Source organism: Pseudonocardia nantongensis (assembly GCF_046546495.1).
In the GTDB taxonomy this organism is placed as follows: Bacteria; Actinomycetota; Actinomycetes; order Mycobacteriales; family Pseudonocardiaceae; genus Pseudonocardia; species Pseudonocardia nantongensis.
Map to the genome: position 1 here is coordinate 1 of NZ_JBKGXT010000018.1, position 113622 is coordinate 113622.

Below are 113622 nucleotides of genomic sequence, written 5' to 3' on the forward strand. Positions count from 1 at the left end.
CGCCGTCTGGTGAGTGCACGAGCCCCGCAGCGGACCGGCCGACAGATCCCCTTGAAGACCCGGAGTCAGTCAGTCGGTGGGTCAGACCGACCGCTGCGGGGCTCACCTACATCCTCACTGTCAGTCGTCGATCCCGGCCAGGCCGGGTGGCGGCTCCCGACAGGGGTCCTGCGCGGCCGGGAGGTCGGTGGCGCTGCCGGTGATCCCGAGCCCCTCGGTCGCGGCGTACCCGCCCATCTGGTCGAACCAGTGCTCGGCGTTCCCGCGGGCGTGCCAGTAGCCCTTCGCGCTGATGAACCCGCTCTCGCCGCGGTCGGCCGCCCCGTTGCCGTTGGTGTCGCCGAGGAAGCGCATCCCGCCGCCGTCGGCCGCGACGACGTGCACCGGTGAGGGCAGCAGCCCGACGAGCTGCGCGGACTCGTCGACGGTCAGCAGCCGGCTGGACTTGCCGAAGTAGTACCAGGACGCCGCGCACACCCCGTACACCTTCGGCGCGAACTGGGCGACGTTGACGTAGATCTCCAGGATCCGCCGCTTCGGCATCACCAGTTCCATCGTCTCGGCCGGCGGGATCTCCAGCGCCTTGCGCACCGGTTCCAGCGGCGGGTACCGACCGGCCCAGAGGAACAGGTTCTTCGACGTCTGCTGGGTGATCGTCGAACCGGCGGGGTCGTCGGTCCCGTCCAGGTACGCCTGCACACGGGCCCACTGCTCGTCGTAGTCGACGGCCAGGACCCGGTCCGGGAACTGCTGGTCCTCCTGCCCCATCACGACGACCAGGAAGTTGCGCGAGATGTGGTCGGCGTCGGTCCAGCGCGCCACCGTCGGCCCGAAGTTCCACAGCCGGAACATCGTGTAGGGCGGGTTGACCAGCGTGAACAGCAGCACCAGCACCAGCGGCACCGTTTGGGCGATCAGCGCCCAGCGCACGATCCGCCGCAGTCCCACGGGCCGGCCGGCGCCGCGCCGGAACCGCGGCGGGCCGGAGGGTCGCGGGATCCGGGGCCGCGGGAGCGAGGGGATCCGGGGCCGGCGCCCCGGGAGGGCCGGGCGGCTCGCCGGATGGTCGGGACGCTCCCGCTCGCCGGGCGGGAGCGGTGCCGGCGGGTCGGCACGACCGCCGTAGCGGGGCGGCGGCGGACCGTCCCGGCGAGCTCCGCCACGCCGGGGCGCGGCCGGGGCGTCGGGCCGCGGGGCCGGGGCCGGGGCCGGGGCCGACGGGTACGGCAGGTCCGGAACCGGACCGGGCCTGCCCTGCGGGGGGCGCCCGGACGGGGGCCGCGGCGGGGTCGGGGGCGGCGCCCACCGGGGCGCCGCGGGCGGGGAGGACCGCGGCGGGACGGCGGGCGGCGGGAACCGCGGCGGCGGCCGGCGACCGGGAGGTGGCGAGGCGCGGCCGGGCGACGGGCCGGGCCGCGCGGGCGGCGGGCTCCGTCGCGGGTCGCGGGGGCCGTCCTGATTCAGCGGGTGCTCCTCGGGGTGGGCCACCGTCCGGACGGATGGCGCGCGCCCGACCTTACCGACATACCGGGACACCCGGAGCCGGTCGCGGAGCGTCAGCGCGGTGGCCCACCGGCGGGATCCACCGCCTCGACGACCTCGACGTCGTCGCCGACGCGCAGCTCGGCACCGGGGTCGTCCGGGATCAGGTTCACCCCGAACCAGACGCCCTGGTCGAACCGCCGGTGCCGGGCCAGCGTGACCATCGGCTCGCGGCCCTTCGCCGCCGTGCGCGGGTGCACGGTGGTCAGCACGCATCGCGCGCAGCCGCGGGCGACCCGGAACCCGGCGTCGCCGATCCGGATCCGCCGCCAGCCGTCCTCGGCCCACGGCGCGGCCCCGGACACCACGACGTTCGGCCGGAACCGGGTCATCGGCAGCGGCCCCTCCGCGGAGTGCGAGCCGGTTGCGATCAGCTCGTTCAGCGCGTCCAGCGAATCCTGCGCGGTGAGCAGCAGCGGGAACCCGTCGGCGAACGAGACCCGGTCGCGGGACTGCGAGAACTCCGGGTTCGGACGCCGCCGGTCCGGGTCGTCGAGGTGCAGCAGCCGGACCGGCTCGTCCAGCAGTGTGGAGAACCAGCGGTCGGCCTCCGGCCCGGCCGGCACCCCGGCGCTGTCCCAGCGGTGCACCCGCACCGGCACCGGTCCGGTCGCCGGATCGGGCACCGGCACCCGCAGTGCAGGCAGGCCCGGGCCGGTGACCAGCAGACCGTCGCCGTCCGGGACCGGTTCGGCGAGCACCAGCCGCGGATGGGTGCGGGCGGTGACCATGTCGCCGTCGGGGGTGGTGGTGAGCATCCAGCGCCGGTCCCCGGCGAGCCCGGCCCGCTCGACGACCACCCGGTCCAGGTCGGTGCCCCGGCAGGACTTCACCGGGTACCGGCGCAGGCCGGTGAGCCTCACCATCCGGAGAAGAACTCCCCGGACTGGCGCAGGGCCCGGGTGGTCGTGCCGACGATCAGCTCGGCCGGCAGCGTGACGTGCTCGGGGACGTGCCGGTCGCCGCGCTCCAGCAGCAGGCGCCCGGCCTCCCGGCCCTTCTCCCGGAACGGCTGGCGGACCGTCGTCAGCCCGGACCGCTCGGCCTCCGGGACGCCGTCGAAGCCGGCCACGGACAGGTCGTCGGGGACCCGCAGCCCGCGCGAGCGGGCCTCGCGCATCGCGCCCAGCGCCAGGATGTCCGAGGTGCAGACCAGCGCGGTGATTCCCGGGTGCGCGGACAGCAGCGCGGCGGCGCCGTCCGCGCCGGCCTCCGCGGAGTGCTCGAACCGCTCGATCACGGGCACGCCCGCCCAGTCGACGCCGGCCTCGGTGAACGCCGCGCGCAGTCCGGCGAGGCGCTCGCGCTGCACGCTGTAGGAGCTGCCCTCCTGCCGCGCGACGTCGGCCGGGCCGTCGTGCCGGCGCGAGCTCAGCCGCATGCACAGCACCCCGATCCGCCGGTGCCCCAGCTCCACCAGGTGCCGGCCCAGCGCGAGCGTCCCGGCCCGGTCGTCGACGCCGACCCGGTCGACGCCCCCGACGCCGGACGGCTGGTCGCACACCACGGTCGGCACCGGCCGCGCCAGCACGGCCCGGAAGTGCGGGTCGTCCTCGCTCACCGAGTAGACGACGAAGCCGTCCACCCCGGCCCGGTGGACGGCGTCGACGTCGGAGTGCTCCGGGCTGACCGGCACCAGCAGCAGGCCGGTCCCGGCCTTCTCGCAGGCCAGCGCCAGTCCCTCCAGAAAGCCGGTGGCGCCCGGGTCGCGGAACGCGTAGCTCAGTTCCTCGGTCAGCAGCAGCCCGACCGCCCCGGCCCGGCGGGTGCGCAGCGAGCGGGCCACCGGGTCCGGGCCCGGGTAACCGAGCCGTCGGGCCGCCTCCAGGACCCGCTCGCGCAACGGCGCGGACAGCTGGTCGGGGCGGTTGTAGGCATTCGACACGGTCGTCCGCGAGACACCGAGTTCGGCGGCCAGCGACGCCAGGGTCGCCGGCCGCCGCGCGTGCGGAGGCCCGGTCATTCCACGAACGGTAGTGCCGTGGTCACCGGCGTGAAAGTCCGCCCCGGTGCGGGACACGGCATCGTACTTGTCACATCTTCCCGGACGGGCGATCGGCGTAGAGTGAATTGAGAATGGTTTCCAATAAAGACATGCCGATACGTTGATAGGAGAACGGTTCGTGTCCCGAACCCCGTTCCGTCCCGCCGGGCTCGTGGCCGGACTCGCCGCACTCGCCCTGGGGCTCTCGGCCTGCGGCGGGTCCGCCGACCAGGGCGCGCCCGCCCAGGACCAGCAGGACCCGGAGCAGCAACAGCTCCCGGTCGTCGCCTCCACCGACGCCTGGGGCTCGGTGGCGCGGGCGATCGGCGGGAACTTCGTCCGGGTCGAGCCGATCATCGACTCCCCCGGCCAGGACCCGCACGGCTACGAGGCCACCCCGCGGGACGCCACCACGATCGGCGATGGGCGGCTGATCCTGCGCAACGGCGGCGGCTACGACGACTTCATGACCGGCCTGATCGACGCCTCCGGGAACGCCGCTCCGGTGATCGACGCCGTGCAGGTGTCCGGCCTCGGGGACGCCGAGGACGCCGAGGGTGCCGCCGCGGGGCACGAGCACGGGCACGACGAGGCCGGGCACGCGCACGGCGGGTCCAACGAGCACGTCTGGTACAGCCCGGCGACCGTGGAGAAGGTCGGGCAGGCCCTGGCCCGGGAGCTCGGCACGCTCGACCCGGCGAACGCGCAGTACTACTCGACCAACGCCCAGGCGCTCAGCGGCGGCATCGCCCAGCTGACCTCGAAGGCGACCGACATCGGCCGGCAGCACCCGGGGGCCCGGGTCGTCGTCACCGAGCCGGTCCCGGAGTACCTGCTCGACGCGGCCGGGGTGCAGAACGTGACTCCGCAGGAGTTCTCCTCGGCCGTCGAGGAGGGTACCGACCCGCCGGCCGCGGTCGTCGCGCAGACCCTGGGCCTGTTCGGCGCCCAGCCACCGGTGGACGCCCTGGTCCTGAACGGCCAGACCCAGTCGGCCGCCACCGACCAGGTCCGGGACGCCGCCGAGCAGGCCGGGGTCCCGGTCGTCGAGATGTCCGAGACGCTGCCCGACGGCGTCACCGACTACATGCAGTGGATGAACACCAACCTGGACGCCCTGGACGGGGCGCTCACACGGTGATCACCTTCCGGGAGGAGGCTGCTCGATCATGAGCACCCCCGACAGCAGCCCCGTGCTGTCCCTGCGCGGGGCGGGTCTGCGGTTCGGCGAGCGGACCCTGTGGTCCGGGCTGGACCTCGACGTCGCCCCCGGCGAGTTCGTGGCCGTGCTCGGCCCGAACGGGTCCGGCAAGACCACCCTGATGCGGGTGCTGCTGGGCCTGCTGCCGCTGTCCGAGGGCGAGGTCGCGGTCTCCGGCCACCCGCCCCGCCGCGGCAGCCCGGAGATCGGCTACGTGCCCCAGCAGCAGCCGCTGGACGCCGACCTGCCGCTGCGCGGGCGGGACCTGGTCGGGCTCGGCCTCGACGGACACCGGTTCGGTCCCGGCCTGCGCGGGCGCCGGCAACGTCGCGAACGGGTGGACCGGGCGCTGGCCGAGGTCGGCGGCACCGGGTACGCGGACGCCCCGGTCGGCCGGCTCTCCGGCGGCGAGCAGCAGCGGCTGCGGGTCGCGCAGGCACTCGTCGGCGATCCGGCGGTGCTGCTGTGCGACGAGCCGCTGCTGTCGCTGGACCTGTCCCACCAGCGCAGCGTGACCCGGCTGATCGACGAGCGCCGGCACACCGACGGCACGGCCGTGCTGTTCGTGACCCACGAGATCAACCCGGTGCTGCCGCTGGTGGACCGGGTGCTCTACCTGGTCGACGGCCGGTTCTCGATCGGCCCGACCTCGGAGGTGATGACCTCGCAGGTGCTCTCCGAGCTGTACCGCACCGAGGTGGACGTGCTGCAGGTGCGGGACCGGCTGGTCGTGGTCGGCGCCGACGACGCGGCGGGAAGCACCGCCGTGCACCCCGCGCACGGCGCGGTCGGGGTCGGGGGCGGTGCCTGATGGACGAGCTGTTCACCCTGGACGGCACCGTCGAGCTGCTCGGCGAAGGGTTCGTGCAGAACGCGCTGCTCGCCTGTGCGGTGCTCGGCCTGGTCGCCGGGCTGCTCACCCCGCTGGTGGTCAGCCGCGGCATGGCCTTCGCCGTGCACGGCACCTCCGAGCTCGCCTTCACCGGCGGCGCGGCCGCGCTGCTGATCGGCGTCGAGGTCGGGATCGGGTCGGTGGTCGGCGCCGTCGTGGCCGCGATGATCTTCGGGGTGCTCGGGCTCCGGCAGCGCGAGCGGGACTCGGTGATCGGCGTCGTGATGGCGTTCGGGCTGGGCCTGGGCGTGCTGTTCCTGTCGCTCTACGAGGGCCGCTCGGCCAACCGCTTCGGCCTGCTCACCGGCTCCATCGTCTCGGTGGACGGCACCAACCTCTGGGTGCTCACCGTGGTGGCGCTCGTCGTGCTGGTGACGCTGGCCGTGATCTACCGGCCGCTGCTGTTCGCCAGCACCGACCCGGACGTCGCGCTGGCACGCGGGGTCCCGGTGCGCGCGCTGTCACTGGTGTTCGCCGTGCTGATCGGCCTGGTCAGCGCGCTCGCGGTGCCGATCGTCGGGGCGATCCTGGTGCTCGCGGTGATGATCGTGCCGGGCGCGGCGGCGAACCGGGTCACCGCGAACCCGGTGCTCGCCACCGTGCTGGCGATCGTCATCGCCGAGCTGGCCCTGGTCGGCGGGACGATCCTGTCGCTGGCGCCGGGGCTGCCCGTGTCGGCCTACGTGGCGACGATCGGGTTCGTCGCCTACCTGATCTGCCGGCTGGTCGCCGGGCTGCGCGGCCGCTCCCCTGTCCGGGCCTGAACGCCGGTCGCCGCGCTTCGCTCAGCCCACCCGGCGGCGCCGGGCCACCTCGGCCAGCACCACGCCGGTCGCGACGGACGCGTTCAGCGACTCGACCTCCCCGGCCAGCGGGATCGACACGGTCACGTCGCAGGTCTCCCGGACCAGCCGGGACATGCCCTTGCCCTCGGAGCCGGTGACCAGCACCAGCGGGCCGGTTGCCAGGTCGAACTCGTCCAGCGAGACGTCCCCGTCGGCGGCCAACCCGGCCACCATGAGCCCGGCGGAGGCGTACTCGCGCAGCGTGCGGGTCAGGTTCGTCGCCCGGGCCACCGGCAGCCGGGCCGCGGTACCGGCCGAGGTCCGCCAGGCCACGGCGGTCATCCCGGCCGCGCGCCGCTGCGGCACGACGACGCCGTGCCCGCCGAACGCGCTCACCGACCGGACGACCGCACCCAGGTTCCGCGGGTCGGTCACGCCGTCCAGCGCGACGGCCAGCGCGGGGCGGCCGGAACCGGTCGCGGCCTCGAGCAGGTCGTCCGGGTGCGCGTAGTCGTAGGGCGGCACCTGCAGGGCCACGCCCTGGTGCAGGGCCCCGCCGGTGATCTTGTCCAGGTCGTTGCGCGGCACCTCGAGGATCGAGATGCCGGCCTCGGCGGCCAGCGCGACCGCCTCGGCGACCCGCTCGTCGGCCGACATCCCGGTCGCGACGTGCAGCGCGGTGGCCGGCACCCCGGCCCGCAGGCACTCGACGACCGGGTTGCGGCCGAGCACCGTCTCCGGCCCCTCGTTCTCGCCCCTGCGTCCGGCGACCGGCCGCCGCCGGTTCTGCTGCTCTGCGGCGGCGTTCCGCCGCGAGGCCGCCTTCTGCTTGGGGTGCCCGGGACGCATCTCCCCGGGCGGGGTCGGGCCCTTACCGCGCAGTGCGCGCCGGGGCTGGCCGCCGGAACCGACGACCATCCCCTTCTTGGTGCCGTCCTTGCGGACCGCACCACGGCGCTTGGAATTTCCGGCCATGCTCTCGTCTCCTGCGAAGCGGACGCCGCTCAGGCGTCCTTGAGGGTCCAGGTGGAACCGTCGGCGGCGTCCTCGACGGCGATCCCGGCGGTCAGCAGCTCGTCGCGCAGCCGATCGGCGGTGGCGAAGTCCCGCTCGCCCCGGGCGGCCCGGCGGCGCTCCAGCAACGACTCGACCAGCGTCCCGAGGGCCTGCCGCGCGGCGTCGGCGGCCCCGGTGTCGGCGTCGCCGGCGGCCAGCGGGTCCAGGCCGAGGACTCCGGTGGTCGCGCGCACGCAGGACGCCGCCCGCGACGCGCCCGCCGCGTCCGCGGCGTCCAGGGCGGTGTTGCCCTCCCGGATCAGCTTGTGGATCACCGACAGCCCGCCGGGCGTGCCCAGGTCGTCGTCGAGGGCGGTGGCGAACTCGGCCGGGACCTGCGCGGACACCTCCGGCAGGCCGTGCCGCTCGCGCACCCGGTGCACGAACGACTCGATCCGCCGGTACGCGGCGACCGCCTCGTCCAGCGCGGCGTCCGAGTACTCGATCGACGACCGGTAGTGCGGGCCGACCAGGTAGTAGCGCAGCTCCGCGGGACGGACCCGGCCGAGCAGCGCCTCGATCTGCAGCGTGTTGCCCAGCGACTTGGACATCTTCTCGCCACCCATGGTCACCCAGGCGTTGTGCAGCCAGAACCGCGCGAACGGGTCACCGGCCGCATGCGACTGCGCGCGCTCGTTCTCGTGGTGCGGGAACACCAGGTCGAGTCCGCCGCCGTGGATGTCGAACTCGGGTCCCAGGTACGCGGTGGCCATCGCCGAGCACTCCAGGTGCCAGCCCGGCCGGCCCCGGCCCCACGGTGTCGGCCAGCTCGGCTCGCCCGGCTTGGCCGCCTTCCAGAGCGTGAAGTCCAGCGGGTCACGCTTGCCGCCGGTGTTCTCGCCCTCGCCCTGGTGGACGTCGTCGACCTTCTGACCGGACAGCGTCCCGTACTCGGGCAGCGTGCGGACGGCGAAGTAGACGTCACCGCCCGCCGGGTAGGCGTGCCCGCGCTCGATCAGCCGCTCGATCAGCTCGGCCATCTGCGTGATGTGCCCGGTGGCCCGCGGTTCGAGTGACGGCGGCAGGCAGCCCAGCGCCTCGTAGGCGGCGCCGAAGGCCCGCTCGTAGGTGGCGGCCCACTCCCACCAGGGACGCCCGGCGGCCGCCGCCTTCTGCAGGATCTTGTCGTCGATGTCGGTGACGTTGCGGATCAGCGTGACGTCGTAGCCGGAGTGCGCGAGCCAGCGGCGCAGCACGTCGTAGTTCAGCCCGGAACGGACGTGCCCGATGTGCGGCGGGCCCTGCACCGTGGCCCCACAGACGTACATCGACACGGCTCCGGCCCGCAGCGGCGTGAAGGCACGCTGCTCCCTGGTCGCTGAGTCGAGAAGTCTGAGGCTCACATCACCAGGGTACGGACCTCCGATTCGTCCACTACGCAGGCCCGGGCCCCGCGGCACGCTGTACGACATGACGGTCCAGCAGCTCTACCCACGCCTGGTGGTGTCCGACGCCGACGCCGCCGTCTCCTTCTACATCGCCGCGTTCGGCGCCGAGCTCGTCGAGCGCTACACCGACGGTTCCGGCACCGTGGTGCACGCGCTGCTCCGCGCGGGCCCCGAGGTCTGGGCGGTGAAGGACGCCGACGGGATCGACCCGGCCCCGACCGGCCACGGCCCGGTGATCATGGCCCTCTACGTCGACGACCCGGACGCCGTCGCCGCCGCGATGGTCGACCACGGCGGCCGGGTGATCTTCGAGGTGGACGACCACCCGTACGGCGAGCGCGGCGGCCGGTTGGCCGACCCGTTCGGCCACATCTGGATGATCGCCGCCCGCACCGAGGCCCTCAACCCCGACGAGATCCAGTCCCGCACCACCGCTGCATACCCCGGCGGGTGACCGCGGGTCTCGTGGAGCCATCCCTCTACAGAGCCCTCACCGGCACAACGCGGGCCGGGGGGTGGGGGTGGGTCAGCCCGGCAGGAGGAGGGCCGTCGCCATGGCGGCGCGGCCCTCGCCGCGGCCGGTGAGGCCCAGGCCGTCGGTCGTCGTCCCGGAGACCGAGACCGGGCCGCCGAGGATCCCGGTGAGCACCGTCTCCGCCTCGTCCCGGCGCTTGCCGATCTTCGGGTCGTCCCCGATCACCTGGACGGCCGCGTTCCCGACCCGCCAGCCGTCCCGTTCCAGCAGCCGGCGCACCTCGGTCAGCAGGGTGGCACCGCTCGCGCCGGACCACTCCGGCCGGCCGGTGCCGAACACCGCGCCGAGGTCGCCGAGACCGGCCGCCGACAGCAGCGCGTCGCAGAGCGCGTGCGCCGCGACGTCGCCGTCGGAGTGCCCGGCGCAGCCGTGGGACCCGGACCAGAGCAGGCAGGCGACCCAGCAGTCCCGACCGGCCTCGACCGGGTGCACGTCGGTCCCGATCCCGACCCTCATCGACGTCCCTCCGCCGGTTCCACGGCCGCCCCCGTCAGCAGCAGCTCGGCGATCCGCAGATCCCACGCGGTCGTCACCTTGAACGCCAGCGGATCGCCCTCGACGGTCGCCACCGGGTCACCGAGGGCCTCCACCAGGCCGGCGTCGTCGGTGCGCGGGTCGGGCGTACCCGCGTGAGCGCGGCGCAGATCGTCGGCCCGGAAGCCCTGCGGGGTCTGCACCGCACGCAGCGCGGAACGGTCGACAGTGGACATCACCACACCGTCGGCGTCGACCTGCTTGATCGTGTCGATCACCGGGAGCACCGGGATCACCGCGGGGGCACCGGCCCGCACCGCGTCCACCACCCGACGGATCACACCGGCGGGGGTGAGCGGGCGGGCGGCGTCGTGCACCAGCACGACCTCGGCACCCGACCCGATCGCCGCCAGCCCGGCGGCCACCGACGACGTCCGGTCGGCGCCACCCGGCACGACGGAGACCGGACGCCCGGCCAGCAGCCCGGCGGCGTCCGGTACCTGGTCCACCGGCACGACGACCACCACGTGGCCCACGACGCCCGACGCCAGCACCCCGTCGACCGCACGCGCCAGCATCGACACTCCGGCGAGCTCGACGAACGCCTTGGGCGCACCGGCACCCAGGCGGACGCCGGACCCGGCGGCCGGCAGTACGGCGACCACCGGAGCGCGGTCGTTCACAGCGGGCTGCTCAGGCCGTCGCGGTGGCGAGCACCTCGTCGAGCAGGGTCTCGGCCCGCTCCTCGTCGGTGCCCTCGGCCAGCGCCAGCTCGCTGACCAGGATCTGCCGCGCCTTGGCGAGCATGCGCTTCTCGCCTGCGGACAGTCCGCGATCCTTCTCCCGACGCCACAGGTCGCGTACGACCTCGGCGACCTTGTTCACGTCACCGGAGGTCAACTTCTCCCAGTTGGCCTTGTACCGGCGGGACCAGTTGGTGGGCTCCTCGGTGTGCGGCGCACGCAGCACCTCGAAGACCCGATCCAGGCCCTCCTGACCCACGACGTCCCGGACGCCGACGACCTCGACGTTGTCAGCGGGAATGCGGACCGTCAGATCTCCCTGTTGGACTTTCAGGACGAGGTACTGAACTTCCTCGCCCTTGATCGTCCGAGTCTCGATCGCCTCGATGAGAGCGGCACCGTGGTGCGGGTAGACGACGGTCTCTCCGACCTTGAAAACCATGTGTCCTCTGGCCCCTTTCGCTGCTCCCAGGTTAACACGCCGCCCGGCCGGACCGCCGCAGGGCTTTCGCTGTCGTCGCAGGTCAGGGGGTTGACAACGCCGACGAAACGTGTCTACCGCGGGTGCGACGGCGGCGCGTCGCGTGCGCGCCGGTCGAACCGCCGCGCTCCGGCCCGGATCGGGCGGGCCGGGTTGTCCGGGTCGTCGCGTCGGACACATCACGCGAGGGGCCGGTCCCGGTCGCACGCCGGTGGACGGCACGCGACTAGGCTCTCCGGCGGACCGCGCGGTGCCCCGCGCCCCACCGCCGTCACGACGAGCCGGGAGCCGTTCCCGGCCGGCAGGAAGGACACGCCGACCGTGAGCCGCAACCGCCGCCGTCCCGCCCGGGCCCTGGCCGGGGTCGCCGGAGCCGTCGCCCTGACCGGACTGCTGGTCTCCGGCTGCGGCGCCGGTCAGCTCGCCCAGACCGCCGGGCAGGTCTCCGCCACCAACGGCCTCAACACCTCCGTCGGCCAGGTCGACCTGCGCGACGTCCAGGTCAGCTACCCGCAGAAACCGGCAGGCGAGGCCGCGCTCTACGCCCGCGGCAGCAACGCGCCGCTGCGCGCCACTCTGATCAACAACGGCGCGGTGGCCGACCGGCTCGTGGGAGTGAGCAGCCCGGCCGCCACCTCGGTCGCGGTCGGTGGCGATCCGGTCCTCCCGCAGGGCGTCGCGCTGGTCTCGACCGGCGGCACCCAGCTCACGCCGACCTCCAGCCGGCCGCTGCAGCTGCAGCTCGACGGGCTGACCCAGCCGATCGCCGCGGGCACGACGATCCCGGTCACGTTCGCCTTCGAGCGGGCCGGATCGGTCACCGTCGACGTCCCGACGGCGGTCCCGGCCGAGGGCGTGCCCGGCAGCGAGCCGGAGCGCGTCGAGGCCGGATCCGACGACCCGAACCGCCCCGAGACCGGCTTCGGCGGCGAGGGCGGCGGCGAGGATCGGCCGCCCTCGACCCGGCAGCCGTCGCAGCCGGTACCCGGCGATGAAAGCGGTCCCGAGCCGCTGCCGTCCGGGGGCGGCAACTGACCACCCGCGCCCGGGCCGCCCGTTCGGGCGGCTACCGCTGCACCGAGTGCGACCACCGCTCGGCCCAGTGGGTCGGGCGCTGCCCCGGCTGCCAGGCCTGGGGCTCGCTCGAGCAGATCGAGGCACCGCGCGCGGCCGCGGGCCGCACCGTCGTCGCCGGCGCGCCGAGCACCCCGGCCCGCCGGATCGCCGACGTCGAGCTGGACGCCGCGCGGGCCCGCCCGACCGGCGTCGACGAGCTGGACCGGGTGCTCGGCGGCGGGCTCGTCCCGGGCGCGGTCGTGCTGCTGGCGGGCGAGCCGGGCGTCGGCAAGTCCACCCTGCTGCTGGAGGTCGCCGCGCGCGCCGCGGCCCGGACCCGGGTGCTCTACGTGTCCGGTGAGGAGTCGGCCGGCCAGGTCCGGCTGCGCGCGGAGCGGACCGGCGGGGTGCACGACGAGCTGTACCTGGCCGCGGAGTCCGACCTGGAGTCGGTGCTCGGCCACATCGAGGACCTCCGGCCGTCCCTGCTGGTCGTCGACTCGATCCAGACCATGTCGACGTCGTCGGTCGACGGGACGCCGGGCGGGGTCACCCAGACCCGGGCGGTGACCGTCGGGCTGACCGCGCTGGCCAAGGAGCGCGGGCTGGCCGTGCTGCTGGTCGGCCACGTGACCAAGGACGGTGGCATCGCGGGGCCCCGGGTGCTCGAGCACGTCGTCGACGTGGTGCTGCACTTCGAGGGCGACAAGCACTCCGCCCTGCGTATGGTGCGCGGGGTGAAGAACCGGTTCGGCCCGGCCGACGAGGTCGGCTGCTTCGAGCTGCGCGACGAGGGCATCGTCGGCCTGCCGGACCCGTCCGGGCTGTTCCTGGGCCGCTTCGGCTCGAACGGCGACAACGTGGTCCCCGGTACCGCGGTGACCGTCGTGATGGACGGGCGGCGGCCGCTGCTGCCCGAGGTGCAGGCGCTGGTCGCGGGGGCGAACATCCCGAGCCCGCGGCGCGCGGTGACCGGCCTGGACGCCTCCCGGGTGCCGATGCTGCTGGCCGTGCTGGAACGCCGTGGCGGGCTCAAGCTGCACGACTCCGAGGTCTACACCGCGACCGTCGGGGGGATGCGGGTCACCGAGCCGGCCGCCGACCTCGCGATCGCGCTGGCCGTCGTGTCGGCCAAGCGGGACGTCGCGCTCCCCGCGGACACGGTGGTGCTCGGCGAGCTCGGGCTGGCCGGCGAGCTGCGCCGGGTGCACGGGGTCGGCAGGCGACTCGCGGAGGCGGCCCGGCTGGGCTTCACCCGGGCCATCGTCCCGCAGGACGCCGAGGTCGGCACGACCGGCATGAAGATCATCCGGGCGGCCTCGCTCGGCCAGGTCATGTCGAACCTGCGCTGAGGCGGACGGCCGGAGCGGCGCGGCCGACCCGGCTCAGCTGAGCAGCAGCGGCGCCGGGTCGCTGACGACGTCGCCGAGCCGGGCCAGGACCCGGTAGCCGCCGGCGGGCACCCGGTCCCGCTCCGCCCGGCACCCGGGCTCCGAGCCCAGCCCGCTCCAGGTGACGGCGAACGCCACCGGCTGGCCGGGGACCAGGGTCCGCAGATCCTCGGAGGCCGGGTTGACGCAGTCGTTCGACGACCAGAGCCGGTCGGCACCGTCCCCGCTCCAGACGGCGATCTCCTGCTCGGCGCCGTCCAGATCGCGCACGCAGGGCTGGCCGGAGACGTTCGTGACGACCAGCCGCAGCTCGGGCCGGGCTCCGGCGGGGTAGGCCGGCTGCCCGGTCTCGGCCCGCAGCTCGATCATGTCGTCGGCGCACGGGACCGGGCCGGTCGGCGGGGATGGCGCCGCGGGCGGCACCTCCACCGACGGCCGGGGGGTGTCGTCGGGCCGGACGGTCTCGTCCACCGGGCCCGCGTTCGGGGCCGCGGGCCCGGTGGACGCTCCCACCGCCGGTCCGGGGGGAGCACCGGACGGGGCGGGGGCGGGGAGCGGCGTCGGGGGAACGCCTGGCGTCGGGGACACCGGGGCCGCCGCTCGGGGGGTCGGGTCGGGCTCGACGTTCGCGGTGGGATCGGTGGGGGCGTCCGAGCCGCTGGGGAGCAGCAGCCACGTCGTCAGCCACAGCAGCACGAACAGCGCCAGCAGCGCGGCGCCCACCGCCGCCGCACGCCGACGCCAGTACACCGACGCCGGCAGGGGTCCCACCGGGTCCATCACGTCACTGACGGTAGATCGACGACTACTCGATGTCGTCGCCGACGCACCGCGGTACCGAAGGTCGGCGCAGGTCCACCCGCCCGAGGGAGCACTCGACCCCGGCCGGGTGAGCAGCCTCCGCGCCCGGGACGCGCCGGACACGTCCGGCCGCCACGGCCGACGGGTCGACGCCTGGTCGGGAACCACGGCCGGGCACCGCGCGGACCGACGGTGATCGCCGGCACCGCGGATCCTGGGCCCGGACGCCGATCCCACCCGGACGCGACCGGGTCGTGGTGAGCGGGCCGGACGCGGGCGCGGTAACGACGGTGATCACGGTTCGGGAACCGATCCGGCCACCGGCGGCCGGATCGTTGCCGGATCGGTGATCACGCCCCGGGGGCCGCCCGAGCGGAGGCCGCACGGGACACTGCGGTGGTGCTGGCCGAGCTGATCTCCCCGTGGTTCCGGGCGCAGGCCCGGGACCTGCCATGGCGCCGCCCGGAGACCACGCCGTGGGGCGTCCTGGTCAGCGAGTTCATGCTCCAGCAGACCCCGGTCGCCCGGGTCGAGCCGGTCTGGCTCGACTGGATGGCGCGCTGGCCGGCGCCCTCCGCGCTCGCCGCGGCACCGCGGGCGGACGTGCTGCGGGCCTGGGGCAAGCTGGGCTACCCGCGCCGCGCGGTCCGGCTGCACGACGCGGCGGCCGCGATCGCCGAGCAGCACGCGGACACCGTCCCGTCCGACGTGGACGCCCTCGAGGCGCTGCCCGGGGTCGGCTCCTACACCGCCCGGGCGGTGGCCGCCTTCGGCTACGCCCGGCGCACCCCGGTCGTCGACACCAACGTCCGGCGGGTGGTGGCCCGCGCCGTACACGGGCAGGGCGACGCCGGGCCGGCCCGGGTCAAGGCCGATCTCGCCGACGTCGACGCGCTGCTCCCGGTCGGCGACGCCGAGGCCGCCGTCGTCTCGGCCGGGCTGATGGAGCTGGGCGCGGTCGTCTGCACCGCGCGCTCGCCACGCTGCCCGCTCTGCCCGGTCGAGCACGCCTGTGCCTGGGTGACCGCCGGGCGACCGGCCTACGACGGGCCCCGCAGGCCGGTGCAGGGCTTCGCCGGTACCGACCGGCAGGTGCGCGGCAAGCTGATGGACGTGCTGCGCACCGCACTCGGCCCGGTCGAGCGGGCCGCGCTGGACGCGGTCTGGTCCGACGCCGGGCAGCGCGACCGCTGCCTGGACTCGCTGCTGGTCGACGGCCTGGCCGAGCAGACCGACGACGGCCGCTTCGCGCTGCCCGCCTGAGCGCCCGTGCCCACCACCGTCCGCCTCCGGCTCGACGACCCAGGGGTGCACGCCGTGGCGGAGCTGCGCTCCCGGGTCGCCGCTGCCGGGCTGCCGGCCGCGGCCGGGGTCCCGCACGTCACCGTCGCGGCGGCGGGAACAGTGCCGGCGACCGCGGTCCGGGAACTGACCGCCGAGCTGCGGCTGGTCGCGCTGCCCGCGCTCTGGCTCGCCACCCTCGGCTCGGTCACCGGCGACGACGACCGGCTGGTGCTCGCCGCCGTCACCGACCCGGAGGTGCTCGCGGTGCACACCGCGGTGCACGACGCGCTGGCCGGCCGGGTCCGCGGGGTGCACGCGGCACACCTGCCCGGGTCCTGGCTGCCACACGTGGTGCTGGCGACCGGACGGCCCGCCGAGGCGTTCGCGCTGCTGCACCCGGTCGCCCCGGTGCGGGCCCGGATCGTCGCGGTGGAGCTGCACGACTCCCGCACCGGCGAGGTCACGACCCTCGCCGGCTGACGCCGCGGGCGCCCGTCAGGCGGTCTGCCGCAGCAGGTCGGTGACCTCGGCCGCCCAGGCGGCCGGGGCCGCGTCGTGGACGAGGTGACCGGTGCCGGGCAGCCGGACGTGCCGGGTCCCGGGGACCCGCGCGGCGAGCAGCTCCAGCTGGCCCGGCGGCACGACCGACTCCCCGGCCTCGATCATCAGGGTCGGCGCCCGTACGGCGCAGGCCTCGTCGAGCAGGGACCGGCGGGTCCAGTGCGCGGCGATGGCGCAGGCGTCGTCGACGTCGGCGGCGAGCCACCACCCGTCGTCGCGCCGGACGGTGCAGTGGGCCATGTGCTCACCGACCTCCGGGCGCGGGCCGGCCAGCGCGGCGGCCACGGCGCTCCGGGACGGGTGCGGGCCGGCCAGCGCGGCAAACCAGGTCCGCATGTCGTCGAGCAGGCCCGGTGGCGTCCCGGTCAGGTCCAGCGGCGAGTCCTCGACGACGACGGCCGTCACCAGGTCCGGCCGTCGGGCCGCGGCCAGCAGCGCGGAGATCCCGCCCATCGAGTGCCCGACGAGCGCGGCCGGCCCGGTCCCGGCGAGCAGCTCCAGGACGTCGTCGGCGAGGCGTTGCGGGGACAGGTCGGCCCCGCGCGCGGACCGGCCGTGCCCGCGGGCGTCCGGGGCCAGCACCCGGCCGTACGGCTGCAGCGCACCGGCCCGCGGGCGCCAGCTCTCCGCACAGCTCATCAGGCCGTGCAGCAGCACCACCGGGCGCCCGCTCCCGCCGAACTCGACGACGGCCAGGTCCACTCCGTCGGACGTCCGCACGGCGTCAGGGTAGGGCTCTACGCTTCCGCCGTGGCCGACAGCGACGACGTGCGGCGGCTGGCGCTGGCGCTGGCCGGTGCCGAGGAGAACCCCAGCGACGGGTTCGACTTCCGCGTGCACGGCAAGGGCTTCGTGTGGTCCTACCCGGAACGGCCCCCCGGTGGGCGGCGCACGATCCGGACCGACGTCGCCGTGCTGTACGTCGGCGACGACGCGGAGAAGCAGGCGCTGCTGCTCGGCGAGCCCACGCTGTTCTTCACCGCCCCCGGCTACGACGGCCTGCCGCTGGTCATGCTGCGGCTGGAGCAGGTCGGCACCGACCGGCTGGCCGAGCTGATCGGCGATGCCTGGCGCATGCGCGTCGAGCAGGCCGGGGCGGGCTAACGTGAGGGCATGGCCGTTGTGAAGATCAATGCGATCGAGGTTCCCGAGGACCAGGGGCCCGAGCTGGAGCGGCGTTTCGCGCACCGGCTCGGCGCCGTCGACGGGTCCCCCGGATTCCTCGGGTTCGAGCTGCTGCGCCCGGTGTCCGGAGACACCCGCTACTTCGTGCTCACCCGCTGGGAGACCGACGAGGACTTCCGGAACTGGATGGCCGGCGACGGCGTCGCCGCGCACGCCGGCGAGCGGGCGCGCCCGGTCGGGACCGGGTCGTCCGTGCTGGAGTTCGAGGTCGTCGACCTCGACAGGATCGCCGCGGAGTCCTGACCGGAGTGCCCGACGAGGTCGCGGCCGCCGCGGACATGATCGGCGGGGCGCAGGCCCTGCTGGTCACCGCGGGGGCCGGGATGGGTGTGGACTCCGGGCTGCCGGACTTCCGCGGCTCCGAGGGGTTCTGGCGGGCCTACCCGCCCTACGCCCGGCTGGGTCTGCGGTTCGAGGAACTGGCCGATCCGGAGCACTTCGCCGACGACCCGGAGCTGGCATGGGGCTTCTACGGCCACCGCCTCGAGCTCTACCGCCAGACCGTCCCGCACACCGGGTTCGACATCCTGCGGCGCTGGGCCCGGACCCGACCGACGACCGTGTTCACCTCCAACGTGGACGGACACTTCCAGCGCGCCGGGTTCCCGGCCGACGACGTCGCCGAGGTGCACGGTTCCATCCACCACCTGCAGTGCCTGCGGCTGTGCGGGTACGGGGTGTGGCCTGCCGACGGCCCCGACGGATCGATCGACGTGCCGGTCGACGAGGACACGATGCGCGCGACCGGACCGCTGCCGCGGTGCCCGGGCTGCGGCGCCCTCGCCCGGCCGGCGATCCTGATGTTCGGCGACACCGGCTGGGACGAGTCGCACGCGGCCCCGGCCCTGGCGCGGCACGCGGACTGGCTGCGCGAGCGGCGCGGGACCGGGCTCGCGGTCGTCGAGCTGGGTGCGGGCACGGCGGTGCCGACCGTCCGCCGGCGCTCGGAGCTGGCGTCGGCGGCGTCCGGGGCGCTGGTGCGGATCAACGTCCGGGAACCGGAGATCCGGCACGACCGCGGGGTCGGGATCGCGGGCCCCGCGGCCGCCACCCTGACCGCGATCGACGACGCCCTCGGCCGTCCCGGCACCGGCTGAACCCGGTCCAGGTCAGCCCCGCACGGGTCAGTCCGGCACGGCCGTGTGGTCCCGGACGACGAGGCCGGGCAGGTCCGAGAGCCCGGCCAGCGCGGCCGCGTGCACCTGTGCGGCGGGGACGGCACCGTCGACACCCGGCAGGTCGCGGGTCGCGGTGGCCGCGGCGACCACGGTCGGCGCGTAACCCAGGCTGAACGCGTTGCGCGCGGTGGAGTTTGTTCTGCAGATCGATCATGAGCAGGGTGGAGCGGGACAGCGGGGCCGGCTCGGCCGCCAGTCCCATCAGGCCGCGCAGGGTGTGTGGCTCGGACATCGGTGTCCTCCTCGGGTGCGGGCACACCGCGGGCCCGGGACGTGCCCGGGCCCGCGGTCGGTCAGTTGTCGTGCTGCTCCAGCGCCCGCCACTCGTCGTCGGTGAAGAGCCGGGAGCGGATCAGGAACCGGACACCCTCCGGCGCCTCGACCGAGAACCCGCTGCCCCGTCCCTGCACCACGTCGACGGTCAGGTGGGCGCGAGGGCGTCCGCGACGTGCTGCGCCGGGCCGAGCGGGTGGAGCTCGTCGAGGGCACCCGGTGGAGCGAGGAGGCCGGTTCAGTGCGGATCGGTGCGGTCGGGGATGCCGTCGTCGTCGGAGTCGAGCAGGCGTGGATCGTCCTCCCCCGCCCGGACGGCCTCCAGCTGGGCCGCCAGCGCGATCCCGGCGAGCAACGCGATCCCGGTGACGTTCGCCCAGATCAGCAGCGCCATCACGGCCGTGAGCGGGCCGTAGGTCTCGCCGAAGGTGTCCGCGACGACGATGTAGAGGCGAGCAGCCCGGACCCGCCCAGCCACGCCAGCACCGTCACCGTGGCTCCGGCGGCGAGCCAGGACGGCCCCGGCTGGTTGCGGCGGGGCGCGAACCGCAGCAGCGCCGTGACGGCGACGACGAGCAACACCAGCCCGACCGGCCAGCGGAGGACGTCCCACACCGTCTCGGCGCCCGGGCCCCAGCGGTAGACGTCGCGCACCGCGTCCCCGAACGGTTCCCCCGCGACGATCAGCAGCAGGCCGCTCGCCATCGCCACCCCGGCGGTCGCGGTGAGCAGCGCCGCGCGGGCGTACTTGGCGAGGGCGGGGCGGTCCCGCTCGGTGCCGTAGATCCGGTTCGCCCCCCGCTCCAGCTGGGCGAACGCCGACGTCGCGGCCGCGAACGCGGTCAGGAGGCCGAGCCCGAGCACCAGCTCACCGCGCTCCCCGGCGGGGGTGTCGTCGCGCTCCGGGTCCTCCCCGGGCTCCGCCGGGCCCGGGTCGCTACCGGTCACCGCCTGCTGGACGAGCTCGTCGCTGGTGCCCGGGGACAGCGCCAGCACCGTGCGGGCCACCACCTCGGACGCCCCCACGGCACCGGCCGCGGCGGACAGCCCGATCCCGGCGATGATCAGCGGCACCGCCGCCAGGGCGAGCTGCATCCCGAACGCTCGCGCGTGCGAGAAGCCGTCGCCGTAGCGGAAGCGCAGGAACCCGCTGCTCAGCAGGTGGCGCAGGCCGTAGCGGCGCAGGGTGTGCGCGGCGTCGTCGGCGGACAGCCGGTCGCCGGACATCAGCCGCGTCTCCGGCACCGGACGCACCGAGCTCATGGGGGCGAACCTAGTGCCCCTGCGACGATGGCGGCGTGACGGCGGGCCCGGAGCGGATCGAGCGGTTCGACGAGCTGGTGCGACGCGCGCGGACGCTCGCCGGCGGGCGCCGTCGCGGGCTGCTCGGCGTCGCGGGCGCGCCGGGGGCCGGCAAGACGACGCTGGCGCACGCCCTGGTCCGGGCACTGGCCGCCGCGCCCCCGGACGGCCTGGACGCGGGCTGGGTCGCGCACATCCCGATGGACGGCTTCCACCTGGCCGACGTCGAGCTGGAACGGCTCGGCCGCCGGGACCGCAAGGGTGCCCCGGACACGTTCGACGCGTCCGGGTACGCAGAGCTGCTGCACCGGCTGCGCCGCACGCCGGACGACGGGGACCCACCGGTGTACGCCCCGGCCTTCGACCGGGAGATCGAACAGCCGGTCGCCGGGTCGGTCCCGGTGCACCCGGCGTGCCGGCTGGTGGTCAGCGAGGGCAACTACCTGCTCGTCGACGACCCGGCGTGGCGGCCGGTCCGGGCCGCGTTCGACGAGGTGTGGTTCCACGAGACCGACGAGGCGTTGCGGCTCGAACGGCTCGTGGCCCGGCACGTCCGGTTCGGCAAGACCCCGGAGCGGGCGCGGGCCTGGGTCGCGGCCACCGACGAGCCGAACGCCCGGCTGGTCGCGACCGGGCGCGACCGGGCCGACCTCGTCGTCACCTGCGCGGAGTTCCCGGCCTGACCCGCGAGAAGGGGCCCGCCCCGGACGGATCCGGGACGGGCCCCTCGCGAGCCTGCGGCTACCTCACTCCTCGCCGCTCGCCATCGCGGTCGGCGGGGTGTCCGGCACCGGCTCCGACGGCTTGGCCTCACCACGGAAGGTGAAGTGCGCCTTGTCGTCGTAGGCCTTGGAACCCTCGTCGGCCTCGGTGTCGAGACCCTCGACGTCCACCAGCACGATCTGGCCGGCCTCCAGCTCGCCGAAGAGGATCTTCTCGGAGAGCTGGTCCTCGACCTCGCGCTGGATGGTGCGGCGCAGCGGCCGGGCACCGAGGACCGGGTCGAACCCGCGACGTGCCAGGAGCCTCTTGGCGCTGTCGGTGAGCTCGATGGCCATGTCCCTGTTGGCCAGCTGGGACTCCACCCGCCCGATCATCAGGTCGACCATCTCGACGATCTGCTCCTGGGTGAGCTGGTGGAAGACGACGATGTCGTCGATGCGGTTCAGGAACTCCGGGCGGAAGTGCTTCTTCAGCTCGTCGTTGACCTTGGTCTTCATCCGCTCGTAGTTCGACGCCTCGTCGTTGCTCGCGGAGAAGCCCAGCCCGACCGCCTTCGAGATGTCCTGGGTGCCCAGGTTCGAGGTGAAGATCAGCACGGTGTTCTTGAAGTCCACCACGCGACCCTGGCCGTCGGTGAGGCGGCCGTCTTCGAGCACCTGCAGGAGGGTGTTGTAGATCTCCTGGTGCGCCTTCTCGATCTCGTCGAACAGCACGACCGAGAACGGCTTGCGCCGCACCTTCTCGGTCAGCTGGCCGCCCTCCTCGTAGCCGACGTAGCCGGGAGGGGCACCGAACAGCCGGGACGCGGTGTAGCGGTCGTGGAACTCGCCCATGTCGATCTGGATGAGCGCGTCGTCCTCGCCGAACAGGAAGTTCGCCAGCGCCTTGGACAGCTCGGTCTTACCGACACCGGACGGTCCGGCGAAGATGAACGAGCCGGACGGGCGCTTCGGGTCCTTCAGGCCGGCCCGGGTACGGCGGATGGCCTGCGAGACGGACTTGACCGCGTCCTCCTGGCCGATGATGCGCTTGTGGACCTCGTCCTCCATGCGCAGCAGCCGAGTGGTCTCCTCCTCGGTCAGCTTGAACACCGGGATGCCGGTCCAGTTGCCCAGCACCTCGGCGATCTGCTCGGCGTCGACCTCGGCGACGACGTCCAGGTCGCCGGACTTCCACTGCTTCTCCCGCTCGGCCTTCTCGCCGAGCAGGGTCTTCTCCTGGTCGCGCAGGTGCGCGGCCCGCTCGAAGTCCTGCGCGTCGATCGCCGACTCCTTGTCCCGGCGAACGTTCGCGATCTTCTCGTCGAACTCCCGCAGGTCCGGCGGCGCGGTCATCCGGCGGATCCGCATCCGGGCGCCGGCCTCGTCGATCAGGTCGATCGCCTTGTCCGGCAGGTAGCGGTCGTTGATGTAGCGGTCGGCCAGGGTCGCGGCCGAGGACAGCGCCTCGTCGGTGATCGTGACGCGGTGGTGCGCCTCGTACCGGTCGCGCAGCCCCTTGAGGATCTCGATGGTGTGCGTGACCGACGGCTCGGGCACCTGGATCGGCTGGAAACGGCGCTCCAGGGCCGCGTCCTTCTCGACGTACTTGCGGTACTCGTCGAGCGTGGTGGCGCCGATGGTCTGCAGCTCGCCGCGAGCCAGCATCGGCTTCAGGATCGACGCCGCGTCGATCGCGCCCTCGGCGGCACCCGCACCGACCAGGGTGTGGATCTCGTCGATGAACAGGATGATGTCGCCGCGGGTGCGGATCTCCTTGAGCACCTTCTTGAGACGCTCCTCGAAGTCACCGCGGTAGCGGGAACCGGCGACCAACGAGCCCAGGTCGAGGGTGTAGAGCTGCTTGTCCTTCAGCGTCTCCGGGACCTCGCCCTTGACGATGGCCTGACCCAGGCCCTCCACGGCGGCGGTCTTGCCGACGCCGGCCTCACCGATCAGGACCGGGTTGTTCTTGGTCCTCCGGGAGAGGACCTGCATGATCCGCTCGATCTCCTTCTCCCGGCCGACGACCGGGTCCAGCTTGCCCTCGCGGGCCTGCTGGGTGAGGTTGCGACCGAACTGGTCAAGCACCAGCGACGACGACGGGGTGCCCTCACCCCGGCCTGCGGTGCCGCTCTCGGCGGGCTCCTTGCCCTGGTAGCCGGACAGCAGCTGGAGCACCTGCTGACGCACGCGGTTGAGGTCGGCGCCCAGCTTGACCAGCACCTGGGCCGCGACACCCTCACCCTCGCGGATCAGCCCGAGCAGGATGTGCTCGGTGCCGATGTAGTTGTGACCGAGCTGCAGCGCCTCGCGCAGCGACAACTCCAGCACCTTCTTGGCCCGCGGCGTGAAGGGGATGTGCCCCGACGGTGCCTGCTGGCCCTGGCCGATGATCTCCTCGACCTGCTGCCGGACGCCCTCCAGAGCGATCCCGAGCGACTCGAGCGCCTTCGCGGCGACCCCTTCGCCCTCGTGGATCAGGCCAAGGAGGATGTGCTCGGTCCCGATGTAGTTGTGGTTGAGCATCCGGGCCTCTTCTTGGGCCAGGACGACAACACGTCGTGCTCGGTCGGTGAACCTCTCGAACAATTCGCACTCCTTGCCTGCTGCGCCTCACGTACGCGTACGGCGCGACCAGCATCTGTAGTCCGGTCCCGGCTCGCCGGCACCAGCACTGCGCCCTCGCGTGACACCGCGCCGGTGAGCCCCTCGCGGGGCGCACCTCATACCACTGTATCGGTCGCAGGGGGTCGTGCGCCTCCACCTGACGTGCACCGGACGGCACACGGGCGGCAACACCGGCTCGGTCCGCCGTGTTCCCCGGCGGTCTCGGTGCCGATGCCCGCCCCGGCTCAACCGGCCTGGACCGCGGCCTCCTCGCGCTCGCGCTCGGCCGCCTTGAACTCGCGGAAGCCCTCCTCGTCCCGGCCCCGGCGCCAGTAGCCGGAGACCGACAGGTCGTCGCGGGTGACCCCGCGCTCGCGGGTGAGGTGCCGGCGCAGCTCGCGGACGGCGATCGCCTCGCCGTGCACGAAGGCGTGCACCCGCCCTGGCGGGAAGGTGAGGTCCCGGACGGCGTCCAGGAGCTGGGTGCCGTCCGGGTCGTCGGCACCGTCGGAGCGGTAGAGCCAGCGCACGTGGAGATCGGCGGCGCCGGGCAGCGGCAGCTCCTCGCCCGGGGCATCGACCTGCAGGATCGCGACCGCCGGGCGACCGGACGGGATCCGCTCCAGGGCGGCCGCGACCGCGGGCAGCGCGGCCTCGTCGCCGACCAGCAGGTGCCAGTCCGCGTCCGGGTCCGGGGTGTAGGCCCCGCCGGGCCCCACCAGCCGGATCCGGTCACCGGGCCGGGCGGCGGCCGCCCACGGTCCGGCCAGGCCGGCGTCGCCGTGGTGCACGAAGTCGATGACGAGCTCGCCGGCGTCGTGGTCGAGCGAGCGGACGGTGTAGGTGCGCTGCGCCGGCCACTGGTCCCGGGGGTACTCGGCGTGCACCCGGTCCATGTCCAGCGGTTCCGGGTACGTCACACCAGGGAGCGGAAAGAGGATCTTGACATAGCGGTCCGAGTGCGGGGTCTGCGGGAACTCGGACAGGCCGTCGCCACCGGCGACGACACGCACCATGTGCGCGCTCAGGCGTTCGGTCCGCAGGACCTCGAGTTCGGTGACGCGACGGGCCATCGGGCGGCCTCCCGGCGGTGGGGGAAAGGGCCCCGATCACGGTACCCCTCCCGCACCCGCACACCTGAGGCAAGCCTCGCCTGACCGAACTCAGTTCTCCTGGTGGTACGCCTCGAGCACCTCGGCCGGGATGCGGCCGCGGTCGGAGACCTTCATCCCGCGCTTGCGCGCCCACTCCCGGATGGCCTGGTTCTGCTCACGGTCCACCGAGGGGCGGCGGGCCGCAGCGTTCGAGGCCGTTCCTCGCCGGCGGCCGGCCGGGCTCGCCGCGCGGCGGGCCGCGGCGACGTAGTCGGCGAGCGCCTCGCGCATCTTCTTCGCGTTGCCGGTCGTCAGATCGATCTCGTAGCTCTTGCCGTCGAGACCGAACTCGATCGTCTCGTCGGCCTCGTCGCCGCTCAGATCGTCGACGAGCCGGACCTCCTTGATCTGCGCCATCTCCGCAGCCTCCCTGAATGACCGTGCACGTGTGGGGCGAACCGGACCGGCGCGTTACCGGCTTGCCAATCAGCAATACCCGGACGCAATGCTCGACATGCGCCGCACGGGAACCGATCCGATTCGAGCCTAACCGAGAATTGCACGACCCGTCGAGTCCGGGGCTCCTGGATTGCGGATCGCGATCGAATACCACACGTTCGGGCGGCGATACGGGAGGCGGCCACGGTGCGGTGGTCACCTCCGAATGCGAATCAGGATTCCCCGCGCACCAGCGGGAAGAGGATCGTCTCCCGGATCCCGAGGCCGGTCAGCGTCATCAACAACCGGTCGACGCCCATGCCCATCCCGCCGGTGGGCGGCATGCCGTACTCCATGGCGCGCAGGAAGTCCTCGTCGAGCTGCATCGCCTCGGGGTCGCCGGCCGCGGCCTTTCGCGACTGCGCCTGCAGCCGTTCCCGCTGCTCCACCGGATCGACCAGCTCGGAGTACGCGGTGGCCAGCTCGACCCCGAACACGATGAGATCCCAGGATTCCGACAGCCGCGGGTCGTCCCGGTGCGCCCGGGTCAGCGGCCGCACCTCGACCGGGAAGTCCCGCACGAAGGTCGGCTCGACGAGCGTGTGTTCGACGAGCTTCTCGAAGAGCTCCAGAACGATCTGCGCGGGCGTCGGGTAATCGGTGATGTCGACGTCGTGCGCCTTCGCGATCTCCTGCAGCACGGACAGTTCTGTGTCCGGCGTCACAGTCCGCCCGACGGCGTCCGAGACCGATCCGTAGAGCGTCACCGAACGCCACTCGCCGCCGAGATCGTGTTCCGTTCCGTCCTGGTGTCGCACGACCGTGGATCCGAACAGGGAACGCGCCGACGACTGGATCAGCTCCCGGGTCAGGACCGCCATGTCGTCGTAGGTGGCATAGGCCTGGTAGGCCTCCAGCATCGCGAACTCCGGGGAATGGGTCGAGTCGATGCCTTCGTTCCGGAAGACCCGGTTCAACTCGAAGACCCGCTCGATACCGCCCACCACGCAACGCTTCAGGTACAACTCCGGCGCGATCCGCAGGTAGAGGTCCGCGTCGAGGGCGTTCGCGTGCGTGACGAACGGGCGCGCGGTCGCGCCGCCGTGCAGCAACTGCAGCATCGGGGTCTCGACCTCGATGAAGTCGCGCTCGGTGAGCGTCTCCCGCACGGTCCGCAGCACCGCGGAGCGGGCCCGCACCGTCTCCCGCGCCTGCGGGCGGACGATCAGGTCGACGTAGCGCTGCCGGACCCGGTTCTCCTCGGACAGCTCGTTGTGCGCGGTCGGCAACGGACGCACCGACTTCGACGCCATCGACCACCCGTCGGCCTGCACGGAGAGCTCACCGCGCCGCGAGGTGATGACCTCGCCCCGGACCACGACGTGGTCCCCGAGGTCGACCATCGCCTTCCACCGGGCCAGCTCGTCCGCCCCGACCCGGTCCAGCGAGAGCATGGCCTGCAGCTCGGTGCCGTCGCCCTCGCGCAACGTCGCGAAGCACAGCTTGCCGGTGTTGCGCAGGAAGATCACCCGTCCGACGACCGTGGCCCGTTCACCGGTCGCGGTGTCCGCCGGCAGGTCCGGGTGGGCGTCGCGGACCTGGCGCAGCGTGTGCGTGCGGGGCACCTCGACGGGGTAGGCCTCGGCGCCGGCGGCGAGCAGCTCCGCCCGCTTGGCCCGGCGCACCCGCATCTGCTCGGGCAGGTCTGCCTCGGATCCGGGGTCGGTGGGGGTGCCGGGAGTGTTCACGGCAGGTCAGGCTATCCGGCACGCCGGCACGGCCCGGTGCCCGCCCCGGACGAGGCCGCGCGGGCCTCGGCGGCCGGCTCAGGCTGCGCGGGGGCGGTGGTGCCGCAGGTGGGTCAGGCGCAGGCCGTGCAGGGTCAGGTCCGGGACGTGGTGGGTGACCGTGTCGGCCCGGCCGTGGACGAGCTCGGCGAGGCCGCCGGTGACCGGCACGGTGACCGGCAGCGCGTCCGGGCCGAGCTCGGCGATGATCCGCCGGACCAGGCCGTCCACCTGACCGGCGGCGCCGAACAGCACCCCGGCCTGTAACGACTCCACAGTCGTCCGACCGATCACCGACCGGGGCGGGACCAGGTCCACCGGGCGCAGCGCCGAGGCCTGTTCGGCCAGCGCCTGCATCGCGATCTCGATCCCGGGCGCGAGCGCGCCACCCAGGAACTCACCGCGGGCCGAGACGACGTCGATGTTCGTGCAGGTGCCCAGATCGACGCTGATGCAGGTGGTGCCGAACAGGTGGTGCGCGGCGAGGCTGTTGACGACGCGGTCGGCGCCGACCTCACGGGGCTGGTCGACCAGCAGCGGGACGCCGGTCCGCACGCCGGGCCCGACGACGAGCGTCCGCATCCGGCCCGACCAGCGGCTCAGCAGCCCGCGCAGCTCCCGGGACGGTCCGGGCACCGTGGACAGCGCGGCTACCGCCGTCACCTCGTCGAAGTGCTTGCCGAGCAGTCCGGCGACGGCGAGCTCCAGCTCGTCGGTGGTCGCCCGGGTGTCGGTGCGCATCCGCCAGCGCTGCTCGGGCTCCGGCGCCAGCGACGACGGGTCGGCCGCGGGATCGCTCTCGGGGTAGAGCCCGAGCGAGACGTGGGTGTTCCCGACGTCGATGCAGAGCAGCACCGCTACCGGGCCGCGCCGGACAGCAGGCCGGATCCGGCCGGGGCGTGGCCGGGATCGGCGCCGAGGTCGGCGACCCGGTTGTCGGCGTCGACGAACACCACGCGCGGGGTGTAGTCGCGGAGCTCGGCCTCGTCGTAGGAACCGTAGGAGATCAGGATGACCAGGTCGCCGGGGTGCACCAGGTGCGCGGCCGCGCCGTTGATCCCGATGACGCCCGAGCCCGGCTCCCCGGTGATCGCGTAGGTCTCCAGCCGGGCGCCGTTGGTGATGTCGACGATCGTGACCTGCTCGCCCTCGAGCAGGTCCGCCGCGGCCATCAGGTCGGCGTCGATCGTGACCGAGCCGACGTAGTGCAGGTCGGCCTGCGTCACGGTCGCGCGGTGGATCTTGGATTTCATCATCGTGCGGTACACGGGGCCTCCTCTTGGCTACAGCGCGACGGGCACGTTGTCGATCAGGCGGGTGCTGCCGGCCCGGGCGGCGACCAGCAGCCGCGCCTCGCCGGACGCCGGGGCCGGGCCGAGGTCGGCGTCGCGCAGCTCCAGGTAGTCCAGCTCGATGTCCGGCTCGGCGGCGAGCTCGGCGCGGGCCGCCGCCAGCACGGCGTCCGGCCCACGGGCGGACACCGAGGCACCGGCGACGAGCGCCCGGGCCAGGACCGCGGCCCGCCCGCGCTGCTCGGGGTCGAGGTAGGCGTTGCGCGAGGACAGCGCCATGCCGTCGTCCTCCCGGACCGTCGGGACGCCGACGACCGACAGCGGGAAGTCCAGGTCACGCACCATCCGACGGACCAGCGTGAGCTGCTGGTAGTCCTTCTCCCCGAACAGTGCGACGTCCGGGCCGACGATGTGGAACAGCTTCGAGACCACCGTCAGGACACCGTCGAAATGGCCCTTCCGGACGGCGCCCTCCAGCTCGTCACCGAGCGCGCCGGCGGCGATGCGGGTCTCCGAGCCCGGCGGGTACATGTGCTCCACCTGCGGGGTGAGGACCAGCTCGACGCCCTCCTCCCGGCACGCCTCGAGGTCGGCCTCCAGCGGGCGCGGGTAGCGCTCCAGGTCCTCGCCCGCCCCGAACTGCAGCGGGTTCACGAAGATCGACACGACCGGGACGACCGTGCCCGGGAGCCGGCGGGCGTGCCGGATCAGCTCGCGGTGGCCCTCGTGCAGCGCCCCCATCGTCGGGATCAGCGCGATCTTCCGGCCGGCGCCGCGCAGGGCGCGGGTGACCGGGGTGAGCTTCGCCGGATCGGAGTGCACGGTCAGCCGGCCGGGCGCGTAGCCGTTCCGGGTGGAGCCGGCAGGGGCGGCGGAGCCGGGGGGGATCGTGCTGCGGCTCACTGTTCCTCCAGGGTCTTCTCGACGTCGTGCAGGGCGGACTCGTCCAGCAACCCGGCCGCCGCGGCGCGCCGTGCGGTCCGCCCGGCCAGTGCGCGGTAGGACGCGGCCAGGTCCGGGTCCGCGGTGGAGATCCGGTCCAGGTGGGTGCGCACGGTCCCGGAGTCGCCGCGGGCGACCGGCCCGGTCAGTGCGCGGTCGCCGTGCCGCAGGGCGTTGTCCAGGGCGGCGGACAGCAGCGGGGCGATCAGCCGTCCGGCCGGGGTGATCCCGGCCGACTCGAGCAGCTGGACGCAGTCGCCGACCAGGGTCATCAGGTGGTTGGCACCGTGCGCGAGCGCTGCGTGGTAGAGCGGCCGGACGGCCTCCGGGATCCGGACCGGCTCGGCGCCCATCTCGAGCACCAGGGCCTCGGCGACGCTCCAGCCGACGGCGTCGCGGGGGTCGGCGCCCGGGCCGTCCTCCTCCGCCTCGCCGGGGGCGGTGACGCCGACGCAGCAGGACGCGAGCCGCTCGACGTCCTCTGGGCGGCCGGTGAAGGTCATCGCCGGGTGCAGGGCCAGCGGCAGCACGCCCTGCTCGGTGGCCGGGGCGAGAACCGCCGCGCCCTGCGAGCCTGCGGTGTGCACGACGATCTGGCCGGGACGGAAGCAGCCCGCGGCGGCGAGCCCGCGGACCAGACCGGGCAGCACGTCGTCGGGGACGGCGAGCAGCAGCAGGTCGGCCCGGGAGGCGACCTCGTCGGGCGGGAGCAGGGGAACGTCGGGGAGCAGGTCCGCGGCCCGTTTCCGGGAGGCGCGCGAGACGGCGGAGGCGGCGACGACGTGGTGGCCCGCACGGCCGAGCGCGGCTCCGAGTACCGAACCGACACGTCCGGCGGAGACCACGCCGACGGCGAGCCGCGCAGGGCGGCCGGCATCGATCACAGTCAGGTCCGTTTCCTCCCGCTCCGGTCCAGCAGGGGTACCGGTCGGGCAATCCGCGGTGCGCGCGACCTCGGTGGCCGCGTGCCGGACGCGAGGATAGGCCGCGTCCCGCCCTGCCGGGCCCGCCGGTGACCGTCCTCACCCGGGTGGTCGGTGCCGCTCGTCGCATCCCGCGGATTCGCACCGGGATCCGACTCGGCAGCCCCTCCGAGGACGGCGTCGGCCCGGACCCGGTGCAAGGACCCCGGTCGCGGCCCCGTGCCTTCGCCGGGTCGGCGCATCCACACGGGTTCGCTGCGTTCGCACGGGATCGGACCTCGTGTGAACGCGACGAACCCGTGCGGATCCGGGTCGGGTCACGGAGCCACCGGGCCGCGGGTCAACCGGGTGCCGGGGCCGGGCCGGGCCGGGCCGGGCCGGGCCGGGCCGGGACTCAGCGTCGGTCAGGCGGGCGGTGCCGGCCGGGCGGGTCGGAAGGGCGGCGGACCGGGGCGGTGGGGCCGCTCCCGGGGGGCGGGGAGCCGGGGCCGGCCCCGTGCCCACCACGTCCACCAGCCGGAGCAGCCGGGGCGCCGCCAGACGGAGCGGCGGGAGCGGGAGGAGCCGCGGGAGGCGGAGTCCCGGGAGCGGGAGGTGGAGCGGCGGGAGGCGGTCCGGGGCGGCCGGTACGCGGCGGGACGGCGCCGGGCGCCGGCGCGGCACCGGCCGGAGGGCGACCGGAGCCGTCCCGCGGCACGCCGCCGGGGCCGGCGGGCCGACCGGGCTGGCGGGCGGCGAGCAGGTCGGTGGGGATCTTGTGGACGCCGGAGAAGCTGCCGTCCGCAGCCGGCGGCGGCGGGGGGCGCCAGTCCGGCGGCGGTGGCATCCGCCATGCCGCGGTGAGCGACACCGCGGAGTCCGGCCGTCCGATCGCGCGGGCCCGCGCTGCGAGGAGGACGGCGAGCTTCCCGTCGTGCGCGGCGGCCGCGCTCTCCCGGACCACACCGCGGGAGATCCGGTCCCGCATGAACGCCAGCTCGGTGACGGCGGCCTGGTATTCGGCGACGGCCTTCGCCGCGGCCCGCCCGGACTTGCGCCGCACCAGGGCCCGCCACCCCTTGCGCCGGGACAGCCGGGCGAGCAGCGGCACCTCGCTGGGCGCGATCCAGCCCGCCGAGGCGAAGCCGGGCAGCTGCGCGGCGACGATCCGCGCCTCGCGCCGCCGAGCGAACACCACCATGAAGATCAGTCCGGCGAACAGCGGCACCATCACGAACAGGTAGACCTGGAAGAACGCACCCGGCGAGGCCGCCAGCACCGACGCACCGTTCCACAACGCGTGCAGCAGTACCGCGGCGATGTATCCGGCGAGCAGGGCCAGCACCCGCACGACGACGCGGCGATGGAAGGCCGCGATCCCGGCCGCGATGCCGATCATGCAGGTGAACAGCGGGTGCGCGAACGGCGAGGCGACCCCGCGCACGAACAGCGTCGCCAGCACCCCGGCCGTCTGCGGGTCGGAGACCGCCCGGCCCAGGTAGAGGATGTTCTCGCTGAACGCGAAGCCGGCGGCCGTGATCCCGGCGTAGACGACGCCGTCGACGAGGCCGTCGAACTCCCGTCGCCGGAACACCAGCAGCCCGACCAGGAAGAGTCCCTTCGCCAACTCCTCGACGAGCGGGGCGACGACGACCGGCCCGAACAGGTCGCCCGCGCCGAGACCGGCGGCCACGTCGAGCACGGCGGACGCGCTGGTGTTGATCAGTAGCGAGACCAGCGCGGCGAACCCGGCGCCCCACAGGAACGCGCCCATCAGCATCCGCGGTGGTTCGGGCTCCCACCGGTCCACCCACAGGAACCCGGCCACGACGGGGACCACCGGCAGTAGCGCCGCCAGCGTGCCGATCACCACGCCGGCGGTCCCGATGGCCCGCTGCAGCACCCCGATCGTGATCACCGCCAGCAGCGCGAGCAGCACCAGCCCGACGACCGGGAGCAGCACGCCGCGCCGCTTCGCCGACGGGGCCGGAACCGCCGTCGGGATGTACGGCCGGCCGAGGGTGGGCATGGACATGACCCGCGAGCGTAGAGGGCGACCGGCCCGCGCACCGCCCCCGATGTCCGGCGAGGTGCGCTCAGGCGGTGGGGCGCGGGTCCCCGCCGCCGGGGTCGTCGTCCCGGTCGTCCGGGGCCCGGCAGCAGTGCTCCAGCCACAACGCACCGCCGACCAGCAGCAGCGCGCAGACCAGGCCGATGCCGGCCGAGACGCTGTCCGCCGCCGCGGCCACCACCACGGACGCCCGCGGCAACGTGTGCAACAACACACCGGCCCACAGTCCGGTGAGCACCGCCCCGCCGACCGACGACGCCTTGGCCAGCAGCACCGCCCGTGCGGCGACCAGCGCGGGCACCGGTGGCGCGCCGTGCCGGTGTTCGATCCGCCTGCGCAACAGCACCCCACCGACGATCTCGGCCACACCCAGCAGGCCGACCGTGACCCCGGCGGCCACCGGCAGCCCCGGCAGGTACGAGTACGTCAGTTGGACCAGAATGTTGCCCAGCAGCGTCGCGACCACCGCGATCCCGCCCAGGTCCCGGTACCGGGTCGGGGTGACCGTGGGCCGCGGGTCCTCCGGGCCCCCCGGCGACCGATCGGCCGGGCCGTCCGGACCGGACGCGGTCACGGCCGCCCCCCGGTCAGCAGGGGCAGGTCGTCGCGCCGGTGCATGCCAGCGCGGCCGGCCGGTCCGAGCCGTTCCAGCAGGTCGCCGACCGGGCCGTGTCCGTGCAGCAGCGCGTCCGGGTCGGCGACCAGCCAGGGCAGCAGCACCGTGCCGCGCTCCGGGGTGCCCGGGTGCGGCAGCAGCAGCTCGGGGTCCTCCGAGAGCACCGGACCATCCGGCCCGTCGACCTGCACGACGTCGACGTCGAGGCTGCGCGGCCCCCAGTGCTGCTCGCGGACCCGGCCCGACGCGTCCTCCAGCCGCTGCCCGCGGCGCAGCCAGTCCCACGCGCCCAGGCCCGGGTCGTCGGCGATCACCACGGCGTTCAGGAAGTCCGGCTGGTCGGTGACGCCCCAGGGCACCGTCTCGAACACCGGCGACGCGACGACGAGCGTGCCGACGAGATCGTCGACGACCGCCCGCAGGTGCCCGATCCGGTCCCCCAGGTTCGAGCCCAGGGACAGCACCGCGCGGGTCACGTCCGGGACCGCCGGAGCACGACGGCGACGTCGTCGAAGGTCAGCGGGATCGGTGCGGACGGCTTGTGCAGGGTCACCTCGACCTCCCGGATGCGCTCGTCGGCAGCCAGCACCGACTCCGTCACGGCCCCGGCGACCGACTCGATGAGGTCCCGCGACGGCCCACCGACGACGTCGGCGGCCCGCTGCGCGAGCGCGCCGTAGTCCAGGGTGTCGGCGAGGTCGTCGGAGGCGGCCGCGGCGGCCAGGTCGACGCGCACCACCAGATCGACGACGAACTCCTGGCCGTCGGCCTTCTCCTGGTCGAACACCCCGTGGTGGCCGTGCACGCGCAGCCCGCGCAGCTCGATCCGGTCGGGAGCGGCGGACGCGGAACGAGCCTCGGAGCCGCTCATCACTCGTCCTCCGGACGGTACGTGCCGGTCCGCGCCCGGGAGGCGCCGAGCCGGCACGCGGCGCTGACCGCGACGGCGTCCATCGTCGCGCCGACGTCGTGCACCCGGACCCCCCAGGCACCCGCGGCCGCCGAGAGCGCGCTGATCGCCGCGGTCGCACCGTCCCGGCCTGCGGGCGGGCGGAGCTCACCGCCGGCCGCGGCCAGCAGGTCGCCGAGGAACCGCTTGCGGGACGCCCCGACCAGCACCGGGAACCCGAGCGCCACCAGCACGTCCAGCCGGCGCAGCAGCGCCCAGTTGTGCGCGGCGGTCTTCGCGAAGCCCAGGCCCGGATCCAGCACGATCCGGTCCGGGTCCACCCCGGCCAGCACCGCGGCGTCGACCCGGGCCACCAGCTCCTGGCGGACCTCCCCGATCACGTCCTCGTAGCCGGCCAGCTGCTGCATGCCCGCGCTGTGTCCCCGCCAGTGCATGAGCACCCACGGCACCCGGGTCTCGGCGACGACCGCGGCCATCCGCGGGTCGGCCAGGCCGCCGGAGACGTCGTTGATCATCACCGCACCGGCGTCGACGCAGGCGGCGGCGACCTCGGAGCGGGTGGTGTCCACGCTGACCCGCACGCCCGCGTCGGTCAGCTCGCGGACGACCGGGACCACGCGCTCCTGCTCGGTGGGCGCGTCCACCCGTTGCGCGCCGGGCCGGGTCGACTCGCCGCCGACGTCGATGAGGTCGGCGCCGGCGTCGCGCATCGCGACACCGTGCGAGATCGCGTCGGCGCGGTCGAGGTAGCGGCCGCCGTCGGAGAAGGAGTCGGGGGTGACGTTGAGGATCCCCATCACCGCGCAACGGCCCAGGTCCGGCAACGCACCGTCCGGGGCGACCACTCAGGACCCCCTGATCAGCGAGAGCGCCTCCGCACGCGAGGATGCGGAGCTCTTGAACAGGCCGCGGACCGCCGAGGTGGTGGTGCGCGAGCCCGGCTTGCGGATGCCGCGCATGGACATGCAGAGGTGCTCGGCCTCCAGCACGACGATCACCGCCCGCGGGTCCAGCTTGCGCACCAGCGCGTCGGCCACCTGGGCGGTGAGCCGCTCCTGCACCTGCGGGCGCTTGGCGTACAGGTCGACCACCCGGGCGATCTTCGACAGCCCGGTGACCTGGCCGTCCACCGCCGGGATGTAGCCGACGTGCGCGACCCCGTGGAACGGGACCAGGTGGTGCTCGCAGGTCGAGAACAGCGGGATGTCCTTGATCAGGACGAGCTCACCGTGGCCCTCGTCGAAGGTCTTCTCCAGCACCGTGTCGGGATCCACGAAGAGCCCGGCGAAGATCTCGCCGTAGGCCCGGGCCACCCGGGCCGGGGTCTCCCGCAGGCCCTCGCGCTCCGGGTCCTCGCCGACCGCGACCAGCAGCTCGCGCACCGCGCGCTCGGCCCGGTCCAGGTCCACTCCCTCGGGTACGGCCTGGGTCACCCCGGCCGCGACCGCCGCGGACCGCACCGGCGAGGGGAGTCCGTCCGTCGTCGACGTGCTCAGTGTCCTGCCTCCGGGTTCGTGCCCCGCTGCTCGTCCTCGGTACCGGCCGAGCCGTCATCCGCGGGGGTTCCGCCGGGGCCGGGGCCGACGTCCGAGCCGGTCCACGGGCCGTTCTGGGCCGGTCCGTGCTGTCCCTGCCCCTGCTGCGGAGCCTGCCCCTGCTGCGGAGCCTGCTCCTGCTGCGGAGCCTGCCCCTGCTGCGGGCCCTGCCCCTGCTGCGGACCCGGCTGCCGGTCGCCCCAGTTGGCCGGGGGCCAGGTCTGGCCGTGCGGCGTGGTCGCCGGCCGCCAGTCCGGCGGCGCGCCGTAGTTGGGCGCGACGGCGGGCGGGGGCGCCGGGTAGCCGCCCGGCCGGTCCCCGGGGGATCCGGGCCGGCCGTTGCCGGCCTGGGCGCCGTTCCCGCCGTACGGGCCGCCGTTGCCCGGTGCGCCGGGGCCCTGGGCGGGCCGCTCACCGGAGCCGGACGGGGCGGGACCGCCGGTCGTGCCGTTGCCGCTGTAGCCGCCCTCGTTCGGGGCGTCCGGGCGGGCCTGGGTGGACCCGCCGGCCGGGAACGGGGACGCGCCGGGCAGCCCGGCCGCGGCGTCGTGGCCGTTCTCGCCGTTCGCGGAGACCCCGGACCCGACCGGGGCCGGGGTGCGCTCCTCCGCCGGCGTCGGCCAGGACTCGCCGCGCTCGAGGGCCACCTCGCCCCGGGTCTTGATCGGCGGCTTGTCCGACGGAGTGCGCTCGCCGAAGTCGTTGAACGCGGTGATCCGCGGCCGCTTCTCGACCGGCCCGAAGATCCGCTCCAGGTCCTTGCGGTTCAGCGTCTCCTTGTCCAGGAGCTCCAGGACCAGGTTGTCCAGCACGTCGCGATAGGTGTTGAGGATCTCCCACGCCTCGGTGTGCGCGGCCTCGATGAGCTTGCGCACCTCCTCGTCGATCTCGTGGGCGACCTCCAGCGAGTAGTCCGCCTGGTTGCCCATCGAGCGCCCGAGGAACGGGTCGCCCTGCTCGCGGCCGTACTTCACCGCACCCAGCTTCGCGCTCATGCCGTACTCGGTGACCATCGCCCGAGCGATCTTGGTCGCCTGGTCGATGTCCGACGAGGCGCCGGTGGTCGGCTCGTGGAACACCAGCTCCTCGGCCGAGCGCCCGCCCATCGCGAAGACCAGCCGGGCGATCATCTCGGCGCGGGTCATCAAGCCCTTGTCGTCCTCCGGGACGACGAGTGCGTGGCCCCCGGTGCGCCCGCGCGGCAGGATCGTGAGCTTGTAGACGGGCTCGAGGTCCGGCATCGCCCAGGCGGCCAGCGCGTGCCCGCCCTCGTGGTAGGCGGTGATCTTCTTCTCGCGCTCAGAGACGACCTTGGACTTTCGCCTCGGCCCGCCGACGACGCGGTCGACCGACTCCTCCAGCGCCGCCCCGTTGATCAGGTTGCTCTGCTCACGGGCGGTCAGCAGGGCCGCTTCGTTGACCACGTTCGCCAGGTCCGCACCGGACATCCCCACGGTGCGCTTGGCCAGCGACTCGAAATCGACGTCGTCGGCGAAGGGCTTGCCCTGGGCGTGCACCTGCAGGATCGCCTTGCGGCCGGCCAGGTCCGGCGCGGCGACCGGGATCTGCCGGTCGAACCGGCCCGGACGCAGCAGCGCCGGGTCCAGGATGTCCGGTCGGTTCGTGGCGGCGATCAGGATGATCCCGCCCCGGGCGTCGAAGCCGTCCATCTCGACCAGCAGCTGGTTCAGCGTCTGCTCACGCTCGTCGTGCCCGCCGCCCAGTCCGGCGCCGCGCTGGCGGCCGACGGCGTCGATCTCGTCCACGAAGATGATGCACGGCGCGTTCTGCTTGGCCTGCTCGAACAGGTCCCGGACCCGGGAGGCACCGACACCGACGAACATCTCGACGAAGTCGGAGCCGGAGATCGTGTAGAAGGGCACCGAGGCCTCGCCGGCCACCGCCCGCGCCAGCAGCGTCTTACCGGTACCGGGCGGGCCGTAGAGCAGCACGCCCTTCGGGATCTTGGCGCCGAGCGCCTGGTAGCGGCTGGGGCTCTGCAGGAAGTCCTTGATCTCGTAGAGCTCTTCGACCGCCTCGTCGGCCCCCGCCACGTCGGAGAAGGTGTTCTTCGGCATGTCCTTGTTCAGCTGCTTGGCCTTGGACTTGCCGAAGCTCATCACCCGGTTGCCGCCGCCCTGGGAGTTGTTCAGGAACCAGAACAGCAGGATCAGCACCAGGGCCAGCGGGATCATCGTGATCAGCAGCGTGGACAGGAACGAGTCCTGCCGGACGACGGTGTCGTACTCGCCGATGCCCTGGACCTGCCGCAGCGAGTCGAAGACCTGGCCGGAGTTCTGCGCCGGGTACTGGGAGATGATCTCCGTCACGCTGCCGCTGCCCGGGACGTCGATCGGGCGGTCCAGGGTCAGCCGGAGCTGCTGCTCACGGTCCTCGACCAGGGCGCCCGCGACGTTGCCCTGGTCGATCTGGGTCAGCGCGACCGACGTCGGAACCTCGGTGTAACCGCGGGTGTCGTCGAACAGCGAGCTGAACCCGAGATAGATCAGGAGCGCGACGAGGATCCAGATCAGCGGGTTGCGGAGCAGTCGCTTGCGGTCCATGCAACGTCGGCCTGGAGCGGCCTTCACCTTCCCGAGAGTGGTTCGCGGCGGCGGCGAGGTGTGGTGCACCGCCCCCGCCGGTCGGCCCTGACCCGCCAGGATAGCCCCACGTCCGGGCATCCGTGCCGGGCGGACCCGGGTCCCGGATCCCCGTCCGGAGCACCCTCGCGTTCAACGTCCGGTGGCTGCCGGAGGTTCCAGCACGGTTGCGTCACGGATGGTGTCCCGCCGCACACCCCGGGACGGCGGTGTGGGACAACTGACGGGCACGGCCGGTGCGCCGCCGCGGTCCGCGGCGTCCCGCGCACGTTCCGCCCGGCGGAGCAGGTGTCGACACGGCCGGGCGAGGTCCGAGGGCGGAGAGGTGCGGATGGTGCTGCGCGTGGCGGACGGCCCCCGGCGCACGGTGGCGGTGCTGACGGCCGGCCTGGCCGCGTCGGCGGCGCTCGCGCTGGTCACGGCACCGTCCGAGCCGCACGGAGCCGACGCCCCGACGAGCGCCCCGGAGGCCACCGCGGTCGGCGCCGCCACCAGCGCACGGGCCCTGCCGGCCGGACCGGTCACCGCGGTCTCCCCCGGCCCGGACGCGATCGGGCCGGGCACGGTCACCGAGACCGCCGGTGCCGGACTCTGCACCGCGGGCTTCGTGTTCACCAGCGGCGAACGGACGTTCCTCGCCCAGGCCGCGCACTGCGCCGGCACCGGCGACGAGGCCGAGACCGACGGCTGCACCTCGGCGACCGTCCCGCTCCGCACGCCGGTCCGGGTGCACGGCCGGGAGGGCACGGTGACCGGCTCGCTGGCGTGGAGCTCCTGGACGACCATGCAGACCCGCGGCGAGACCGATCCGGACACCTGCGCCTACAACGACCTCGCGCTGGTCGAGCTGCCCGCGGCCACGACGACCGGGGCGGCGGTGCCGTTCTTCGGCGGCCCGACCGGGATCGCCGACACCCCGCCCGCGGCCGGAGCGCCGGTGTACGGCCTGTCCAACGCGCCCGGTCCGGACGGCGCCCGGACCACGGCGGCGCGGGCCGGGACCGCGGCGGGCGAGGTCGGTGGCGGCTGGGGGCACGCGGTCTACACGATGAGCCCGGGCGTGGCCGGGGAGTCCGGCAGCCCGCTGCTCGACGACGACGGCGCGGCCGTCGGCGTGCTGTCCAGCCTCACCACGACCGGCGACCGGGCCAGCATCGAGTACACCGACCTGGGCCGCGCCCTGGACTACGCCCGGCGCACCGACGGCCCGACCGGCCTGACGCTGGCCGGCGGGGCCGGGTTCACCAGCACCCCGCCCGGGGTGGACCCGCGGGCACTGGCCACACCGGCGGGTCCGGCGCTCGGGCGCTGAGCCCGCTCAGGCGTAGACGGCCGGGTTCAGCGTGCCGATGTAGGGCAGGTCGCGGTAGCGCTCGGCGTAGTCCAGCCCGTACCCGACGACGAACTCGTTCGGGATGTCGAAGCCGACGTAGGGGAGCGGGACGTCGACCGTGACCGCGTCCGGCTTGCGCAGCAGCGCCACCACCTCCAGCGAGGCGGGAGAGCGGGTCTGCAGGTTGCCGCGCAGCCAGTTCAGGGTCAGGCCGGAGTCGATGATGTCCTCCACGATCAGCACGTGCCGGCCCGCGATGTCCCGGTCGAGGTCCTTGAGGATCCGCACCACGCCGGACGACGAGGTCGACGACCCGTACGAGCTGACCGCCATGAACTCCAGCTGGGTCGGGACCGGCAGCGCGCGGGCGAAGTCGGTCATGAACATGACCGCGCCCTTGAGCACCCCGATCAGCAGCAGGTCGCTCTCGCCGCCACCGGTGGTGACGTCGGCGTAGTCCTCGGCGACCCGACGGGCCAGTTCGGCGGTCTTCTCCCGCACCTGCTCCTCGGTCACCAGCACCGAGGAGATGTCCCCGTCGTACACGCGTTCCCGACCCCCTTGTTCGCCCTGTCGGCCCTGTTCGCCTTGTTCGCCGCTGTATCGATGCGCGGCTCACACGTTCGCCGAGCGGTCACTCCCGGTCACGCCCCCAGACGCGGTGGCGCAGCACGAGCCTGCCACGGGTCCGGATCAGCTCCAACCCGCCGCCCAGGGTGGGGCCACCCCGCCGGGAGTGCCGGGCGAGCAGCCCGTCGGCGGCCCGCAGCTGCTCGTCGGTGAGCGCCCGCACGCCGTGCCCGATCAGCCATTTCCGCAGGACCCGGCGTCGCACGGCGGCCGGGGCGGTGATCAGCGCGGCCGTGAGCGGCAGCACCGCGACGGGGTCGCCGGGGGTGGTGATCGGGTCCGGCGGGAGGCCCGCGGGTGCCGTCCCCGGTACCGGGCTGTCACCGGAATCACCCGCGCCGTCCGCCTGCGCGTGGCCCGGCCGGTCACAGTCGGTGGTCGGGTGGGTACCGGTTCCGGCTGTACCGGTCCGATCCGTGACGGTCCCCGGCTCCGGGGCCGGTTCGTCGTCGGGGCCGAGGCCGGCCGCCCAGCCGGACAGGGCGTCGTCGTCGTCGCGGAGCTGGCCGGCGGTGCGGGCCAGCGCGGCGGGCACACCGCCGCCGAGGACGTCGTCGAGCAGTGGGAGCACCTCGCGCCGGATCCGGACCCGGGTGAACCGCGGATCGGCGTTGTGCGGGTCGTCCCAGACGGTGACACCGGCCTCGGCGCAGGCCGCGACGGTGTCCGCCCGGCGCACGCCCAGCAGCGGACGCAGCCAGGGTGCGGCCCACGGCCGCATCCCGGCCATGGAGCGCGCGCCGGAGCCGCGGGCGAGGCCGAGCAGCACGGTCTCCGCCTGGTCGTCGAGGGTGTGGCCGAGCAGTACCGGCGAGTCCGGGTGCGGCCGGGCGGCGGCCAGCGCGGCGTAGCGGGCCCGGCGGGCGGCCGCCTCGGTGCCACCCGGCCCGGTGACCGTCACCGGGTGCACGTCCGCGTCCACCCCCGACGCGCGCAGCCGCCCGGCCAGCTCCGCCGAGCGCGCCGCCGACCCGTCCTGCAGCCCGTGGTCGACGACGGCGGCGAGCACCGGCCCGGACACGATCGCGCGGACGGCGAGCAGCAGAGCCGTCGAGTCGGCGCCCCCCGAGCAGCCGACGACCGGCGGTGCCGACCGCGCCACCTCCGGCAGCGCGGTGAGGGCGCCCCGCACCGCCCGCTCGACCCGGCGCGTAGCGACTCCCGACCCTCGTGTCATCGGCACCGCCGCGATCCCCGCCGCACCACCGACGCCGTCGCCTGCGAGCCCCGGCACTCGGCCCCGAGGGGCACCCTCGGGGCCCCCGCAGAGGCGAGGACGCCCCTCGGGACACGAGAGGCGCCGTCCCGGGCCGGCGCGCCCCAGCTGCCGGGAGTGCACGCGTTCCCGGGGGCACCCTCGAGGCTGCCGGGGCTGCACACGCTCCCAGGGGCACCCTCGGGGCCCCGGCAGGGACGAGGCCGCCCCTCGGGACACCCTGGCGGGGCCGGGAGCGATAACACGGTGCTCGACACGCGGGACGGCCGGTGGCGGTGGTCCGGGAGCCCGGTCAGCCGACGCGCCGCAGCCAGTCCGCGGGCGTCGCGAGCTCGGCGCGGGTCGGCAGCGTCTCCGGGGACTCCCAGACCCGGTTCAGCCCGGCCATCCCGACGGCGTCGGTGACCTCCCGGCAGAACGCGGCGCCGACGGCGTACTGGCGCATCTTGGCCTCGACGCCGAGCAGGCTGCGCAGCAGCCGGTCGACGAGCCCGCCGCCGCGGCGGCGCTCGGTGAACCGGGCCCGGATGGTGGCGACATCGGGAACCACCTCGGGGCCGACGGCGTCCATCACGTGGTCGGCGTGCCCCTCCAGCAGCGTGGACAGCGCGAGCAGCCGGTCCAGCACCGCGCGCTGCTCGGGCCCCTGCAGCAGCTCGACCAGGGCCAGCACGTCGGCCGGCTCGCCCTTCTCGCTGCGCAGCGAACGGATCGCGTCGGGTAGCCGGGCGAGCTTGGCGGTGTCCGGCTCCTGCAGCGACAGCAACCCGCCGACGAGGTCGGCGAAGTGGTCACGCAGCCACGGCACCGCGGTGAACTGCAGCCGGTGGGTGGCCTCGTGCAGGCACACCCACAGCCCGAACTGGGCGCCGTCGACGTCGAGGGACTGGGTGGCGGCGTGCACGTTCGGCGCGACGACCATCAGCCGGCCGGTCCCGTCCGGGCCGCCGAACGGGTCGTACTGCCCGAGCACCCGGGCGCCCAGGTAGGCCAGCAGCGCGCCGAGCTGCACCCCGGCACCGGCCGAGGTGACCGCCCGCAGCGGCCTCGGCGAAGCCGGCAGCTCGGCCCCGGAGGTGAGCGCGTCCATCCCGGCGACGGCGGCCCGCGCCCACGCGGCCCGGTCCAGCACGTCGGCGGGCAGCAGCGGCAGCCCGGCGCCCAGACCGGTGACCTCGCGGACGTGCCCCTCGGCCCGGGCCGAGTCCGCGCGCAGGCGCTCGACCAGCGCGGACGCGGCGGCCGGGGTGGTGCGCGGGCCGGGCTGCATCAGCCGGGTGGCGGTCGTCGAGGCCAGGGTCCAGTTCACCGGGAGCCCGTGGTCCACCGCCCCGGACGCCGGCGGGACGGCATCGGGCGCGGTCGATCCGGCCGGGCCGGGCGTCTCGGGCTGCATGCCGGTCACGCTACCCGCGGGGTCGGCCCGCAGTGCTTCCGCTGCGACCGTCGACCGCCGGGCCTCAGTGCTTCCGCTGCGGCCCTCGACCGCCGGGCCTCAGTGCTTCCGCTGCGGCCGTCGACCGCCGGGCCTCAGCCCCGACAACCGCAGCGGCTCAGCGACGCGGCGATCTCGTCCAGCGCGGGGCGGGCGTCGGCGGGCGAGGTCCCGTTGGACAGCAGGGCGAACACCAGCAGCCGGCCGTCGACGTCGGTGACGACCCCGGCCAGGCTGGACGCGCCGCTCAGGGTCCCGGTCTTCGCCCGCACCGCGCCGCGCCCGGCGACCGACGGGCCGCCGGTGAACCGGTCGGCCAGCGTCCCGCCGCCTCCGGCGACCGGCAGGCCGGTCAGGATCGGGCGCAGGTACTGCACGTCGGTCGGGCTGTCCGACTGGGCGGCGGCCGACGCGAGCACGGAGCCGAGCAGCCGGGCGGTGACCCGGTTGTCCCGGGACAGTCCGGAGCCGTCGTGCAGGGACACGCCGGTGACGTCGTAGCCGGCCTGCACCAGTGCCTCGGTGACCGAGCGCGACGCGCCCTCGAACGAGGCCTCGCCGTCCCGGGAGACCGCGACCTGACGGGCCAGCGCCTCGGCCGTCACGTTGTCCGAGGCGGTGAGCATGTACTCGACCAGGCTGGCCAGCGGCGGGGAGAACACCGAGCCCAGCGTCGGCGCATCGGGGGCGGCCCGCCCGGAGCGCACGTCGGACGCGCCGAGCTCGTCGGCCAGCGCCTGACCGGCCGCCTGCGCGGGGTCGCTCGAGCGGGGTCCGTCCTGCTCCTGCGGGGCGGTGCGGCCGCCGTCGAGCATCAGCGGGGACATCGGGGCGATGTAGCCGTCGGCGATGTCGCTCGCGCCCCAGCCCGGCGAGGTCTCCGGGCCCGTCCACAGGCTGGTGTCGGTGTAGACGGTGCTGATCGGGCGTCCCACGGCCTGCTTGACCTTCTCGGCCAGCTCGTCGATCCGGGCCGGTTCCGGGTAGAGGCCCTGTTGCCCCGCGGGCAGCGCGGTCAGCGACGGGTCGCCGCCGCCGACCAGCACCACCGAGTCCGGGGTCGGGCCGGGCACGACCTTGGTGACGATCCGCTGGCTCGGATCCTCGCTGAGCAGCACCGCGGCGGCGGTCAGCAGCTTGGTGGTCGAGCCGGGGACCATCGCCTGGGCGCCGTCGCGTTCCCAGAGCGGGGCGACGCCGCGCGGTGCGGACGAGTCCATGACGACGCCGGTGACGTCACCCAGCGCCGGCGAGCCGAGTTGCTCCTCCAGCGCCTGGGTGATGCCGGCGGTGGTGGGCACCGGCGCGGTCGGGGTGAGCGGGCGCAGCTGCGGCATCGGCACCGGCGGGAGGCTCGCCGCGGCGGGGCCGAGGCCGAGCTGGTCCCGGGTGTCCGGACCGGCCAGCGCGACCGCCCCGAACAGCGAGGCGAGCGCCATGACGGCGACGGCGATCACCGCCGTCCGCCGGGTGCCGCGGTCCGACCGGCGATGCCTGCGTCCCACTCCCACCTCCTGATCCTCACCGCCGACGTCCGGACGCATCCGGGGTCGACCTGTCCGGTCGGGGGTGCGACGCGGCACACACTCGGTCCGGCAGAGGTCACCGGCCTGCACCCCGGCGCCTCCGGTCCCTCACACTAGGGGGCAGTACCGACGCCGCCGGACCGGGCGGGCCACCGGGCCCGGCCGGACCGGCGCACCGTGACCCTCCTGAAGGAGCAACGAACCGTGGACTTCGACGTCACCATCGAGATTCCCAAGGGCGGCCGGAACAAGTACGAGGTCGATCACGAGTCCGGCCGGATCCGGCTGGACCGGACCCTGTTCACGGCCACCCAGTACCCCGCCGACTACGGGTTCGTCGACGACACCCTCGGCGAGGACGGGGACCCGCTGGACGCGCTGGTCCTGGTGCAGGAGCCGACCTTCCCGGGCTGCGTCATCCGCTCGCGGGCGATCGGGATGTTCCGGATGAAGGACGAGAAGGGCGGCGACGACAAGGTCCTCTGCGTCCCGAGTGACGACCCGCGCCAGGAGCACCTGCGCGACATCCACCACCTCGCCGAGTTCGACCGGGCCGAGATCCAGCACTTCTTCGAGATCTACAAGACCCTCGAGCCGGGCAAGAGCGTCGAGGGCGCCACCTGGGTCGGCCGCGCCGACGCCGAGCGGGAGATCAAGGCCTCCTACCAGCGGGCCAAGACCGAGGCCCACTGAGCCACCCCGCCCCCCGGGCCCCACCCCCTCCCAGCGTTGTGGAGCCGTGACGTGCCGTAGAGGCACCTCGGACGACGTCAAGGCTCCACAACGCGAGGTGGGGCGTAGGAAGCAGGGAGTGGGTCAGGCCTTCTCGAAGATCGCGGCCAGGCCCTGGCCGCCGCCGATGCACATCGTCTCCAGCCCGTAACGGGCGTCCCGACGCTCCATCTCCCGCGCCAACGTCGCCAGGATCCGCCCACCGGTCGCCCCCACCGGATGCCCCAGCGAGATCCCCGACCCGTTCACGTTCATCCGCTCGAAATCCGGCTCGGCGAACTTCCACTCCCGGGTACAGGCCAACACCTGCGCCGCGAACGCCTCGTTCAACTCGATCAGATCGATCTCGGCCAGCGACAACCCCGCCGCACCGAGAGCCCTCGCCGTCGCCGGCACCGGCCCGATCCCCATCGTCGCCGGCGGCACCCCGCCCAGGCCCCACGACACCAGCCGCACCAACGGCCGCAACCCCAGCTCCGCAGCCCTCTCCGGACTGGTCACCACACACACCGACGCACCGTCGTTCTGCCCCGACGCGTTCCCCGCCGTCACCGTGGCCTGATCATCATCGCGACCCAGGATCGGACGCAGCGTCGACAGCTTGTCCACACTCGAATCCGGCCGGATGTGCTCATCGGCCTCGACCACCGTGTCGGCCTTCCGACCCCGCACCGTCACCGGCACGATCTCCTCGGCGAACCGACCCCCCGCCTGCGCCGCCGCCGCCCGCTGATGCGACCGCACCGCGAACTCGTCCTGCTCCCCGCGCGGGATCCCATACTCGCGGCGCAGGTTCTCCGCCGTCTCCAACATCCCCCCGGGCACCGGATGATGCTCACCGCCCGCGGTCACCCGCCCCCGCGCCAGCGAGTCGTGCAACATCACCCCCGCGCCGCCCTTCACACCCCAGCGCATCGAGGTCGAGTAGAACGACGCCGACGACATCGACTCCGCACCACCGGCCAGCACCACCTCCGACGCCCCGGTCTGCACCTGCATCGCCGCATACAGCACCGCCTGCAACCCCGACCCGCACCGACGGTCGATCTGGATCCCCGACGCCGTCACCGGCAACCCCGCATCCAACGCCGCCACCCGCCCGATCGCCGGCGCGTCCATCGTCGGATAGCAGTTCCCCAGCAACACGTCGTCCACCGCAGACGGATCGAGCCCGGTCCGCTCCATCAAGGCCGCGATCACAGTCGACGCCAGGGTGTGCGCCGGGACGTCGCGCAGCCCACCCCCGAACCCGCCGACCGGCGTCCGCAACGGCTCACAGATCACCGCATCACGCATGTGCTTCTCCTCCTCGGTGTTGTCGGTCGCGGGGTCGGTTCGCGCGACTCAGACGTGCTGGCGGGTGAGCCACTCGGCGACCAGCGCGGGCTTGTCCGTGCCCTCGATCTCGACCGTCACCTGGGTGGTGATCTGGACGCCACCGCTCACGTCGGTCACGTCGAGGAGCTCGACCCGGCCCCGGACCCGGCTGCCGACCGGGAGGGGGCTCAGGAACCGGACCTTGTTCAGGCCGTAGTTGATCCCCATCCGCACGCCCTCGACCTTGTATACCCCCTGCACCAGCACCGGCAGCAGGGACAGCGTGAGGAAGCCGTGCGCGATGGGCGTACCGAACGGCCCGGTCCTCGCCCGCTCCCGGTCCACGTGGATCCACTGGTGGTCCCCGGTCGCGTCGGCGAACCCGTCGATCTGCTCCTGCTCCACGGTGACCCAGTCCGAGGTGCCGACCTCGGTCCCCTTCGCCGCTCGCAGCTCGTCGACTCCGTTGAAGACGCGCATCCGGTCCACTCCCGTTCACATCGTTGGTCGCTTCGTCGCCCCGGGCGACCGCTCGTCGCGCAGACCGCGCGACCGGTTCACCCGCGGCCCCTTCCTTACCGCACCTGCGGCACCTGTCGGCGGTCGAGTCGGTAAACCCACACGCCTCGTGCCGCGGATCATGCCCGTCCCGGCTATCGTCGGTCGGCGAGGAGCCGCCTGAGGACGGACGGCCGGCAGCCTCGACGGGAAGGCCCACACCGATGACACCGACCCTGCCAGTGAGACCGACACCGCCAGTGAGACCGACACCGCCACTGCGACCGACACCGCCACTGCGAGCCCGCACCGACTGGCGCCCGGACGATCGGGCCCGATGAGCGCCCCCGCCACCGCGCCCGGACTGGTTCACCGGGCCGTGCCCTACCGGGACCCGGAGCATCACGCTGCGGTGCTCGCGCGCCCGATCAGCGACGCCCTGGAGCACGACCGGCGCGCCCTGGTCGTCGTCGACCCGCGGTGCCGGTCGGAGCTGGAGCGCACGCTCGGGCCGGACGCCGGCGTCGAGTTCCGCGCGCCGGAGCAGGTGCACACGGCGCCGCCCTTCACCGTCGCCGGCCGCTGGGGCCGCGCGGTCCGCAACGCCCTCACCGACGGCGCCGACGGGGTGTGCACGGTCGGTCAGCCGGTCGAGCTACCCGGTACCGACCAGGCCTACTGGACCCGGCTCGACCTCGCGCTGACGCACGCGCTGCACGGCCTGCCGGTGACCCTGCTCTGCAGCTTCGCCGACGTCGACGGTGCGCGCGAGCGGGCCGGGCAGCTGCACGACGAGCTGCTGGTCGACGGCGCCCCGGTGCCGGGCGTGGGACGGCGGGCCGAGCACGAGCTGCTGGCCGAGAACCCGCAGCCGCCGCCGGAGGACCTCGGCGAACCGCTGCTGTCCGTGCCGGTCGAGCTGGGCGGGCTCGGGGCGATGCGCCGCCGGTTCGAGGAGACGGCCCGGCTGAGCGGGTTCGGCCCGCGCCGCGTCGAGGACCTGGTCCTGGCGGTGAACGAGCTGGTCAGCAACGGCATCGAGCACGGCTCAGGGAACCCGCTGCTGCGGGCCTGGCGCACCCCGGCCGGCCTGGTCGCGGAGATGACCGACGCGGACGCCTGCCGGCTCACGTTCCCCGGGCTGGCCGCGCCGCCGGCGGCCGGGGCGCGCGGGCGCGGCCTGTGGCTGGTCTCCGAGCTGGCCGACGTGCTGCAGGTCTGGACCGCCGAGGACGACCCGGACACGGTGCAGGGCACCGTCGTCCGGGTCACCATGACCCCGCCCTGAGCCGTGTCCGACCGTGCCGCCGACCCGGTCACCCGCTTCCTGCGCATGGTGACCGGCCCCGAACCCCAGCTCGACGAGGGCGCTCTGGCGATCGCCGCCGGCGCCGCCGCCGACCCGGGTACCGCCGCCGCGGAAGCGGAAGGGGCGCGCGCCGCCCTGGACGAGCTGGCCGCCGGCGTCACCGACCTGGACTCGCTGACCGCCCGGCTGTTCGGTGAGGCCGGGTTCGTCGGCAACAGCGCCGACTACGGCGACCCGCGCAACTCGCTGCTGCCCGACGTGCTGGAGCGCCGCACCGGCATCCCGATCACGCTGTCCGTGCTGGCGATCGAGGTCGGGCGCCGGGCCCGGGTGCCGCTGGAAGGCGTCGGGATGCCCGGCCACTTCCTCGTGCGGGAACCGGGCAGCGACCGCTACCTCGATGCGTTCGACGGCGGCCGGCGGCTGGACCGGCGCGGTTGCGAGGCGTTGTTCCGGGCGGTCACGGGCTCGGACACGCCCTTCGGCCCGGAGCAGCTGCCCCGGGTCTCGACCCGGCAGATCCTGGCCCGCATGCTGGAGAACCTGCGCGCGAGCTACCGGCGAGGCAAGGACCACGTGAACCTGGAGTGGGTGCTGCGGATGCGGCTCGGGCTGCGGCACAACGGGCCGGAGCTGGTCCGCGAGCTCGGCGAGGTGCTCGCCGCGCAGGCCCGCTGGGACGAGGCCGCCCGCCTGATGGAGTCCTGGGTGGACGGTCCGGGCCGCGGGTCGCGCTCCGGCACCGAGGTGCTCGACCAGGTACGGCTCGAGGCCCGCAAGCACCGCGCCAAGCTGAACTGAACCGGGGCCCGGGCGGGATCAGGTGTGCGGCGCGCGGGTGGGGGCGCCGGAGTCCTCGCCGAACCGCCACGGCTGCCCGGTGGACTCCAGCACCGCCATCCACAGGTCGCCGTGCGGGTCGACCTGGTTGCGCCGGCTGACCGCGAGCGACATCGGGATGTGCACGAACCGGCGGCGGACCCGGCCGACCACCATCGCCGTCCGGCCGGACATCGCCGCGTGCACCGCCGCCTGGGACAGCCGCACGGTGTAGACGCTGTCGTAGGGGTTCGCGGGAACGCTGCGGATGAGGTAGCTCGGGTCGACGTAGCGGACGGTGGTCTCCATCCCGGCTCCGGCGAACGAGTCGGCGATCCGCTCCCGCAGCCACGGCCCGACGTCGGCGAGCTTGGCGTTGCCGGAGGCGTCGGTGCGCCCGACCGGCGGCAGCAGCTCCTGCCCGGCTCCCTCCGCGACCACGACGACGGCGTGCCCCCGCTGCTCGACCCGGCGACGCAGGTGGTGCAGCAGGCCGGTCTCGCCGTCCAGCTCGAACGGCACCTCCGGGATCAGCACGGCGTCGGCGTCCGAGCGGACGAGCGAGGCGTAGCAGGCGATGAAGCCGGAGTGCCGGCCCATCAGCTTCACCAGGCCGACGCCGCCGGGGGTGGACTTGGCCTCCACCGTCACCGACCGGATGGCCTCGCTGGCCTGCGAGAACGCCGTCTGGAAACCGAAGCTCTGGTCGATGAACGGGATGTCGTTGTCGATCGTCTTCGGGATCCCGACGACGGCGATCCGCAGCCCCCGCTCGGCCACCACCCGCGCGATCTCCATCGCGCCCCGCATGGTGCCGTCGCCGCCGATCACGAACAGCACGTTGAGGTGCATCTGCTCCAGGCAGTCGACGATCTCCTCGGGGTCCTGCGGGCCGCGCGAGGTGCCGAGGGAGGTGCCGCCGTCCACGGCGGTGTCCCGGACCGACTCCGGGGTGAGCTCGACCACGTCGTGCCCGTAGGCGGAGACGAAGCCGCGGTAGCCGTTGCGGAACCCGACCACCCGGCGGACGCCGTAGTGGTAGGTCAGCGTGCGGACCAGCCCGGCGATGACGTCGTTCAGCCCGGGGCACAGCCCGCCGCAGGTCACGATGCCCGCACGGGTCTTCGACGGGTCGAAGTAGATCTCCCGGCGCGGGCCGCACGGCTCCAGGCCGGGCAGGTCCGCCAGCTCGACGCCGCGCGCGGTGATCCCGGCCGCGGTGTCGTCGAGCAGCACCCGGTCGTCGGTGTCGACGTAGTGCTCGGTGGTGCGGCGGGCGTCCAGCAGCGGGGCCAGCGGGGAGGTGATCCGGGCCGGGCCGAGGGTGTCGATCGCCAGGTCGTCCGGCTTGATGCCGCCGTGCTCCCAGGCCATCACGGGATCCCCTCCTCCTGCTCGTCCTGTCACCTCGTGCTGTCCCCGAGCGGAACCGGATCGATCCAGCCCTGGGCGTCGGGCCCGATCATCGTGCACCACCGGTGCCGGTGTCAGGTCGGGCCACACCTAGTGTGACGGGCGTGCCCCTCGCTCTGGTGACCAACGACGACGGCATCCACGCTCCCGGCCTGCACGCCCTGGCCCGCGGCGCCGCGGACGCCGGGTACGACGTGATCGTCGCGGCACCCGCGGGCGACGCCAGCGGCGCAGGCGGATCGGTGCGCGGCGTGGTCACCGACGGCCACGTCACCGTCACCGAGCAGGAGATCCCGGGCGGGTTCCCGGCGTTCGGGCTGGACGCCGATCCCGCGTTCATCGTGCGCGCGGCCGGGCAGGGCTGGTTGTCCCGCGAGCCGGACCTGGTGCTGGCCGGGATCAACCCGGGCGCGAACACCGGCAGTCAGGTGCTGCACTCCGGCACCATCGGCGCGGTGCTGGCCGGGGCGCTGAACGGCTGGTCCGGGATCGCGTTCTCGCTGCACTGCGGGCTGCGGCTGCCCGAGCACCCGCACTGGCCGGCGGTGACCGGGCTGCTCCCGGGGCTGCTGGAGCGCCTCGCCGGGCGTCCGGCCGGGACCCCGTGGTCGGTGAACGTGCCGGACGTGCCGGCTGCGGACCTGCCGCCGCTGCGCGAGGCCCGGCTGTGTGCCTCCGGCGCCGTCCGGGTCCGGATGGTGCACCGGGAGCCCGACGGCATGCGCCCCGGCGGCCTGCAGGCACTGGTCTCCGAGGACTACGGCGAGGCGGAGCCGGGCACCGACGTCGCGCTGCTCGACGCGGGCCACCCCACCGTCACCGAGCTCACCCCGATCGGGACCCGGGACGGCGTCACCGGCTACCCGGCCTGATCGACCGGTGACGCTGCCCGCCGGGCGTCGGCACTAGTGCTCGTCGGCGCCGGTCAGCGCGTGCTCCAGCTCGTCGGCCAGGTGCACGACCTGCCGGAACGGGAACTCGAAGCCGTCCAGGGCGGCCGGGCGCAGCGGGATGGAGTGCCGGTAGACGACCACACCCTCCTCGGCGGCGAGCCCGCCGAGGACCGACGGTCCGGCCAGCTCCAGCAGTCGCGCCAGGTCGACGTCGGCGATCCGGGCGACCGGGGAGATGATCTGCACCCACTCCTGCCCCGGGTCCGCGACGGCCGCCGCGGCCTCGGTCACCTCGACGCCGGGCCGGGCGGCGTCCTCGGTCACCCGGCGCACGACCACGAGCTGGGTCCGGTCACCGGTCGTCGGGAGCCGGAACCGCAGCTCGTGCGCGGTCTGCCGGACGATCTCGTACCGGACCACCACGTAGGAATGCAGATCGTCCCAGGTCGCCACCGTGTCTCCCCCTCGTTCGGCCGCGGCGTGTAGGGCCCCGGTCTCCGGCGCGACCCTAGCGCGGCCGCGGCAGGCCCGGTCCGGCCCGGCGATCACGCCCCGCCGGGGCGGGCGCCGGCCCGGTGCCCACCGGTCCGGGCACACCGGTCAGCCCTCCAGGCGGGTGGTGATGAGCTGGTCGACCGGGGCCCGGTCGTCGGTCAGGACCGGGGCGTCCCGGGCGAACGCCGCCGTGCGCGCCGGGTCGAGCACCGCGCCGGGCTCACCGGAGCGGGCCACCGCTGCCGCGAGCGCGGCCGGGTCGAGCGGCCGGTCCGAGCCGACCACGACCAGGTTGCCGCCACCGCCCGACGTGAACTCGTCCGGGCGGGCCGCCAGCATCGTCTGCCCGAACCGGGCGTCCACCGTGGCCGTCATCGCCCGTGCCAGGTCCAGCGGGTCGCGGTCGATCACGTTGAGCACGTAGAGCCCGTCCGGGCGCAGGACCCGCCGCACCTCGTCGAGGAACTCGCGCGTCGACAGGTGCCAGGGCCCCGACCGGGCCCCGAACGCGTCCCCGACGACCAGGTCCGCGGAGTCGTCGGGCAGCGCGGCCAGCCCGACCCGGGCGTCGCCGGTGCGCACGGTGACGCCCGGTACCGCACCGGCGCCGAGCTCCCGGACGCCGAGCTCGATCACGCCGCGGTCGAGCTCCAGCACGGTCGAGCTGCTGCCCGGGCGGGTCGCGGCCAGCCACCGCGGCATGGTGAGCGCGCCACCACCGACGTGCACCGCGTCCAGCGGATCCCGGGGAGCGAACGCGGTGTCGATCGCGGCCGCGAACCGCCGGGTGTAGGCGAACTCCAGGTGTGCCGGATCGCCGAGCCGGACGTAGGAGTGCCGCAGGTCGTCGAGCACCAGGTAGCGCCCGGCCGGGTCGGCGGGATCGGGCTGGACCGACGCGCAGTAGTAGGTGGTGTCGGCGTCGCACCGGCCCGGGACGGCGACCAGCGCGACGCCCAGCAGCAGCGCCGCCCCGCCGCCGCCGAGCAGGTGCCGCCACGGCCGGACCGGCGCGACGACCACCCCGAGGATCAGGCAGGCGACCGCGGTGACGATCAGGATCGCGCTCACCGGCAGCAGCGCGACCAGGATGAACCCGGTGGCGAAGGTCCCGGCCAGCGAGCCGAGCGTCCCGGCCGCGGACAGCCCGCCGACGACCTCCCCGGAGTGCTCCAACCCGGTCAGCCGGGCCCGGGTGACGGCCGGGCCCACCGCGGCCAGCGCCGTCACCGAGACCAGTGTGGACGCCGCGACCAGCAGGACCGCCGCGGTCGGCCCGGCGCCGAACACCGGGCCGAGCACCCGCACGATCGGGCGCACCGCCAGCGTCCCGAGCCCGCCGACGACCAGGGCGAGCGACGCCACCCACAGCGGGTCGTGCCGGTCGGCCCACCGGCCGCCGAGCGCGGAACCGAGGGCGATGCCGGCCAGCGCCACCCCGATCACCGCGGTCGTCGACTCCAGGGTCAGCCCGACGTAGGGGGCGACCAGGCGGGTCGCGAGGGTCTCGACGACCAGGATCGCCGCCCCGGAGACGACGACGGCGGTCCGGGCGAGAGCGAGGCGCACCCCGCCATCGTGCCGGGCGCGATCAGCCCTGGCGCAGGCGGAGCACCAGCTTGCCGGTGTTCTCCCCGCGGAACAGCTTCAGCAGCACCTCGGGGAAGTCGTCCACCGTGCCGTCGACGACGTCCTCCCGGCTGTGGATCCGGCCCTCGGCCAGCCAGCCGGCGAGCTCGCGAGCGGCCTCGCCCCAGCGCTCGGCGAAGTCGCTGACGATGAAGCCCTCCATCCGGGCCCGGTTGACCAGCAGGGACAGGTAGTTCCGCGGGCCGGGCACCGGCTCGCTGGCGTTGTAGGTGCTGATCGCGCCGCAGATCGCGACCCGGGCGCCGTAGCGCAGCCGGGTCAGGACCGCGTCCAGGATCTCGCCGCCGACGTTGTCGAAATAGACGTCCACCCCGTCCGGAGCCAGCGTGCGCAGTTCCTTCGCGACGTCCTGGGCGCGGTAGTCGATCGCGGCGTCGAACCCGAGCTCGTCGGTGATCCAGGAGCACTTCTCCGGACCACCGGCGATGCCGACCACCCGAGCGCCCTTGATCTTCGCCAGCTGCCCGACGACGCTGCCGACCGCGCCCGCGGCCCCGGACACGACGACCGTCTCGCCCTCGCGCAGGCCACCGACGTCGAACAGCCCGAAGTACGCCGTCATCCCGGTCATACCGAGCAGGGCCAGGTAGCGCTCCGGGGGGACCGTGGCCGTCGGGGTGACCTTCTGCAGACCCTGCCCGTCGGTGTCGAGGTACTCCTGGACGCCGAGCACGCCGGTCACCGTGTCGCCGACGGCGAACTCCGGATGGTTCGACGCGACGACCTCACCGAGCCCGAGCGCCCGCATCACGGCGCCGACCTCCACCGGTGGGACGTAGGACTTCCCCTCGTTCATCCAGCCGCGCATCGCCGGGTCCAGCGAGACATGGCTGACCTTGACGACGAACCGGCCCGCGGCCGGGTCGCCGACCGGCTCGGTGGTGTGCTCCCAGACCTCCGGCCCGGGCGTCCCGGTGGGACGCGCGGCGAGCCGGACCTGATGGTTGATCGAATCGCTCATGCCCCCGGTGTACCCCTCCACCACGCGCCACACCCGGGCGCCCACCCCACCCGGCCACGTCCGTGTTGTGGAGCCGGCCACACCGACCCCGGGCCGCCCTCGAAGCAGCGTTGGTGGGCGTGGGCGTGGGCTACAGGCCCAGGTGGCGGGCGATCAGCATCCGCTGGACCTCGGAGGTGCCCTCTCCGACCTCGAGGATCTTCGCGTCCCGGTAGAAGCGCCCGACCGGGTACTCGTTCATGAAGCCGTACCCGCCGAAGATCTGGGTGGCGTCGCGGGCGTTGTCCATGGCGGCGTTCGACGCGACCAGCTTCGCGATCGCGGCCTCGTGCTTGAACGGCCTGCCCTCGACCAGCAGCCGGGCGGCGTGCTGCCAGGCCAGCCGGGCGGTGTGCGCCCGCACCTCCATGTCGGCGATCTTGAACTGGATCGCCTGGTAGGAGCCGATCGTGTTGCCGAACGCCTCGCGCTCGTGCGCGTAGCGCAGCGACTCGTCGACGCAGCCCTGGGCCAGCCCGACCGACAGCGCGGCGATCGCGACCCGGCCCTCGTCCAGGATGGACAGGAACTGGGCGTAGCCGCGGCCGCGCTCGCCGAGCAGGTTCGCCTCGGGGACGCGGACGTCGTCGAAGAACAGCTCGCGGGTGTCCGAGCAGTTCCAGCCGACCTTGGAGTACTTCTGCGACACGGTGAACCCGGGGGTGCCGGCCGGGACGAGGATCGCCGAGATCTCCTTGCGCCCGTCCGGCTTCTCCCCGGTCACGGCGGTCACGGTGACGACCGAGGTGATGTCGGTACCCGAGTTGGTGATGAAGCACTTCGACCCGTTGATCACCCACTCGCCGTTCTCCAGGCGTGCGGTGGTGCGGGTGGCACCCGCGTCCGAGCCGCCGCCGGGCTCGGTGAGGCCGAAGGCGCCGAGGGCGCGGCCCGCCGCCAGGTCGGGCAGCCAGCGCGCCTTCTGCTCCTCGGTGCCGAACCGGTGGATCGGCATCGCGCCGAGCCCGACCCCGGCCTCGACGGTGATCGCGACCGACGAGTCGACCCGGGCCAGCTCCTCCAGGGCCAGGCAGAGCGCGTAGAAATCGCCACCCATCCCGCCGTGGTCCTCGGAGACGGGCAGGCCGAACAGGCCCATCTGCCCCATCTTGGCCACGATGTCGTAGGGGAACTCCTCGCGGATGTAGAGCTCCCCGATGACCGGGGCGACCTCCTTGCGCGCGAACTCCTCGACCGAGGCGCGCAGCGCTTCGTACTCCTCGGCGGACGTCGTCTCGGTGGTGGTCATGCCGGGTCCTCCTGGTGGGTCGGGGCCTCGGTGCCGATGCTCGTTCCGCTGTCGCTGCTCTCGACCACGAGCAGCACCGCGTCCTTCGCGACGGTGCCGCCGGACCGGGCTCTCAGCTCGCGCACCGTCCCGTCGACGGGGGCGGTGAGCACGTGTTCCATCTTCATGGCCTCGACGACCACCAGCTTCTGGCCGGCGGTCACGGTGTCGCCCTCGGCGACCTCGACGACGGTCACCGTGCCCGGCATCGGCGAGGTGACCGGGCCGCCGCCGTCGGCGGCCGCGGTGCGGGCGGCTTCGAGGGGCTCCTGCTCCCGGACGCCCCAGGTGTGGCCGTCCCGGGATAGCCACAGCACGCCGTCGGGGCCCTGGGCGGCGGCGTACCGGCGGGTGCGGCCGTCCTGGGTGTGCTCCAGCGCGGTGCCCCCTGCGGCCACGGCGCCGCCGACCGCCACGGTGCGGCACCGGACGACCGTCCCGGCCGCGGTCACCGACGCCGGTTCCGAGCCGGCCGTCCCGCCGTCGGAGCCGGGCTCGGGGTCGGGGCCGGCACCGGCGTCGGAGCCGGCACCGGCGTCGCCGGGCACGGCCAGGTCGAAGCCGGACGCCCGGCCGCGCACCCGCACCTCGACGGTGTCGGCGCCCCCGCCCACCAGCCGGCGTGCGGTCCAGGCCGGCTCACCGACCCGCCAGCCGCCGGGCACGTCGAACGGGTCCACCACGGGCCCGGCCGGTTCCAGCCGCAGCAGGGCGTGACCGGCCGCGGCACCGAAGACGTCCGCCGGGACGTCGCCGGTCACCAGCGCCGCGCCGCGGCGCGCGATCAGGCCGGTGTCCAGGTTGCCGGCGCGGACGTCGTCGTCGGCGAGCAGCGACCGCAGGAACCCGATGTTCGAGTCCAGCCCGAGCAGCACGGTGCCGGCGAGCGCGGCGTCCAGGCGGCGGAGCGCCTCGTCCCGGGTCGCGCCGTGCGCGATCACCTTGGCCAGCATCGGGTCGTAGTCCGAGCCGACGACGCTGCCGGTCTCGATCCCGGCGTCCACCCGCACCCCGGCCGGGGCCGCCCACGCGAGCACGGGACCGCCGGAGGGCAGGAAGGTCAGCGCGTCCCCGGCCTCGATGCCCGCGCCGCCTGCGCTGCGCGGGGTGACGGCAGCCGCCTCGGCGTACACCCGAGCCTCGACCGCGTGCCCGGTCAGCACGACGTCGTCCTGACCGATCGGGAGCGGCTCGCCGGCCGCCACGCGGAGCTGCAGCTCGACCAGGTCCAGCCCGGTGACCTCCTCGGTGACCGGGTGCTCGACCTGCAGGCGAGTGTTCATCTCCAGGAAGAAGAACTCCAGCCCGGGGGCTCCATCCCCCGACGCCCGGCCGCCGCCCTCCACGATGAACTCGACCGTCCCGGCGCCCGTGTAGCCCACGGCACGGGCGGCCTCGCAGGCCGCGGCACCCATCGAGGACCGCTGCTCGGGGGTGAGCAGGGCCGACGGCGCCTCCTCGATGATCTTCTGGTGGCGGCGCTGCAGCGAGCACTCCCGCTCGCCGAGGTGCACGACGTTCCCGTGCCCGTCGGCCATGACCTGGATCTCGATGTGCCGCGGGGTGGCGACCAGGCGCTCGACGAGCAGGGTGTCGTCGCCGAACGAGCCGCGCGCCTCCCGGCGGGCCCCGGCGATCGCGTCGGCGAGGTCGGCCGCACCGTGTACCTCGCGCATGCCCTTGCCGCCACCACCGGCCGACGGCTTGAGCAGCACCGGGTAGCCGATCTCGGTGACGACCTCGACGAGGTCGTCATCGGACAGACCTGCCCCGTCGGAACCGGGCACCACGGGCACCCCGGCCTTCGCGACGGTCTGCTTCGCGCGGACCTTGTCGCCCATCGCGTCGATCGCCGACGACGGCGGTCCGACGAAGGTGATCCCGGCCTGCTCGCAGGCGGCCGCGAACGCGGTGTTCTCGGACAGGAACCCGTAGCCGGGATGGATCGCCTGCGCTCCGGTGGCCCTGGCCGCGGCGATCACGTTCTCGATCGACAGATACGACTCCGCCGCGGCGGCCGGGCCGATCCGGACGGCCTCGTCGGCGGCCCGGACATGTGGGGCGTCGCTGTCCGCGTCGGAGTACACGGCGACGCTGCGCACCCCGAGCGCGCGCAGCGTCCGGATCACGCGGACCGCGATCTCGCCGCGGTTCGCGACCAGCACCGTGGAGAACATCGGTTCCTCTTCCAGGTCGACCAACGGGGGCGGAGCCGCCGTTGGTTGGGTTGCGCGGTTGGGGGCTTGGTTGGGTTGCGTAGTTCGGGGGGCTGACGGGGGCGGAGCCCCCGTCGGATCACATCCGGAAGACGCCGAAGGCCGGGTCGGCCAGGGGTGCGTTGGCGGCGACGGACAGGGACAGGCCCAGCACGGTGCGGGTGTCGGCGGGGTCGATCACGCCGTCGTCCCACAGCCGGGCGGTGGAGTAGTACGGGTGGCCCTGCGTCTCGTACTGGGCCCGGATGGCATCCGGATCCGCGCCGGACCCGACCGTGCCCAGCACGGTGGCGGCCTGCTCGCCGCCCATCACCGAGATCCGGGCGTTCGGCCACATGAACAGGAACCGCGGCGAGTACGCCCGCCCGCACATCGAGTAGTTCCCGGCGCCGAACGAGCCGCCGATCACGACGGTCAGCTTCGGCACCCGGGTGGAGGCGACGGCGGTGACCATCTTGGCGCCGTTCTTCGCGATGCCGCCGGCCTCGTAGTCGCGGCCGACCATGAACCCGGAGATGTTCTGCAGGAACACCAGCGGGATGCCGCGCTGGTCGCACAGCTCGACGAAGTGCGCGCCCTTGACCGCGGACTCGGAGAACAGGATGCCGTTGTTCGCCACGATCCCGACCGGGTGGCCGTGGATCCGGGCGAAACCGGTGACCAGCGTCGTCCCGTACTCGGACTTGAACTCGTGGAACCGGGAGCCGTCGACGACGCGGGCGATCACCTCGCGCACGTCGTACGGGGTGCGCGAGTCGGTCGGGACGGCGCCGTAGAGCCCGTCAGGGTCGACGGCGGGTTCCTCGGTCGGCCGCACGTCCCACGGGCGCGGCGCCCGCGGGCCCAGGGTGCCGACGATCGCCCGGACCCGCTGCAGCGCCTCGGCGTCGTCCGCGGCCAGGTGGTCGGTGACCCCGGAGGTCCTCGAGTGCAGGTCCCCGCCGCCCAGTTCCTCGGCGGTGACGACCTCGCCGGTCGCGGCCTTCACCAGCGGCGGGCCGCCGAGGAAGATCGTCCCCTGGTTGCGGACGATCACCGCCTCGTCCGACATGGCCGGGACGTAGGCACCGCCCGCGGTGCACGAGCCCAGCACCGCCGCGATCTGCGGGATGCCCAGCCCGGACATCTGCGCCTGGTTGTAGAAGATCCGGCCGAAGTGCTCGCGGTCCGGGAACACCCGGTCCTGCTCGGGCAGGTAGGCCCCGCCGGAGTCGACCAGGTAGACACACGGCAGCCGGTTGTGCAGCGCCACCTCCTGCGCGCGGAGGTGCTTCTTCACCGTGACGGGGAAGTAGGTGCCGCCCTTGACGGTCGCGTCGTTCGCGACGATCACGCACTCCCGGCCGGCCACCCGGCCCACCCCGGTGATCATCCCGGCGCCGGGGGCCTGGTCGTCGTACATGCCGTGGGCGGCCATCGGGGACAGCTCCAGGAACGGCGACGACGGGTCGACCAGCGAGTCCACCCGATCCCGCGGGAGCAGCTTCCCGCGCTCCACGTGCCGCGCCCGGGAGCGTGCCGGGCCGCCGAGACGGGCCGTCGCCAGCTGCGCGTTCAGGTCGGCCACCAGGTCGCGGTGCGCCGCGACGTTCGCGGCGTACTGCTCGCCGGACGGGTCGACCGGGCTGCCCAGTCGCGGGGCCTCCTCGGGGACCACCCCGAGCGGGGCTTGCTGATCGGACATCGACGCTGCCACCCTCCCTGTTAATAACCGTTAACAGGTTATCGTTCGTTAACGCCTCGCGTCCAGGGGTGGACGACGCCGGTGCCGGCCGGCCCCTCCGCCCACGGCCTCCCGTGCCGCGGCCTCCGTGCCGCGGCCTCCCCTGCCACCGCGTTCACTACGGTAGGGCCGTGCGCCTGTTACTGGTCGAGGACGAGAAGCCGCTCGCCGAGCTCGTCCGGCGCGGCCTGGCCGCCGAAGGGCACGAGGTCGAGATCGCGCACGACGGGAACTCCGGGCTGCAGGCGGCCCTGTCCGGGCGGCACGACGTGCTCGTCCTGGACATCATGCTGCCCGGCCTCTCCGGCTACCGGATCCTGCAGCACCTGCGCGAGCGCGGAGTGTGGACGCCGGTGCTGATGCTGACCGCGAAGGACGGCGAGTACGACGAGGCCGACGCCTTCGACCTCGGCGCCGACGACTACCTGACCAAGCCGTTCTCGTTCGTCGTCCTGCGGGCGCGGCTGCGCGCGCTGCTGCGCCGGGCGGGCGAGACGGCGCCGTCGGTGCTGCGGGTGGGCGACCTGAGCCTGGACCCGGCCACCCATCGGGTGCACCGCGGCGACGTCGAGATCTCGCTCACCCCGCGCGAGTTCGGGGTGCTGGAGCACCTCATGGCCCACACCGGCCAGGTCGTGACGAAGACCGACATCCTGCGCTCGGTGTGGGACGCGCACTACGACGGCGAGGTCAACGTCGTCGAGGTCTACGTCGGCTACCTGCGCCGCAAGATCGACACACCGTTCGGCACGCGCAGCATCGAGACCCTGCGCGGCGTCGGCTACCGGATGTCCGAGCCCGCGGCGCCGTCGGCCTGATCCCACCCCGCCCCGCGAGGTCACCGACCGCGACCGGCCGGTGCCGGTCGGGGACGGTCAGCGGCGGTCGTCGGGGCGGCCGCGGGGGTAGGACGGGCGGCTCTGCGGCGGGGTGCGCCCCGCCGGGCGCGGCGCCTCCGCGGACCGGTCGTCCCGCGGTGCGACGGCGGTACCGCTCCGGGTCGGCCGGGTGGCGGCGCTGCTCCCGGGCACCGGGAGCGGCCGGGTGACGTTCTCGTCGTAGGGGCTGCCCACGGTGTTCGGCCGGATCGGCAGCGGCCCGGTCGGCGGGTCGGGCCGGTGCCGAGCCTGCGGGTCGGGCACGGGGTGGACCTCCGGGGCGGGCGTGGTCGGGGCGGTCGTGGTCGGGGCGGGCGTGGTCGGCGCGGGGTGCCCGGCCGGCGCGTCCTCCGGCCCGGCGTCGCCGTTCGCGGCGCCGGCGGGGTGGCGCCTGCCGTCGGGGTCGGGTCCGCCGTCGGCGGGGGCGGGTGGTCGCGACGCCATCACCGGGCGGACCGTCGGGGCGTCCGTGGCCGGGTCGCCGTGACCGGTGGCCCCGGTGGAACCGGCCGCATCGGCGGGACCGTCGGAGCCGGCCGGACCGGTCGTGCCGACCGTCTCCGAGGAACCGGTCGGCGCGGCGGGTCCGGCCGGGCCCGCGGCCCGGGAAGGTCGACCGGCGCCGTCCGGGATCGGCCGGATCCGCGGCAGCGGGCCGGAGGGGCGGTCGTCCTTCAGCTCGGCTCCCGGCGCGGCGACCGGGGCGGACGGGGCGGGCGGGGCGGGCGGGTCGATCGGGAGGCCGGTCCACGGGTCGCGCTCCGCTTCGCCCGGATACGTGCCGGGGAAACCGGCGTCGGCCCCGGCCGGGAACGTACCGGCCGGGAGCACACCGGCGGCACCAGCGGCGCCGGAGGCGGCCGGAGCGGGCTCCGGGTCGGCGCTCTGGTCGAGGCTCCGGTCGGGGTCCGGATCGAGGTGCACGGGGGCGGCGATCGGCACGGTCACCCGGAACCGGGCCCCGCCCAGCTCGGGCGAGTCCAGCGCGGCGACCGTGCCGCCGTGCGCGGTGACCAGCTCGGCGACGATCGACAGGCCCAGCCCGGACCCGCCGTCGCCACGCGAGCGGGCCTCGTCGAGCCGGACGAAACGTTCGAACACCCGGTCCCGGTCCGTCCCGGGGACGCCGTTGCCGTCGTCGTCGACCTCGATCACCGCGACACCGTCCTCGGCCCGGACGGCGACCGCCACGGTCGAGGCGGCGTGCCGCTTGGCGTTGTCGACCAGGTTGCGCACCACCCGGACCAGCTGCCCGCGGTCGCCGACCACCCGGACCGGCTCGGTCGTCACCCGGACCGTGACGGCCGGATCCCCGGAGGGTGCGGCCGGGCGCACCCGCTCGGCCTCCACGATCTCGTCGAGGTCGACCTCCTCGCGCCGCGGCGCGAGCCCGCGCTCATCGGCCCGGGCCAGGAACAGCAGCCCCTCGACCAACCCGGTCAGCCGCGTCGCCTCCCCGCGCAGCGTCTGCACGGTGGCACGGTCGGGAGAGTCCTCCCGCATCCCGCTGCCGAGCAGCTCCAGGCCGGTGGAGACGGTGGCCAGCGGGCTGCGCAGCTCGTGACTGGCGTCGGCGACGAAGCGGCGCTGGGTGGCCTGCGAGGACTCGATCCGGCCGAGCATCTGGTTCATCGTCCGGGCCAGCCGGCCGACCTCGTCGTTGGCGACCGGTTCGGGCACCCGCTGGGACAGGTCCTTCTCGCTCATCCCGGCCACCCGGGCGCGCATCCGGTCGACCGGGCGCAGCGCGCCCCCGGCGAACAGGTAGGTGAAGTAGCCGGTGATCAGCACCAGCACCGGGATGCCGCCGACGAGCAGCCACTGCACCGTGTCGACGGCGTCGGAGACCGACCTCGTCTCCTCCGCGGCGTAGACGGTGATCGGCCGGCCGTTGGCCCGGAACCCCTCGCCGAAGACCAGGGCGTTCTCCACCGTGTCGTCGACCTTGCGGATCTCGACGTCGTGCGCGGTGCGCGTCTCGCCGGGGGCCAGCAGCCACGGCACGATCTGCGGCCGGCTGCCCAGCGGGTCCGACGAGCCGATGACCTGGATGTCCTCCTGCTCGCCGTTCGACCCGACCACCGAGTCCGGGGCGTTGGTCTCGTCGCTGTAGGCGGTGACGACCTGGACGATGTCGGTGCGCTTGCCGGTGGCGTCGATCGCGTTCTTCTTCGGGTCGCCGGTCCCGGAGAAGTTCGCCTCGATACGCTGGCCGAGCTGCTCGGCGGTGCCCTTCGCGGTCTCCTCGACGCTGCTGGTGAGGGTCCGCTGCAGGCCCAGCACGAGCGCGATCCCGGCGACGACGAGCACCACCGCGACCGCGGCCGCCGCGGCGAGCGCGGACACGGCGCGGACGCCGAGCCGGTCGCGCAGGCGGCGCAGGGTACTGCTCACACCGGACAGGGTATCGGCGCGGGGCTGTGTCTTCGCTGAGACGGCTGTGCCCTGGCTGAGACGGCTGTGCCCGGCCGAGACGAGGCACGGGCCACCGCTCACCGGGGTGAACGTTTGTTAACACGGGCGGTAGGATCGGTGGATGGCCGCCCCCGGCAGCGCCGCCCCCAGTCGCCGCGAGCAGATCCGCACGGTCGCCGCCCGGTTGTTCGCGGCGCACGGCTTCCACGGGGTGAGCATCGCCGAGCTGGGTGCGGCCGTCGGAGTGAGCGGGCCGGCGCTGTACCGGCACTTCCCGGGCAAGGAGGCCCTGCTCGCCGAGCTGCTCATCGACATCAGCGAGCGACTGCTCGAGGGCGGCCGGGCTCGCGTCGATCACCGGGACGCCCGCGCGGCGCTGACCGACCTGGTCGACTTCCACGTCGACTTCGCCACCCGGGAGCCGGATCTGATCGTCGTCCAGGACCGGGACCTGGCCAACCTGCCCGAGGACGCCCGACGCTCCGTGCGGCGGTTGCAGCGCACCTACGTCGAGCTGTGGGTGGACACGCTGCGCCGGGTGCACCCGGGCGTCGTCCCGGACGAGGCGCGGACCGTGGCGCACGGCGTGTTCGGCCTGCTCAACTCGACGCCGTACGCACCGGCCCCGGCGACGCCGACGACCGGCCCCGGTGCCGACACCCGGGTCGCCGTGCTGCGCCGGATGGCACTCGCCGCGCTGGACGCCGCCGCGGCGTGACCCCGGCAGGGTCGGTCGGGCCGTCAGCGCGACCCGGCCCCGACCCGGCCGCGCGCCGGGACCGGCGCCGCCGGCGCGGGCGGAACGACGCCGCCACGCCGAACCCGCCGGTCCGCGCGCCGGGCGCTGACCAGAAGCCGCAGCCCGTTCAGGCAGACCAGCACCGTGGACAGCTCGTGCCCGGCGACCCCCACGATCAGCGGCAGCGTGCCCAGCAGGTCCCAGCCCACCAGGACGACGATCACCGTGGCGGCGAGGGCGAGGTTCGCCCGGGCGATCCGGCGGGCCCGCCGGGCCAGCGCCACCAGCGGCGCGAGCGAGCCGAGCGGGTCCCGGGTGAGCACGCCGTCGGCGGCCTCCAGCGCGAGCGCGCCGGCGCCCTCCCCGACCACCAGACCCACGTCGGCCCCGGCCAGCAGCGGCGCGTCGTTGATCCCGTCCCCGGCGGCCAGCACCCGGCGGCCGGACGCCTGGTGCTCCCGGACGGCCTCGACCTTGTCCGCGGGCAGCAGCCCGGCCCGCACCCGGGACAGCCCGAGCCGGGCGGCGAGCACCCGGGCCGGGCGTTCGGCGTCGCCGGTGAGCACCTCGGGCTCCTCGCCGACCGTGCGGCGGAGGGCGGCCAGCGCGCCGGCGGCGCCGTCCCGCGGTTCGTCGGACAGCCCGACGACGCCGGCCACCGCGCCGTCGACCAGCACCAGCACCGCCGTCCGGCCGGCCTCCTGCAGCTCGCCGACCAGGGCGTCGACCTCCGGGTCGGGGGCGGCGAGCAGCCGGGGCCGGCCCACCGCGACGGTGTGCCCGGCCACCCGGGCCCGCACACCCTCGCCCGGGACGGCCTCGAACCCGTCGGCGGCGGGTGGTTCCAGGCCGCGGTCCAGGGCGTGCGCGCGCACCGCCCGGCCGAGCGCGTGCTCGCTGCCGGCCTCGGCCGCGGCGGCCAGTGCCAGCACCTCGTCCTCGTCCCGGCCGCGCAGCGCGGTCACCCCGACCACCTGCGGACGGCCGGTGGTGAGCGTCCCGGTCTTGTCCAGCACCACGGTGTCGATCTCGGACAGCGCCTCCAGCACCGTGACGTCCTTGACCAGCGTCCCACGCCGCCCGGCCACCGCGACCGCGGCGAGCAGCGGCGGCATCGTGGCCAGCACGATCGCGCACGGCGACGCGACGATCATGAACACGATCGCGCGCAGCAGCGTCTCCTCGAACGGCGCGCCGGCCAGCAGCGGCACCGCGAGCAGTGCGACCGTCACGGCGACCACCAGCACCGAGTAGCGCTGCTCCACCCTCTCGATGAACAGCTGCCGGTGCGCCTTGGTCTCCGCGGCGCGCTCGACCTGCGCCGCCACCCCCGCGACGACGGTGTCCCCTGCGTCGCGCAGCACCCGCACCCGCAGCACGCCGGTCCCGTTCACGGTCCCGGCCAGCACGTCGTCGCCGGGCTCACGGCGGACCGGGACCGGCTCGCCGGTCAGCCCGGCGGTGTCCACCTCGGAGACGCCGTCGAGGACGCGCCCGTCGCCGGGGATGCGCTCACCCGGCCGCACGACGACGGTCTGCCCGGTCACCAGCGAGTCGGCCCGAACCTCCCGCTCGTCGCCGCCATCGAGGAGGGTCGCGGTCTCCGGGGTCAGGTCGAGCAGGGCCTCGATACCGGCCCGGGTGCGGGCGGTCATCACCGCCTCCAGGGCCCCGGACGTCGCGAAGATGACGATGAGCAGGCCACCGTCGAACCACTGGCCGATCGCTGCGGCCGCCGCGGCGGCGACCACCATCAGCAGGTCGACGTCCAGGGTCCGCTCGCGCAGCGCGCGCAACCCCACCAGAGCCGGCTCCCAACCGCCGAGGACGTAACAGGCCAGGTAGCCGCCGATCACCACGGTGGCCGGGGCGCCGAGCAGGTCGGACCCGGCGGCGACCAGGAACGCGAGCAGGGCGGCCGCGGCCCACCGGACCTCGGGCAAGGCGAACGCGGAACGCATGGGCGTACCGTACCTGCGCATTCACGAAGATACGCAGTCAGATGTTCGACTGGTGAGACGAAGGATCATCCGCGCAGCCGCGCAGGTGTCGTAGACTCGCGGTCGTGCACGAGTCCATCCCCGGCTTCTCGATGCCGCCCGACGACGAGGTCCGCCGCGCGGCGGACGCGTTGCGGATGCTGTCCGACCCGACCCGGATCAAGATCCTCTGGGCGCTGCTGCAGGGCGAGTCGTCGGTGGCGTGCCTGGCCGAGCTGGTCGGCGTCGCGCCGACCGCGGTCAGCCAGCACCTGTCGAAGCTGCGCCTGGCCGGGCTGGTCGAGAACCGGCGCGAGGGGACGTTCGTGTACTACACGGTCGAGGACCCCACGGTGCGCGCGGTCCTGGAACGGGTCCTCGCCGGGCAGCCCGCACCCGGCTGACCTCCCCGGCTGACCTCCGCAGGCGCGCGGTGATCCCGAGCCGGGCCCGGCTCCGCGATGATCGTGGCCGACCCGCCGACGGCGGGCCGACCACGATGCCGGGGAGCGGAAGAACCGTGACCACTCAACAACCGTCCGGGTGTCTCCGGCAACCGGGGGCGGGGGTCACCCGCCGGAGTCGCAGGCCGTTGCGGTCAGCGGCGTCCGCGCCGCCCGACACGATCGCGCACGTCGAACGGGTCGCCCGTCACGACGAGCGGCGCCCGGGTACCGGACGGGCGAACGACCGCGCCGGGGCCGCCACCCGGACGTCACGGCCGGTCGCCGTCGCGTCGCCCGCCAACCACCCGGGTGGAGGCACGCGTCAGCCGTCGAGCGCAGCGACGGCACGCCGGGCGTCGATCGGGTCCGCCGCGGCCCGGGCGACAGCCGCGCGCTCCCGGCACTGCGCCAGGGTCAGCCCACCGATGGCCGCGCCGACCGCGGCCCGCGCACCGGGGCCGGTCGACAGGCTCGCGACGCCCAGCCCGACCAGCACCGACGCCAGTGCCGGGTCGGCCGCGGCCTCGCCGCAGACCCCGACCGGGCAACCGGTGCGCTCCGAGGCCTCGCCGAGCATCCCGATCAGTCGCAGCAGCGCCGGCTGCCACGGGTCGTTCAGCGCGGCGAGCGGCCCGGACTGGCGGTCCGCGGCGAACAGGTACTGGGCCAGGTCGTTGGTGCCCACGGACACGAAGTCGACCTCGCGCATGATCTCGTCCGCGGTCAGCACGGCCGCCGGAACCTCGATCATCACCCCGGCCCTGCCGATGCCGTGCGTCCGGCAGCGCTCGACGAACCAGCGGGCCTCCTCGGCGGTGGCGACCATCGGCGCCATGACCTTGAGCTCGGCACCGGTCTCCTTCGCCGCGGCGGCGAGCCCGGCGAGCTGGCGGTCCAGCACGCCGGCGCCGTCCCCGCCGGACCCGTCCCGCGCGATCCGCAGGCCGCGCACGCCCAACGCTGGATTCGGCTCGCCGTCCAGGGACAGGAACGGCAGCGGCTTGTCCGCGCCGGCGTCCAGGGTGCGAGCGGTGACCGGCTTGCCCGCGAACGCGGACAGCACCGCGACATAGGCCTCGCGCTGGCGGGACTCCGACGGCTCCTCGGCAGCGGAGAGGAACGCCAGCTCGGTGCGGAACAGCCCGACGCCCTCGGCGCCGTCGGCGGCACCCTTGGCCGCGCCGGGGCCGTCGCCGACGTTAGCCAGCAGCGGGACGACGTGCCCGTCGGCGGTGCGGCCGACCCCGTCCCAGTCCGTGACGACGGCCGCGGCGGCGGCCGCCTCGACGGCCTCGTCCAGCGTCGCGACCTCACCGACCTCGCCGGTGGCGCCGTCCACGATCACCGCGGAGCCGTCGGTCAGGGTGCTCGCCCCGGCACACCCGACGACGGCCGGGATGCCCAGCGACCGGGCCAGGATCGCGGTGTGGCTGGTCGGGCCGCCCTGCTCGGTGACCAGGGCGAGCGCGACGCCCGGCTTGAGCCCGGCGGTGTCGGCCGGGGCCAGGTCCGTGGCGACGAGGACCGCGGGCGCGTCCAGGTCGGCCACGCCCGGAGCGGGCAGGCCGAGCAGCTCGGCGACGATCCGGTCCCGGACGTCGGAGATGTCCCGGGCCCGCTCGGCCATGTAGCCGCCCATCGACGACAGTGTCGCCGCGAACCCGTTCGCGGCCTCCCACACCGCGCGGGCGGCCGGGCGGCCGCGCTCGGTGACCAGCTCCTGCGCGTTCTGGAGCAGTGCCGGGTCACCGACCATCGTCACGGTCGCCTCGAGCACCTCTCGCGCGTCCCCGGACACGGTCGCGGCCCGCGCGGTCAGCCGCGTCGACACCAGCTCGACGGCCGGCTCGATCCGGGCGGCCTCGCCGGCAGGGTCGGCGGGCGCGGGGCCGGTGGCCGGCTCGCCGGGCGGCTCGGCGACCCGCACCACCCGGCCACCCGCCCGGCCCGGGCTCGCGGGGATTCCGATCAGCGTGCTCGGTATCGGCATGGTTGACCCCAGGACGACGTCGGCGGGACCCGGTCGAGGCACACAGTAGGACCTCCGCCGGGCGTCCGGTCGGTCCGGCAGGACGATCAGCCCCGCAGAACGGTCACGCCGCGCGGCGGCAGCGTCGCGGCGGGCAGGCCCGCCAGTGAGGCGATCCCACCGAGCGGGGCCAGGGACACCGGGGCCTCGGTGCGGTTGATCACGAACCGGAAGCCCCCACGGCGGACCAGCTCGACCCGGCCGCACAGCTCGCCGGGCAGCTCCGGGTGGATCCCGGCGCCGGCCAGCAGCCGGCGCAGCAGCGGGGCGCGGTCGTCGAGCCGGGTCGAGACGTAGCTCGCCGACCCCGCGCCGGCCGGGCGCCGGGTGACGGCGGGCAGGCCCGCCAGGTCCGCGGCTCCGGGGTCGGTCCCGTCGCCGGTGTAGCGCGCGAGCACCTCGACCGCACCGTCGGTGAGCTGCACCGGCTCGCTCCACAGGTCACCGGTGGAGCCGTCGTCCAGGGTCACCGTGCTGCCGGTGGCCAGCGGTGCGAACTCCTCGACCCGGATCCCCAGCAGCTCGCGCAGCGCACCCGGGTAGCCGCCGAGCAGGGCGTGCGCGTCGTCGTCGACGGTGCCGGAGGAGTAGGTGGCGACCAGGTGCCCGCCGCCGTCGACGAACGCGGCCAGCTCGGCCGCCCGCTCCGGCCCGACCACGTGCAGCACCGGTGCGACGACGAGCTCGTAGCCGGACAGGTCCGCCCCGGCGGGCACGACGTCGGCCCGCACCCCGGCGTCCAGGAAAGCCCGGTACCAGCCGAGCGCCTCGTCCCGGTAGCGCAGCTCGCTGCTCGGGGTGAAGGGCTGCTCGACCGCCCACCAGGACGGCCAGTCCCACAGGATCGCCGCCCGGGCCGGTACCCGGCGGGCCCCGGCCACCGGGGCCAGGTCCGCCAGCGTCGCGCCCAGCGCGGTGACGTCGCGGAACACCGCCGAGTCCGGTCCGGCGTGCGGGAGCATCGCCGAGTGGAACTTCTCCGCGCCCGCCGCGGACTGGCGCCACTGGAAGTAGCAGATCGCGTCCGCGCCGTGCGCGAGGTGGGTGAGCGAGTCCCTGGCGAGCTCGCCGGGCCGCTTGCGCGGGTTCACCGGCTGCCAGTTCACCGCCGACGTCGAGTGCTCCATCTGCCACCACGGGTCCCCGCCGGCCAGGTTGCCGGTCAGGTTCGAGGAGAACGACAGCTCGTCCCGGGCGGTCGCGGCGCCGAGGCCGGGGAACACGTAATGGTCGTTGGCGACGATGTCGACCTCGGGCGCCCAGCTCGCGTAGTCCATGCCCTTCGTCTCGGCCATCACCATGAAGTTCGTGGTGACCGGGACGTCCGGGGTGAGCGTGTGCAGCAGGTCCCGTTCGGCGCACAGGTGGTCGCGCAGCGCGTCCGAGGAGAACCGGTCGAAGTCCAGCGCCTGGGTGGGGTTCGGGACCGCGCCGGGCCCGACCGCGCGCGGGGTCATGATCTCGGCCCAGTCGCCGTAGTGCTGGGACCAGAACGAGGTGCCCCAGGCCCGGTTGAGCGCGCCCAGGTCGCCGTAGCGGCGCTGCAGCCATGCGCGGAACGCGACCTCGGCGTCCGGCGAGTGGTCCGCCACGTCGTGGCAGCCCAGCTCGTTCGACACGTGCCAGGCCGCCAGCGCCGGGTGGTCGCCGTAGCGGCGGGCCATCCGCTCCACCAGCGCCATGGCGTACCGGCGGAACACCGGTGAGGTCGGCCGGTGGTGCTGGCGCCCGCCCGGCCACACGGTCCGGCCGCCGGCGTCCACGGCGAGGATCTCCGGATGCCGGTGGTGCAGCCACGGCGGTGCGGACGCCGTCGCCGTCGCCAGGTCGACCGCGATCCCGCCGGCGTGCAGCAGGTCCATGACCTCGTCCAGCCAGCCGAAGTCCCAGGTGTCCGGGCGCGGTTGCAGCCGGGCCCAGGAGAAGACCCCGACGGTGACGATCGTGACCCCGGCGGACCGCATCAGCTCGACGTCGCGGGCCCACACCTCGCGCGGCCACTGCTCGGGGTTGTAGTCCGCCCCGAACTCCAGGCGGGGGTGCCCGGATCCGGCGGTCGGGCGCAGCCAGCGGCTCATCATCGGTCCTCTCGACTCGGTGGCGACCGGCCCAGTGTCCCCGAACCCGGCGCCCGAACCTGTTCGAGGTTGTTCGACTGTGTGCGGACATGCGCGGGTCGGACGGGGCGCGTACAGCGGGCCGGCCACCGGGTACGAAGGGGGCGTGCAGGACGAACGGAACACCCCCGGACCGCAGGGACCCGCGACCCGACGGGTCGTGGCTGCGACGCTGATCCTCGCCCTGGCGGTCGGCGCACCGCTGAGCCTGGTACTCGGGAGCGCCTCGGCCGGGGGCGGGCGGCTCCTCGCCGTCGCGGTCGCGGTGCTGGTCCTGATCGGCGGGGTCGCCGCGCTGCTGCACGCGCGCACCCGCCGCTGAGCGCACCTGTCACCCGCGCACCTGTCACCCGCGCACCTGTCACCCGCGCACCTGTCACCCGCGCACCTGTCACTCGCGCACCTGTCACTCGCGCACACTGTTCGGCGTGCAGTACCGCCACGCCCCGGCCGCGAACCACGCCTCGCTCGACGCGGTGCTGGTCTCCGCGCCGGGGCGCCCGACGCTGCCGGTCCGGCTGACCCTCGAGCTGCTCGGCAGGGCCCGCGAGCACCTGCCCGGCCCCGGCCCGGTCAGCGTGTGGGACCCGTGCTGCGGCGCCGGTACGACGCTGGCCGTACTCGGCCTGCTCGGCACCGGGATCACCGCGCTGGCCGGGACCGACGCCGATCCCGGCCCGCTCGACCTGGCCCGGCGCAACCTGGCCCTGCTCGATCCCGCCGGCCGCGCGGCCCGGGCCGCCGAGCTGGACGGGCTGGCCCGGCGGCACGGGAAGCCCGCCTACACCGACGCCGCGGCGGCGGCCCGGGCGCTGTGGCCCGCCGCCGAGGTGCCGTGGACGGTGGGCACCGCCGACGCCCTGGACCCGGCCGCCACCGCCGCGGCGCTCGGCGGCACCCGGCCGGACGTGGTGCTCGCGGACCTGCCGCACGGGCGGCAGACGTCCTGGTCCGGCGCCGACGCACGCACCGGTCCGGATGCCGACAGTGCCCCCGACACCGCCGGCCCGGAGGCCGGGTTCCTGACGGCGGTGGCGAGCGTGCTCGCCTCGGAGGCGGTCGTCGTGGCGGCCGGCCGGGGACGCTCGGTGCCGCTGCCCTCGGGTGTCCGGGCGCTGGCGCGGCTGCGGGTCGGCCACCGCGCCGCCGTCCTCGCCCGGGCGGGCGACCTGAGGTGATCCGCCGGAGCGGCCCGCCGCTCAGATCCGGGCGTAGGCCCCCAGCAGCTGGTCGCGGGCGGTGACCAGGTAGCGGGCCAGCTCGTCCGCGGCCCGCTCGGCGGCGCCCTCGGACAGCAGCGTCGCGATCTCGCCGTTGCGGGCCAGGTAGGGCTCGTGGAACTCGCGGATCCCCGGCATCCGCTGGAACACCAGCCGCATCTCGGCCAGCAGGCGGCCCATCTCCCGTTCCAGCCGGGGGCTGCCGGCCAGCGTGACGATCGCCCGGTGGAAGTGCTGGTTCGCGGCCGCGACGCCGGTCCAGTCGCCGGTCGCGGCCGCGGCGCGCCCCTCCTCGACCGCGCCCCGGACGGCGGCCAGCACGGCCGGATCGGCCACCCGCTCGCCGTAGCGCACCGCGCCGGGCTCGATCACCAGCCGGGCCGAGTAGACGTCCCGGATGTCGTCGGCCTCCGGACGCGCGACGAACACGCCGCGGTTCGGGATCCGGACCAGCACCCGCTCCGCGACCAGCTGGGACAGTGCCTCGCGGACCGTGTTGCGGGAGACCTGCAGCGCCTCGCCCAGCGCCTGCTCGGGCAACCGGGCGCCGACCCCCAGCCGGGCCTCGGCGACCTCGACCCGGATCCGGTCGGCCACCCGCTCGGGCGCCGGCACCACGACCGTGCTGGACGCCGACAGCGACGCCAGCGCGTCCTGCACCGCCACGTTCGGTTCGCTCACGACATCCGATCCTAACCAGCAACGTACCCGTGTGGGATTGCCGGATCGTTGGACAATCCTGCACACTCGTCCGACCTGCACCGCCCCACCCACCGTGCGCGACGCCGGACCTCCCGGAGGCAGCGATGAGCGAGACCAGCGACCAGCCACGCACCGGCGCCGCGCATCGCGGCACGTTGCTCGGGGCGATGTTCCTGATGGCCACCAGCGCCATCGGCCCCGGCTTCATCACCCAGACCACCCAGTTCACCGCCCAGCTCGGCGCGGCGTTCGCGTTCGCGATCCTGGTGTCGATCCTGGTCGACGTCGCGATCCAGATGAACGTCTGGCGGGTCGTGGGCGTGTCCGGAATGCGCGCCCACCAGCTCGCCAACAAGGTCGCGCCCGGCGCCGGCTGGCTGCTCACCGCCCTGGTCGTGATCGGCGGGCTGGTCTTCAACATCGCCAACGTCGCCGGGGCCGGGCTCGGGCTGAACGCACTGCTCGGGCTGCCGCCCGCGATCGGCGGCGCGATCTCCGCGGTGCTCGCGATCGCGATCTTCACGATCCGCAGGGCCGGGGTGGCGCTGGACCGGATCGTCGTCGTCCTCGGCGTGCTGATGATCGGGCTGACCGCCTACGTCGCGATCGTGTCCGGCCCGCCGGTCGGCGACGCGCTGCGCCAGACCGTGCTGCCCGACCAGGTCAGCTGGCTGGTCATCACCACCCTGATCGGCGGCACCGTCGGCGGCTACATCACCTACGCCGGGGCGCACCGGATGCTCGACTCCGGGCTGTCCGGCCCGGAGCACGCCGCACAGGTCGCGCGCAGCTCGGTGCAGGGGGTCGTGGTCACCGCCGTCATGCGGGTGCTGCTGTTCCTGGCCATCCTCGGCGTCGTCGCCGGCGGGGTGAACCTCGCGGACTCGGACAACCCGACCGCCACCGCGTTCGGCGCGGCGGCCGGCGAGGTGGGGCTGCGGCTGTTCGGCCTGATCCTCTGGGTCGCCGCGATCACCTCGGTGATCGGCGCCGCCTACACCTCGGTGTCGTTCCTGACCTCGCGGGAGTCCCCGCGGCGGACGACGAACCTGCTCACCGTCGGCTTCATCGTGCTGAGCACCGCGGTCTTCCTGGTCGCCGGCACCACGCCGGTCACCCTGCTGGTCTTCGCGGGCGCCTTCAACGGGCTGATCCTGCCGATCGGGTTCACCATCCTGCTGTGGGTGGCCTGGCGCCGCCGCGACCTGCTCGGCGGCTACCACTACCCGCGGTGGCTGCTGGGCGCGGGCGTCGCCGGGTGGCTGGTGACGCTGTTCATCGGGTACCAGTTCGTAGCGGAGAACCTCGGGAAACTGTGAGCAGGGCTATGACACGTATCGATCTCAACGCCGACCTCGGCGAGTCCTACGGCCAGTGGGTCCTCGGTGACGACGACGCGATGCTCGGGCTGGTCAGCTCGGCCAACGTCGCCTGCGGGTTCCACGCCGGTGACCCGACGACCCTCCGGGCGGCGACCGAGCGGGCCGCCACGTCCGGGGTCGCGGTCGGCGCCCAGGTGTCCTACCCGGACCTGCGCGGGTTCGGGCGCCGGTTCATCGACGTCGAACCGGCCGAGCTGACCGACGACGTGCTCTACCAGATCGGCGCGCTGGAGGCGCTGTGCCGGGTGGCGGGAACCCGGGTCCGGTACGTGAAGCCGCACGGTGCCCTGTACAACGCGACCCGCACCCACACCGAGCAGGCCCGGGCCGTGGTCGACGCCGTCCGGTCCTACGACCCGGCGCTGCCGGTGCTGGGGCTGCCCGGCTCGGAGCTGCTGGCCGCCGCGGAATCCGCCGGGCTGCGCGCGGTGCCGGAGTTCTTCGTCGACCGCGGCTACACCCCCGAGGGCGGCCTGGTGTCCCGCCGCGAGCCCGGCGCCCTGCTCGACGACGCCGACGCCGCCGCCCAGCGCCTGGTCCGGATGATCGAGCACGGCGTCGTCCGCGCGGTGGACGGCTCCGACGTCGCCGTCCGCGCCGAGTCCGCCTGCGTGCACGGCGACTCACCCGGCGCCGTCGCGATGGCACAGCGGGTCCGGGACGGGCTGGCCCGGGCCGGCGTCGAGATCACGGCGTTCGCACCGTGACCGCCGACCTCGGCCCGGCGCAGGCCCGGGAACGGTTCCGCGCCGGGCTGTCCACCCCGACGTCCGGCTGGTGCGCGGGTTGGACCCAGGCCAACCTGATCGCCGTCCCGCGCGAGTACGCCTGGGACGTGCTGCTGTTCGCCCAGCGGAACCCGAAGCCGTGCCCGGTGCTGGACGTGCTGGAGCCCGGCGAGGTCGGTGGGGCGCTCCTCGACGGCGACATCCGCGCCGACCTGCCCGGCTACCGGGTGTATCGCGGCGGCGAGCTGGTCGACCAGCCGTCGGACGTCGAGAAGTACTGGCGCGACGACCTGGTCGCCTTCCTCATCGGGTGCAGCTTCACCTTCGAGAACGCACTGCTCACCGCCGGCGTCCCGGTGCGGCATCTGGCGCAGGGCACGAACGTGCCGATGTACCGCACGACGCGTCGCTGCCGCACCGCCGGGCGGCTGTCCGGGCCGCTGGTGGTCTCGATGCGCCCGGTCCCGGCCGGCCTGGTGGACACCGCGGTGTCGGTCACGACCCGCTACCCGGCGGTGCACGGCGCACCCGTCCACGTCGGGTGGGGCGGGCGGGACGGTGGCTCGGAGCTGGGGATCACCGACCTGGACGCGCCGGACTACGGGGACCCGGTCCCGATGACCGACGGGGAGGTGCCGGTGTTCTGGGCCTGCGGGGTCACCCCGCAGGCAGCGGTGCTGGAGTCCCGGCTGCCGCTGGCGATCACCCACGAGCCCGGTCAGATGCTGATCACCGATGCCCGGGACGGCGACTACCTGATCTGAGCGATGATCGGGGCATGACGAACGACCCGCACGCCTGGCTCGAGGACGTCACCGGCAGCGCGGCCCTGGAGTGGGTGACCGAGCACAACGCCCGCACCGAGAAGCTGCTGACCGGCACCGAGCTGTTCGACGGCCTGGAGTCGGGCATCCGCGAGGTCCTCGACTCGGACGCCCGCATCCCGTGGGTCACCTACCGCGGCGGGTACTACTACAACTTCTGGACCGACGAGCGGAACCCGCGGGGCCTGTGGCGGCGCACCACGCCCGAGCAGTACCGGACCGACGCCCCGGACTGGGAGATCCTGCTCGACGTCGACGCGCTCAACGAGGCCGAGGGCGAGAACTGGGTCTGGCACGGCGCCCGGTTCCTGCGCCCCGACCTCGACCGCGCGCTGGTGGACCTCTCCCGCGGCGGCGCGGACGCCGACGTCACCCGCGAGTTCGACGTCGTCGCGAAGGACTGGGTCGCCGACGGCTTCCACCGGCCCGAGGCGAAGGGCGGCGTCAGCTGGATCGACCGGGACACCATCTGGGTCGCCACCGACCTCGGCGACGGGACGACGACCAGCTCCGGCTACCCCCGGACCGTGCGCCGCTGGACGCGGGGCACCCCGCTGACCGACGCACCGGTCGTCTTCGAGGGCGCGGTCGAGGACCTGTCGGTGAGCGCGCACCACGACCCGACCCCCGGCTTCGAACGGGACTTCGTGCGCCGGGCGATCGGCTTCTACACCGACGAGCTGTACCTGGTCGACGGCCCCGACGGCCCTGATAGGACGGCGCTGCGGAAGGTCGACGTCCCGGATTCGGCGGTCGCCGACGTCGAGCGCGAGTGGCTGATCCTGGAGCTGCGCGAGGACTGGGGCGCGTTCCGGGCCGGATCGCTGCTCGCCGCCCGGTTCGACGACGTCCTGGCAGGCACGCCGAGCTGGGACGTACTGTTCGGCCCGACCGAGGCGTCGTCGCTGGCCGGGTACACCTGGACCCGCCATCACCTGGTGCTCAACGTGCTGGAGGACGTCGTCAACCGGCTGTCCGTGCTCACCCCCGGCGCCGAGGGCTGGGCCCGCAGCGCGTTCACCGGCGCTCCGGGCTTCGGCAGCGTCGGGGTGTCCGCGGTGGACACCGACGAGTGCGACGACGTCTGGCTCACCGTCACCGACTACCTCACCCCGTCCACCCTGGCGATCGCGACGATCGGTGAGCAGCCCGAGACGTTGAAGAGCTCGCCCACGTTCTTCGACGCCTCCCGGCACGTCATCGAGCAGCACTTCGTGACCAGCGACGACGGCACCCGCGTGCCGTACTTCCTGGTCCGGCCCGCGGACCTGGCCTTCGACGGCACCGCACCCACCCTGCTCTACGGCTACGGCGGCTTCGAGATCGCGCTGACCCCCGGCTACTCCGGCGGGATCGGCCGGTCCTGGCTGGAACGGGGCGGGGTGTACGCGGTCGCGAACCTGCGCGGCGGCGGCGAGTACGGCCCGCGCTGGCACCGCGCCGCGCTGCGCGAGAACCGGCCGCGGGCCTACGAGGACATGGCCGCGGTCGCCCGGGACCTGGTGGACCGGGGGATCACCGCGCCCGCACAGCTGGCCGTGCAGGGCGGCAGCAACGGCGGGCTGATGGCCGGGAACATGCTGGTCCGCTACCCGGAGCTGTTCGGCGCGGTCGTCATCCAGGTGCCGCTGCTCGACATGTTGCGCTACAGCCACCTGCTCGCCGGGGCGTCCTGGATGGCCGAGTACGGCGACCCGGACACCGCCGACTGGGACTTCGTCCGGACCTTCTCGCCGTACCACCTGATCGATCCGGGAGCCGCCTACCCACCGGTGATCCTGCTGACCTCGACCCGGGACGACCGGGTGCACCCCGGCCACGCCCGCAAGTTCGCCGCCGCGCTCGCCGAGGCCGGCCACGACGTCACCTACTACGAGAACATCGAGGGCGGCCACGGCGGCGCCGCGGACAACGCGCAGGCGGCGAAGATGGCGGCGCTCGCCTACGCCTTTCTGGAGCGGCTGCGCCACCCGTGAGTGGTTGTCGCGGTCCTGACCGCGACAACCACTCACGGGCGCGTAGCGCCCTCCAGGAAGCCGGTGACGATCTTCGCGAGATCCTCGGGCCGCTCGATGTGCATCCCGTGGCTCGACCCGGGCCCGCTGACGAGCTCGAACCGGGCCCCGGGGATCGCGTCGGCCACCTTGCGGGACTGCCACTGCGGTGTCAGCAGGTCCTGCTCGCCGACCACGACCAGGGTCGGAGCGGTGATCGAGCCGAGCCGGTCGAGCGTGTCGTGGGCCAGGTCGGCGTCCCACTGCTCGACGGTCGCCTGCATCTGCACCTCGGTCTGCGGGAACGCCGGGATCAGCGGGCCCAGCAGCTCCTCGAAGTCGGGCCGGTCGAGCAGCTCCGGGGAGAACGCGATCCCGGACGCGGCCAGTGCCGCCTCCATGTCCCGGTGCACGTAGGGCAGCCGGAGCGCGGAGAGCACGGAGCGCTGGAACCCGTCGCAGCGCGCCCACGTCCCGTACATCACCGTGGAGGCGACGCGGTCCGGGTGGGCCAGCGCGAGCTCCTGCGCGATCGCCGACCCGAGCGACCAGCCGAGGACGTGCGCCCGCGGCACCTCCAGTGCCTCGAGCAGGGCCGCGGCGTCCTCGGCCAGTGACGCGACGGTCATCGGCCCCTCGCCGCGCTCGGTGCCGCCGAGACCGCGCAGGTCGTAGGTGATGACCTGGTGGTGCTCGGCGAGCCGGGCGGCCAGCTCGCCCCACAGCGGGATCGAGCCGGACGTTCCCATGATCAGCAGCAACGGCTCGCCGTCACCGATGGTCTCGTGGTTCACCGTGATGCCGGTGCGGATTCTCGTCTGGGACATGGGGGCTCCTCCGGAGCTCGTGAGTGGTTGTCGCGGTCCTGACCGCGCCCACCACTCACGGGCGATATGTCAATCCGTTGTCGAGGTCGGCCGCGGGCAGCGAGGCCCGCTCGTGGTCGTGCTCGTGCATGTGGGTCCACGGCTCCCGGTCGCCCTGGCGGAACATCTTGTCCTGCGAGCGCATGACGTAGCCGGGGTTGAAGTTCGCCGGGTCGCTCCACGGCAGCAGCGGCATGTCCTCGTCACCGGGGCGCAGCTCGGGCACCACCGTGCTCGCGCCCCGCTCGTCCATCCGCTCGAAGATCCGCGCGACGACATCGTTGATCAGGTCGACCCGCAGCGTCCAGCTGTGCCGGAAGTAGCCGAACGCGTACGCCATGTTCGGCACGCCGCTGATCATCATCCCGCGCCAGGTGACCCGCCGGGAGAAGTCGACCGGCTCGCCGTCGACCCGGAACGGGATGTCGCCGAGCACCGACAGGTTGAACCCGGTCGCGGTGACGACGACGTCCGCCTCGATCACCTCGCCCGACGCGAGCTGCACGCCCTTCTCGGTGAACTCGGTGATCTCGTCGGTGACGACCGAGGCCTGGCCCTCGCGCATGGCCGTGAAGAAGTCGCCGTCGGGCACGAACGCGATCCGCTGCTGCCACGGCCGGTAGCGCGGGACGAAGTGCTTCTCGACGTCGGTGCCCTCGGGCAGCAGCGGGCGGATCGTCTCGACCAGGAACTCGTGCAGCTGATCGGGGTCGTCGCGCCCGGTCGTGGCCAGCCAGTCGAGCTGCTGGACGTAGGTGCGCCGCAGGATCTCGTGCGTCCACTCGTCGGGCAGGTCCAGCGGCTCGAGCATCGTGGCGAGCTCGTGCACCGTCGGCGCGGGGAACCAGTACGAGGGCGAGCGCTGCAGCATCGTCACGTGCCCGGCGGTGCCGGCCAGCGCCGGGACCACGGTCGCCGCCGTCGCCCCGGACCCGATGACGAGCACCTGCTTCCCGTCGACGTCGAGATCGCCGGGCCATGCCTGCGGGTGCACGATCCGACCCTCGAACCGGTCGGTGCCCGGCCACTCGGGGGTGTAGGGGTCGTCGTGGTTGTAGTAGCCCTGGCACATCCACAGGAAGTCGGTGGTGAGGCGGAGCCGATCGCCGGTGTCGGTGCGGGTGACCTCGGCGGTCCACCGGCGGTCCTCGGAGGACCAGTCCAGCGCCGTGACCCGGTGCTGGTAGCGGATGTGACCGGCGAGGTCGTCCTCGTCGATGACCTCGTCGAGGTAGGACAGGATCTGGTCGCCGCCGGCGATCGACGGGCCGCGCCACGGCTTGTGCCGGTAGCCGTAGGTGAACAGGTCGCTGTCCGAGCGCGCGCCCGGGTACCGGTGGGTCCACCACGTCCCGCCGCGGTCGTCCTGGGCCTCCAGGATCGTGAAGCTGCGGTCCGGGAACCGTTCGCGCAGGTGGTGGGCGGCACCGATGCCGGAGACACCCGCTCCGACGACGAGGACGTCGACGTGTTCGGCGTCCCGGGCGTCCTGCTGGTCGCGCTCGGTGGTGGCGGCACCGGTCATCGCGATGTCTCCTCCGGTCGACGTTGAAGGGGTGACCCGCCGAACCTAGATCGGCGGCGTGCGACCGCGGGTGTCCCAATCTCGGACAGTCGGCGGACTTGACCACGGCCGCATGATGTGAGGGAGCGCACAGAGGAGTGGTCGATGGCAGACGCCCCGGTCGGACACACGCCGCTCACCCGGGCCCGGGTGAGCCACCTGGACCGGTCCGATGTGGACCTGCTCGGTGTCCGGGACCACGTCGCGGCGTCCTGGCGGCGCAGCCTCGCCCGGGGCGTCGACCCCGCGACGATCGCGAACCGGTACCACCCGGACCTCGACCTCGACTCCCGCCTCGTCCGGTGTGCGCAGCCGGTGATCGACCGGCTGGCCGAGCAGATCGCGGACGTCCCGGTGTGCATCGCGCTGACCGACGACCACGCGCGGCTGGTCGTGCGGCGCGACACCGGGCGCGGGATCGGCCTGCTCGCCGACGGGAACAACTTCGCCACCGGGTTCGGCTACGGCGAGGGGGAGGTCGGCACCAACGGCGTCGGGACCGTCCTGGAGTCCGGGGAGTCGGTGCACATCGTCGGCGCCGAGCACTTCGTGGAGCGGCTGCAGGGCTACGCCTGCGCGGGCGCCCCGGTGCGCGACCCGCTCACCCGGCGGATCGAGGGCGTCCTCGACGTCAGCTGCCGGTCCGAGCACTCCTCACCCGTGCTGCACTCGCTCGTCCGGTCCGCGGCCGCGCAGATCCAGGATGCGCTGCTGCACGACCGGGACGCGGGCCAGCAGGCGCTGCTCGACGCCTGGTCCCGGGTCGACACCCGGGGCCGCCGGGCCGTGCTGGCCGTGGGCGGCCGGACGGTGCTGACCAACGTGCTGACCCAGACCCTGCTCGAGCCCGGTGACCTGCTCGCGCTGCAGGACCACATGCGGTTCGTCATGCTCCGGGCCCCGTCCACCGACGACCGCGTCGACCTGCCGTCGGGCACCCGGGTGCGGCTGCGCGGGACGGTCGTCACGGTCGGCGACTCGGTCGCCGGGATGATCGGGACCGTCTCGGTCCCGCAGGAGTCCACCGGGGACCCGACCACCGTCCACCCCCGCTCCCGCTCCGCCGACCCGGCACCGGATGCGCCCGGGCCGGCGGCCGGGAGCCGGTCCCCGGCGTGGCGGACGGCCTGGACGGCGGTCACCGAGGCGCTGCGCGAGTCCTCGACGGCGGTGCTGGTCCTCGGCGAGCCGGGCTCCGGCCGATCCCGGATGCTGGCCGATGTGGACCGGCTGCTGCACGGCCCGGGGCACGTAGTACCGGTGCGGCCGGAGCAGGTGGCGGCCGCGCCCGACGCGGTGGCGGACCGGATCCGGTGCCCGGACCCGGTCCGGCTGCTCGTGCTGTCCGACGTGGACCGGCTGCCGGCGGGGGCGGTCGAGACCCTGGCCGCGGCGCTCGACACCGCCCGCCCGGCCGACCGGCCGTTGCGGATCGCCGCGACGGCCTCCTATGACGCCCTGGGCGGGCCCGCGTACGGCGCGCTGCTGGACCGGTTCCGGTGGTCGGCGACGGTACCGCCGCTGCGGAACCGTTCAGGGGACCTGCCCGCGCTGGCCGGCGCACTGCTGGCCGAGCTGGCCCCGCAGCGCGAGATCCGGCTGTCCCCGGCCGCGCTGCGCCGGCTGACCCGGCACACCTGGCCCGGCAACGTGACCGAGCTGCGCGACGCGCTGGCCGCCGCGCTGCGCCGGCGCCCGGTCGGCAGCATCGAGCCGGCCGACCTGCCCGAGTCCTGTCAGAGCGCCCCGCGCAGCTCGCTGCGCGCCGTCGACCAGGCGGAGCGGGACGCGATCGTCGGAGCGCTGCGCGACGCCGGCGGCAACCGGGTGGCGGCAGCCACCGCGCTCGGGCTGGCCCGCTCCACCCTCTACCGCAAGATCCGGCTGTACGGGATCAGCGACTGACCGTTCCCGCCGGTTCAGGCGTCGCGCTCCGCGATGCCGGCGTGCTCGGTCCGCAGCTGCCGCTTGAGGATCTTCCCGCTGGGGTTCTTCGGCAGCGCCTCGGCGAACACCACGTACTTGGGCCGCTTGTAGCCGGCGAGCTTCTCCCGGGCGTGCGCGTGCACCTGGTCCTCGGTCAGTGTCATGCCCTCCTTCGGCACGACGACCGCGGTGACGGCCTCGATCCAGTGCGGGTGTCCGACCCCGAACACCGCGACCTCGGCGACGCCCTCGAGCAGGTAGAGCGACTCCTCCACCTCGCGGGACGCGACGTTCTCGCCGCCGGTCTTGATCATGTCCTTCTTCCGGTCGACCACCGAGAGGTATCCCTCCTCGGTCATGACGCCGAGGTCGCCGGAGTGGAACCAGCCGCCCGCGAACGCCTCGGCGGTCTTCTCCTCGTCGCGGTAGTAGCCCAGCGCGGCGTGCGGGGACCGGTGCACGATCTCGCCGATCTCACCGGGCGGGACCTCCTCGCCGGCGTCGTCGACCACCCGGGTCTCGACGTTGAGCGAGGCCCGCCCGGCCGACCCGGCCCGCTCGATCTGCTCCTGGGGCAGCAGGATCGTGGCCAGCGGCGACATCTCGGTCTGGCCGTAGAAGTTCCACAGCGCCACGTCCGGCAGCCGCCGCGACAGCTCCTGCAGCACCTCCACCGGCATCGCGGCGGCGCCGTAGTAGCCCTTGCGCAGGCTCGACAGGTCGGTCGTGTCGAAGTCCGGGTGGCGCAGCAGCGAGATCCACACCGTCGGCGGGCAGAACAGCTTGGTGACCTTCTCCCGCTCGATCGTCGCGAGCAGCGTCGCCGGGTCCGGCCCGGGCAGGATGACGCTGGTCGCGCCCAGGTAGACGTCGACGGAGAAGAAGCAGTCCAGCTGCGCGCAGTGGTACATCGGCAGCGAGTGCAGCTCGACGTCGTCGTGGGTCATCCCGCCGTCGACGATGCAGCTCAGGTACTGGGCGACCAGCGACCGGCTCGGCAGCATGACGCCCTTGGGCCGGGACTCGGTCCCCGAGGTGTACATCAGGCGGAGCGGGTCGTCGTCGCCTACGTGCACGTCCGGGACGCCCGGGTCGCCCTCCCCGTCGATCCAGGCGGCGGTGTCGACCCAGTCCCCGGTCGCGGCGGCCCCGGACAGTCCGATCCAGCCGCGGACCCGGGCCGGTTCCGACGACTGCGCCAGCGCCTTGTCCGCGGTCGGCGCCAGCGCGTCCTCGGTGACCAGCGCCTTCGCCCCGGAGTGGTCGAGGATGTAGGTGATCTCCTCCGGGCCGAGCATGAAGTTGATCGGCACCAGCACGACGCCCAGCCTGGCGGTCGCGAACACCAGCGTCACGAACTGGCGACAGTTGTGCGAGAGCAGCGCCAGCCGGTCGCCCTTGACCAGCCCCTGCCCGGCCAGCGCGGCCGCGCAGCGGTTCACGGCGGCGTCGAACTCCCCGAAGGCCCAGCGGTGCCCACCGTCGACCACGGCGAGCTTGCCCGGGTGCCGGACCGCCGTGCGGTGCAGCAGGTCGCCGATCGAGTGCCGACGGGCCCGCGTGATCGCGGCGGTCGTCTGCTCGCTGAAACCGTAGGCGGCGCTGCTCATGGACCGGCATCCTGCCCGACCCTCGCGTTCCCGTCACCCACGACCGGACCGGCCGCCGGCGCGGCGGCGAGGTCCAGGCAGGGTTCAGGACTCGGCGGTGCCCGACGCGGGGCTCCCGGCGTGCTCGTCCGGGACGCAGGTGCCGGTCGGCTCGTCCCGCCCGCGCAGGGTGACCTGCTCGCCAGTCCGCCAGTGCCGGGCCTCGGCCCCGGCGGCGTCCACCGCCTGCCGTGCTGCGACGACCCGGCCCGGCACCGACTTGGCGACGTCGGTGAGCCGGGCGGCCTCGTTCACCGGGTCGCCGATCACGGTGTACTCGTAACGGCGGGGGTCGCCCAGGTTGCCGGCGACCGCCTCGCCGGCCGAGACGCCGATCCCGGCCTCGATCTCCGGCATCTCCGTGGACAGCCGCTCGCCCAGCCTGCGGGCCGCGGCCAGCGCGGCACCGGGGGCGTCGTCGATGTCCAGCGGGGCGCCGAACACCGCGAGCGCGGCGTCCCCCTCGAACTTGTTGATCCAGCCGCCGGCCTGCTCGACGCACTCGACGACGATGCCGAAGAACCGGTTGAGCAGCGCGACGACCTCCTCCGGCGGGCGGCGGGTGGCCATCGTGGTCGACCCGACGAGATCGACGAAGAGCACCGCGACCGACCGGACCTCGCCGCCGAGCGGGATCTCGTCGGTGCGCGCGGCGGCCGCCGCGGCGACGTCGCGGCCGACCTGCCGGCCGAACAGGTCCCGGATCCGCTCGCGCTCGCGCAGCCCCTCGACCATCCCGTTCACCCCGGCCTGCAGCTGCCCGAGCTCGGTGTTGTCGTAGACCGGCACCCCGACGTCGAGGTCGCCGTCCTGCACCCGGGCCAGCGCCCGTCGCACGGTGAGCACCGGGTCGGCGATCGCCCGGGCCGCACCGATCGTGGTGAGCAGGCCGGCGCCGATCGCGGTCGCGCCCAGCGCCAGCATCGTCACCGCCAGCTGGCCGGGTGCGGTGTCGCCGAAGGTCAGGGCGGCGAGCCCGGCCAGCATCAGCCCGGCCACCGGGACCGCGGTGCCCAGCGCCCAGAACCCGACCGAGCGCAGCATCACCCCGGTGACCAGGCGGCGTCGCCGGGGCGGTCGGCCGGAGAGCACCCGGGCCGCGGCGCGGCGCAGGATCCGCTCGGCGAGCAGGTAGGACAGCGCGCAGGTGGTGACCCCGCCGATCGCCACCGCCGCCGTCACCGAGAACGCCAGCCGTCCCGAGTAGCGCAGGTTCAGGAAGCAGAACAGGACCGCGGCCACGATCCACAGCAGCGCGATGATCTGGGTGATCCGGCCGGGGCCGTGCAGCACCAGCCGCCGCTCGGCCCGCTCCGGGGCCGGCGAGCGCCGGTGCACGGTCAGCCGGCGCCGGCCGAACAGGATCCCCAGCGGGACCGCGACCAGCAGGTACCCGCCGAGCCAGACCAGGTTGACCAGCCGGATCGCGGCCGGATCGGCGAGCGGCTCGCGGGGCAGCACGAAGGCTGCGATCACCAGGACGACCGCGGCGCCGGTGACGTTCGCGGCCGCCACCACGAACGCGAGCAGCAGGCGCACCGGCCAGCCGATCACCGCGCGCCCGCGGATCGCGGGCCGGTCGTCCATCATGACCGGTGATCCTAGGCCGAAAGGGTGAGCGAAGGGGCAGGCGCGCTCACTCGAGCACGGGCCGCAACCGCGCCAAGCCCCGGTGTCGGACGTCAGCGCCGCAGGCCGGCCAGCCGCTCGGCCGCCTGTCCGAGCACGTCGTCGCGCTTGCAGAAGGCGAACCGGACCAGCGGCCGGGTCGCGGCGGCGCCGGCCTCCGAGGGACAGAACACCGACACCGGCACCGCGGCGACTCCGCACAGCTCCGGCAGCTTCCAGGCCAGGTCGACGCCGTCGTCGAAGCCGAGCGGGCGCGGATCGGCGATGACGAAGTAGGTCCCGCGCGGGGTGAGCACGTCGAACCCGGCGGCGCGCAGGCCCTCCGAGAGCAGGTCGCGTTTGCGGGTCAGGTCGGCAGCGAGCCCGGTGTAGTAGTCGTCGCCCAGTGCCAGCGCCTCCGCCACGGCCGGCTGCAGCGGTGCCCCGCCGTGGAAGGTCAGGAACTGCTTGACCGTGCGGGCCGCGCCGACCAGCTCGGGCGGGCCGTGCACCCAGCCGACCTTCCAGCCGGTCACCGAGAACGTCTTGCCGGCCGATGAGATCGTCAGGGTCCGGTCGGCCAGGCCGGGCAGCGTCGCCATCGGCACGTGCTCCGCGCCGTCGAAGGTCATGTGCTCGTAGACCTCGTCGGTGACGATCACGGCGTCGTGCGCGAGCGCCAGCTCGCCGATCCTCCTCAGCTGGTCACGGTCGAACACCGCGCCGGTCGGGTTGTGCGGGGTGTTGACCAGGACGACCCGGGTGCGCTCGGAGAACGCGGCGGCCAGCTCGGCGTCGTCGAAGGCGAAGTCCGGGGCCCGCAGCGGCACCGGGCGCAGCGTGGCGCCGGCCAGCGCGACACCGGCCGCGTAGGAGTCGTAGGTCGGCTCGAAGGTGACGACCTCGTCGCCGGGCCCGCACAGCCCGAGCAGGGTCGCGGTGATCGCCTCGGTCGCGCCGACCGTGACCAGGACGTCGGCCGGATCGACCACCAGGCCGTAGAACCGGCGCTGGTGCGCGGCGACCGCCTCGCGCAGCTCGGGCACGCCGGGGCCGGGCGGGTACTGGTTGCGGCCGCGTTCGGTGATGTTGGCGGCGGCGTCGGCCAGCAGCGAGGCCGGGCCGTCGGTGTCCGGGAAGCCCTGGCCGAGGTTGATCGCCCCGGTCTCGACGGCGAGCCGGGAGATCTCGGTGAAGACCGTCGAGGTGAACGGGCGCATGCGCTCGACCAGCATGGACCCGACCCTAGACGTCGTGCGGCGGCGCCCGGCGGTGCGCCGGGGCCGGGGCGGCGCAGCTCCTGATCGAGGTTCTGCGCGCGGCCCTGTGCGTCACCCGGGACGGCATGGGTTCCACGCCCGGCGGGTGAGGCGGCTGGGTGGCGGTGACGTCAGTCGAGGCCGCGGACGATGTGCGTCTCGTCGTCGCCGTCGTACGTGGTGTCGACGGTCTCGGCCGGGGTGTCGGTCTGGTTCACGGTGGGCCTCCTCTCTCGGGCGGATGACGAATGGTGGACATACAGGTGGACGCCCGTCACCGGTCTCCGGTTGCTGTTCCGGTTCGTGAACCGATCCAGAACCACCCGACCGGATGGCCGGACCCCGCCATCCGGTCGGGTGCCCGCTCCGGCTACCCGCTCACCCGGCCGATCAGGTGCAGCTTGTCGGCGCCGGGGCTCGCTCCACCTGCGCTGCGCGAGGCGTCCTCGGCGCCGCGGAGCGCCAGCCGCCACCCACCGTCGTCGTCCCGGGTGGTGACCAGGTCCGCCCGGGCCGGCAGCAGCACCGGCTTGCGGAACACGACGTCGTAGGTGAGCGCGTCCGGCAGCCGGCCCTCCAGCGACGCGACGGCGTGCGCGGCCGTCCACATGCCGTGCGCGATCGCCCGCGGGAACCCCATCGCCTTCGCCGTCAGCGGGTGCAGGTGGATCGGATTCACGTCCCCGCTCACGGCGGCGTAGCGGCGCCCGGTGTCGCCCGGGAGGCTCCAGCGCGCGTTCGCCGGGCCGGCGGGCGCCTCGGGCTCGGGGATGTCGGCGCTCGTGTCGCCCTCGGCCTCGGGTGCCGTCGCGCCGCGGGAGAGATAGGTGCTGCGTCCCTCCCAGACCGTCTCGCCGGCCGACTCGACGACCCCGACCAGGTCCACCTGCGCGCCCTTCGGGTGCGGGACGAACCGCTCGGCGCGCACCCGCACGTCCAGGGTGTCGGCCGGGGAGGTCCGCCGGTGCACGGTGATCCGGTTGGCCAGGTGCACCATCCCGGGCAGCGCCAGCGGGAACGACCGGTCGGCCATCAGCACGACCTGCAGCGGGAACGTCAGCACGTGCGGGTAGGTCACCGGCAGGGCGTCGGAGACCCGGAACCCGCAGACGTGCGCGTACTCCGCCAGGTGCGCCGGGTCCACCGGGACCCCGCGCCGGACGATCTCGCGCGCGGGCAGGGCCCGGCCGGACCCGCCGGGCAGTACCGCCCGGGCCGCGGCCCGGGCGTAGCGCGGCCCCAGCGCCGGCGGCCCGGACAGCTCGGTGATCTCGCGGTCGGTCACGGCTGCCATCAGGCCCCCAGCATCGACTGGCCGCAGACCCGCACGACCTGGCCGTTCAGGCCACCGGACTCGGCGCGGCCGAACCAGCCGATCGTCTCGGCGACGTCCACCGGCAGCCCGCCCTGCTTGAGCGAGTTGATCCGGCGCCCGGCCTCCCGGGTACCGACGGGCATCTTGCCGGTCATCTCGGTCTCGATGAAGCCGGGCGCGACCGCGTTGATCGTGGCACCGCGCTCGGCGAACCGCGGGGCGAGCGACCGGACCATCCCGATCACGCCGGCCTTGGACGCGGCGTAGTTGGTCTGGCCGCGGTTGCCGGCGATCCCGGACTGGGACGACACGCAGACCACACGACCGGACTCGTGCAGCGGCGAGCCCTTGGCCAGCAGCGCCTCGTTGATCGTCAGCTGGGCGCCCAGGTTGACCGCGAGCACCGGGTCCCAGCGGTCGGAGCTCATGTTGGCCAGCAGCTTGTCCCGGGTGATGCCGGCGTTGTGCACCACCAGGTCGACGCCGTCGTGCCGGTCGGCGAGGTGGCCGAGCAGCCGCCCGGCCGCGTCCGGGGCGGTGATGTCGAGCTGCAGCGCGGTGCCGCCGATCCGGTTGGCGGTCCGGGACAGGCCCTCGCCGGCCGCCGGGACGTCCACCGCGACGACCGACGCGCCGTCCCGGGCGAGCGTGTCGGCGATGGCGGCGCCGATGCCACGGGCCGCGCCGGTGACGACCGCGATCCGGCCGGCCAGCGGCCGCTCCTCGGCCTTCGGGTCGTCGATCTCGGCCGGCTCGGCCGGGACGCCCACCTGGGGCGTCACGTGCACGACCTGGCCGTCGACGTAGGCCGAGCGCGCGGACAGGAAGAACCGGATCGACGAGTCGATCGCCGCCGGCGCCGCGTCCGCGGCCACGACCAGCAGGTTCGCCGTCGCACCGAAGCGCAGCTCCTTGCCGATCGAGCGGATCAGCCCGTCCAGGGACTGGGCCACCGCGGCGGCCTCGGCACCGGTGGTCTCGGCCGGCTCGGCACCTATCAGCAGCAGCCGGCCGGACGGGCCGAGCCTGCGCACCGCGGGGGTGAGCAGCTGCTGGGCGGCGGCGAGGTCGGCCAGCGTCCGCGCCCCGGACAGGTCGACGACGACGCCGTACAGCTTCTCCTCGCCGGCCTCGGCCGGCGCCCGCTGCCCGTGCTCCTCGACGAACGCGGCGACCGGCTTCGCGAACCGGCCGTCCCCGACCGAGGTGACGAGCACCGGCCCCGCGAGGAGCGGGTCGCCCGGGCTGTGCCGGCGCAGGGCCGGGACCGTGGGCAGCCCGAGCTGCTTGGCGATCCCGGTGTTGGACAGGGTCGCGAGGAAATCACTCATGCCTTCGCCTCCAGGATCGCGACGACACCCTGGCCGCCGGCGGCGCAGATCGAGATCAGGCCGCGCTGGCTCTTCTTCTCCTGCTCGGCCTTCTCCCGCAGCAGCTTTGAGAGGGTGCCGACGATCCGCCCGCCGGTCGCGGCGAACGGGTGCCCGGCCGCCAGTGAGGAGCCCGCCACGTTGAGCTTGTCGTCGTCGATAGCGCCCAGCGGCGAGTCCAGGCCGAGGCGCTCCTTGCAGAACCGCGCGTCCTCCCACGCCGCGCGCTGGACCAGCACCACCGACGCGAACGCCTCGTGGATCTCGTACAGGTCGAAGTCCTGCAGCGACAGGCCGTTGCGCTGCAGCAGCCGCGGCACCGCGAAGACCGGCGCGGTGAGCAGGCCGTCCGAGCCGTGCACGTAGTCCACGGCCGCGGTCTCGGCGTCCACCACGTGCGCCAGCACCGGCAGCTTGTGCTCCGCGGCCCACTCGTCGGAACCGAGCAGCACCAGCGCCGAGCCGTCGGTGAGCGGGGTCGAGTTGCCCGCGGTCATCGTGGCACCCGGACCCTTGCCGAACACCGGCTCGAGCTTCGCCAGCTTCTCCGGCGACGAGTCGGGGCGCAGGTTGTCGTCCCTGGTCAACTTCAGGTACGGGGTGACCAGGTCGTCGAAGAAGCCGCGGTCGTAGGCGGCGGCGAGGTTGTGGTGGCTGCGCGCGGTGAGCTCGTCCTGCTCGGCGCGGCCGATGCCCCACTCCAGCGCGGTGCGGGCCGCGTGCTCGCCCATCGACATCCCGGTGCGCGGCTCGGAGTTCTCCGGGATCTCCGGGACGATCTGGCCCGGGCGCAGCTGCCCGACCAGCTTGAGCCGCTCCAGCGGGGTCTTCGCGGCGTTGACCTGGACCAGGATCCGGCGCAGGTCGTCGTTCAGCGCCAGCGGCGCGTCCGAGGCCGTGTCGACGCCGCCCGCGACGCCGGAGTCGAGCTGCCCGAGCGCGATCTTGTTGGCGACCGCGACCGTCGCCTCCAGGCCGGTACCGCAGGCCTGCTGGACGTCGTAGGCGGCGGTCGCCGGGTTCAGCCGGCTGCCGAGCACCGCCTCGCGGGTCAGGTTGAAGTCGCGCGAGTGCTTGAGCACCGCGCCCGCGACGACCTCGCCGAGCCGCTCGCCGGCCAGGCCGAAGCGGGCCACCAGGCCGTCCAGGGTGCTGGTGAGCATGTCGAGGTTGGACGCGCGAGAGTACGCGCGGTTGGCCCGCGCGAACGGGATCCGGTTGCCGCCGATGACGGCGGCACGCCGGGTGCTGGCTGGCATGGGAGGTCCCTCCTGGTGTCGGCGGTGCCCACCCGATCGGCTGCTCCGCGCTGCGCGCTCGCCGGTGCCGGGCGGACCATGACGTTCTCGCCGGTGCTGCGGTGGCCCTGGTTCGTGGTGTCGCTGGTTCGTGGTGTCACTGATTACCACCGGGTAGCCGGTACTCAAGGTACACGGTACTCTAGGTTTCGTGAAGGTAGGACGGGACAGGCGGGACAGCCGGTGGGATGCGCACCGCGAGCAGCGGCGCGTCCAGCTCGTCGGCGCCGCCGTCGCGGCGATCCGCCGGCACGGGGCCGGGATCGGGATGGACGGGATCGCGGCCGCGGCGGGGACCAGCAAGACCGTCGTCTACCGGCACTTCGGTGACCGATCCGGTCTCTACGCCGCGATCTGCGAGTCGGTGGCCGGAGTGCTGCTCGCGGAGGTCCGCCGGGCCACCGCGGACGCCCTCGGCGACCCCGCCCGCGGTCCGCGCGCGGCCGTCTCCGCGGGCATCGACGCCTACCTCCGGCTGATCGAGATCGACCCGGAGCTGTACCGCTTCGTGGTGCACCGGCCGCTGCTGACCCACGGGCCCGCCCCGCGCCGCGACACCCCGGAGCCGGCCGACGGGCCACCCGACCCGGTGCACGACCTGGTCACGGTGATCGGCGACGAGGTCGCCGCCGTGATCGCCGCGCACCTGCGGGACCCGGAGCAGCGCGCCGCCGCCCGCATCCGGGGGCACGCGATCGTCGGGCTGGTCCGCGGGGCCGCCGACGACTGGCTCGCCCGCCCGGACGGGACACCGCGCGACCGGCTCACCGTCCACCTCACCGACCTGGCCTGGTCCGGCCTGTCCGGACTGGCACCGCACGTGCAGGAGGTTCCGTCATGACCCGCAGCACCGCTCCGGAGACCGTCCCGACCGAGGAGCTGCGCGCCGTCCTCGACGGGCGGTGGGCACACGTCCGGCAGGACACCCGCGCCCAGCTCGCCGAGCAGGACCTGCGACCGGACCCGGACTTCACCTCCGAGCAGTACCGGGCGCACATCGGCGAGTCGATGAAGCTGCTGACCGCCAGCGGCCGCCCGCTCACCGGGTTCGACCCGGCCGTCGGCGGCGACGGCGACGTCGGCGGCGTGGTCACCGCGTTCGCGATGCTCGCCTACGGCGACCTGTCGCTGCTGGTCAAGGCCGGTGTCCAGTGGGGCCTGTTCGGCGGCGCGGTGCAGGTACTGGGCACCGAGCGGCACCACGAGCGCTACCTGCGGCAGATCATCGACGGCGAGCTGCTGGGCTGCTTCGCGATGACCGAGTCCGGGCACGGCTCGGACGTGCAGCACCTGCACACCACCGCCACCTACGACCGCGACGCCGGCGAGTTCGTGATCGACACCCCGTACCCCGCGGCGCGCAAGGAGTACATCGGCAACGCCGCCCGGGACGGCCGGATGGCCGTGGTGTTCGCGCAGCTGATCACCGACGACACCCGGCCCGGCGTGCACGCGTTCCTGGTCCCGCTGCGCGACGCCGAGGGCAGGCCGCTGCCCGGCGTCACGATCGGCGACGACGGCCGCAAGGCCGGCCTGAACGGCGTCGACAACGGGCGGCTGAGCTTCGCACGCGTGCGGGTCCCGCGGGAGAACCTGCTCAACCGGTTCGCCGACGTCGCGGCGGACGGGACCTACTCGTCGCCGATCGCGAACGAGACCGCCCGGTTCTTCACCATGCTCGGCACCCTGGTCCGCGGCCGGATCTCGGTGGCCGGAGGGGCCGGCGGCGCGGCGCAGAAGGCGCTGGCGCTCGCGGTGCGCTTCGGCGAGCGGCGCCGGCAGTTCTCGCACCCGTCCACCGGCGAGGAGATCGCCGTCCTGGACTACCTCGCCCACCAGCGCAAGCTGCTGCCCGCGCTGGCGACGACCTACGCGCTGCACTTCACCCAGGACGACCTGGTGGCCCGGATGCACGCCGTCCAGGCGCCGGGGGCCGGCCCGGTCGGCGCCCGCGAGCAGCGGACCCTGGAGCAGTCCGCCGCCGGGATCAAGGCGGTCGCCACCTGGCATGCCACGCAGACCATCCAGACCTGCCGGGAGGCCTGCGGTGGCGCCGGGTACCTGGAGGAGAACCTGCTGCCCGCGCTGAAGGCGGACACCGACGTGTTCACCACCTTCGAGGGCGACAACACGGTGCTGCTGCAGCTGCTGGCCAAGGAGCTGCTGTCCGACTACGGCCGGACGATCAAGAAGGGCAACCCGCTGGAGATCGCCCCGCTGCTCGGGCGCCAGCTGGCCGGGGTGCTCGCCGAGCGCACCGGGGCGGCGTCGCTGACCCGGCGACTGCCGTTGCGCTGGCTCGACCTGAGCGACCGCAGGCGCCGCCGCGAGCTGCTGGAGACCCGCCGCGACGACACCCTGGCCACCGCGATCCGGCACCTCGCGCCGGCGATGCGCAAGGGCAACGACGAGTTCGCGGTGTTCAACGACGCCCAGGACCTGCTGCTGGTCGCGGCCCGGGCGCACGTCGACGTGCTGGTCGAGACGTCGTTCCGGGAAGCGGTCGAGAAGGTCCGGGAACCGGCCGTGCGGGAGCTCCTGGGGCGCGTCTACGACCTGCACGTGCTGACGACGATCGAGCGCGAGCGGGCCTGGTACCTGGAGACCGGGCGGCTCACCGCCGCCGAGTCCCGGTCGCTGCGGCCGCTGGTCAACGACCTGTGCGCCGAGCTCCGGCCGCACGCCCGGACCCTGGTCGACGGGTTCGGCGTCCCGGAGAACCGGCTGGCCTGCCCGATGCTCGACGACGCCGCCTGGGAGCCGGTCCCCTCCGGCACCCCGCCGGCACCGACCGAGCAGGTGGAGACGGGCTGAGCCCGCACGGGCGCACGTGACCCGGGCCACGCACGAGCCGGGCGCAGCGCGCTGCCCGACGTGCCTAGGCTCGAGGGGTCCCGTGGATGTCCCGCAGTGAGGTGCCCGTGCCCGTCTCCCCGATCCACCCTCCGACCGACGCCGAGGAGTCCGGGCTCCGGGTCACCGAGCGGAAGTCCGCGGCCGCGGGCGCGAAGGCCGTCGCCATCAGCGTGCGGCGCTCGTTCCGGGAGCAGGGGCTGGTCAAGACCGCCCGGAACCTGCTCCGCCTGAACCAGGCCGAGGGCTTCGACTGCATGAGCTGCGCCTGGCCGGACCCCGAGCCGGGCGAGCGGCACACCGCCGAGTTCTGCGAGAACGGCGCCAAGGCCGTCGCCTGGGAGGGCGACCGCCGCCAGGTCACGCCGGAGTTCTTCGCGCAGCACCCGATCGAGGACCTGAAGACCCGCAGCGCGCACTGGCTGGAGAGCCAGGGACGGCTGCTGCACCCGATGGTCCGCCGGGGCGGCGGCACGCACTACGAGCCGATCAGCTGGGATAGCGCGTTCGCGCTGGTCGCGTCGCACCTGAACCGCCTGGCGAGCCCGGACGAGGCGATCTTCTACACCTCCGGCCGGGCGTCCAACGAGGCCGCGTTCGTCTACCAGCTCCTCGTCCGCGCGTTCGGCACGAACAACCTCCCCGACTGCTCGAACATGTGTCACGAGTCGACCGGGGTCGGGCTCGCCGAGTCGATCGGCGTCGGGAAGGGCACGGTGTCGCTGCGCGACATCCACGAGGCCGACCTCGTCATCCTCTCCGGCCAGAACCCGGGCACCAACCACCCACGGATGCTGTCCGCCCTGGAGACCGCGAAGCGCAACGGGGCGACGATCGTCGCGATCAACCCGCTGCCCGAGGCCGGGCTGTTCAAGTTCGACAACCCGCAGACCGCGCGCGGGATGTCCGGCATCGGCACCCGGCTCGCCGACGAGTTCGTGCAGATCCGCTCGGGCGGCGACCTCGCGCTGTGGCAGGCGTTCGGCCACCTGTTGCTGGCCGCCGAGGGGCGCAGCCCGGGCACCGTCCTGGACCGCGACTTCGTCGAGCGGCACACGAACGGGTTCGAGGAGTACGCGGCACACGTCGAGGACCTCGACCGCGACGCCGTCGTGCACGCGACCGGGCTCGACTGGTCGCAGATCGAGCGGGTCGCGGCCCTGCTCGCGAGCTCGGAGCGGACCGTGAACTGCTGGGCGATGGGCATCACCCAGCACCGCAACGCGGTGAACACGATCAAGGAGATGGTGAACGTCGCCCTGCTCCAGGGCATGATCGGCAAGCCGGGTGCCGGCCTGTGCCCGGTCCGCGGCCACTCCAACGTGCAGGGCGACCGCACGATGGGCATCTGGGAGCAGATGCCGGACGGCTTCCTCGACGCGCTCCGTGACGAGTTCGGCTTCGAGCCGCCCCGCGAGCACGGCTACGACTCGATCGCCGCCGTCAAGGCGATGGACGCGAGCCCGGGGAAGGTGTTCGTCGGTCTCGGCGGCAACTTCTCCCAGGCCATGTCGGACACCGGTGTCACCGAGCCCGCGCTGGAGAAGTGCGCGCTGACCGTCCAGATCTCCACGAAGCTGAACCGGTCGCACGCCGTCGCGGGCACCGACGCGTTGATCCTCCCGACGCTGGGCCGGACCGAGAAGGACCTGACCGGCGGCCACGTCCAGAAGGTCACCGTCGAGGACTCGATGTCGGCCGTGCACGCCTCGCACGGCCGCTCGCAGCCGGCCGGTGAGCTGCTGCGGTCCGAGGTCGACATCCTCTGCGGCGTCGCACGTGCCCTCTTCGGCGACGACCACTCCGTCCCGTGGGCGCAGTTCGCGACCGACTACGACCGGATCCGGGACTCGATCGGCCGCGTCGTGCCGGGCTGCGAGGCCTACGCGGAGAAGATCGCCCGCTCTGGCGGCTTCACCCTGCCGCACCCGCCCCGGGACGACCGGGCCTTCCCGACCGCGTCCGGCAAGGCCGAGTTCACGGTCAGCCCGATCCAGGTCACGACGCTGCCGGAGGGCAGGCTGGTCCTGCAGAGCCTGCGCAGCCACGACCAGTTCAACACCACGATCTACGGGCTGGACGACCGCTACCGCGGCATCCACTCCGGCCGCCGGGTCGTGTTCATCTCCCCGGACGACCTGCACGAGCTCGGTTACGCCGACGGCGACCGCGTCGACCTGGTCAGCGAGTGGACCGACGGCTCGGAGCGCCGCGCCGACGACTTCCGGCTGGTGTCGTACTCGACGCCGAAGGGATGCGTCGCCGCGTACTACCCGGAGACCAACCCGCTGGTCCCGCTGGACTCGTTCGCCGAGGGCTCCCGCTGTCCGACGTCGAAGTGGGTGCAGGTCCGGCTCGAGCCGGCTCACCGCGTGGTGTGAGTCCGGCCACCGGATCGGCGGGTCCGGTGCGGAATGCTGGTCACCCCTCGTGAGGTTGCACCGTGTCGTGGCGACACGAGGGGGGAACCGGTGCCTGGCGCGAACACTGCGAGCACTGCGAGCACTGCGAGCGTCGTGAAGTCGGCGAACACGGCGAACGCTGCCGGCACGACACCGAGCCGGGTACGGCTCGCGCTGATCCTCGGCGCGCTGATCGCGCTCGGACCGCTCACGATCGACACCTACCTGCCCGCACTCCCGGACGTCGGCCAGGACCTGGCCGCATCCGGGACCACGGTGCAGCTCACCCTGACCGGCACGCTCGCCGGTCTCGCACTGGGCCAGATCCTGATCGGCCCGCTGTCGGACGCCTACGGCCGTCGCCTGCCGCTGCTGCTCGGCACCGGGTTGCACGTGCTGGCGTCCGCGCTGGTGGCGGTGGCCCCGTCGATCGAGGTGCTGGGCGTGTTGCGGGTGCTGCAGGGCGTCGGTGCGTCCGCGGGCGCGGTGATCGGTCTCGCCATCGTGCGCGACCTGTTCACCGGCCGCGCGGCCGCGACCATGCTGTCCCGGCTGATGCTCGTGATGGGCGCCGCCCCGGTGCTGGCACCGACGCTGGGCGCGGTGCTGCTCAACTGGGTCTCCTGGCGCGGGGTGTTCCTCTTCCTCGCCGGGTACGGCCTGGTCATGGTGGCCGTCGTGACGGCCGGGCTGCCCGAGACCCTGCCCGTGTCGCGGCGGCGCGCCGCACGCGTCGGCCCGACCGTGCGCACCTACGGGGCGTTGCTGCGGGACCGGACGTTCGTCGGCCTGGTGCTGGTCGCGGGCCTCGCGATGGGCGCGCTGTTCTCCTACGTCTCCGGCGCCGCCTACGTCTACCAGCAGCAGTTCGGGATGGACCAGCAGACGTTCGGGCTGGCCTTCGGCGCCGGGGCGATCTGGCTCGTCATCGGCACCCAGCTGAACCCGGTGCTGCTGCGGTACCTGGAGCCGCGCCGGGTGCTCACCGGGGCGATCGGTGTGGGCGTGCTGGCCGGGCTGGCGCTCGCGGTGCTGACCGCGACCGGGATCGGAGGTATCGGCGCGGTCCTCGCCGGAGTCTGGGCACTGCTGCTCTCCTGCGGTTTCGTCATGCCGAACGCGCCGGCGCTGGCACTGGCCCGGCACGGAGAGTCGGCCGGGACCGCGGCGGCGCTGCTCGGGGCGCTGCAGTTCGGCCTGGGTGCGGCGACCTCACCGGTGGTCGGGCTCCTCGGCAACGACGCGGCCGCGATGGGGGCCGCGATGTTCGGCGCGATCGCCCTGTCCGGGCTGTCCCTGGTGCTGGTGGTACGGCCGTGGACGCTGCCCGACCTCAACGGGCCCGAGCCCGCCTGAGCCCGCTCTCTTGACCTGAAGTGAACTTCAGATTCTATCGTTCCGGCGCATGGACGCCAGCATCTACATGGCCATGCACCACGCCAGCTCCGATCCGGGCCGGCAGAACCGGCCCGCCGGGGAGACGACCAGGCGGATACTCCGGCTCGCCCGGCCACACCGCAGACGGATGGCGTGGTTCCTCACCGCGAGCACGGCGGGCGCGGTCCTCACCGTCGTCACCCCGGTCCTGGCCGGGCGGGCGACCGACGCGATCACCTCGGGTGCCCCGCTGTCCGTGCTGGCGGCCGTCGCCGGGCTGATCGCGGCGGCCGCGGTCGCCGAGTCCGCGCTGAGCCTGGTCACCCGGTGGCTGTCGGCGAACCTCGGCGAGGGTCTGATCCACCAGCTGCGCACGACGGTGTTCGACCACGTGCAGCGGATGCCGGTCGCGTTCTTCACCCGCACCCGGACCGGCGCGCTGGTGTCCCGGCTGAACTCGGACGTGCTCGGTGCGCAGCGGGCGTTCTCCGACACCCTCGCCGGGGTGGTGTCCAACCTGGTCACCCTGCTGCTCACGCTCGGCGTGATGCTGGCGATCTCGTGGCCGGTGACGCTGCTGGCGGCGCTGCTGCTGCCGGTGTTCCTCGTCCCGGCCCGGCTGATGGGACGCCGGCTGGCCGCGCTGGAACGGGAGGCCGCCGACCACAACGCGGCGATGAGCACCCGGATGACCGAGCGCTTCTCCGCGCCCGGCGCGACGCTGGTCAAGCTGTTCGGCCGGCCTTCCCAGGAGTCCGCCGAGTTCGCCGAGCGCGCGGACCGGGTCCGCACGATCGGCGTCCGCTCGGCGATGCTGCAGTGGGTCTTCGTGACCGCGCTGACGCTGGCGTCGTCGCTGGCGGTGGCGCTGGTCTACGGCGTCGGCGGCGGGTTCGCGCTGGCCGGGGCGCTGTCCGCCGGTGACGTCGTCGCCCTGGCGATGCTGCTGACCCGGCTCTACCAGCCGCTGACCGCGCTGGCCGGGGCCCGGATGGAGATCATGACGGTGCTGGTCAGCTTCGAGCGGGTCTTCGAGGTGCTGGACCTGAGGCCGATGATCGACGACGCACCGGACGCCCGGCCGGTGCCCGCCGGGCCGCTGGGCGTCGAGTTCGACCATGTCTCGTTCGCCTACCCGACCGCGGAGCAGGTGTCGCTGGCCTCGCTGGAGGAGGTCGCGGTGCTGGACGCCCGCGGCGGGGAGACGGTCCTGCAGGAGGTGTCCTTCACCGTCCCGGCCGGACGGATGGTGGCGCTGGTCGGATCGTCGGGCGCGGGCAAGTCGACGGTCGCCCAGCTGGTGGCCCGGCTCTACGACGCCGGCTCCGGCGCCGTCCGGATCGGCGGCGAGGACGTGCGGGAGCTGACCGCCGAGTCGGTGCACCGCGCGGTCGGCTTCGTGACCCAGGACGGGCACCTGCTGCACGACACGGTCGCCGCGAACCTGCGGATCGGCGCGCCGGAGGCGACCGACCCCGAGCTGTGGGCGGCGTTGCGCCGGGCCCGGCTCGAGGACCTGGTGGCCTCGCTGCCGGACGGCCTGGACACGACCGTCGGGGAGCGCGGGTACCGGCTCTCCGGCGGGGAGCGGCAGCGGATGACGATCGCCCGGGTGCTGCTCGCCCGGCCGCGGGTGGTGGTACTCGACGAGGCCACCGCCAGCCTGGACTCGACCTCCGAGGCCGCGGTGCAGGCCGCACTGGCCGAGGCGCTGGAGGGCCGGACGGCGATCGTGATCGCGCACCGGCTGTCCACCGTCCGGAACGTCGACGAGATCCTGGTCCTGGAGGCGGGCCGCGTCGTCGAGCGGGGCGGACACTCGTCGTTGCTGGCACGCGACGGGCGTTACGCCGAGCTGGTGGGCGCTGCGCACCCGTGAGCGCCCTACCGGAAGTCGTCCGGGGAGACCTCGTCGATGAACTCGCGGAACTGCTGGAGCTGCGCGTCCGGCGGTTCCGCGAGGACCTCGCCCACCGCGGCCCGGGCCTGGGCGCCTGCCCCGGAGGCGTCCTCGGAGTCCGGCGGCAGGATGTCCTCGATCGGCTGCCCCACCTCGTCCAGGACGTGCTCGGCCATCCCGATCGGCAGGTCCTCGCGGACGGCGACGGCCAGCGCGTCGGACGGTTTGACCGCGACCCGCAGGCCGCCGTCGAACACCAGCTCGGCGGTGTAGACCCCGTCGGCCAGGTCGGTGATCTCGACCGACTCGCACGCCCGGCCGAGGGCGGTGACCACCGGGATCAGGATGTCCTGGGTGAGCGCGACGCTCCGGTCGTCCCGGGCGCCGACGGCGATCACCTCGGCCTGCGGGGGCCGCAGGAACACCGGCACGCACCGGTCCCCACCCGCCTCGCCGAGCAGCAGCACCGGCTGTCGGGAACGGGCGTGCACGATCAGGCGCAGGACGTGCATCGTCCGGGACATCGGCCCCTCCCCGGTCGCTCCGTGCCGGCCAACCTCGGCGAGCTCCCAGTTTCCCCGGTCCGGAGCGCCGGGGGTGTCTCACAACGAGACGCTTCGGTATCGATGTTCGCTCCGCAAGCTCCGCTCGGTGTCGATGTTCGCTCCGCAAGCTCCGCTCGGCGCCGATACTCGCTCCGCAAGCTCCGCTCGGTGTCGATGTTCGCTCCGCAAGCTCCGCTCGGCGCCGACGTTCGCTCCGCGAGCTCAGCCCCGCGCCAACCAGGGCATCGCGGTCGCGGCGACCGTGAGGAACTGGACGTTCGCGCCGAGCGGCAGCCCGGCCATGTAGCGCACCGCGTCGGCGACGTGCCCGACGTCGAACGTCGGTTCCGGCCGGACCGACCCGTCGGCCTGCGGCGCGCCGGCGGCGACGCCCGCGGTCATGTCGGTGGCGGCGTTGCCGATGTCGATCTGCCCGCAGGCGATGCCGAACGCTCGGCCGTCCAGCGACAGCGACCTGGTCAGGCCGGTGATCGCGTGCTTGGTGGCGGTGTAGGCCGCGCTGCGCGGGCGCGGGACGTGCGCCGAGATCGAGCCGTTGTTGATGATCCGACCGCCCTGCGGGTGCTGCCGGCGCATCGCCGCGAATGCCTCCCGCGCGCACAGGAACGAGCCGGTCAGGTTGATCGCGACGGTGTCGCTCCAGTCCGCGACGGCGATCTCGTCGACGGTGCCGCCCGGCCCGAAGGTGCCTGCGTTGTTGACCAGCAGGTCGACCCGGCCCCAGCGGTCGGCGACCGCGGCGAACAGCGCCGCCACCGAGTCCGGGTCCGCGACGTCGGTGGCGACGGTGAGCGCGTCCGCGTGCCCGGTGGCGACGGCGTCGAGCCGGTCGGCTCGCCGCCCGGCCAGCGCGACCCGCCAGCCGTCGTCGAGCAGGGCGCGGGCCACCGCCCCGCCGATGCCCGATCCGGCCCCGGTCACGACCGCCACGCCACTCATCCCCGCAGCTTCGCACGCGGTCGTCCGGGACGCGCCGAACGAGCGTTGCGACACGGGTCGTCCGCACGACCACATCGCAACACTCGCGCTCACCCGGTGTGCGCAGAGCAAAGGCGGCATCGCGCCGTATCCGGCCGTCTACGACGATGACGAGACAGCAGCAGAGAGCCCGAGCGAGCAGCGCCCATCGCGGCTTCTCGGGTCGTCTCGGACGAGCGTTAGACGGCGAGATACGACGGCATCGAACGCGACCCGTCGCACCGTCTACGACTTTCTAGCTCGCTGACGAGAGAGCAGGAGACTGCCGCATCGAACCGCAGGCATGACGTCGTCTACGCTTCTCTATCCTGTTCGCGAGATCCCTCCATACGCCCCGATCGAACCGCGTAGGCGCAGCGTAGCACGTATCTATCGAACTAACGTGCGAGGACCCTCGACCGCGCCGTCGCCCGCCGCCGTGAGCGCGAGCGACCCCGCCACCGCGCGGTCGGCCCGGCGTCGCACGGCCCCCGGGGACTCGCCGACCACCCGGGCGAACGCCGAGCGGGACATCGCGGCCGTCGCGGCGGTCCGGGACCGCGCCGCGCCGGCGCCCGGCGGACGAGGCGGCCGCGGTGAACACCCCGCTGAACAACGCCCTGGACCGCGGCGGCGGATGGTCGGCGTTCGAGCGCCGGTGGACGGTCGCGAACCACGCCCGGGCGGCGACGTCGGCACTCGCCGTGGTCGTACAGCTCCTCCAGGACGACCGGTGCTCGAACGTGTGTGCGACATCTCGGGGACCTGTCTGGCCTCCGAGCGGTCAGCGGGGGCACGCTGGTCCGCGACGCCCGCTCCCCCGGGCGGGACCGATGGACCCGACCGATCCCCGGGGGAGCATGAACGCCCACGAACGACGCCGGCTGGCCGCGCTGCGTGCTGACCGCGAGACCGTCCTGGCCGCCGCCGAGGCGCTGCGGCACCAGGCCGTTCAGTCGCACTACGCCGGACTGGCCCGGCCCGAGACGGCCTTCGGCCTGGCGTCGATCCTCGAGCTGCTCGCTCTCCGGATCGCCGACCAGCCCCCGGACGTCCGCGCGCACGTCGTGCGGATCGCCCGGGAGATGACCGGGGACGGCATGGACCTGCCGACGGTACGCCGCAACCGTCGGCGGTGATCCACGCTGTCCACAGCAGGGACGAGTTGTCCACAGATGTGCACACAGCTGGGGACAGCTCGAACCCGTGTTCGACGCCACACCGTCACCCCTGTTCGGGGGCTAGCGGACGCCCTCCATGAGCACCTTCAGCTTCGGCACGATCGCCACGACGACCAGGCCGACGACGATCGCCGCGATCCCGGTGATGCCGAAGTACGCCACCTCGTTCTCGGCGCTGTAGAACCCGCCGAGCACGCCGGCGAGCACCGTGCCCATCGACACCGACAGGTAGAACAGCGCCACCATCTGGGTGCGGAACGCCTGCGGGGCGAGCTTCGTGGACAGCGACTGCCCGACCGGTGAGGTGAACAGCTCGCCGAGGCAGAAGATCAGCAGGATGCCGGCCAGCGCGAGCAGCGGGGTGCCGTTCGCGCCGGTGCCGGCCAGCGGGATGAACAGCAGGAACCCGGCTCCGATGATGATCGTGCCGATGGCCATCTTCAGCGGCGACGCCGGCTGGCGCGACCCCAGCTTGGTCCACACCGCCGCGAAGACACCTGCCAGCAGCACGACGAAGAACGGCTCGATCGCCTGCACCGACCCGGCCGGGATCTCGAACAGGCCGAACACGGACCGGTCGGTCCGTTCCTCGGCGTAGATCGCCACCACGGTGAAGATCTGCTGGAAGATCGCCCAGAACATCGCGCTGGCGACCCACATCGGCAGGAACGCGAGCACCCGGCGGCGCTCGATCCGCTCCACCTTCGGGCTGGTCAGCATCAGCGTGAAGTAGGCGATCGTCGCGACCGCGACGATCGCGGTGACGATCAGGTCGAGCCGGCCGGCGGTGATCACGTCGGTGAGGACCAGGATCAGCACCACGACGAGGGCGGCGGCGCCGAGCGCCCCGAAGCGCACCTTCTGGGCCTGCGGCAGCGGGTTGGGCACGAGCCTGCCCTCGGGCGGGAGGTTCTTCCGGAGGAACGTGTACTGGATCAGGCCGAGCGCCATCCCGACGGCCGCGAGGCCGAAGCCGATATGGAAGCTCGCCGTCGTGCTCTGCACGACCGGGGTGAGGATCTGGCCGACCAGGGCGCCGATGTTCACGCCCAGGTAGAAGATCGAGAATCCGGCGTCGCGGCGGTCGTCGCCCTCGCCGTAGAGCATCGCGATGAGGGTCGACGCGTTCGCCTTGATGCCGCCGCTGCCCAGCGCGACCAGCACCAGGCCGACGGCCAGCCCGGCGCTCCCGGGAAGCAGGGCCAGCGAGATGTGCCCGGCCATGACGGAGATCGCGCTGCCGAACAGCACCCGCTCCGGGCCGAACAGCCGGTCACCCGCCCAGGCGGCGAGGATCGTGGAGAGGTAGACGGTCCCGCCGTAGGCGCCGACGACGCCGGCGGCGACACCCTGGTCGTAGCCGAGGCCGCCTTCGGTGACGGCGTAGTACATGTAGTACAGCAGGATCGCCTGCATGCCGTAGAAGGAGAAACGCTCCCACATCTCGACGCCGAACAGCGTCCCGAGCTGGGTGGGATGGCCGAGAAAGGTCTTCTCCCGGCGTGGCGATGGAGAGGTGAGGTCGGTCACCGGGCTGGTCTACACCCCGTCGTTGTGCGAGGTAAAGATGGAGCTACCGATCGGTAGCTCACACTTCACCCGGTCGCAACCAGACCTCACAACGTGGCCGGGCCCTCCTCCGGGATCATCCCGAGCCGGCCGGCGACGGCGGCCAGCACGTCCTGCACGGCGACGGTGTCGGCCAGCGGCATCATCGGGCTCTCGGTCTCGCCGGCGGCGACCCGCCGGGTGACCTCGTCGATCTCGTGCACGAACCCGGCGCCGGTGGCCGGGAGCACGATCTCCTCGGGCTCCGCGCCGTGCCGGTGCAGCACGATCCGGTCCGGGTGGTGGAAGCGCGGGGGCACCTCGATCCAGCCCTCGGCGCCGATCACCCGGGCCGAGCCGGGCATCGCGGACCGCAGGCTGATCTGCAACGCCGCGTTGCGCCCGTCCGGCCAGCCGAGCAGGATCGAGGACTCGACGTCGACGCCGCTCGGAGCCAGCTCGCCCGCGGCCGCGATCACCGACGGGCTGCCCAGCACCATCTGCGCGAACGAGATCGGGTAGACGCCGAGGTCGAACAGCGCGCCGCCGCCGAGCTCGGGGGAGAAGAACCGGTCGTCGGAGCCGGACCGGTTGCGCACGCCGAGGTCGGCCTGCACCGAGCGGACCTCGCCGATCGCACCCTCGGCGACCAGCTCCCGCAGCCGCCGGACGGCCGGGAAGAACCGGGTCCACATGGCCTCCATCGCGAACACCCCGGTCCGCCTGGCCGTCGCGGCGATCTCCCGGGTCGCCACCGAGCTGACCGTGAACGCCTTCTCGACCATGACCGCGGTGCCGGACTCCAGCGCTGCCAGCGCGATCGCGCGGTGCTGCGGGTGCGGTGTCGCGACGTAGACGACGTCGACCCCCGGGTCGTCGAGGATGTCCCGGTAGGACGTGTGCACGGTGCCGATGCCGTGCTTCGCGGCGAACGCCCCGGCGCGTTCCGCGGAACGCGAGGCGACCGCGACCAGCTCCGCGCCCTCGACGTGCGCGAAGTCCGGCGCCATCTTGTCGGCGATCCGGCCCGGGCCGATGATTCCCCACCTCACGGTCATGGGACCGATCCTGCCGGACAGGTCCGGAAAATCCTCGCGGTGGGGCGATGAGTCCCGGCGGGCACCCCGGTCTCCCCTCTCGAACGGCACCGGAACGCCCGGGGCCACAGAGGAATCCAGGAGCCCCGCGATGCCGAACATGATCTTCCCGAACCTGCCGGTCGCCGACCTCGCCGCGTCGAAGGCGTTCTACTCCGCACTGGGCTTCAGCCTGAACGAGCAGTTCTCCGACGAGAGCACCGCGTCGTTCGTGGTCAGCGACGCCGTCGTGATCATGGTGATGACCCAGGAGCGGTTCACCGAGTTCACCAAGCAGCCCGGTACCGCCGACCCGAAGATCGCCCGCGAGGTCATCAACGCGCTGGGGGTGGAGAGTCGCGACGAGGTCGACAAGCTGGCCGACGCCGGCATCGCGGCCGGTGGCGCGGTCGGCGGCGACACCCAGGAGCACGGCTTCATGTACGGCCGCAGCGTCGACGACCCGGACGGGCACCGCTGGGAGTTCGTCTGGATGGACCCGTCCGCGATCGCCGGCTCCTGAGCTCCGGGCCGCCGTGGCGAGGGGTCGCGGCGGCCCAGTGACGCACCGGTGGGTTCCGGGGGCCGGGTCAGACCGAGCGGAGCGGACGCGTCTTCCGGACCAGGCCGTCGATCGCCAGAGGGTAGCCGTCCACCCCGAACCCGACGACGATCCCCGCGGCCACCGGGGAGACGTAGGAGTGGTGCCGGAACGTCTCACGACCGTGCACGTTCGAGATGTGCACCTCGATCGTCGGGAGCTCGGCGCCCTCGATCGCGTCGTGCAGGGCGACCGAGGTGTGGGTGTAGGCGGCGGCGTTGAGCACCGCACCGAGGGCGTCGCCCCGCTTCACCGCGGCCCCGGCCTCGTGGATCCAGTCCACCAGCACGCCCTCGTGGTTGGTCTGCCGGAAGTCCAGGCTCAGGCCGTGCCCGGTGGCTGCCTCCCGGCAGAGTGCTTCGACGTCGGGGAGCACCGTGCGGCCGTACACCTCCGGCTTCCGGACCCCGAGCAGGTTCAGGTTCGGGCCGTTGAACACGAACACGGTGGTCATTACGGCGGGTCCTCCGGGGTCGGCGGCTCGGGCCGCCGATCATGCCGCATCCGGACGCCGCGTCCCACTCCGTCGCCCGTCCGGAACCTATCCTGGTCGGCGTGTCGCAGGAACCAGCAACCGGCGGGCCCGATCCGCACCGGAAGGTCCGTGCCGCCGACCGCGACCGGGAACGGGTCGCGGACCGGTTGCGCCGGGCGTTCGGTGAGGGCCGGCTGACCGTCGAGGAGTTCGACGAGCGGACCGCGGCTACCTACCGGGCCCGGACCTACGGCGAGCTGGACGACCTCACCGCGGATCTTCCGGGGAGCCTGTGGTGACGCCGTCGCCACCGGGGGCCCGCTCGACGGCGCCGTCCGGACCGGCGTCCCGGGGCTGCGTGGACGGCAGGGCCGGCTGCTCGCTGTCCTGACCGGACACGGCGTCCGGGAGGGGCTCGGCGCTCGCTTCCGTCTCGTCGCCGGTCTCCTGCTCCTCCGGCTCCTCGACCGTGGCGCTCGCGGCGCCGCCCCCGCCCCCGGCGCCGCGGTCGAGGAACCGCAGCAGCTCGACCGGGAACGGCATGACCAGCGTGCTGTTCTTCTCCGCCGCGACGTCGTTCATGGTCTGGAGCAGCCGCAGCTGCAGTGCACTCGGGGTCCGGTCCATCGCCGCGGCGGCACGGGACAGCTTGTCCGAGGCCTGCAGCTCACCCTCCGCGGAGATCACCCGGGCGCGGCGGTCGCGCTCGGCCTCGGCCTGCCGCGACATCGACCGGCGCATGCCCTCGGGCAGCGAGATGTCCTTGACCTCGACCCGGTCGATCGTGATGCCCCACTCCTCGGTCGGGGCGTCGATCACCTCCCGCAGCTCGCTGTTGATCCGGGTCCGGTCGGACAGCAGCGTGTCCAGGTCGGCCCGGCCGATCACCGAGCGCAACGAGGTCTGCGCCACCTGCGACGTGGCGTGCATGTAGTTCTGGACGTTGATGACCGCGCGTTCCGGGTCCTCGACCCGGAAGTAGACGACCGCGTCGACCCCGACCGTGACGTTGTCGCGGGTGATGGCGCCCTGCGAGGGGACGTCGAGCACCAGGGTCTGGATCGAGACCTTGCGCATCCGGTCCGCGACCGGGATCAGCAACCGCAGCCCCGGTTGGCGCACCTGCGGCAGCAGCCGGCCGAAGCGGAGCACGATGCCACGCTCGTACTGTTGCACCATCCGGATGCTCGAGCCGGCCAGCAACCCGACCAGCAGCACGATCAACAGGAGGGTCGTCAACACACCCATCCGGGGCTCTCCTTCCGCCCTCGCCCGCACGCCTTACGTGCCGGGACGCCGGTGGCGCGGGACAGCGACGGCCCGTACCCCGACCGTACGCGCGGCGCGCGGCGGCAACCGGTGGACCAGCACCGATGTCGCCCCGCAAGCTCCGCTCAGCCGGTCCAGCCCGGGCGGACCAGGCCGGACTCGTACGCCAGTACCACGAGCTGGGCGCGGTCCCGCGCGCCGAGCTTGGTCATGGCCCGGCTGACGTGGGTCTTCGCGGTCGTGGGGCTCATGTGCAGCCGGCCGGCGATCTCGTCGTTGGACAGCCCCGCGGCGACCTCGGCCAGCACCTCGCGCTCCCGGTCGGTCAGCCCCTCCAGCACCCCGGCGTCGGTGGGCCCGCCGCGCGAGCGCGCCGCGAACTCGGCGATCAGGGTCCGGGTGACGGCCGGAGCCAGCAACGCCTCACCGTCGTGCACCACCCGGATCGCGGTGATCAGGTCGGCCGGCTCGGCGTCCTTGACCAGGAACCCACTCGCACCGCCGCGGATCGCCTCGAAGACGTACGAGTCGTCGGTGAAGGTGGTCAGCACGACCACCTTCACCCCGGACAGCGCGGGGTCGGCGGTGATCTCCCGGGTGGCGGTGAGGCCGTCGGTACCGGGCATCCGGATGTCCATCAGGACGACGTCCGGGTGGTGTTCCCGGACGGCGGCCAGCGCCAGTTCCCCGTCCGCGGCCTCGGCCACCACGGCCAGGTCCGGCTGGGACCCGAGCAGGGCACGGAACCCGGAGCGCACCAGCGCCTGGTCGTCGGCGAGCAGGACGCGGATCACCGGTCCACCGTCCCCGATCCGGGGACCCGGTCGCGGTCCGGCCCGTGGGTGGTCCGGGGCGCGATGTCGGGAGCCGGGTCCTGCAGGGCAGGGCCGCCCGCTTCCGGAGGCGTGCCGGCCGGGGCGGTGCCGTCCACCGTCGCCGTGTCCGGAACGGTCGGGGTCGCCGAGGTCGGGGCCGAGCCTTCCGGGGCGACCGGGGTCGAGGCCGAGCCCTCCGCGATCGGGGTGGCTGCGGGAAGCCGGGCGTGCACCCGGAACCCGCGCTCCGGGCCGGCGCCGGCCTCCAGCGTCCCGCCCGCGGACCGGGCCCGCTCGCGCATGCCGGTGAGCCCGGTGCCGTCGGCCGCGTGCGGGCCGGGGCCCGCGCCGTCGTCGTGGATCCGCAGGTCAAGGACGTCGGCACCGTAGCCGAGGGTGACCACGGCGGTCGCGGCGCCGGCGTGCCGGCGGACGTTGGTCAGCGACTCCTGCACGATCCGGTACGCGGCCAGGTCGGTCCCGGTCGGCAGCGGTCGCGGCTCACCCTCGGTGCGGCGCCGGACGGCCAGCCCGGCCGCGCGGACCTCGTCGAGCAGCGCGTCCAACCGGTCCAGGCCCGGCGTCGGCAGCCGCGGGGCCTGCTCGTCCACCCCGCGCAGCACGCCGAGGGTGGAGCGCATCTCGCGCAGCAGGTCGCGGCTGGCCCGCTTGATCTCGGTCAGCGCGGTGCGGGTCTGTTCCGGGTCGTCGTCCATCAGGAACAACGCCACCCCGGCCTGCACGTTGATCAGCGAGACGTGGTGACCGAGCACGTCGTGCAGCTCCTGGGCGATCCGCAGCCGCTCCTCGCCGGCATGCCGCCGCCGTTCCTCCTCGGCGGCCCGGCGGGCATGCTCGATCCGCTCGCGACGGACCCGCCAGAGTGCGCCACCCGCGAAGAGCGCGGCGAGCCAGGCCAGCACCGGACCGGTCGCGGCCCACGGCACCGGCACCCCGGCCAGCAGGAACCACCCGAGCAGCACGGCCGCGGCCCCGCCGACCACGGCCAGCGCCCGGTGGTGCAGTCCGGCGGCCACCGCGGACACCAGCGCGACGGCGAGCGCGAGCCCGGTCGGGCCGGTCGGCGGATAGCCGAGCCCCAGGTAGCCGACGAGGGCACCCGCGGTCACCGCCAGCGCCGCGACCCGGTTCGACCGCCGGAAGACCAGCGCGAGCGGCCCCACCGCGAGCAGCGCGACGGCCACGCCGTCGATCGGGGTTCCCTCGACCGGGACGATCGGGGGGTCCCAGGAGCGGCGCATCGTGCCGAACACGGTGCCGCCCGCGGTGAGCAGCGCGACGACCGCCGGCAGGACGAGGGTCCGCAACACCCCGCCCCACCAGCTCGGACGGCTCACGGTGGGCACGCCGGACACGGTAGCCCCGGGCACCGACGGCGAGCGTCCTCCGGACGGTGACGGCCGCCGTACTCCGCCGGCAGTACCGGCCACGCCCGTGCTGCCCCCGGGGCAGCAGTCCGATCGGCGACTGCGGACGGACGCGCGCGCCCCCGGTGCGCGGCCACCCTTCCGACCATGACGACGACCGCCGACTCACCCGGCACCTCCGACCGCACACCTACGCCGATCACCGTCCCGGACGGCGTCGGGCCGCCGCGCACCATGGCCCCCGGCGGATCCGAGGTGCTCGCCTCCGACCCGGAACGCGAGCACGTCGCGGGACGGCTGCGCGAGGCCGCGGCGGAAGGTCGGCTGACCCTCACCGAGTCCGACGAGCGGCAGGCCGCCGCCTACGCCGCGCGGATCCGCGCCGAACTGATCCCGCTGGTCTCCGACCTCCCGGAGACGCGCCGACCGCGCCGTGCACGCCGGGGCGAGCTGACCCCGCGCGCCCGCCGGAACCTCACCGTGCACGCCGGGGTCGTGGCGGCCCTGCTCGTGCTCATGGTCCTCGGCGGAGTGATCGGCTTCGTGCCGTTCGTCCCGGCCGGCCCGGTCCTGCTGCTGTTGCTGACCGTGTTCGTCCACAGCCGCCGGGCCGAGCGCGGGCCCTCGCCCGACGAGACGGTCCCGCCGGAGCTGAGGTGACCACCGTCGGTGCCCGGGCGGCGACGTCCCGCCGGCTGGCCCGGGGACCGCGGGCCGCGCTGCGCACCGGGCACGTCCTGCTGGCGACCGGATGGACGGGCTTGTCGCTGGTGATGCTCGTGCTCCCGGCCGCCGTGCTGCTGCAGGACGCCGGGACCGGCTTCGCCGTGGCTGCGATGTCGACGGTGGGCAACGGCGTCATCCCGTTCTTCGCGGTCGGCACCGTGCTGACCGGGGCGATCCTCGGGGCCCGGACGGCGTGGGGGTTGTTCCGGTACCGGTGGGTGGTCGCGAAGACGGTGCTGGCCCTGACGGTGATCGTCGGGTCGGTCCTGCTGAACACCCGCTGGATCGAGATCGCCGCGACCGCCGAGGACCGCTCGGTGCTCTGGTCGCTGGTCCTCAGCTCGGCGCTGCACCAGGCGATGCTGCTCACCGCGGCCGTGCTCTCGGTGGAGAAGCCCGGCGGACGGCTCCGCCGCCGTTTATAAGCATCCATACAGTTGCATAGTTGATCGCGTGACCGACGTGGACGCCGTCTTCCGGGCCCTCGCGGACCCGACACGGCGGCAGATCCTCGACCGGCTGCACGAGCACAGCGGGCAGACGCTCGGTGAGCTGTGCCGGGGGCTGGGGATGAGCCGGCAGGCCGTCTCCAAGCACCTGGCGCTGCTGGAGGACGCCGGGCTGGTGTCGACGCTGCGCCGCGGCCGGGAGAAGCTCCACCACCTCGATCCGGTGCCCATCCAGGAGATCCACGACCGGTGGATCGGGAAGTTCGAGCGAGGCCGGGTGCAGGTGATCACCGGCCTGCGCACCGCGCTGGAGGACAGCGATGACCGCGACCGGTGACCGTGCCCACGTCTACACGACCTACATCCGCAGCACCGCCGAGCAGCGGTTCCGGGCGCTGACCACGCCGGAGTTCACGATGCAGTACCGGGGCGGCGCCACCGATCCGGAGAAGGCGCGTGCCGGGACGTGCGCGTTCTCCGCCGGCGCGCGCGTTCCTCCACAGGGCGCGCGTTCTTCCGTCGGCGGGCGTTCCCCGTGTCGCGGGCCGCGTCAGTGGGTGTCGTCGGCGGCGCGACGGAACAGGCGGAGCCACCGGGGGCGGCAAGCCGGTGCCCGCGCCCCGTCGGGACCGGGGGCCGGGTGTCCGGCGTCGGGCCGCGGTGACCGGCGATGCCGGCGGGCGGCGCGCCAGCGCTCGACGACCGCATCGGCGTCGAGCCTGCGGATCGGGACGCGCGGCCCCATCGGATGCCGCATGTGATCGACGACCCGGGAGTTGACCTCCGCGACGTGCTCCCGGACCCGGCGCTCGTCACCGAACCGGGCCACCGTCGCGTCGATCCGGTCGAGTTCCTTGCGCAGCTGGACCGACGGCGGCAGCAACGCCTCGGAGGAGATCCCCTCGCGCTGCAGGTAGCCGCGCACCCACCAGTTCTCGTCGATCGGGCCGGTGGTCCCGGCCCCCGGCAACGGCTTGCCCTTGCCGGGAAGATCGTCGAAGTCCCCCCGCTCCACGGCCTCCCGGATCGTCCGGTCGACGGGTGACTCGAAGCGCGGACCCGGTGCGTTCATGCGGACCACCCCCGAAGCACGGTAGGCGATTCTGTCGGTGGTCGCCGCCACACTCACCGCCATGACCGACGATCGCACCGACGCCATGACCACCGCACCCGTCCGGGAACGCTCCCTGGACCTGGCCCGGCACCACCCCGGCCGCCGCGCCGGGCACCAGGCCGCCCGCGTCCGGCAGGCCGGCGGCGCGGACCGCAACTGGCGGCTCGGCGCGGACGGCGAGCAGCGCACCGCGCAACGGCTGCAGCTGCTGACCGGCCGTACCCGCCAGGACCGGCTGCTGCACCGGCCGCCGCGCTGGCAGGTGCTGCACTCGGTCCCGCTGGACGGCGGAGCGGCCGACCTGGACCACGTCCTGATCGGACCACCGGGCGTCTGTGTGATCAATACCCGGCACCACCGGGACCGGAAGGTGCTGCTGGATGGCGAACGGCTGATCGTGTCCGGGATCCGCACCGACGCGGTACCGCGATCCCGCGCCGAGGCGGCGCGGGTGCGGCAGCTGCTGCTGCCGCGGCTGGACACCGCGGTCCGGTTCCCGGTGCGGGCGGTGATCGCGGTGGTCGGCGCTCCGGTCCGGGCGCGGCGGTGGCCGGACGACGTCGTCGTCGCCACCGAGAGCGCGCTGCTCCCGGCGCTGCGCGGAATGTCCCCGGTGCTCGGCGCCCGGACGGTGGAGGAGGTGTACGAGGTCGCCCGCAGCGCCGGTACCTGGTGCTGACCGGGCCGGTCGCGCCCCGCGCCGGACCCGTCGACGATGATCGGGCGGGCCGGGCGGACCGGCCGGCGATGAGGAGGAGGCACACGATGGCCGGTGACCGGACGATCGCCCCCGACCTGCGCCGGGCCGCCCGATGGGTACCGCCGCTGCCGCTCGGCCACCCCCGGCTGCTGCCGCTGCTGAGTTGGCTGTCCCGCCGATCCGGGCCGGTCGCGACCGACGGCGTCCGCGCGACCACCCACCCCGGACCGCCCGCAGTGCGGGTCTACGGTCCCGACCGGCAGCGCACCGACGCGGCACTGTTGTGGATCCACGGCGGCGGCCTGGTCCTCGGCTCGGTCCTGCTCGACGACGCCCGGTGCGGCGCGATCGCCGCCGAGCTGGGGATCACCGTCGTCTCGGTGGAGTACCGGCTCGCACCGGTCGATCCGTTCCCGGCGGCCCTCGACGACTGCCATGCCGCGTGGACCTGGCTGCTCCGCTCCACCGACCGGCTCGGGATCGATCCGCACCGGATCGCTGTCGGCGGGGCGAGCGCGGGGGCCGGGCTCGCCGCCGCGCTGGCCCAGCGCCTGCACGACGAGGCCGCCGCCCCGGAGCCGCGGGACCAGACCGGGCACCCGGCCGCGCCGGGCCCGACCGGAGCGGAACCGGGCGCACCGGGACCGACCGTGCAGCCCGCCGCGCAGTGGCTCTACTACCCGATGCTCGACGACCGCACCGCCGCCCGCCGGGAGCTGGACCGGCCCCGGCACCTGGTCTGGAGCAACCGCAACAACGCGGTCGGCTGGCGCAGCTACCTCGGCCGGGAACCGGGCTCGACCGACCTGCCGCCCTACGCCGCCCCTGCCCGGCGGGAGGACCTCGCCGGGCTGCCGACGGCATGGATCGGCGTCGGCGACGTCGACCTGTTCCACGACGAGGACCTCGCCTACGCCCAGCGGCTACGGGCCGCCGGGGTGGACGTGACCGTCGACGTCGTGCGCGGCGCACCGCACGGCTTCGACGGCTGGGCCTCCGGCACCCGGACCGCGGACGACTTCACCACCCGCGCCGTCACCTGGTTGCGCACCGCACTCGATTGACCGGCGGATCGGCGGTGACGGACGATCGCCGTGAGATCGTCACGACACCAACGGCGGTGCACCTCCATGTCCGACACGTTCACCTTCGCCGGGCGGGACGGCACCGCCGTCACCGCCTACCGCTGGCTCCCCGACGGCCCGCCGGGCGCGCCCGTCCGGGGCATCGTCGCGCTCACGCACGGCATGGGCGAGCACGCCCTGCGCTACGTCGCGCTGGCCGACACGCTCACCGCCCGCGACTTCGCGGTCTACGCCCAGGACCACCGCGGGCACGGCGCCACCGCCGGTGGCCCGGACGGCTACGGCGTCCTCGGTGACGACGGCTGGGAGCAGCTCGTCGAGGACGTCGGGCTGCTGTCCGACCTCGCCCGCGCGGAGCATCCGGGCGCCGGGCTGGTGCTGCTCGGGCACAGCATGGGGTCGTTCGCGGTGCAGCAGTACCTGGTCCGGGACGCCACCCCGCCGGACGCGGTCGTGCTCTCCGGCACCGCGGTGCTGGACCTGATGGAGGCCGGGATGGATCTGTCGGGGCCGATGGACCTGTCGTCGTTCAACGCCGCGTTCGAGCCGCGCACCGGGTTCGAGTGGCTGTCCCGGGACCCGGCCCAGGTCGACGCCTATGTCGCCGACGCGCGCTGCGGCTTCGGCCTCGACACCCCCGGCACGCAGGCGATGTTCGCCGGCGCCCGCCCGCTCGCCTCGCCCGGCACGCTGCACCGGATCCCCGGCGGGCTGCCGGTCTACGTGGTGGTCGGCGACGAGGACCCGGTGAATGCCGGCCTGACGCTGGTCCGCCCGCTCACCGAGCGTTACGCCGCGGCCGGGCTGACCGACGTCACGCTGCGGGTCTGGCCGGGTGCCCGGCACGAGGTGTTCAACGAGACCAACCGCGACGAGATCGTCGCGGACCTGCTGGCCTGGCTGGACCGGGTCGCACCGGAGCGGAAGGACGGGTAGTGCACGTCGACACCACCGGCGGGTTCACCGCCGACCCCCTGGAGACCGAGCGGCTCGCCATCGAGGCGGAGAAGGACGGCTACCACGCGGTCTCGGTCCCGGAGACCAGCCACGACGCGTTCGTCGCGCTCGGACTGGCCGCGCGGGCGACCTCCCGGATCCGCCTGCAGTCCGGGATCGCCGTCGCGTTCGCCCGCAACCCGATGTCGCTGGCCTACCAGGCCAACGACATCTCGCTGATCTCCGGCGGCCGGTTCGACCTCGGTATCGGATCGCAGGTGAAGCCGCACATCGAGCGCCGGTTCGGGATGCCGTGGAGCCGCCCCGCGGCGCGGATGGAGGACTTCATCAGCGCGCTGCGGGCGATTTGGGACGCCTGGGCCACCGGCGACCGGCTGCGCTACCAGGGCGAGTTCTACCAGCACACCCTGATGACCGAGTTCTTCTCGCCGGGGCCGAACCCGCACGGGACGGCGCCGGTGATGCTGGCCGCGGTCGGCGAGCGGATGACCGAGGTGGCCGGCCGGGTCACCGACGGGCTGCTCGCGCACTCGCTCACCACACCGTCCTACCTGGGCGGGGTGACGCTGCCCGCGGTGCGCCGCGGGCGCGGCCGCGACGGCTTGGACGGTTTCGACGTGTGCCTGCCGGTGTTCGCGGTACTCGGCGCGGACGCCGACGCCCGCGCCGCCGCCGAAGCCGGGGTGCGCCGGCAGATCGCGTTCTACGCCTCCACCCCGCCGTACCGGCCGGTGCTGGAGCACCACGGCCGCGGCGAGCTGGCCGACCG

Annotated in this window: 105 protein-coding genes and 1 pseudogene (1 of these 106 only partly in view); 42 read left to right on the forward strand and 64 right to left on the reverse strand. The window is 74.2% G+C overall.

All coding sequences use genetic code 11. From position 1 onward, the window contains the following. Positions 1-120 precede the first annotated feature (120 nt). The 3 genes from ACLFMI_RS19100 to ACLFMI_RS19110 form a co-directional block, all read right to left on the reverse strand. Positions 121-948, reverse strand: coding sequence for a transglycosylase domain-containing protein (locus ACLFMI_RS19100; protein ID WP_410949258.1), 828 nt, complete (start codon positions 946-948; stop codon positions 121-123). A 608-nt stretch (positions 949-1556) separates the two neighbouring features. Further along, the gene (locus ACLFMI_RS19105) at positions 1557-2408 is read right to left on the reverse strand and encodes an MOSC domain-containing protein (protein WP_410949259.1); all 852 of its coding nucleotides are present in this window, start codon (positions 2406-2408) and stop codon (positions 1557-1559) included. Continuing rightward, entirely contained in the window at positions 2402-3505 is a 1104-nt protein-coding gene (locus ACLFMI_RS19110; RefSeq protein ID WP_410949260.1) for a LacI family DNA-binding transcriptional regulator, read from the reverse strand. Before ACLFMI_RS19110 ends, ACLFMI_RS19105 begins: the two co-directional genes overlap by 7 nt. Positions 3506-3665: 160 nt before the next feature. On the opposite strand from ACLFMI_RS19110, the gene ACLFMI_RS19115 reads away from it, so the two are divergent. From ACLFMI_RS19115 to ACLFMI_RS19125, 3 genes are read left to right on the forward strand one after another with little or no spacing between them, the layout of a single operon-like run. After that, positions 3666-4667 (forward strand): metal ABC transporter solute-binding protein, Zn/Mn family, encoded by a 1002-nt coding sequence (locus ACLFMI_RS19115; RefSeq protein ID WP_410949261.1) that lies wholly within the window; start codon positions 3666-3668, stop codon positions 4665-4667. 28 nt (positions 4668-4695) lie between these two features. Continuing rightward, positions 4696-5538 carry a metal ABC transporter ATP-binding protein gene (locus tag ACLFMI_RS19120; protein ID WP_410949262.1) on the forward strand — a complete coding sequence of 281 codons (843 nt, stop codon included), beginning with the start codon at positions 4696-4698 and terminating at the stop codon, positions 5536-5538. Next, positions 5538-6383 carry a metal ABC transporter permease gene (locus ACLFMI_RS19125; protein ID WP_410949263.1) on the forward strand — a complete coding sequence of 282 codons (846 nt, stop codon included), beginning with the start codon at positions 5538-5540 and terminating at the stop codon, positions 6381-6383. Before ACLFMI_RS19120 ends, ACLFMI_RS19125 begins: the two co-directional genes overlap by 1 nt. Positions 6384-6404: 21 nt before the next feature. Here the strand turns inward: ACLFMI_RS19125 and rlmB are convergent, their stop codons facing one another. Together rlmB and cysS are read right to left on the reverse strand one after the other, a co-directional pair. Next, the gene (gene rlmB / locus ACLFMI_RS19130; protein ID WP_410949264.1) at positions 6405-7379 is read right to left on the reverse strand and encodes a 23S rRNA (guanosine(2251)-2'-O)-methyltransferase RlmB; all 975 of its coding nucleotides are present in this window, start codon (positions 7377-7379) and stop codon (positions 6405-6407) included. 29 nt (positions 7380-7408) lie between these two features. Continuing rightward, a complete protein-coding gene (cysS, locus tag ACLFMI_RS19135; protein WP_410949265.1) occupies positions 7409-8803 on the reverse strand; it encodes a cysteine--tRNA ligase in 1395 nt (464 codons plus the stop codon). A gap of 67 nt (positions 8804-8870) precedes the next feature. Between cysS and ACLFMI_RS19140 the strand changes: the two genes are divergently transcribed. Further along, positions 8871-9302 carry a VOC family protein gene (locus ACLFMI_RS19140; protein WP_410949266.1) on the forward strand — a complete coding sequence of 144 codons (432 nt, stop codon included), beginning with the start codon at positions 8871-8873 and terminating at the stop codon, positions 9300-9302. Between the two features lie 72 nt (positions 9303-9374). On the opposite strand, the gene ispF is transcribed toward ACLFMI_RS19140, so the two are convergent. Genes ispF through ACLFMI_RS19155 form a run of 3 tightly spaced genes read right to left on the reverse strand, consistent with a single transcriptional unit; the run spans position 9375 to position 11042 of the window. Continuing rightward, positions 9375-9839 carry a 2-C-methyl-D-erythritol 2,4-cyclodiphosphate synthase gene (gene ispF, locus ACLFMI_RS19145; RefSeq protein WP_410949267.1) on the reverse strand — a complete coding sequence of 155 codons (465 nt, stop codon included), beginning with the start codon at positions 9837-9839 and terminating at the stop codon, positions 9375-9377. Next, complete coding sequence (gene ispD, locus ACLFMI_RS19150) at positions 9836-10540, reverse strand: 2-C-methyl-D-erythritol 4-phosphate cytidylyltransferase (RefSeq protein WP_410949268.1); 705 nt, start codon at positions 10538-10540, stop codon at positions 9836-9838. Before ispD ends, ispF begins: the two co-directional genes overlap by 4 nt. 10 nt (positions 10541-10550) lie before the next feature. Further along, a complete protein-coding gene (locus tag ACLFMI_RS19155; RefSeq protein ID WP_410949269.1) occupies positions 10551-11042 on the reverse strand; it encodes a CarD family transcriptional regulator in 492 nt (163 codons plus the stop codon). A 360-nt stretch (positions 11043-11402) separates the two neighbouring features. Here ACLFMI_RS19155 and ACLFMI_RS19160 point away from each other — a divergent pair, with 360 nt between their 5' ends. Both ACLFMI_RS19160 and radA read left to right on the forward strand, forming a co-directional pair. Then, positions 11403-12116: a copper chaperone PCu(A)C gene (locus ACLFMI_RS19160; protein ID WP_410949270.1), complete on the forward strand. Its 714-nt coding sequence runs from the start codon at positions 11403-11405 to the stop codon at positions 12114-12116. Beyond that, positions 12113-13489 carry a DNA repair protein RadA gene (gene radA / locus ACLFMI_RS19165; RefSeq protein ID WP_410949397.1) on the forward strand — a complete coding sequence of 459 codons (1377 nt, stop codon included), beginning with the start codon at positions 12113-12115 and terminating at the stop codon, positions 13487-13489. Before ACLFMI_RS19160 ends, radA begins: the two co-directional genes overlap by 4 nt. 33 nt (positions 13490-13522) lie before the next feature. Here radA and ACLFMI_RS19170 read toward each other — a convergent pair whose 3' ends face one another. Beyond that, positions 13523-14311 carry a hypothetical protein gene (locus tag ACLFMI_RS19170; RefSeq protein WP_410949271.1) on the reverse strand — a complete coding sequence of 263 codons (789 nt, stop codon included), beginning with the start codon at positions 14309-14311 and terminating at the stop codon, positions 13523-13525. Positions 14312-14728: 417 nt separating this feature from the next. Here ACLFMI_RS19170 and ACLFMI_RS19175 point away from each other — a divergent pair, with 417 nt between their 5' ends. Both ACLFMI_RS19175 and ACLFMI_RS19180 read left to right on the forward strand, forming a co-directional pair. Beyond that, positions 14729-15592, forward strand: coding sequence for an HhH-GPD family protein (locus ACLFMI_RS19175; protein ID WP_410949272.1), 864 nt, complete (start codon positions 14729-14731; stop codon positions 15590-15592). A gap of 6 nt (positions 15593-15598) precedes the next feature. Then, entirely contained in the window at positions 15599-16093 is a 495-nt protein-coding gene (locus ACLFMI_RS19180) for a 2'-5' RNA ligase family protein (RefSeq protein WP_410949273.1), read from the forward strand. Positions 16094-16108: 15 nt separating this feature from the next. Here ACLFMI_RS19180 and ACLFMI_RS19185 read toward each other — a convergent pair whose 3' ends face one another. Then, positions 16109-16894, reverse strand: a complete 786-nt coding sequence (locus tag ACLFMI_RS19185; RefSeq protein ID WP_410949274.1) for an alpha/beta fold hydrolase — start codon at positions 16892-16894, stop codon at positions 16109-16111. Positions 16895-16924: 30 nt separating this feature from the next. Here ACLFMI_RS19185 and ACLFMI_RS19190 point away from each other — a divergent pair, with 30 nt between their 5' ends. The 3 genes from ACLFMI_RS19190 to ACLFMI_RS19200 are packed head-to-tail and all read left to right on the forward strand — an operon-like array spanning position 16925 to position 18456. Beyond that, positions 16925-17278 (forward strand): MmcQ/YjbR family DNA-binding protein, encoded by a 354-nt coding sequence (locus ACLFMI_RS19190; protein WP_410949275.1) that lies wholly within the window; start codon positions 16925-16927, stop codon positions 17276-17278. A gap of 9 nt (positions 17279-17287) precedes the next feature. Further along, a complete protein-coding gene (locus tag ACLFMI_RS19195; RefSeq protein ID WP_410949276.1) occupies positions 17288-17602 on the forward strand; it encodes an antibiotic biosynthesis monooxygenase family protein in 315 nt (104 codons plus the stop codon). A 35-nt stretch (positions 17603-17637) separates the two neighbouring features. Further along, positions 17638-18456 (forward strand): SIR2 family NAD-dependent protein deacylase, encoded by an 819-nt coding sequence (locus tag ACLFMI_RS19200; RefSeq protein ID WP_458788594.1) that lies wholly within the window; start codon positions 17638-17640, stop codon positions 18454-18456. A 27-nt stretch (positions 18457-18483) separates the two neighbouring features. Here the strand turns inward: ACLFMI_RS19200 and ACLFMI_RS19205 are convergent, their stop codons facing one another. From ACLFMI_RS19205 to ACLFMI_RS19220, 4 genes and pseudogenes are all read right to left on the reverse strand, one after another. Continuing rightward, positions 18484-18627 carry a hypothetical protein gene (locus ACLFMI_RS19205; RefSeq protein WP_410949278.1) on the reverse strand — a complete coding sequence of 48 codons (144 nt, stop codon included), beginning with the start codon at positions 18625-18627 and terminating at the stop codon, positions 18484-18486. Between the two features lie 203 nt (positions 18628-18830). Next, positions 18831-18965, reverse strand: a pseudogene (locus ACLFMI_RS19210) (DUF779 domain-containing protein); the annotation flags it as partial. Positions 18966-19048: 83 nt separating this feature from the next. Beyond that, a complete protein-coding gene (locus ACLFMI_RS19215; RefSeq protein WP_410949279.1) occupies positions 19049-19207 on the reverse strand; it encodes a hypothetical protein in 159 nt (52 codons plus the stop codon). After that, positions 19204-20073, reverse strand: coding sequence for a YhjD/YihY/BrkB family envelope integrity protein (locus tag ACLFMI_RS19220; RefSeq protein ID WP_410949280.1), 870 nt, complete (start codon positions 20071-20073; stop codon positions 19204-19206). Before ACLFMI_RS19220 ends, ACLFMI_RS19215 begins: the two co-directional genes overlap by 4 nt. 56 nt (positions 20074-20129) lie before the next feature. Between ACLFMI_RS19220 and ACLFMI_RS19225 the strand changes: the two genes are divergently transcribed. Beyond that, a complete protein-coding gene (locus ACLFMI_RS19225; protein WP_410949398.1) occupies positions 20130-20795 on the forward strand; it encodes a nucleoside/nucleotide kinase family protein in 666 nt (221 codons plus the stop codon). 63 nt (positions 20796-20858) lie between these two features. Here ACLFMI_RS19225 and ACLFMI_RS19230 read toward each other — a convergent pair whose 3' ends face one another. The 15 genes from ACLFMI_RS19230 to ftsH all read right to left on the reverse strand — a co-directional run bounded on the left by ACLFMI_RS19230 (position 20859) and on the right by ftsH (position 37574). Continuing rightward, positions 20859-23405, reverse strand: coding sequence for an ATP-dependent Clp protease ATP-binding subunit (locus ACLFMI_RS19230; RefSeq protein ID WP_410949281.1), 2547 nt, complete (start codon positions 23403-23405; stop codon positions 20859-20861). 263 nt (positions 23406-23668) lie between these two features. After that, on the reverse strand, positions 23669-24496 hold the full coding sequence (locus ACLFMI_RS19235; protein WP_410949282.1) for a siderophore-interacting protein: 828 nt from the start codon (positions 24494-24496) through the stop codon (positions 23669-23671). 90 nt (positions 24497-24586) lie between these two features. Beyond that, a complete protein-coding gene (locus ACLFMI_RS19240; RefSeq protein ID WP_410949283.1) occupies positions 24587-24934 on the reverse strand; it encodes a histone-like nucleoid-structuring protein Lsr2 in 348 nt (115 codons plus the stop codon). A gap of 254 nt (positions 24935-25188) precedes the next feature. After that, positions 25189-26646 carry a lysine--tRNA ligase gene (lysS, locus tag ACLFMI_RS19245; protein WP_410949399.1) on the reverse strand — a complete coding sequence of 486 codons (1458 nt, stop codon included), beginning with the start codon at positions 26644-26646 and terminating at the stop codon, positions 25189-25191. 135 nt (positions 26647-26781) lie between these two features. Next, complete coding sequence (locus ACLFMI_RS19250) at positions 26782-27597, reverse strand: type III pantothenate kinase (RefSeq protein ID WP_410949284.1); 816 nt, start codon at positions 27595-27597, stop codon at positions 26782-26784. A 2-nt stretch (positions 27598-27599) separates the two neighbouring features. After that, positions 27600-28010: an aspartate 1-decarboxylase gene (panD, locus tag ACLFMI_RS19255; protein WP_410949285.1), complete on the reverse strand. Its 411-nt coding sequence runs from the start codon at positions 28008-28010 to the stop codon at positions 27600-27602. 15 nt (positions 28011-28025) lie between these two features. Further along, positions 28026-28937, reverse strand: coding sequence for a pantoate--beta-alanine ligase (panC, locus tag ACLFMI_RS19260; RefSeq protein ID WP_410949286.1), 912 nt, complete (start codon positions 28935-28937; stop codon positions 28026-28028). After that, a complete protein-coding gene (locus tag ACLFMI_RS19265) occupies positions 28934-29857 on the reverse strand; it encodes a Rossmann-like and DUF2520 domain-containing protein (RefSeq protein ID WP_410949400.1) in 924 nt (307 codons plus the stop codon). The genes panC and ACLFMI_RS19265 overlap by 4 nt, the downstream gene beginning before the upstream one ends. Before the next feature lie 436 nt (positions 29858-30293). After that, complete coding sequence (locus ACLFMI_RS19270) at positions 30294-31913, reverse strand: PrsW family intramembrane metalloprotease (RefSeq protein ID WP_410949287.1); 1620 nt, start codon at positions 31911-31913, stop codon at positions 30294-30296. Positions 31914-31974: 61 nt separating this feature from the next. Then, positions 31975-32523 carry a DUF3180 domain-containing protein gene (locus ACLFMI_RS19275; protein ID WP_410949288.1) on the reverse strand — a complete coding sequence of 183 codons (549 nt, stop codon included), beginning with the start codon at positions 32521-32523 and terminating at the stop codon, positions 31975-31977. Continuing rightward, entirely contained in the window at positions 32520-33041 is a 522-nt protein-coding gene (folK, locus tag ACLFMI_RS19280; RefSeq protein WP_410949289.1) for a 2-amino-4-hydroxy-6-hydroxymethyldihydropteridine diphosphokinase, read from the reverse strand. Before folK ends, ACLFMI_RS19275 begins: the two co-directional genes overlap by 4 nt. Continuing rightward, positions 33038-33436 carry a dihydroneopterin aldolase gene (gene folB, locus ACLFMI_RS19285; protein ID WP_410949290.1) on the reverse strand — a complete coding sequence of 133 codons (399 nt, stop codon included), beginning with the start codon at positions 33434-33436 and terminating at the stop codon, positions 33038-33040. Before folB ends, folK begins: the two co-directional genes overlap by 4 nt. Continuing rightward, positions 33436-34272, reverse strand: a complete 837-nt coding sequence (gene folP, locus ACLFMI_RS19290; RefSeq protein WP_410949401.1) for a dihydropteroate synthase — start codon at positions 34270-34272, stop codon at positions 33436-33438. The genes folB and folP overlap by 1 nt, the downstream gene beginning before the upstream one ends. A gap of 48 nt (positions 34273-34320) precedes the next feature. After that, positions 34321-34935, reverse strand: coding sequence for a GTP cyclohydrolase I FolE (gene folE / locus ACLFMI_RS19295; protein ID WP_410949291.1), 615 nt, complete (start codon positions 34933-34935; stop codon positions 34321-34323). A gap of 32 nt (positions 34936-34967) precedes the next feature. Continuing rightward, on the reverse strand, positions 34968-37574 hold the full coding sequence (ftsH, locus tag ACLFMI_RS19300) for an ATP-dependent zinc metalloprotease FtsH (protein WP_410949292.1): 2607 nt from the start codon (positions 37572-37574) through the stop codon (positions 34968-34970). A gap of 370 nt (positions 37575-37944) precedes the next feature. Here ftsH and ACLFMI_RS19305 point away from each other — a divergent pair, with 370 nt between their 5' ends. Beyond that, entirely contained in the window at positions 37945-38925 is a 981-nt protein-coding gene (locus ACLFMI_RS19305) for a trypsin-like peptidase domain-containing protein (RefSeq protein WP_410949293.1), read from the forward strand. Between the two features lie 6 nt (positions 38926-38931). On the opposite strand, the gene hpt is transcribed toward ACLFMI_RS19305, so the two are convergent. The 4 genes from hpt to dacB all read right to left on the reverse strand — a co-directional run bounded on the left by hpt (position 38932) and on the right by dacB (position 43732). Continuing rightward, complete coding sequence (gene hpt, locus ACLFMI_RS19310; protein WP_410949294.1) at positions 38932-39492, reverse strand: hypoxanthine phosphoribosyltransferase; 561 nt, start codon at positions 39490-39492, stop codon at positions 38932-38934. Positions 39493-39580: 88 nt separating this feature from the next. Next, a complete protein-coding gene (gene tilS / locus ACLFMI_RS19315) occupies positions 39581-40753 on the reverse strand; it encodes a tRNA lysidine(34) synthetase TilS (RefSeq protein WP_410949295.1) in 1173 nt (390 codons plus the stop codon). 331 nt (positions 40754-41084) lie between these two features. Beyond that, entirely contained in the window at positions 41085-42188 is a 1104-nt protein-coding gene (locus ACLFMI_RS19320; protein ID WP_410949296.1) for a zinc-dependent metalloprotease, read from the reverse strand. Positions 42189-42322: 134 nt separating this feature from the next. Next, entirely contained in the window at positions 42323-43732 is a 1410-nt protein-coding gene (gene dacB, locus ACLFMI_RS19325) for a D-alanyl-D-alanine carboxypeptidase/D-alanyl-D-alanine endopeptidase (RefSeq protein WP_410949297.1), read from the reverse strand. A gap of 225 nt (positions 43733-43957) precedes the next feature. On the opposite strand from dacB, the gene ACLFMI_RS19330 reads away from it, so the two are divergent. Further along, positions 43958-44446 (forward strand): inorganic diphosphatase, encoded by a 489-nt coding sequence (locus ACLFMI_RS19330; RefSeq protein ID WP_410949298.1) that lies wholly within the window; start codon positions 43958-43960, stop codon positions 44444-44446. A 123-nt stretch (positions 44447-44569) separates the two neighbouring features. On the opposite strand, the gene ACLFMI_RS19335 is transcribed toward ACLFMI_RS19330, so the two are convergent. Together ACLFMI_RS19335 and ACLFMI_RS19340 are read right to left on the reverse strand one after the other, a co-directional pair. Continuing rightward, on the reverse strand, positions 44570-45781 hold the full coding sequence (locus ACLFMI_RS19335) for an acetyl-CoA C-acetyltransferase (protein ID WP_410949299.1): 1212 nt from the start codon (positions 45779-45781) through the stop codon (positions 44570-44572). Positions 45782-45829: 48 nt separating this feature from the next. Beyond that, positions 45830-46282, reverse strand: coding sequence for a MaoC family dehydratase (locus tag ACLFMI_RS19340; protein WP_410949300.1), 453 nt, complete (start codon positions 46280-46282; stop codon positions 45830-45832). Positions 46283-46637: 355 nt separating this feature from the next. Here ACLFMI_RS19340 and ACLFMI_RS19345 point away from each other — a divergent pair, with 355 nt between their 5' ends. After that, entirely contained in the window at positions 46638-47588 is a 951-nt protein-coding gene (locus ACLFMI_RS19345; protein ID WP_410949301.1) for an ATP-binding protein, read from the forward strand. Between the two features lie 3 nt (positions 47589-47591). Continuing rightward, positions 47592-48410 carry a transglutaminase family protein gene (locus tag ACLFMI_RS19350; RefSeq protein WP_410949302.1) on the forward strand — a complete coding sequence of 273 codons (819 nt, stop codon included), beginning with the start codon at positions 47592-47594 and terminating at the stop codon, positions 48408-48410. 18 nt (positions 48411-48428) lie between these two features. Here ACLFMI_RS19350 and ACLFMI_RS19355 read toward each other — a convergent pair whose 3' ends face one another. Next, positions 48429-49802, reverse strand: coding sequence for an ATP-dependent 6-phosphofructokinase (locus ACLFMI_RS19355; protein WP_410949303.1), 1374 nt, complete (start codon positions 49800-49802; stop codon positions 48429-48431). A 143-nt stretch (positions 49803-49945) separates the two neighbouring features. On the opposite strand from ACLFMI_RS19355, the gene surE reads away from it, so the two are divergent. Next, entirely contained in the window at positions 49946-50713 is a 768-nt protein-coding gene (surE, locus tag ACLFMI_RS19360; RefSeq protein WP_410949304.1) for a 5'/3'-nucleotidase SurE, read from the forward strand. Positions 50714-50746: 33 nt separating this feature from the next. On the opposite strand, the gene ACLFMI_RS19365 is transcribed toward surE, so the two are convergent. The 6 genes from ACLFMI_RS19365 to ACLFMI_RS19390 all read right to left on the reverse strand — a co-directional run bounded on the left by ACLFMI_RS19365 (position 50747) and on the right by ACLFMI_RS19390 (position 59067). Continuing rightward, a complete protein-coding gene (locus ACLFMI_RS19365; protein ID WP_410949305.1) occupies positions 50747-51187 on the reverse strand; it encodes a hypothetical protein in 441 nt (146 codons plus the stop codon). A 147-nt stretch (positions 51188-51334) separates the two neighbouring features. Then, on the reverse strand, positions 51335-52798 hold the full coding sequence (locus ACLFMI_RS19370; RefSeq protein WP_410949306.1) for a fused MFS/spermidine synthase: 1464 nt from the start codon (positions 52796-52798) through the stop codon (positions 51335-51337). 22 nt (positions 52799-52820) lie between these two features. Beyond that, the gene (locus ACLFMI_RS19375) at positions 52821-53840 is read right to left on the reverse strand and encodes an NADP-dependent oxidoreductase (RefSeq protein ID WP_410949307.1); all 1020 of its coding nucleotides are present in this window, start codon (positions 53838-53840) and stop codon (positions 52821-52823) included. A 130-nt stretch (positions 53841-53970) separates the two neighbouring features. Then, positions 53971-55128 carry an acyl-CoA dehydrogenase family protein gene (locus ACLFMI_RS19380; RefSeq protein ID WP_410949308.1) on the reverse strand — a complete coding sequence of 386 codons (1158 nt, stop codon included), beginning with the start codon at positions 55126-55128 and terminating at the stop codon, positions 53971-53973. Next, on the reverse strand, positions 55125-57344 hold the full coding sequence (locus ACLFMI_RS19385) for an acetyl/propionyl/methylcrotonyl-CoA carboxylase subunit alpha (protein WP_410949309.1): 2220 nt from the start codon (positions 57342-57344) through the stop codon (positions 55125-55127). The genes ACLFMI_RS19380 and ACLFMI_RS19385 overlap by 4 nt, the downstream gene beginning before the upstream one ends. A 118-nt stretch (positions 57345-57462) precedes the next feature. Beyond that, entirely contained in the window at positions 57463-59067 is a 1605-nt protein-coding gene (locus ACLFMI_RS19390) for a carboxyl transferase domain-containing protein (protein ID WP_410949310.1), read from the reverse strand. A gap of 170 nt (positions 59068-59237) precedes the next feature. Here ACLFMI_RS19390 and ACLFMI_RS19395 point away from each other — a divergent pair, with 170 nt between their 5' ends. Further along, positions 59238-59924: a response regulator transcription factor gene (locus ACLFMI_RS19395; protein ID WP_410949311.1), complete on the forward strand. Its 687-nt coding sequence runs from the start codon at positions 59238-59240 to the stop codon at positions 59922-59924. Between the two features lie 57 nt (positions 59925-59981). Here ACLFMI_RS19395 and ACLFMI_RS19400 read toward each other — a convergent pair whose 3' ends face one another. Further along, positions 59982-62378 carry an ATP-binding protein gene (locus ACLFMI_RS19400; RefSeq protein ID WP_410949312.1) on the reverse strand — a complete coding sequence of 799 codons (2397 nt, stop codon included), beginning with the start codon at positions 62376-62378 and terminating at the stop codon, positions 59982-59984. 142 nt (positions 62379-62520) lie between these two features. Between ACLFMI_RS19400 and ACLFMI_RS19405 the strand changes: the two genes are divergently transcribed. Further along, on the forward strand, positions 62521-63117 hold the full coding sequence (locus tag ACLFMI_RS19405; protein ID WP_410949313.1) for an SACE_7040 family transcriptional regulator: 597 nt from the start codon (positions 62521-62523) through the stop codon (positions 63115-63117). 23 nt (positions 63118-63140) lie between these two features. On the opposite strand, the gene ACLFMI_RS19410 is transcribed toward ACLFMI_RS19405, so the two are convergent. Further along, positions 63141-65099, reverse strand: a complete 1959-nt coding sequence (locus tag ACLFMI_RS19410) for a heavy metal translocating P-type ATPase (protein WP_410949314.1) — start codon at positions 65097-65099, stop codon at positions 63141-63143. Between the two features lie 104 nt (positions 65100-65203). On the opposite strand from ACLFMI_RS19410, the gene ACLFMI_RS19415 reads away from it, so the two are divergent. Next, on the forward strand, positions 65204-65521 hold the full coding sequence (locus ACLFMI_RS19415) for an ArsR/SmtB family transcription factor (RefSeq protein WP_410949315.1): 318 nt from the start codon (positions 65204-65206) through the stop codon (positions 65519-65521). Positions 65522-65885: 364 nt separating this feature from the next. Here ACLFMI_RS19415 and ACLFMI_RS19420 read toward each other — a convergent pair whose 3' ends face one another. Both ACLFMI_RS19420 and ACLFMI_RS19425 read right to left on the reverse strand, forming a co-directional pair. Beyond that, positions 65886-67553 (reverse strand): phosphoenolpyruvate--protein phosphotransferase, encoded by a 1668-nt coding sequence (locus tag ACLFMI_RS19420; protein ID WP_410949316.1) that lies wholly within the window; start codon positions 67551-67553, stop codon positions 65886-65888. Positions 67554-67639: 86 nt separating this feature from the next. Then, complete coding sequence (locus ACLFMI_RS19425) at positions 67640-69670, reverse strand: beta-galactosidase (RefSeq protein ID WP_410949317.1); 2031 nt, start codon at positions 69668-69670, stop codon at positions 67640-67642. A gap of 199 nt (positions 69671-69869) precedes the next feature. Between ACLFMI_RS19425 and ACLFMI_RS19430 the strand changes: the two genes are divergently transcribed. Together ACLFMI_RS19430 and ACLFMI_RS19435 are read left to right on the forward strand one after the other, a co-directional pair. Beyond that, positions 69870-70031, forward strand: a complete 162-nt coding sequence (locus tag ACLFMI_RS19430) for a hypothetical protein (RefSeq protein WP_410949318.1) — start codon at positions 69870-69872, stop codon at positions 70029-70031. A 106-nt stretch (positions 70032-70137) separates the two neighbouring features. Continuing rightward, positions 70138-70887, forward strand: a complete 750-nt coding sequence (locus ACLFMI_RS19435) for an rRNA methyltransferase (protein WP_410949319.1) — start codon at positions 70138-70140, stop codon at positions 70885-70887. 21 nt (positions 70888-70908) lie between these two features. On the opposite strand, the gene ACLFMI_RS19440 is transcribed toward ACLFMI_RS19435, so the two are convergent. Further along, the gene (locus ACLFMI_RS19440; protein ID WP_410949320.1) at positions 70909-71610 is read right to left on the reverse strand and encodes a GntR family transcriptional regulator; all 702 of its coding nucleotides are present in this window, start codon (positions 71608-71610) and stop codon (positions 70909-70911) included. A 125-nt stretch (positions 71611-71735) separates the two neighbouring features. Between ACLFMI_RS19440 and ACLFMI_RS19445 the strand changes: the two genes are divergently transcribed. Genes ACLFMI_RS19445 through ACLFMI_RS19460 form a run of 4 tightly spaced genes read left to right on the forward strand, consistent with a single transcriptional unit; the run spans position 71736 to position 76541 of the window. After that, on the forward strand, positions 71736-72950 hold the full coding sequence (locus ACLFMI_RS19445) for an NRAMP family divalent metal transporter (protein WP_410949321.1): 1215 nt from the start codon (positions 71736-71738) through the stop codon (positions 72948-72950). A gap of 8 nt (positions 72951-72958) precedes the next feature. Next, positions 72959-73720, forward strand: a complete 762-nt coding sequence (locus ACLFMI_RS19450; protein WP_410949322.1) for a LamB/YcsF family protein — start codon at positions 72959-72961, stop codon at positions 73718-73720. Next, positions 73717-74505 carry a putative hydro-lyase gene (locus tag ACLFMI_RS19455; RefSeq protein ID WP_410949323.1) on the forward strand — a complete coding sequence of 263 codons (789 nt, stop codon included), beginning with the start codon at positions 73717-73719 and terminating at the stop codon, positions 74503-74505. The genes ACLFMI_RS19450 and ACLFMI_RS19455 overlap by 4 nt, the downstream gene beginning before the upstream one ends. Before the next feature lie 14 nt (positions 74506-74519). Beyond that, a complete protein-coding gene (locus ACLFMI_RS19460) occupies positions 74520-76541 on the forward strand; it encodes a prolyl oligopeptidase family serine peptidase (protein WP_410949324.1) in 2022 nt (673 codons plus the stop codon). A 32-nt stretch (positions 76542-76573) separates the two neighbouring features. Here the strand turns inward: ACLFMI_RS19460 and ACLFMI_RS19465 are convergent, their stop codons facing one another. Continuing rightward, positions 76574-77386: an alpha/beta fold hydrolase gene (locus ACLFMI_RS19465; protein WP_410949325.1), complete on the reverse strand. Its 813-nt coding sequence runs from the start codon at positions 77384-77386 to the stop codon at positions 76574-76576. A gap of 55 nt (positions 77387-77441) precedes the next feature. Continuing rightward, complete coding sequence (locus tag ACLFMI_RS19470) at positions 77442-78950, reverse strand: flavin-containing monooxygenase (protein ID WP_410949326.1); 1509 nt, start codon at positions 78948-78950, stop codon at positions 77442-77444. Positions 78951-79094: 144 nt separating this feature from the next. Here ACLFMI_RS19470 and ACLFMI_RS19475 point away from each other — a divergent pair, with 144 nt between their 5' ends. Beyond that, the gene (locus ACLFMI_RS19475) at positions 79095-80894 is read left to right on the forward strand and encodes a sigma-54-dependent Fis family transcriptional regulator (protein WP_410949327.1); all 1800 of its coding nucleotides are present in this window, start codon (positions 79095-79097) and stop codon (positions 80892-80894) included. Positions 80895-80908: 14 nt separating this feature from the next. Here the strand turns inward: ACLFMI_RS19475 and ACLFMI_RS19480 are convergent, their stop codons facing one another. From ACLFMI_RS19480 to ACLFMI_RS19505, 6 genes are all read right to left on the reverse strand, one after another. Beyond that, complete coding sequence (locus tag ACLFMI_RS19480) at positions 80909-82525, reverse strand: acyl-CoA synthetase (protein ID WP_410949328.1); 1617 nt, start codon at positions 82523-82525, stop codon at positions 80909-80911. A gap of 84 nt (positions 82526-82609) precedes the next feature. Beyond that, on the reverse strand, positions 82610-84154 hold the full coding sequence (locus tag ACLFMI_RS19485) for an adenylate/guanylate cyclase domain-containing protein (RefSeq protein WP_410949329.1): 1545 nt from the start codon (positions 84152-84154) through the stop codon (positions 82610-82612). Between the two features lie 92 nt (positions 84155-84246). Next, positions 84247-85407 (reverse strand): pyridoxal phosphate-dependent aminotransferase, encoded by a 1161-nt coding sequence (locus ACLFMI_RS19490; RefSeq protein WP_410949330.1) that lies wholly within the window; start codon positions 85405-85407, stop codon positions 84247-84249. Between the two features lie 394 nt (positions 85408-85801). Next, positions 85802-86725 carry a MaoC family dehydratase gene (locus ACLFMI_RS19495; protein WP_410949331.1) on the reverse strand — a complete coding sequence of 308 codons (924 nt, stop codon included), beginning with the start codon at positions 86723-86725 and terminating at the stop codon, positions 85802-85804. Continuing rightward, a complete protein-coding gene (locus ACLFMI_RS19500) occupies positions 86725-88077 on the reverse strand; it encodes a 3-oxoacyl-ACP reductase (protein ID WP_410949332.1) in 1353 nt (450 codons plus the stop codon). The genes ACLFMI_RS19495 and ACLFMI_RS19500 overlap by 1 nt, the downstream gene beginning before the upstream one ends. Beyond that, positions 88074-89375, reverse strand: a complete 1302-nt coding sequence (locus ACLFMI_RS19505; protein WP_410949333.1) for an acetyl-CoA C-acetyltransferase — start codon at positions 89373-89375, stop codon at positions 88074-88076. The genes ACLFMI_RS19500 and ACLFMI_RS19505 overlap by 4 nt, the downstream gene beginning before the upstream one ends. A 190-nt stretch (positions 89376-89565) precedes the next feature. On the opposite strand from ACLFMI_RS19505, the gene ACLFMI_RS19510 reads away from it, so the two are divergent. From ACLFMI_RS19510 to ACLFMI_RS19530, 5 genes are all read left to right on the forward strand, one after another. Next, complete coding sequence (locus ACLFMI_RS19510) at positions 89566-90255, forward strand: TetR family transcriptional regulator (RefSeq protein WP_410949334.1); 690 nt, start codon at positions 89566-89568, stop codon at positions 90253-90255. After that, positions 90252-92228, forward strand: a complete 1977-nt coding sequence (locus ACLFMI_RS19515) for an acyl-CoA dehydrogenase family protein (RefSeq protein ID WP_410949335.1) — start codon at positions 90252-90254, stop codon at positions 92226-92228. Before ACLFMI_RS19510 ends, ACLFMI_RS19515 begins: the two co-directional genes overlap by 4 nt. A gap of 107 nt (positions 92229-92335) precedes the next feature. Continuing rightward, positions 92336-94648 (forward strand): FdhF/YdeP family oxidoreductase, encoded by a 2313-nt coding sequence (locus ACLFMI_RS19520; RefSeq protein ID WP_410949336.1) that lies wholly within the window; start codon positions 92336-92338, stop codon positions 94646-94648. Between the two features lie 135 nt (positions 94649-94783). Next, entirely contained in the window at positions 94784-96025 is a 1242-nt protein-coding gene (locus ACLFMI_RS19525; RefSeq protein ID WP_410949337.1) for a multidrug effflux MFS transporter, read from the forward strand. 67 nt (positions 96026-96092) lie between these two features. Continuing rightward, a complete protein-coding gene (locus ACLFMI_RS19530) occupies positions 96093-97925 on the forward strand; it encodes an ABC transporter ATP-binding protein (protein ID WP_410949402.1) in 1833 nt (610 codons plus the stop codon). A gap of 5 nt (positions 97926-97930) precedes the next feature. Here the strand turns inward: ACLFMI_RS19530 and ACLFMI_RS19535 are convergent, their stop codons facing one another. Together ACLFMI_RS19535 and ACLFMI_RS19540 are read right to left on the reverse strand one after the other, a co-directional pair. Continuing rightward, positions 97931-98470, reverse strand: coding sequence for a bifunctional nuclease family protein (locus tag ACLFMI_RS19535; protein WP_410949338.1), 540 nt, complete (start codon positions 98468-98470; stop codon positions 97931-97933). Positions 98471-98713: 243 nt separating this feature from the next. Further along, positions 98714-99451: an SDR family oxidoreductase gene (locus ACLFMI_RS19540; RefSeq protein WP_410949339.1), complete on the reverse strand. Its 738-nt coding sequence runs from the start codon at positions 99449-99451 to the stop codon at positions 98714-98716. Between the two features lie 878 nt (positions 99452-100329). Here ACLFMI_RS19540 and ACLFMI_RS19545 point away from each other — a divergent pair. Beyond that, positions 100330-100608 carry a hypothetical protein gene (locus tag ACLFMI_RS19545; protein WP_410949340.1) on the forward strand — a complete coding sequence of 93 codons (279 nt, stop codon included), beginning with the start codon at positions 100330-100332 and terminating at the stop codon, positions 100606-100608. A 102-nt stretch (positions 100609-100710) separates the two neighbouring features. On the opposite strand, the gene ACLFMI_RS19550 is transcribed toward ACLFMI_RS19545, so the two are convergent. Both ACLFMI_RS19550 and ACLFMI_RS19555 read right to left on the reverse strand, forming a co-directional pair. Further along, entirely contained in the window at positions 100711-102180 is a 1470-nt protein-coding gene (locus ACLFMI_RS19550) for a peptide MFS transporter (protein WP_410949341.1), read from the reverse strand. An 86-nt stretch (positions 102181-102266) separates the two neighbouring features. Continuing rightward, positions 102267-103256, reverse strand: a complete 990-nt coding sequence (locus tag ACLFMI_RS19555) for a Gfo/Idh/MocA family protein (RefSeq protein ID WP_410949342.1) — start codon at positions 103254-103256, stop codon at positions 102267-102269. Positions 103257-103386: 130 nt separating this feature from the next. Between ACLFMI_RS19555 and ACLFMI_RS19560 the strand changes: the two genes are divergently transcribed. Further along, on the forward strand, positions 103387-103797 hold the full coding sequence (locus tag ACLFMI_RS19560) for a VOC family protein (RefSeq protein ID WP_410949343.1): 411 nt from the start codon (positions 103387-103389) through the stop codon (positions 103795-103797). A gap of 67 nt (positions 103798-103864) precedes the next feature. Here ACLFMI_RS19560 and aroQ read toward each other — a convergent pair whose 3' ends face one another. After that, complete coding sequence (gene aroQ, locus ACLFMI_RS19565) at positions 103865-104329, reverse strand: type II 3-dehydroquinate dehydratase (protein ID WP_410949344.1); 465 nt, start codon at positions 104327-104329, stop codon at positions 103865-103867. 101 nt (positions 104330-104430) lie between these two features. Between aroQ and ACLFMI_RS19570 the strand changes: the two genes are divergently transcribed. Continuing rightward, entirely contained in the window at positions 104431-104649 is a 219-nt protein-coding gene (locus ACLFMI_RS19570) for a DUF1707 SHOCT-like domain-containing protein (RefSeq protein WP_410949345.1), read from the forward strand. Here the strand turns inward: ACLFMI_RS19570 and ACLFMI_RS19575 are convergent. The 3 genes from ACLFMI_RS19575 to ACLFMI_RS19585 all read right to left on the reverse strand — a co-directional run bounded on the left by ACLFMI_RS19575 (position 104618) and on the right by ACLFMI_RS19585 (position 107801). Further along, complete coding sequence (locus ACLFMI_RS19575; RefSeq protein ID WP_410949346.1) at positions 104618-105598, reverse strand: slipin family protein; 981 nt, start codon at positions 105596-105598, stop codon at positions 104618-104620. The two genes, ACLFMI_RS19570 and ACLFMI_RS19575, sit on opposite strands and share 32 nt — an antisense overlap. 146 nt (positions 105599-105744) lie before the next feature. Continuing rightward, positions 105745-106413: a response regulator transcription factor gene (locus ACLFMI_RS19580; protein ID WP_410949347.1), complete on the reverse strand. Its 669-nt coding sequence runs from the start codon at positions 106411-106413 to the stop codon at positions 105745-105747. Continuing rightward, positions 106410-107801 carry a sensor histidine kinase gene (locus ACLFMI_RS19585; protein WP_410949348.1) on the reverse strand — a complete coding sequence of 464 codons (1392 nt, stop codon included), beginning with the start codon at positions 107799-107801 and terminating at the stop codon, positions 106410-106412. The genes ACLFMI_RS19580 and ACLFMI_RS19585 overlap by 4 nt, the downstream gene beginning before the upstream one ends. A 168-nt stretch (positions 107802-107969) precedes the next feature. Between ACLFMI_RS19585 and ACLFMI_RS19590 the strand changes: the two genes are divergently transcribed. From ACLFMI_RS19590 to ACLFMI_RS19600, 3 genes are read left to right on the forward strand one after another with little or no spacing between them, the layout of a single operon-like run. Next, positions 107970-108482, forward strand: coding sequence for a DUF1707 SHOCT-like domain-containing protein (locus tag ACLFMI_RS19590; RefSeq protein ID WP_410949349.1), 513 nt, complete (start codon positions 107970-107972; stop codon positions 108480-108482). After that, a complete protein-coding gene (locus tag ACLFMI_RS19595) occupies positions 108479-108973 on the forward strand; it encodes a hypothetical protein (protein ID WP_410949350.1) in 495 nt (164 codons plus the stop codon). Before ACLFMI_RS19590 ends, ACLFMI_RS19595 begins: the two co-directional genes overlap by 4 nt. A gap of 28 nt (positions 108974-109001) precedes the next feature. Next, positions 109002-109334 carry an ArsR/SmtB family transcription factor gene (locus tag ACLFMI_RS19600; protein ID WP_410949351.1) on the forward strand — a complete coding sequence of 111 codons (333 nt, stop codon included), beginning with the start codon at positions 109002-109004 and terminating at the stop codon, positions 109332-109334. A 213-nt stretch (positions 109335-109547) separates the two neighbouring features. Here the strand turns inward: ACLFMI_RS19600 and ACLFMI_RS19605 are convergent, their stop codons facing one another. Continuing rightward, positions 109548-110069 carry a DnaJ family domain-containing protein gene (locus tag ACLFMI_RS19605; RefSeq protein ID WP_410949352.1) on the reverse strand — a complete coding sequence of 174 codons (522 nt, stop codon included), beginning with the start codon at positions 110067-110069 and terminating at the stop codon, positions 109548-109550. 61 nt (positions 110070-110130) lie between these two features. Between ACLFMI_RS19605 and ACLFMI_RS19610 the strand changes: the two genes are divergently transcribed. The 4 genes from ACLFMI_RS19610 to ACLFMI_RS19625 form a co-directional block, all read left to right on the forward strand. After that, the gene (locus tag ACLFMI_RS19610) at positions 110131-110790 is read left to right on the forward strand and encodes a nuclease-related domain-containing protein (RefSeq protein ID WP_410949353.1); all 660 of its coding nucleotides are present in this window, start codon (positions 110131-110133) and stop codon (positions 110788-110790) included. 86 nt (positions 110791-110876) lie between these two features. After that, entirely contained in the window at positions 110877-111875 is a 999-nt protein-coding gene (locus ACLFMI_RS19615) for an alpha/beta hydrolase (protein ID WP_410949354.1), read from the forward strand. Between the two features lie 66 nt (positions 111876-111941). After that, the gene (locus tag ACLFMI_RS19620) at positions 111942-112832 is read left to right on the forward strand and encodes an alpha/beta fold hydrolase (protein WP_410949355.1); all 891 of its coding nucleotides are present in this window, start codon (positions 111942-111944) and stop codon (positions 112830-112832) included. Continuing rightward, positions 112832-113622 carry the 5' portion of a TIGR03617 family F420-dependent LLM class oxidoreductase gene (locus tag ACLFMI_RS19625; protein ID WP_410949356.1) on the forward strand. 223 nt of this gene lie beyond the right edge of the window, so only the first 791 of its 1014 coding nucleotides appear in the window; it begins with the start codon at positions 112832-112834; its stop codon lies beyond the right edge, outside the window. Before ACLFMI_RS19620 ends, ACLFMI_RS19625 begins: the two co-directional genes overlap by 1 nt.

Coding starts and splice junctions, on each gene's coding strand:
- ACLFMI_RS19105 (WP_410949259.1), bottom strand. CDS start 2,408: ATGGTGAGGCTCACCGGCCTGCGCCGGTACCCGGTGAAGTCCTGCCGG.
- ACLFMI_RS19200 (WP_458788594.1), top strand. CDS start 17,638: ATGATCGGCGGGGCGCAGGCCCTGCTGGTCACCGCGGGGGCCGGGATG.
- ACLFMI_RS19560 (WP_410949343.1), top strand. CDS start 103,387: ATGCCGAACATGATCTTCCCGAACCTGCCGGTCGCCGACCTCGCCGCG.
- ACLFMI_RS19220 (WP_410949280.1), bottom strand. CDS start 20,073: ATGAGCTCGGTGCGTCCGGTGCCGGAGACGCGGCTGATGTCCGGCGAC.
- ACLFMI_RS19450 (WP_410949322.1), top strand. CDS start 72,959: ATGACACGTATCGATCTCAACGCCGACCTCGGCGAGTCCTACGGCCAG.
- ACLFMI_RS19240 (WP_410949283.1), bottom strand. CDS start 24,934: ATGGCGCAGATCAAGGAGGTCCGGCTCGTCGACGATCTGAGCGGCGAC.
- ACLFMI_RS19155 (WP_410949269.1), bottom strand. CDS start 11,042: ATGGTTTTCAAGGTCGGAGAGACCGTCGTCTACCCGCACCACGGTGCC.
- ACLFMI_RS19460 (WP_410949324.1), top strand. CDS start 74,520: ATGACGAACGACCCGCACGCCTGGCTCGAGGACGTCACCGGCAGCGCG.
- ACLFMI_RS19120 (WP_410949262.1), top strand. CDS start 4,696: ATGAGCACCCCCGACAGCAGCCCCGTGCTGTCCCTGCGCGGGGCGGGT.
- ACLFMI_RS19110 (WP_410949260.1), bottom strand. CDS start 3,505: ATGACCGGGCCTCCGCACGCGCGGCGGCCGGCGACCCTGGCGTCGCTG.
- ACLFMI_RS19480 (WP_410949328.1), bottom strand. CDS start 82,525: ATGAGCAGCGCCGCCTACGGTTTCAGCGAGCAGACGACCGCCGCGATC.
- ACLFMI_RS19495 (WP_410949331.1), bottom strand. CDS start 86,725: ATGGCAGCCGTGACCGACCGCGAGATCACCGAGCTGTCCGGGCCGCCG.
- ACLFMI_RS19500 (WP_410949332.1), bottom strand. CDS start 88,077: ATGAGTGATTTCCTCGCGACCCTGTCCAACACCGGGATCGCCAAGCAG.
- ACLFMI_RS19620 (WP_410949355.1), top strand. CDS start 111,942: ATGTCCGACACGTTCACCTTCGCCGGGCGGGACGGCACCGCCGTCACC.
- ACLFMI_RS19505 (WP_410949333.1), bottom strand. CDS start 89,375: ATGCCAGCCAGCACCCGGCGTGCCGCCGTCATCGGCGGCAACCGGATC.
- ACLFMI_RS19515 (WP_410949335.1), top strand. CDS start 90,252: ATGACCCGCAGCACCGCTCCGGAGACCGTCCCGACCGAGGAGCTGCGC.
- ACLFMI_RS19535 (WP_410949338.1), bottom strand. CDS start 98,470: ATGTCCCGGACGATGCACGTCCTGCGCCTGATCGTGCACGCCCGTTCC.
- rlmB (WP_410949264.1), bottom strand. CDS start 7,379: ATGGCCGGAAATTCCAAGCGCCGTGGTGCGGTCCGCAAGGACGGCACC.
- ACLFMI_RS19470 (WP_410949326.1), bottom strand. CDS start 78,950: ATGACCGGTGCCGCCACCACCGAGCGCGACCAGCAGGACGCCCGGGAC.
- ACLFMI_RS19425 (WP_410949317.1), bottom strand. CDS start 69,670: ATGAGCCGCTGGCTGCGCCCGACCGCCGGATCCGGGCACCCCCGCCTG.
- ACLFMI_RS19235 (WP_410949282.1), bottom strand. CDS start 24,496: ATGGCCCGTCGCGTCACCGAACTCGAGGTCCTGCGGACCGAACGCCTG.
- ACLFMI_RS19410 (WP_410949314.1), bottom strand. CDS start 65,099: ATGCGTTCCGCGTTCGCCTTGCCCGAGGTCCGGTGGGCCGCGGCCGCC.
- ACLFMI_RS19345 (WP_410949301.1), top strand. CDS start 46,638: ATGAGCGCCCCCGCCACCGCGCCCGGACTGGTTCACCGGGCCGTGCCC.
- tilS (WP_410949295.1), bottom strand. CDS start 40,753: ATGACACGAGGGTCGGGAGTCGCTACGCGCCGGGTCGAGCGGGCGGTG.
- ispF (WP_410949267.1), bottom strand. CDS start 9,839: ATGAGGGTCGGGATCGGGACCGACGTGCACCCGGTCGAGGCCGGTCGG.
- ACLFMI_RS19420 (WP_410949316.1), bottom strand. CDS start 67,553: ATGCCGATACCGAGCACGCTGATCGGAATCCCCGCGAGCCCGGGCCGG.
- ftsH (WP_410949292.1), bottom strand. CDS start 37,574: ATGGACCGCAAGCGACTGCTCCGCAACCCGCTGATCTGGATCCTCGTC.
- ACLFMI_RS19125 (WP_410949263.1), top strand. CDS start 5,538: ATGGACGAGCTGTTCACCCTGGACGGCACCGTCGAGCTGCTCGGCGAA.
- ACLFMI_RS19140 (WP_410949266.1), top strand. CDS start 8,871: ATGACGGTCCAGCAGCTCTACCCACGCCTGGTGGTGTCCGACGCCGAC.
- ACLFMI_RS19555 (WP_410949342.1), bottom strand. CDS start 103,256: ATGACCGTGAGGTGGGGAATCATCGGCCCGGGCCGGATCGCCGACAAG.
- ACLFMI_RS19195 (WP_410949276.1), top strand. CDS start 17,288: ATGGCCGTTGTGAAGATCAATGCGATCGAGGTTCCCGAGGACCAGGGG.
- ACLFMI_RS19385 (WP_410949309.1), bottom strand. CDS start 57,344: ATGTTCTCCACGGTGCTGGTCGCGAACCGCGGCGAGATCGCGGTCCGC.
- ACLFMI_RS19540 (WP_410949339.1), bottom strand. CDS start 99,451: ATGAGTGGCGTGGCGGTCGTGACCGGGGCCGGATCGGGCATCGGCGGG.
- ACLFMI_RS19390 (WP_410949310.1), bottom strand. CDS start 59,067: ATGTCCGATCAGCAAGCCCCGCTCGGGGTGGTCCCCGAGGAGGCCCCG.
- ACLFMI_RS19305 (WP_410949293.1), top strand. CDS start 37,945: ATGGTGCTGCGCGTGGCGGACGGCCCCCGGCGCACGGTGGCGGTGCTG.
- ACLFMI_RS19445 (WP_410949321.1), top strand. CDS start 71,736: ATGAGCGAGACCAGCGACCAGCCACGCACCGGCGCCGCGCATCGCGGC.
- ACLFMI_RS19465 (WP_410949325.1), bottom strand. CDS start 77,386: ATGTCCCAGACGAGAATCCGCACCGGCATCACGGTGAACCACGAGACC.
- ACLFMI_RS19490 (WP_410949330.1), bottom strand. CDS start 85,407: ATGCTGGTCGAGCGCATGCGCCCGTTCACCTCGACGGTCTTCACCGAG.
- ACLFMI_RS19590 (WP_410949349.1), top strand. CDS start 107,970: ATGACGACGACCGCCGACTCACCCGGCACCTCCGACCGCACACCTACG.
- aroQ (WP_410949344.1), bottom strand. CDS start 104,329: ATGACCACCGTGTTCGTGTTCAACGGCCCGAACCTGAACCTGCTCGGG.
- ACLFMI_RS19545 (WP_410949340.1), top strand. CDS start 100,330: ATGAACGCCCACGAACGACGCCGGCTGGCCGCGCTGCGTGCTGACCGC.
- ACLFMI_RS19320 (WP_410949296.1), bottom strand. CDS start 42,188: ATGCAGCCCGAGACGCCCGGCCCGGCCGGATCGACCGCGCCCGATGCC.
- ACLFMI_RS19405 (WP_410949313.1), top strand. CDS start 62,521: ATGGCCGCCCCCGGCAGCGCCGCCCCCAGTCGCCGCGAGCAGATCCGC.
- ACLFMI_RS19610 (WP_410949353.1), top strand. CDS start 110,131: ATGACCGACGATCGCACCGACGCCATGACCACCGCACCCGTCCGGGAA.
- ACLFMI_RS19485 (WP_410949329.1), bottom strand. CDS start 84,154: ATGATGGACGACCGGCCCGCGATCCGCGGGCGCGCGGTGATCGGCTGG.
- ACLFMI_RS19530 (WP_410949402.1), top strand. CDS start 96,093: ATGGCCATGCACCACGCCAGCTCCGATCCGGGCCGGCAGAACCGGCCC.
- ACLFMI_RS19615 (WP_410949354.1), top strand. CDS start 110,877: ATGGCCGGTGACCGGACGATCGCCCCCGACCTGCGCCGGGCCGCCCGA.
- ACLFMI_RS19605 (WP_410949352.1), bottom strand. CDS start 110,069: ATGAACGCACCGGGTCCGCGCTTCGAGTCACCCGTCGACCGGACGATC.
- ACLFMI_RS19335 (WP_410949299.1), bottom strand. CDS start 45,781: ATGCGTGATGCGGTGATCTGTGAGCCGTTGCGGACGCCGGTCGGCGGG.
- ACLFMI_RS19270 (WP_410949287.1), bottom strand. CDS start 31,913: ATGTCCATGCCCACCCTCGGCCGGCCGTACATCCCGACGGCGGTTCCG.
- ACLFMI_RS19375 (WP_410949307.1), bottom strand. CDS start 53,840: ATGAGCGATTCGATCAACCATCAGGTCCGGCTCGCCGCGCGTCCCACC.
- ACLFMI_RS19340 (WP_410949300.1), bottom strand. CDS start 46,282: ATGCGCGTCTTCAACGGAGTCGACGAGCTGCGAGCGGCGAAGGGGACC.
- ACLFMI_RS19355 (WP_410949303.1), bottom strand. CDS start 49,802: ATGGCCTGGGAGCACGGCGGCATCAAGCCGGACGACCTGGCGATCGAC.
- folP (WP_410949401.1), bottom strand. CDS start 34,272: ATGGGGATCCTCAACGTCACCCCCGACTCCTTCTCCGACGGCGGCCGC.
- ACLFMI_RS19475 (WP_410949327.1), top strand. CDS start 79,095: ATGGCAGACGCCCCGGTCGGACACACGCCGCTCACCCGGGCCCGGGTG.
- ACLFMI_RS19575 (WP_410949346.1), bottom strand. CDS start 105,598: ATGGGTGTGTTGACGACCCTCCTGTTGATCGTGCTGCTGGTCGGGTTG.
- folB (WP_410949290.1), bottom strand. CDS start 33,436: ATGAGCGGCTCCGAGGCTCGTTCCGCGTCCGCCGCTCCCGACCGGATC.
- ACLFMI_RS19380 (WP_410949308.1), bottom strand. CDS start 55,128: ATGACCACCACCGAGACGACGTCCGCCGAGGAGTACGAAGCGCTGCGC.
- lysS (WP_410949399.1), bottom strand. CDS start 26,646: ATGCGGGTGCGCCGGGCCAAGCGGGCGGAGCTGCTCGCCGCCGGCGCC.